Source organism: Mesorhizobium sp. C372A (assembly GCF_030323245.1).
Taxonomy (GTDB): domain Bacteria; phylum Pseudomonadota; class Alphaproteobacteria; order Rhizobiales; family Rhizobiaceae; genus Mesorhizobium.
Genome location: NZ_CP100475.1, coordinates 5771369 through 5884854 on the forward strand (window position 1 = coordinate 5771369; position 113486 = coordinate 5884854).

104 protein-coding genes, 1 tRNA gene and 2 pseudogenes (2 of these 107 running past the window's edge) are annotated in these 113486 nt (G+C 63.4%); 57 read left to right on the plus strand and 50 right to left on the minus strand.

The genetic code is table 11. The features are described from left to right. The 10 genes from NLY42_RS27925 to NLY42_RS27970 form a co-directional block, all read left to right on the plus strand. Window positions 1-34: the 3' portion of a pyridoxal phosphate-dependent aminotransferase gene (locus NLY42_RS27925; protein WP_023754785.1), read on the plus strand. It extends 1079 nt beyond the left edge of the window; 34 of the gene's 1113 nt are visible here — the last part of the coding sequence; its start codon lies off the left edge, out of view; the stop codon is at window positions 32-34. A 146-nt stretch (window positions 35-180) separates the two neighbouring features. Continuing rightward, on the plus strand, window positions 181-471 hold the full coding sequence (locus NLY42_RS27930; RefSeq protein ID WP_023709796.1) for an acylphosphatase: 291 nt from the start codon (window positions 181-183) through the stop codon (window positions 469-471). A 69-nt stretch (window positions 472-540) separates the two neighbouring features. Next, window positions 541-1197 carry a TetR/AcrR family transcriptional regulator gene (locus NLY42_RS27935; RefSeq protein WP_023754786.1) on the plus strand — a complete coding sequence of 219 codons (657 nt, stop codon included), beginning with the start codon at window positions 541-543 and terminating at the stop codon, window positions 1195-1197. A 65-nt stretch (window positions 1198-1262) separates the two neighbouring features. Beyond that, the gene (locus NLY42_RS27940; RefSeq protein ID WP_023754787.1) at window positions 1263-2426 is read left to right on the plus strand and encodes an isovaleryl-CoA dehydrogenase; all 1164 of its coding nucleotides are present in this window, start codon (window positions 1263-1265) and stop codon (window positions 2424-2426) included. Window positions 2427-2435: 9 nt separating this feature from the next. After that, window positions 2436-3341, plus strand: a complete 906-nt coding sequence (locus NLY42_RS27945; RefSeq protein ID WP_155922473.1) for a hypothetical protein — start codon at window positions 2436-2438, stop codon at window positions 3339-3341. Window positions 3342-3349: 8 nt separating this feature from the next. After that, window positions 3350-4957, plus strand: a complete 1608-nt coding sequence (locus NLY42_RS27950) for a carboxyl transferase domain-containing protein (protein ID WP_023754788.1) — start codon at window positions 3350-3352, stop codon at window positions 4955-4957. Next, window positions 4958-5488, plus strand: a complete 531-nt coding sequence (locus tag NLY42_RS27955; protein ID WP_023754789.1) for an O-acetyl-ADP-ribose deacetylase — start codon at window positions 4958-4960, stop codon at window positions 5486-5488. 120 nt (window positions 5489-5608) lie between these two features. Continuing rightward, window positions 5609-5983: a hypothetical protein gene (locus tag NLY42_RS27960; RefSeq protein ID WP_023670207.1), complete on the plus strand. Its 375-nt coding sequence runs from the start codon at window positions 5609-5611 to the stop codon at window positions 5981-5983. 45 nt (window positions 5984-6028) lie between these two features. Further along, a complete protein-coding gene (locus NLY42_RS27965; protein WP_023684512.1) occupies window positions 6029-6406 on the plus strand; it encodes a hypothetical protein in 378 nt (125 codons plus the stop codon). Window positions 6407-6455: 49 nt separating this feature from the next. Beyond that, the gene (locus tag NLY42_RS27970) at window positions 6456-8417 is read left to right on the plus strand and encodes an acetyl/propionyl/methylcrotonyl-CoA carboxylase subunit alpha (protein WP_023754790.1); all 1962 of its coding nucleotides are present in this window, start codon (window positions 6456-6458) and stop codon (window positions 8415-8417) included. 65 nt (window positions 8418-8482) lie between these two features. On the opposite strand, the gene NLY42_RS27975 is transcribed toward NLY42_RS27970, so the two are convergent. Next, a complete protein-coding gene (locus NLY42_RS27975) occupies window positions 8483-9604 on the minus strand; it encodes an ABC transporter substrate-binding protein (protein ID WP_023687260.1) in 1122 nt (373 codons plus the stop codon). Window positions 9605-9990: 386 nt separating this feature from the next. Beyond that, entirely contained in the window at window positions 9991-10257 is a 267-nt protein-coding gene (locus tag NLY42_RS27980) for an SEL1-like repeat protein (RefSeq protein ID WP_006199745.1), read from the minus strand. A 437-nt stretch (window positions 10258-10694) separates the two neighbouring features. Here NLY42_RS27980 and NLY42_RS27985 point away from each other — a divergent pair, with 437 nt between their 5' ends. The 5 genes from NLY42_RS27985 to NLY42_RS28005 all read left to right on the plus strand — a co-directional run bounded on the left by NLY42_RS27985 (window position 10695) and on the right by NLY42_RS28005 (window position 14541). Beyond that, complete coding sequence (locus NLY42_RS27985) at window positions 10695-11036, plus strand: DUF2147 domain-containing protein (RefSeq protein WP_023754791.1); 342 nt, start codon at window positions 10695-10697, stop codon at window positions 11034-11036. A gap of 226 nt (window positions 11037-11262) precedes the next feature. Continuing rightward, window positions 11263-11415, plus strand: coding sequence for a hypothetical protein (locus NLY42_RS27990; protein ID WP_023670201.1), 153 nt, complete (start codon window positions 11263-11265; stop codon window positions 11413-11415). Between the two features lie 39 nt (window positions 11416-11454). Further along, the gene (locus tag NLY42_RS27995) at window positions 11455-11649 is read left to right on the plus strand and encodes a hypothetical protein (protein WP_023670200.1); all 195 of its coding nucleotides are present in this window, start codon (window positions 11455-11457) and stop codon (window positions 11647-11649) included. A gap of 277 nt (window positions 11650-11926) precedes the next feature. Next, window positions 11927-13387, plus strand: coding sequence for an AMP nucleosidase (locus NLY42_RS28000; protein WP_023731828.1), 1461 nt, complete (start codon window positions 11927-11929; stop codon window positions 13385-13387). 140 nt (window positions 13388-13527) lie between these two features. Further along, window positions 13528-14541: an endonuclease/exonuclease/phosphatase family protein gene (locus tag NLY42_RS28005; protein WP_156933752.1), complete on the plus strand. Its 1014-nt coding sequence runs from the start codon at window positions 13528-13530 to the stop codon at window positions 14539-14541. Between the two features lie 25 nt (window positions 14542-14566). Here the strand turns inward: NLY42_RS28005 and NLY42_RS28010 are convergent, their stop codons facing one another. Both NLY42_RS28010 and NLY42_RS28015 read right to left on the minus strand, forming a co-directional pair. Then, window positions 14567-15313, minus strand: a complete 747-nt coding sequence (locus NLY42_RS28010; RefSeq protein ID WP_348625725.1) for a DUF922 domain-containing protein — start codon at window positions 15311-15313, stop codon at window positions 14567-14569. Further along, the gene (locus NLY42_RS28015) at window positions 15310-16989 is read right to left on the minus strand and encodes an electron transfer flavoprotein-ubiquinone oxidoreductase (RefSeq protein WP_023754792.1); all 1680 of its coding nucleotides are present in this window, start codon (window positions 16987-16989) and stop codon (window positions 15310-15312) included. Before NLY42_RS28015 ends, NLY42_RS28010 begins: the two co-directional genes overlap by 4 nt. Window positions 16990-17291: 302 nt before the next feature. Here NLY42_RS28015 and NLY42_RS28020 point away from each other — a divergent pair, with 302 nt between their 5' ends. The 3 genes and pseudogenes from NLY42_RS28020 (at window position 17292) to NLY42_RS28030 (ending at window position 19904) form a co-directional block, all read left to right on the plus strand. Continuing rightward, window positions 17292-17846 (plus strand): hypothetical protein, encoded by a 555-nt coding sequence (locus NLY42_RS28020; RefSeq protein WP_032895976.1) that lies wholly within the window; start codon window positions 17292-17294, stop codon window positions 17844-17846. A 141-nt stretch (window positions 17847-17987) separates the two neighbouring features. Continuing rightward, on the plus strand, window positions 17988-18866 hold the full coding sequence (locus NLY42_RS28025; RefSeq protein ID WP_023754794.1) for a uracil-DNA glycosylase: 879 nt from the start codon (window positions 17988-17990) through the stop codon (window positions 18864-18866). Between the two features lie 226 nt (window positions 18867-19092). Next, window positions 19093-19904 (plus strand): annotated as a pseudogene (locus NLY42_RS28030) (helix-turn-helix domain-containing protein). Window positions 19905-19922: 18 nt separating this feature from the next. Here the strand turns inward: NLY42_RS28030 and NLY42_RS28035 are convergent. Beyond that, window positions 19923-20825, minus strand: coding sequence for a DMT family transporter (locus NLY42_RS28035; protein WP_023754796.1), 903 nt, complete (start codon window positions 20823-20825; stop codon window positions 19923-19925). Window positions 20826-20995: 170 nt separating this feature from the next. Beyond that, window positions 20996-21208 carry a hypothetical protein gene (locus tag NLY42_RS28040; protein ID WP_155922471.1) on the minus strand — a complete coding sequence of 71 codons (213 nt, stop codon included), beginning with the start codon at window positions 21206-21208 and terminating at the stop codon, window positions 20996-20998. 37 nt (window positions 21209-21245) lie between these two features. Here NLY42_RS28040 and pepN point away from each other — a divergent pair, with 37 nt between their 5' ends. Next, the gene (gene pepN, locus NLY42_RS28045; RefSeq protein WP_023754797.1) at window positions 21246-23885 is read left to right on the plus strand and encodes an aminopeptidase N; all 2640 of its coding nucleotides are present in this window, start codon (window positions 21246-21248) and stop codon (window positions 23883-23885) included. A 310-nt stretch (window positions 23886-24195) separates the two neighbouring features. Next, window positions 24196-26517, plus strand: coding sequence for a PAS domain-containing sensor histidine kinase (locus NLY42_RS28050; RefSeq protein WP_023684522.1), 2322 nt, complete (start codon window positions 24196-24198; stop codon window positions 26515-26517). Between the two features lie 103 nt (window positions 26518-26620). On the opposite strand, the gene NLY42_RS28055 is transcribed toward NLY42_RS28050, so the two are convergent. The 5 genes from NLY42_RS28055 to NLY42_RS28075 form a co-directional block, all read right to left on the minus strand. Next, window positions 26621-27094 carry an EF-hand domain-containing protein gene (locus tag NLY42_RS28055; RefSeq protein ID WP_023754798.1) on the minus strand — a complete coding sequence of 158 codons (474 nt, stop codon included), beginning with the start codon at window positions 27092-27094 and terminating at the stop codon, window positions 26621-26623. Window positions 27095-27158: 64 nt separating this feature from the next. Beyond that, the gene (locus NLY42_RS28060; protein ID WP_023754799.1) at window positions 27159-30113 is read right to left on the minus strand and encodes a bifunctional [glutamine synthetase] adenylyltransferase/[glutamine synthetase]-adenylyl-L-tyrosine phosphorylase; all 2955 of its coding nucleotides are present in this window, start codon (window positions 30111-30113) and stop codon (window positions 27159-27161) included. 11 nt (window positions 30114-30124) lie between these two features. Then, window positions 30125-31600, minus strand: a complete 1476-nt coding sequence (locus NLY42_RS28065; RefSeq protein ID WP_023742645.1) for a sensor histidine kinase — start codon at window positions 31598-31600, stop codon at window positions 30125-30127. Window positions 31601-31707: 107 nt separating this feature from the next. Further along, window positions 31708-32382 (minus strand): response regulator transcription factor, encoded by a 675-nt coding sequence (locus tag NLY42_RS28070; protein ID WP_023670185.1) that lies wholly within the window; start codon window positions 32380-32382, stop codon window positions 31708-31710. A 253-nt stretch (window positions 32383-32635) separates the two neighbouring features. Next, the gene (locus NLY42_RS28075; protein ID WP_023754800.1) at window positions 32636-34189 is read right to left on the minus strand and encodes a Do family serine endopeptidase; all 1554 of its coding nucleotides are present in this window, start codon (window positions 34187-34189) and stop codon (window positions 32636-32638) included. 191 nt (window positions 34190-34380) lie between these two features. Here NLY42_RS28075 and NLY42_RS28080 point away from each other — a divergent pair, with 191 nt between their 5' ends. Beyond that, complete coding sequence (locus NLY42_RS28080) at window positions 34381-34650, plus strand: CopG family ribbon-helix-helix protein (RefSeq protein WP_023684527.1); 270 nt, start codon at window positions 34381-34383, stop codon at window positions 34648-34650. Continuing rightward, window positions 34647-34955 carry a type II toxin-antitoxin system RelE/ParE family toxin gene (locus tag NLY42_RS28085; RefSeq protein WP_023742647.1) on the plus strand — a complete coding sequence of 103 codons (309 nt, stop codon included), beginning with the start codon at window positions 34647-34649 and terminating at the stop codon, window positions 34953-34955. The genes NLY42_RS28080 and NLY42_RS28085 overlap by 4 nt, the downstream gene beginning before the upstream one ends. Here the strand turns inward: NLY42_RS28085 and NLY42_RS28090 are convergent. The 8 genes from NLY42_RS28090 to NLY42_RS28125 form a co-directional block, all read right to left on the minus strand. Then, entirely contained in the window at window positions 34952-35416 is a 465-nt protein-coding gene (locus NLY42_RS28090; RefSeq protein WP_023670181.1) for a cytochrome c-type biogenesis protein, read from the minus strand. The two genes, NLY42_RS28085 and NLY42_RS28090, sit on opposite strands and share 4 nt — an antisense overlap. Beyond that, window positions 35413-37404 carry a heme lyase CcmF/NrfE family subunit gene (locus NLY42_RS28095; RefSeq protein WP_023754801.1) on the minus strand — a complete coding sequence of 664 codons (1992 nt, stop codon included), beginning with the start codon at window positions 37402-37404 and terminating at the stop codon, window positions 35413-35415. The genes NLY42_RS28090 and NLY42_RS28095 overlap by 4 nt, the downstream gene beginning before the upstream one ends. Then, complete coding sequence (gene ccmE, locus NLY42_RS28100; RefSeq protein ID WP_023705431.1) at window positions 37404-37847, minus strand: cytochrome c maturation protein CcmE; 444 nt, start codon at window positions 37845-37847, stop codon at window positions 37404-37406. The genes NLY42_RS28095 and ccmE overlap by 1 nt, the downstream gene beginning before the upstream one ends. A 3-nt stretch (window positions 37848-37850) precedes the next feature. Beyond that, entirely contained in the window at window positions 37851-39005 is a 1155-nt protein-coding gene (ccmI, locus tag NLY42_RS28105; RefSeq protein ID WP_023754802.1) for a c-type cytochrome biogenesis protein CcmI, read from the minus strand. An 85-nt stretch (window positions 39006-39090) separates the two neighbouring features. Then, a complete protein-coding gene (locus NLY42_RS28110) occupies window positions 39091-39534 on the minus strand; it encodes an RT0821/Lpp0805 family surface protein (RefSeq protein ID WP_023687241.1) in 444 nt (147 codons plus the stop codon). Window positions 39535-39708: 174 nt separating this feature from the next. Further along, window positions 39709-41127, minus strand: a complete 1419-nt coding sequence (locus NLY42_RS28115) for an ATP-binding protein (protein ID WP_023754803.1) — start codon at window positions 41125-41127, stop codon at window positions 39709-39711. Then, window positions 41111-41776 carry a response regulator transcription factor gene (locus tag NLY42_RS28120; protein ID WP_023670175.1) on the minus strand — a complete coding sequence of 222 codons (666 nt, stop codon included), beginning with the start codon at window positions 41774-41776 and terminating at the stop codon, window positions 41111-41113. The genes NLY42_RS28115 and NLY42_RS28120 overlap by 17 nt, the downstream gene beginning before the upstream one ends. Before the next feature lie 82 nt (window positions 41777-41858). Beyond that, window positions 41859-42119 carry a hypothetical protein gene (locus NLY42_RS28125; protein WP_023670174.1) on the minus strand — a complete coding sequence of 87 codons (261 nt, stop codon included), beginning with the start codon at window positions 42117-42119 and terminating at the stop codon, window positions 41859-41861. Between the two features lie 280 nt (window positions 42120-42399). Between NLY42_RS28125 and NLY42_RS28130 the strand changes: the two genes are divergently transcribed. Beyond that, window positions 42400-42786, plus strand: coding sequence for an ester cyclase (locus NLY42_RS28130; protein ID WP_023684533.1), 387 nt, complete (start codon window positions 42400-42402; stop codon window positions 42784-42786). A gap of 6 nt (window positions 42787-42792) precedes the next feature. Here NLY42_RS28130 and NLY42_RS28135 read toward each other — a convergent pair whose 3' ends face one another. Continuing rightward, entirely contained in the window at window positions 42793-43200 is a 408-nt protein-coding gene (locus tag NLY42_RS28135; protein WP_023670173.1) for a DUF3168 domain-containing protein, read from the minus strand. Window positions 43201-43417: 217 nt separating this feature from the next. Between NLY42_RS28135 and NLY42_RS28140 the strand changes: the two genes are divergently transcribed. Beyond that, window positions 43418-43627: a hypothetical protein gene (locus tag NLY42_RS28140; RefSeq protein ID WP_023727640.1), complete on the plus strand. Its 210-nt coding sequence runs from the start codon at window positions 43418-43420 to the stop codon at window positions 43625-43627. A 31-nt stretch (window positions 43628-43658) separates the two neighbouring features. Beyond that, complete coding sequence (locus NLY42_RS28145) at window positions 43659-43826, plus strand: hypothetical protein (RefSeq protein WP_245261983.1); 168 nt, start codon at window positions 43659-43661, stop codon at window positions 43824-43826. A gap of 43 nt (window positions 43827-43869) precedes the next feature. Here NLY42_RS28145 and NLY42_RS28150 read toward each other — a convergent pair whose 3' ends face one another. After that, complete coding sequence (locus NLY42_RS28150; RefSeq protein WP_023670170.1) at window positions 43870-44136, minus strand: DUF1488 family protein; 267 nt, start codon at window positions 44134-44136, stop codon at window positions 43870-43872. Beyond that, window positions 44133-44396, minus strand: coding sequence for a hypothetical protein (locus NLY42_RS28155; RefSeq protein WP_023670169.1), 264 nt, complete (start codon window positions 44394-44396; stop codon window positions 44133-44135). The genes NLY42_RS28150 and NLY42_RS28155 overlap by 4 nt, the downstream gene beginning before the upstream one ends. A 246-nt stretch (window positions 44397-44642) precedes the next feature. On the opposite strand from NLY42_RS28155, the gene NLY42_RS28160 reads away from it, so the two are divergent. The 3 genes from NLY42_RS28160 (at window position 44643) to NLY42_RS28170 (ending at window position 46998) form a co-directional block, all read left to right on the plus strand. Then, the gene (locus NLY42_RS28160) at window positions 44643-45005 is read left to right on the plus strand and encodes a co-chaperone GroES (RefSeq protein WP_023698577.1); all 363 of its coding nucleotides are present in this window, start codon (window positions 44643-44645) and stop codon (window positions 45003-45005) included. A gap of 64 nt (window positions 45006-45069) precedes the next feature. After that, on the plus strand, window positions 45070-46698 hold the full coding sequence (groL, locus tag NLY42_RS28165) for a chaperonin GroEL (protein ID WP_023687238.1): 1629 nt from the start codon (window positions 45070-45072) through the stop codon (window positions 46696-46698). Between the two features lie 135 nt (window positions 46699-46833). Next, window positions 46834-46998, plus strand: coding sequence for a hypothetical protein (locus NLY42_RS28170; protein ID WP_023687237.1), 165 nt, complete (start codon window positions 46834-46836; stop codon window positions 46996-46998). Window positions 46999-47010: 12 nt separating this feature from the next. Here NLY42_RS28170 and NLY42_RS28175 read toward each other — a convergent pair whose 3' ends face one another. From NLY42_RS28175 to NLY42_RS28180, 3 genes are read right to left on the minus strand one after another with little or no spacing between them, the layout of a single operon-like run. Next, window positions 47011-48564, minus strand: a complete 1554-nt coding sequence (locus NLY42_RS28175; protein ID WP_023754804.1) for a trimethylamine methyltransferase family protein — start codon at window positions 48562-48564, stop codon at window positions 47011-47013. Next, entirely contained in the window at window positions 48546-48701 is a 156-nt protein-coding gene (locus NLY42_RS31865) for a hypothetical protein (protein WP_348528070.1), read from the minus strand. Before NLY42_RS31865 ends, NLY42_RS28175 begins: the two co-directional genes overlap by 19 nt. A gap of 20 nt (window positions 48702-48721) precedes the next feature. Continuing rightward, on the minus strand, window positions 48722-48850 hold the full coding sequence (locus tag NLY42_RS28180; RefSeq protein WP_280800251.1) for an aminomethyltransferase family protein: 129 nt from the start codon (window positions 48848-48850) through the stop codon (window positions 48722-48724). Between the two features lie 127 nt (window positions 48851-48977). Here NLY42_RS28180 and NLY42_RS28185 point away from each other — a divergent pair, with 127 nt between their 5' ends. The 4 genes from NLY42_RS28185 (at window position 48978) to NLY42_RS28200 (ending at window position 53740) form a co-directional block, all read left to right on the plus strand. Next, window positions 48978-51137, plus strand: a complete 2160-nt coding sequence (locus NLY42_RS28185) for a transglycosylase domain-containing protein (RefSeq protein ID WP_286488910.1) — start codon at window positions 48978-48980, stop codon at window positions 51135-51137. A gap of 73 nt (window positions 51138-51210) precedes the next feature. Beyond that, window positions 51211-51795, plus strand: coding sequence for a DUF1214 domain-containing protein (locus NLY42_RS28190; RefSeq protein ID WP_023670163.1), 585 nt, complete (start codon window positions 51211-51213; stop codon window positions 51793-51795). Next, the gene (locus NLY42_RS28195) at window positions 51788-52336 is read left to right on the plus strand and encodes a DUF1254 domain-containing protein (RefSeq protein ID WP_023702197.1); all 549 of its coding nucleotides are present in this window, start codon (window positions 51788-51790) and stop codon (window positions 52334-52336) included. Before NLY42_RS28190 ends, NLY42_RS28195 begins: the two co-directional genes overlap by 8 nt. A 396-nt stretch (window positions 52337-52732) precedes the next feature. Next, window positions 52733-53740 (plus strand): DUF2336 domain-containing protein, encoded by a 1008-nt coding sequence (locus tag NLY42_RS28200; RefSeq protein ID WP_023702198.1) that lies wholly within the window; start codon window positions 52733-52735, stop codon window positions 53738-53740. Here the strand turns inward: NLY42_RS28200 and NLY42_RS28205 are convergent. From NLY42_RS28205 to NLY42_RS28215, 3 genes are all read right to left on the minus strand, one after another. Beyond that, on the minus strand, window positions 53727-54074 hold the full coding sequence (locus NLY42_RS28205; RefSeq protein ID WP_023670160.1) for a DUF1491 family protein: 348 nt from the start codon (window positions 54072-54074) through the stop codon (window positions 53727-53729). The two genes, NLY42_RS28200 and NLY42_RS28205, sit on opposite strands and share 14 nt — an antisense overlap. A 73-nt stretch (window positions 54075-54147) precedes the next feature. After that, window positions 54148-54936, minus strand: coding sequence for a peptidoglycan-binding domain-containing protein (locus tag NLY42_RS28210; protein WP_023670159.1), 789 nt, complete (start codon window positions 54934-54936; stop codon window positions 54148-54150). Further along, on the minus strand, window positions 54911-56656 hold the full coding sequence (locus NLY42_RS28215; protein ID WP_023754806.1) for a sensor histidine kinase: 1746 nt from the start codon (window positions 56654-56656) through the stop codon (window positions 54911-54913). The genes NLY42_RS28210 and NLY42_RS28215 overlap by 26 nt, the downstream gene beginning before the upstream one ends. A gap of 531 nt (window positions 56657-57187) precedes the next feature. On the opposite strand from NLY42_RS28215, the gene NLY42_RS28220 reads away from it, so the two are divergent. Continuing rightward, on the plus strand, window positions 57188-57556 hold the full coding sequence (locus NLY42_RS28220) for a DUF5330 domain-containing protein (RefSeq protein ID WP_023684546.1): 369 nt from the start codon (window positions 57188-57190) through the stop codon (window positions 57554-57556). A 116-nt stretch (window positions 57557-57672) separates the two neighbouring features. Further along, the gene (locus tag NLY42_RS28225) at window positions 57673-58101 is read left to right on the plus strand and encodes a SufE family protein (RefSeq protein ID WP_023673679.1); all 429 of its coding nucleotides are present in this window, start codon (window positions 57673-57675) and stop codon (window positions 58099-58101) included. A gap of 126 nt (window positions 58102-58227) precedes the next feature. On the opposite strand, the gene NLY42_RS28230 is transcribed toward NLY42_RS28225, so the two are convergent. Beyond that, a complete protein-coding gene (locus NLY42_RS28230) occupies window positions 58228-58653 on the minus strand; it encodes a Ros/MucR family transcriptional regulator (RefSeq protein WP_023673680.1) in 426 nt (141 codons plus the stop codon). Window positions 58654-59065: 412 nt separating this feature from the next. Next, complete coding sequence (locus NLY42_RS28235) at window positions 59066-59440, minus strand: SH3 domain-containing protein (RefSeq protein WP_023702200.1); 375 nt, start codon at window positions 59438-59440, stop codon at window positions 59066-59068. A 114-nt stretch (window positions 59441-59554) separates the two neighbouring features. On the opposite strand from NLY42_RS28235, the gene NLY42_RS28240 reads away from it, so the two are divergent. From NLY42_RS28240 to NLY42_RS28250, 3 genes are all read left to right on the plus strand, one after another. Next, the gene (locus NLY42_RS28240) at window positions 59555-61702 is read left to right on the plus strand and encodes a S9 family peptidase (RefSeq protein WP_023754807.1); all 2148 of its coding nucleotides are present in this window, start codon (window positions 59555-59557) and stop codon (window positions 61700-61702) included. Beyond that, window positions 61699-62325, plus strand: coding sequence for a LysE family translocator (locus NLY42_RS28245; RefSeq protein WP_023754808.1), 627 nt, complete (start codon window positions 61699-61701; stop codon window positions 62323-62325). The genes NLY42_RS28240 and NLY42_RS28245 overlap by 4 nt, the downstream gene beginning before the upstream one ends. 145 nt (window positions 62326-62470) lie before the next feature. Continuing rightward, the gene (locus tag NLY42_RS28250; RefSeq protein WP_023673684.1) at window positions 62471-62860 is read left to right on the plus strand and encodes an SET domain-containing protein; all 390 of its coding nucleotides are present in this window, start codon (window positions 62471-62473) and stop codon (window positions 62858-62860) included. Between the two features lie 20 nt (window positions 62861-62880). Here the strand turns inward: NLY42_RS28250 and NLY42_RS28255 are convergent, their stop codons facing one another. From NLY42_RS28255 to NLY42_RS28270, 4 genes are all read right to left on the minus strand, one after another. After that, the gene (locus NLY42_RS28255; protein ID WP_023754809.1) at window positions 62881-63831 is read right to left on the minus strand and encodes a cytochrome c; all 951 of its coding nucleotides are present in this window, start codon (window positions 63829-63831) and stop codon (window positions 62881-62883) included. A 9-nt stretch (window positions 63832-63840) separates the two neighbouring features. Next, window positions 63841-64278, minus strand: a complete 438-nt coding sequence (locus NLY42_RS28260; RefSeq protein WP_023684552.1) for a c-type cytochrome — start codon at window positions 64276-64278, stop codon at window positions 63841-63843. A gap of 158 nt (window positions 64279-64436) precedes the next feature. After that, complete coding sequence (locus tag NLY42_RS28265) at window positions 64437-65039, minus strand: superoxide dismutase (protein ID WP_023754810.1); 603 nt, start codon at window positions 65037-65039, stop codon at window positions 64437-64439. A gap of 105 nt (window positions 65040-65144) precedes the next feature. Continuing rightward, entirely contained in the window at window positions 65145-66023 is an 879-nt protein-coding gene (locus tag NLY42_RS28270) for a branched-chain amino acid aminotransferase (RefSeq protein WP_023673688.1), read from the minus strand. Window positions 66024-66191: 168 nt separating this feature from the next. On the opposite strand from NLY42_RS28270, the gene NLY42_RS28275 reads away from it, so the two are divergent. From NLY42_RS28275 to NLY42_RS28315, 9 genes are all read left to right on the plus strand, one after another. Beyond that, window positions 66192-66854 (plus strand): haloacid dehalogenase type II, encoded by a 663-nt coding sequence (locus tag NLY42_RS28275; RefSeq protein ID WP_023727656.1) that lies wholly within the window; start codon window positions 66192-66194, stop codon window positions 66852-66854. 175 nt (window positions 66855-67029) lie between these two features. Next, window positions 67030-67839 (plus strand): L,D-transpeptidase, encoded by an 810-nt coding sequence (locus NLY42_RS28280; RefSeq protein WP_023692792.1) that lies wholly within the window; start codon window positions 67030-67032, stop codon window positions 67837-67839. 289 nt (window positions 67840-68128) lie between these two features. After that, a complete protein-coding gene (locus NLY42_RS28285; protein WP_023684556.1) occupies window positions 68129-68329 on the plus strand; it encodes a hypothetical protein in 201 nt (66 codons plus the stop codon). Window positions 68330-69142: 813 nt separating this feature from the next. Then, a complete protein-coding gene (locus NLY42_RS28290) occupies window positions 69143-70078 on the plus strand; it encodes a helix-turn-helix domain-containing protein (RefSeq protein WP_023756384.1) in 936 nt (311 codons plus the stop codon). Window positions 70079-70311: 233 nt separating this feature from the next. After that, on the plus strand, window positions 70312-70731 hold the full coding sequence (locus tag NLY42_RS28295) for a hypothetical protein (RefSeq protein ID WP_023687221.1): 420 nt from the start codon (window positions 70312-70314) through the stop codon (window positions 70729-70731). Between the two features lies 1 nt (window position 70732). Beyond that, window positions 70733-75682 carry a YadA-like family protein gene (locus tag NLY42_RS28300; RefSeq protein ID WP_023754813.1) on the plus strand — a complete coding sequence of 1650 codons (4950 nt, stop codon included), beginning with the start codon at window positions 70733-70735 and terminating at the stop codon, window positions 75680-75682. A gap of 9 nt (window positions 75683-75691) precedes the next feature. Then, entirely contained in the window at window positions 75692-76267 is a 576-nt protein-coding gene (locus tag NLY42_RS28305) for an invasion associated locus B family protein (RefSeq protein ID WP_023670757.1), read from the plus strand. Between the two features lie 13 nt (window positions 76268-76280). After that, window positions 76281-76976: a hypothetical protein gene (locus NLY42_RS28310; protein ID WP_023735546.1), complete on the plus strand. Its 696-nt coding sequence runs from the start codon at window positions 76281-76283 to the stop codon at window positions 76974-76976. Then, on the plus strand, window positions 76973-77449 hold the full coding sequence (locus tag NLY42_RS28315; protein ID WP_023687219.1) for a DUF4189 domain-containing protein: 477 nt from the start codon (window positions 76973-76975) through the stop codon (window positions 77447-77449). Before NLY42_RS28310 ends, NLY42_RS28315 begins: the two co-directional genes overlap by 4 nt. A 4-nt stretch (window positions 77450-77453) precedes the next feature. Here NLY42_RS28315 and NLY42_RS28320 read toward each other — a convergent pair whose 3' ends face one another. Both NLY42_RS28320 and NLY42_RS28325 read right to left on the minus strand, forming a co-directional pair. Continuing rightward, window positions 77454-78323 carry an aldose 1-epimerase gene (locus tag NLY42_RS28320; RefSeq protein ID WP_023735547.1) on the minus strand — a complete coding sequence of 290 codons (870 nt, stop codon included), beginning with the start codon at window positions 78321-78323 and terminating at the stop codon, window positions 77454-77456. 70 nt (window positions 78324-78393) lie between these two features. After that, the gene (locus tag NLY42_RS28325; RefSeq protein ID WP_023692775.1) at window positions 78394-79938 is read right to left on the minus strand and encodes a helicase HerA-like C-terminal domain-containing protein; all 1545 of its coding nucleotides are present in this window, start codon (window positions 79936-79938) and stop codon (window positions 78394-78396) included. A gap of 349 nt (window positions 79939-80287) precedes the next feature. Here NLY42_RS28325 and NLY42_RS28330 point away from each other — a divergent pair, with 349 nt between their 5' ends. The 3 genes from NLY42_RS28330 (at window position 80288) to NLY42_RS28340 (ending at window position 84148) form a co-directional block, all read left to right on the plus strand. After that, window positions 80288-81730, plus strand: coding sequence for a methylmalonyl-CoA mutase subunit beta (locus NLY42_RS28330; protein WP_023684564.1), 1443 nt, complete (start codon window positions 80288-80290; stop codon window positions 81728-81730). Next, window positions 81727-83847, plus strand: a complete 2121-nt coding sequence (scpA, locus tag NLY42_RS28335; protein WP_023754814.1) for a methylmalonyl-CoA mutase — start codon at window positions 81727-81729, stop codon at window positions 83845-83847. Before NLY42_RS28330 ends, scpA begins: the two co-directional genes overlap by 4 nt. Window positions 83848-83911: 64 nt before the next feature. Further along, complete coding sequence (locus NLY42_RS28340; RefSeq protein ID WP_023754815.1) at window positions 83912-84148, plus strand: AbrB/MazE/SpoVT family DNA-binding domain-containing protein; 237 nt, start codon at window positions 83912-83914, stop codon at window positions 84146-84148. A 7-nt stretch (window positions 84149-84155) separates the two neighbouring features. Here the strand turns inward: NLY42_RS28340 and greA are convergent, their stop codons facing one another. After that, window positions 84156-84629: a transcription elongation factor GreA gene (gene greA, locus NLY42_RS28345; RefSeq protein ID WP_023670749.1), complete on the minus strand. Its 474-nt coding sequence runs from the start codon at window positions 84627-84629 to the stop codon at window positions 84156-84158. A gap of 138 nt (window positions 84630-84767) precedes the next feature. On the opposite strand from greA, the gene NLY42_RS28350 reads away from it, so the two are divergent. Further along, window positions 84768-86123 carry a TIGR03808 family TAT-translocated repetitive protein gene (locus tag NLY42_RS28350; RefSeq protein ID WP_286488912.1) on the plus strand — a complete coding sequence of 452 codons (1356 nt, stop codon included), beginning with the start codon at window positions 84768-84770 and terminating at the stop codon, window positions 86121-86123. Here NLY42_RS28350 and NLY42_RS28355 read toward each other — a convergent pair. Continuing rightward, window positions 86116-87120, minus strand: a complete 1005-nt coding sequence (locus NLY42_RS28355; RefSeq protein WP_023754817.1) for an asparaginase — start codon at window positions 87118-87120, stop codon at window positions 86116-86118. The two genes, NLY42_RS28350 and NLY42_RS28355, sit on opposite strands and share 8 nt — an antisense overlap. Before the next feature lie 27 nt (window positions 87121-87147). Continuing rightward, a complete protein-coding gene (locus tag NLY42_RS28360; RefSeq protein WP_023754818.1) occupies window positions 87148-88314 on the minus strand; it encodes an acetyl-CoA acetyltransferase in 1167 nt (388 codons plus the stop codon). Between the two features lie 189 nt (window positions 88315-88503). Between NLY42_RS28360 and betI the strand changes: the two genes are divergently transcribed. Genes betI through betB form a run of 5 tightly spaced genes read left to right on the plus strand, consistent with a single transcriptional unit; the run spans window position 88504 to window position 94787 of the window. Continuing rightward, complete coding sequence (betI, locus tag NLY42_RS28365; protein WP_023670745.1) at window positions 88504-89094, plus strand: choline-binding transcriptional repressor BetI; 591 nt, start codon at window positions 88504-88506, stop codon at window positions 89092-89094. A 41-nt stretch (window positions 89095-89135) separates the two neighbouring features. Then, complete coding sequence (betC, locus tag NLY42_RS28370; RefSeq protein ID WP_031244572.1) at window positions 89136-90632, plus strand: choline-sulfatase; 1497 nt, start codon at window positions 89136-89138, stop codon at window positions 90630-90632. Next, on the plus strand, window positions 90629-91633 hold the full coding sequence (locus NLY42_RS28375) for a threonine/serine dehydratase family protein (protein ID WP_023754820.1): 1005 nt from the start codon (window positions 90629-90631) through the stop codon (window positions 91631-91633). The genes betC and NLY42_RS28375 overlap by 4 nt, the downstream gene beginning before the upstream one ends. A 3-nt stretch (window positions 91634-91636) precedes the next feature. Next, a complete protein-coding gene (gene betA / locus NLY42_RS28380; protein WP_023743711.1) occupies window positions 91637-93289 on the plus strand; it encodes a choline dehydrogenase in 1653 nt (550 codons plus the stop codon). A gap of 34 nt (window positions 93290-93323) precedes the next feature. Next, window positions 93324-94787, plus strand: coding sequence for a betaine-aldehyde dehydrogenase (gene betB / locus NLY42_RS28385; RefSeq protein ID WP_023754821.1), 1464 nt, complete (start codon window positions 93324-93326; stop codon window positions 94785-94787). Between the two features lie 188 nt (window positions 94788-94975). Here the strand turns inward: betB and NLY42_RS28390 are convergent, their stop codons facing one another. Both NLY42_RS28390 and NLY42_RS28395 read right to left on the minus strand, forming a co-directional pair. Next, window positions 94976-97213, minus strand: coding sequence for a mannose-1-phosphate guanylyltransferase/mannose-6-phosphate isomerase (locus tag NLY42_RS28390; protein WP_023754822.1), 2238 nt, complete (start codon window positions 97211-97213; stop codon window positions 94976-94978). Window positions 97214-97224: 11 nt separating this feature from the next. Further along, window positions 97225-98745, minus strand: coding sequence for a phosphomannomutase/phosphoglucomutase (locus NLY42_RS28395; RefSeq protein WP_023754823.1), 1521 nt, complete (start codon window positions 98743-98745; stop codon window positions 97225-97227). A gap of 200 nt (window positions 98746-98945) precedes the next feature. Between NLY42_RS28395 and NLY42_RS28400 the strand changes: the two genes are divergently transcribed. Continuing rightward, a tRNA-Pro gene (locus NLY42_RS28400) sits at window positions 98946-99022 on the plus strand. A 168-nt stretch (window positions 99023-99190) separates the two neighbouring features. Continuing rightward, on the plus strand, window positions 99191-99529 hold the full coding sequence (locus NLY42_RS28405; RefSeq protein ID WP_023684572.1) for a hypothetical protein: 339 nt from the start codon (window positions 99191-99193) through the stop codon (window positions 99527-99529). A gap of 41 nt (window positions 99530-99570) precedes the next feature. On the opposite strand, the gene NLY42_RS28410 is transcribed toward NLY42_RS28405, so the two are convergent. The 9 genes and pseudogenes from NLY42_RS28410 to glgC all read right to left on the minus strand — a co-directional run. Beyond that, on the minus strand, window positions 99571-101190 hold the full coding sequence (locus NLY42_RS28410; RefSeq protein ID WP_023754824.1) for an ABC transporter ATP-binding protein: 1620 nt from the start codon (window positions 101188-101190) through the stop codon (window positions 99571-99573). 32 nt (window positions 101191-101222) lie between these two features. Next, on the minus strand, window positions 101223-102350 hold the full coding sequence (locus tag NLY42_RS28415) for an ABC transporter permease (RefSeq protein WP_023670736.1): 1128 nt from the start codon (window positions 102348-102350) through the stop codon (window positions 101223-101225). Between the two features lie 9 nt (window positions 102351-102359). Next, window positions 102360-103283: an ABC transporter permease subunit gene (locus NLY42_RS28420; protein WP_023684574.1), complete on the minus strand. Its 924-nt coding sequence runs from the start codon at window positions 103281-103283 to the stop codon at window positions 102360-102362. 426 nt (window positions 103284-103709) lie between these two features. Further along, window positions 103710-105077 (minus strand): annotated as a pseudogene (locus NLY42_RS28425) (peptide ABC transporter substrate-binding protein); the annotation flags it as partial. 420 nt (window positions 105078-105497) lie between these two features. Next, window positions 105498-107147, minus strand: coding sequence for a beta-galactosidase BglA (gene bglA, locus NLY42_RS28430; protein WP_023754825.1), 1650 nt, complete (start codon window positions 107145-107147; stop codon window positions 105498-105500). Next, a complete protein-coding gene (glgX, locus tag NLY42_RS28435) occupies window positions 107147-109147 on the minus strand; it encodes a glycogen debranching protein GlgX (protein WP_023754826.1) in 2001 nt (666 codons plus the stop codon). The genes bglA and glgX overlap by 1 nt, the downstream gene beginning before the upstream one ends. A 157-nt stretch (window positions 109148-109304) precedes the next feature. After that, complete coding sequence (locus NLY42_RS28440) at window positions 109305-110933, minus strand: alpha-D-glucose phosphate-specific phosphoglucomutase (protein ID WP_023754827.1); 1629 nt, start codon at window positions 110931-110933, stop codon at window positions 109305-109307. 3 nt (window positions 110934-110936) lie between these two features. Continuing rightward, window positions 110937-112382 (minus strand): glycogen synthase GlgA, encoded by a 1446-nt coding sequence (gene glgA / locus NLY42_RS28445; RefSeq protein WP_023754828.1) that lies wholly within the window; start codon window positions 112380-112382, stop codon window positions 110937-110939. A gap of 19 nt (window positions 112383-112401) precedes the next feature. Then, window positions 112402-113486, minus strand: the 3' portion of a protein-coding gene (gene glgC / locus NLY42_RS28450; protein WP_023670729.1) for a glucose-1-phosphate adenylyltransferase. It continues 181 nt past the right edge of the window; only the last 1085 of its 1266 coding nucleotides appear in the window; its start codon lies beyond the right edge, outside the window — the gene reads right to left on this strand; it ends in the stop codon at window positions 112402-112404.

Genomic DNA, 113486 nt, shown 5'->3' on the forward strand with positions numbered 1-113486 from the left:
GCCCGGCGCGCTCGCCGCTGCGCGGGGAAATTAGCCCGGCCGATTGCCGTCGCGACACGGCCTGCCAATGCCGCCAAAGGCCAAGACAGAATCAGCCGGGTCCCCGGCTTCCGTCGATCCAACAACAATCCAACCGTTCAAGGCTGTTGCTTTCGTCCGATCCCGCGCCAGTTCTTGAGCATGGGAGATAACGACCGGCAAAAGGCGGTGCAGGCGCGCGTGCATGGTAAGGTGCAAGGCGTCGGCTATCGGATGTGGGCGCGACGCGAAGCGATAGGGCTTGGCCTCGTAGGTTGGGTACGCAATGAACGAGACGGCACGGTGACGGCCTCGATTGCCGGTGCCGATGCTGCGGTTTCCACAATGATCGAACGGCTCCGGCAAGGGCCACGGGGTGCTTCGGTTTCGAAGGTCGAGATCGAAGAATTCGAACTCCTCGACGCGCCCATCGACTTTCGGATCATTGTCTAGACGGAACCACTTTATTGCCGCTTGAATTAATCGAACGTTCGTTTTATTACTAAATACCGGGAGGCGATCATGGCACGCACAACGGGATCCGATGGCGAAAAAACTGAAGCGGCCGTCCGCGAGGCGGCGGTCAGCCTGATCGCCCGCTTCGGCTATGAGGCGACGTCGATGCGACAGCTTGCCGCCGAGGTCGGCGTCCAGGCGGCCGCGCTCTACCGCTATTTTCCGACCAAGGAAGACCTGCTGTTCACGCTGATGCGCGAACATATGGAAGGGCTGATCGAAGCGTGGGACGCCGCACGCCCCGACGCAGCCGATCCGGCAATGCGGCTTGCCGCCTATGTCGAAAACCACATCGCTTTCCACATCGAGCGCCGCCACTCCACCCATGTCTCGAACATGGAATTGCGCAGCCTGTCGCATGACCGGCTGACGCAGATCCTTCGCATGCGCACCGCCTATGAGAAGGAGTTGCGCGCCATCCTGCGCGACGGCGCGGAGGCCGGCGCCTTCAGTGTCGATGACACCGGGCTCACTGCCATGGCCCTGATCCAGATGATGACCGGCGTCATCGTCTGGTTCCGGCCGGGCGAGCGGCTGTCGATGGCTGAAGTCACGGCGACATATCTTTCAATGACAATGCGCCTGGTTGGCGCGAAGATCGACGGCAAGACTTACAGCGCCGCGCGTCCCTTCGGACGCGCAAAGGACGCTGTAGCATTTTGATTTCGCGCATGATCCTTTCCGGAAATCAAAGTTGATTTTCGGGGTCATGCGGCAGGAGGAACGGCATGTACACGAACACACTCAGCTTCGGGCATGACAAGGACATCGAGGCGCTGCGCGATCTGGTGCGCCGCTTTGCCCAGGAAAAAATAGCGCCGATCGCTGCCGAGATCGACCGCAGCAACCAGTTCCCCACGCATCTGTGGAAAGAGCTCGGCGCGCTCGGCCTTCTCGGCATCACCGCCGATCCCGATTTCGGCGGCAGCGGCATGGGCTATCTTGCCCACGTCATTGCGGTGGAAGAGATTTCGCGCGCCTCGGGCTCGGTTGGTCTCTCCTACGGCGCCCATTCGAACCTCTGCGTCAACCAAATCAACCGCTGGGCGACGCCGGCGCAGAAGGAGAAATTCCTGCCGGCATTGTGCTCGGGCGAAAGGGCAGGTGCGCTGGCCATGTCGGAATCGGGCGCCGGCTCCGACGTCGTCTCGCTCAAGCTGCGCGCCGAAAAGCGCAACGACCGCTATGTGCTCAACGGCTCGAAAATGTGGATCACCAACGGCCCCGACGCCGAAACGCTGGTGGTCTACGCCAAGACCGATCCGGAGCGGAAATCGCACGGCATCACCGCCTTCATCGTCGAAAAGACCATGGCCGGCTTCTCGGCATCGCCAAAGCTCGACAAGCTCGGCATGCGCGGCTCCAACACCGGCGAACTGGTGTTCGACAATGTCGAGGTGCCCTATGACAATGTGCTGCATGAGGAGGGCCGCGGCGTCGAGGTCCTGATGTCGGGCCTCGACTACGAGCGCACCGTGCTCGCCGGCGGACCGCTCGGGCTCATGGCGGCCTGTCTCGACGTTGCCGTCCCCTATGTGCATGAGCGCAAGCAGTTCGGCCAGCCGATCGGCGAGTTCCAGCTGGTTCAGGGCAAGCTCGCCGACATGTATTCGACGATGAACGCCGCGCGCGCGTACGTTTATGCCGTCGCGGCTGCCTGCGATCGCGGCCAGACGACACGCAAGGATGCCGCCGGCTGCGTGCTGTTTGCCGCCGAGAAGGCGACGCTGATGGCGCTCGACGCCATCCAGCTGCTTGGCGGCAACGGCTATACCAACGAGTATCCGACTGGCCGGCTGTTGCGCGACGCCAAGCTCTACGAAATCGGCGCCGGCACCAGCGAGATTCGACGCTGGCTGATCGGGCGCGAGATCATGGCGGAAGGGGTGTGAGCGATTTCAATGCCTGGTTTGCCAAAATACCTTGGAGTATTAGCACGGACTATCGTCGCATTGATCCCATTGTCGGGATTTGCGAATGCCGCCTCTTCAGATATGCCGCAATTTCGAGACGTTGCAGCACTGCGGGTTGAAGTCATTTCCCGCCTGAAGGCTGACAGCCGAGTCAAGCAAGCAATTCCCAACCCCGCCGATCCGGCGCGTCTTGACGTAACCAGGGTCGGTTCTACCGGCAAGGATATTCATCTTCAGGTGGACGTTACGAACCTGCTAGGCCGCATTCGCGACCTGCCGGCGGGAGAGGCGGAAACCGAAATCGAACGTTTTCTAACCACGCTCGTGCTCAGCGATAGCGAAAGCGGCTTCCAGGCCGATCTACTGATTGCCAACATTCGACCGCGCGAACATCTCGACGCTTTCAAAGGCGATGGCACAGAGCCCGACAAAGGACCGGCGTTTGAAACCTTGGCGGGTGACGTCGTGATCCTTTACCAGATCGACAATGAGGACTCGCTCGCCAGCGTCCGGCTTGACGATGTTGGAGACCGCTCACTCGCACAGCTTCGCCAGCTTGCTCTGGAAAACATCAACAAGCAGATTACGAAGGTCAAGCAGGAGCGTATCCTCGACGGGATATCGATCTTCACCGTCGAAGGGGATGAGGCCATCTCACCCGCTCTCCTCCTGACCGAAAAATTCTGGGCCACGCTTGGACCGCAATTCCCCAACGGCGTTTTCATAGCCATTCCAAAACGCGATGCCATCGTCGTTGTAGACAAGCGGCTTCCCAATGCGGTTCAGTTTGCTCGCTCATTTATCGACAAGGTTTTCAAGACCGAACCTGATCTTCTCTCCGAGTACATTTTCGAGCGCCGTGACGGCAAGCTGCAAGTCGTGGCAGAGCAATAGGAACCGATGTGGCCGTACTCCAAACCCAGATCTCGCCCTCCTCCGAAACCTACCTCGCCAATGCCGAGCGCATGCGGGCGCTGGTTGCCGACATTGCGGAGAAAGCAACCAGCGTCGAGCGCGGTGGCTCGGAGGAGGCGCGCGAGCGTCATGTTTCGCGCGGCAAGCTGTTGCCGCGCGAGCGGCTGGCGCAATTGCTCGACACCGGCTCGCCTTTCCTCGAGATCGGCCAGTTCGCGGCATGGTCCATGTATGGCGAGGAGATTTCCTCGGCCGGCATCATCGCCGGCGTCGGCCGTGTCGAAGGGACCGAGGTGATGGTCGTGGTCAACGACGCCACGGTGAAGGGCGGCACCTATTATCCGCTCACGGTGAAGAAGCATTTGCGCGCGCAGGAGATCGCGCTGCAAAACAATCTGCCTTGCGTCTATCTGGTCGACAGCGGCGGCGCCAACCTGCCCAACCAGGACGAGGTGTTTCCCGACCGCGAGCATTTCGGCCGCATCTTCTACAACCAGGCCAACATGTCGGCGGCCGGCATTCCGCAGATCGCCTGCGTCATGGGCTCATGTACTGCGGGCGGCGCCTATGTGCCGGCAATGTCGGACGAGACGATCATGGTGCGCAACCAGGCGACCATTTTTCTCGGCGGCCCGCCGCTGGTGAAGGCGGCTACGGGCGAAGATGTCAGCGCCGAGGAGCTTGGCGGCGCCGACGTGCACACCAGGCTGTCCGGTGTCGCCGACCACTATGCGCTGGACGACGAACATGCGCTGGCCATCTGCCGGCGCATCGTCAAAAACCTCAACCGGCGCAAGACTGTAAGCTTGACCTTACAGAAACCCATGCCGCCGCTTCATGACGCGCAGGAACTCTACGGCATCGTGCCGACGGATCTGCGCCAGCCCTACGATGTGCGCGAGGTGATCGCGCGCGTCGTCGACGGCTCCGAGTTCGACGAGTTCAAGCAGAATTACGGCACCACGCTGGTCACCGGCTTTGCCCATCTTCAGGGCATGCCGGTCGGCATCATCGCCAACAATGGCGTGCTGTTTTCCGAAAGTGCTGTGAAGGGCGCGCATTTCATCGAACTGTGCTGCCAGCGCAAGATCCCGCTGATCTTCCTGCAGAACATCACCGGCTTCATGGTCGGGCGAAAGTACGAGGCCGGCGGCATCGCCAAGGACGGCGCCAAGCTGGTGATGGCGGTTGCCACCGCCAAGGTGCCGAAGGTGACGATGATCATCGGCGGGTCGTTCGGCGCCGGCAATTACGGCATGTGCGGCCGCGCCTACTCGCCGCGCTTCCTGTGGATGTGGCCGAACGCGCGCATTTCGGTGATGGGCGGCGAACAGGCGGCGACCGTGCTGGCGGTGGTCAAGCGCGAGGGCATCGAGCGCAAGGGCGGTGAGTGGAGCGCGGACGAGGAAGCGAAATTCAAGAAGCCGATCCTGATGAAATACGAGCATGAGGGTCACCCGCTCTACTCCTCGGCGCGGCTGTGGGACGACGGCATCATCGATCCGGGGAAAACGCGCGAAGTGCTCGCGCTCAGCCTTTCGGCCGCGCTCAACGCCGACATCGAAGAAACGAAGTTCGGCGTGTTCAGGATGTAGATGAGCAAGTTCGGCGAACGGATACATGTCCACACCGGCGACATCACCAGGCTTGCGGTCGATGCCATCGTCAACGCCGCCAATTCCTCGCTGCTGGGCGGCGGCGGCGTCGACGGCGCCATTCACCGCGCCGCAGGCCCGGAGCTCGAATTCGAATGCCGGATGCTGAACGGCTGCAAGGTCGGCGAAGCAAAGCTTACCAAGGGCTATCACCTGCCGGCACGTTACATCATCCACGCGGTCGGACCTGTCTGGCAAGGCGGCGGAAAAGGCGAAGCCGGGCTGCTCGCCTCCTGCTATATCAGGTCGCTCGAAATCGCCGCCGCCAGGGATTGCCGGACCGTGGCATTTCCGGCGATCTCCACCGGCATCTACCGTTATCCGAAAAATGAGGCGACGCAGATTGCCGTTGGCATCGCAGGTACCTTCGTCGGACAGAACTCAACGCCCGAAACAGTTATTTTCTGCTGCTTCGACGAGCCAACAGCTCAACTATACCGACAAGCCGTTGCTGCCATTGAAGGATTCTAGTCTGCATGGATAAGATGGTTCATCCACCTACGCAAAAGAAATTTTCGGTGAGCAGGCTGGCGGCACTGGAGAATAGACGCTATTGTTCATCCCGCATTGGGCAACGGGGATGGGGTAAAGATGAGGCCGAAATATTCGGGAAAAACGACTGCGTCGGTACTTGCAGTCTTGCTTATATTTGCGGTACCCGGCGTTGGCGCCGCGGCATCGCTGGCGGGAAGCAAAGGCGACATCCATTTCTATCCGTATTTGCCGAAAAGCCCGAAAGACCAGTGCACCATGGCTTACAACGCCTATGTGGCCGCCGGCGGCCATTCGGCCTATGCGACCACGCCCTATGCCCGGATCCGTTCGTTGTACATCATCTGCGGCTCGGGCTTGAATGCACCGTCACAGAAGGCTGCCGAAGAACGGGCGATGAAATCCTGCGAGTCCGCCCGCAGCCATTACAAGGTCATTACAGGGGCGGGCTGCGAAGTTGCGGCATCGAAGTAGGCCGACAAGCATCGGCTTGGGCATTTTTCAAATGGGCGGCGCAAGATGAAATCGACACGCATCAAACGAATTACTGTATCGATGCTTGCCGGCCTGCTCGTATTTACGGCACCCGGTATCGGGGCGGCTGGATCGCTGGCGGGCAGCAAGGGAGACACCCGATTCTGGCCTCCGTTGTCACTGAATCCAAAGGAGCCCTGCACGAAGTCGTACAACGCCTATGTCGCGGCGAGTGGCCACTCGGCCTACGCGACCACATTCTACTCGCGCGTCGACGATCTTTACATCATCTGCGGTGCGCGGCTGAACGCGCCATCTCAGAAGGCCGCGGAAGAGTTGGCGTTGCGAAGCTGTCAGGTTGGCCTGAAAAAGTGGAAGGTTCAGACCGCGAGCGGCGGCTGCAAAATCGCGGCTTCGAAATAGGCTCATTCCTGCCAGACCGGCGCCGCCCGAGACAAACCCGGGAGGCTCCATGTTCGCCAAGATCCTGATCGCCAATCGCGGCGAGATCGCCTGCCGGGTGGTACGCACGGCCAGGAAGATGGGGGTGCGCACCGTTGCCGTCTATTCCGACGCGGACGCCAAGGCTCTGCACGTCGAAATGGCTGACGAGGCGGTGCATATCGGCGCTTCGCCCGTCGGTGAAAGCTATCTGCGCGGCGACAGGATTGTTGCGGCGGCGCTGGCGACCGGCGCCGAAGCAATTCACCCCGGCTACGGCTTCCTCTCGGAAAACCCCGATTTCGTCGACCAGGTGGTGGCGGCAGGGCTCACCTTCATCGGCCCGTCGGCCGCCTCGATCCGCGCCATGGGGCTGAAGGACGCGGCCAAGCGGCTGATGGAAAAGGCCGGCGTGCCGGTGGTGCCGGGCTATCATGGCGAGGCGCAGGAGATCGTGCTGCTGGCGTCCAAGGCGCGTGAGATCGGCTATCCCGTTCTGATCAAGGCGCGCGCCGGCGGTGGCGGCAAGGGCATGCGCCGGGTCGAACATCCCGACGATTTCTCCGAGGCGCTGTCGGGCGCACGGCGCGAGGCCAAGGCCGCGTTCGGCGACGACCGCGTGCTGGTCGAAAAATATGTCGACAAGCCGCGCCACATCGAGGTCCAGGTGTTCGGCGACAATTTTGGCAATGCCGTGCATCTCTATGAGCGCGACTGCTCTGCGCAGCGCCGCCACCAGAAGGTGATCGAGGAAGCGCCGGCGCCCGGCATGACGCCGGCGCTGCGCAAGGCGATGACGGAAGCGGCGGTCAAGGCCGCCAAGGCGATCAGCTATTCCGGCGCCGGCACCATCGAATTCATCGTCGATGCCTCGCAAGGGCTGAAGGCCGACCGTTTCTGGTTCATGGAAATGAACACCCGCCTGCAGGTCGAGCATCCCGTCACCGAAATGGTCACCGGCACCGACCTCGTCGAATGGCAGTTGCGCGTAGCCGCCGGCGAAAAGCTGCCAAAGACGCAGAGCGAAATCACGCTTTCCGGCCACGCCTTCGAGGCGCGTATCTATGCCGAGGACGCGGCGAAAGGGTTTCTGCCGGCGACCGGCACGCTGCATCACCTGGCGTTTCCCGACAACGCGCCCGAAGGCGCCAGCATGCGCGTCGAGACCGGCGTGCGGGCCGGCGATGCGATCTCGCCCTTCTACGATCCGATGATCGCCAAGCTGGTCGTCCACGCCAAGGACGGGCAGGCGGCGCTCGACGCGCTCGGGACTGCGTTGTCGCAGACCGAGATTGCCGGCTCGACCGTCAACACCGCCTTTCTCGCGGCACTTGCCGCGAACGCCGATTTTTCGGCCGGCGACGTCGATACCGGCCTGATCGGCAGGCATCAGGAAGCGCTGACCGCGGTCGCCCCGCCGAGCAGCGAGATCGTTGCCGCGGCGGCCCTTGCCGCGGCGGGCGCCGGTGCCTTGCCGCCGTCGAACGATCCGTGGTCGTCGCTTGCCGGCTATGCGCATTTCCACAGCATTGCGCGCCGCACGCGCCTGCGGCATGGCGAGGACGATATACTGGCGCGTGTTTCAGTGCGGCCGGACGGGCGCTTCGAGGTGGCGCTGGACGCGCCCTATGACAGCGTCAATTCGCATGATCTTCGCGCCGCCCCTCGCCTTGCCCGCTGGCCAGGCCACGTCACCGTGTTCGAAGGCGCCGTCGGCTACAGTTTCCTCGTCCCGGATCCGCTGGCGCGAACCGACGAGGCGGCCGCCGCTTCCGGCAGCCTGCGCGCGCCGATGCCGGGCCTGGTCAAGCTGGTGCGCGCGGCAAAGGGCGAAAGGGTGATCAAGGGCCAGCCGCTATTGATCCTGGAAGCGATGAAGATGGAGCACACGATCGCGGCCAGCCATGACGGCGTGATCGCCGAGATCGCCACAGAGGGCGCGCAGGTCACCGACGGAACGGTGCTGGTGCGCTTCGTTGAAGAGGCTTCATAGCCGGCTGGAGGCTTGAACAAAAATGGCCGGGACAAGCCCGGCCATTTCCATGAGTACGCGGCCGCTTACTGCGCGATCGGTGCGTATTTGCCGTCGTGCCACTGGTTGATGTCGTAGCTGGCGTTCTTCAGATCGCCCTTTTCGTCGAAGGTCACGTCGCCGACCACGGTGCTGAACGGCGTGCCGTTCTTCAGCGCTTCGGCGACCTTGACCGGATCGTCTGTTCCGGCGCGCTTGACGCCCTCTGCAAACGCCTGAACGACGGCGTAGGAGAACAGCGTGAAGCCTTCCGGCACGAAGCCGCCCGCCTTGATCTTGGCGATGGCTTCCTTGGCTTCCGGCTTGGCCTGCGGGTCCGACGGGAAGACGAACAGGGTGCCTTCACCGGCGGGGCCGGCGACCTGCCAGAATTCCGGCGAGGCGATCGAGTCCGGCATGATCAGCTGGAACTTGACGCTCTGCTCGGCCGACTGACGCAGGATAAGCCCGGCTTCCGGGTGATAGCCGCCGAAATAGACAACGTCGGCCTTGAGGTCCTTCAGCTTGGTGACGAGAGCCGAATAATCCTTCTCGCCGGCATTGATGCCTTCATAGTCGATCTCCTTGAGGCCACCGGCATTCATCGTCGCCTTCACGGCATCGGCAACGCCCTGACCGTAGGCGCTCTTGTCATGCAGGATAACGACATTCTTGCCGGCATATTTCTTGGCGATCCACGGGCCAATGAAGGCGCCCTGCGCGTCGTCACGCGTATAGAGACGCATGATCGTCGGCCAGCCGGCCTTGGCGGCGGCATCGGTCAGCTCGGGATTGGAAGAGGCCGGGCTCATCATCAGCGCGCCGGCCTCGGCGTAGACGGCGGAAGCCGGGATGCTCGAACCTGAACAGGCATGGCCGTCGATAAACTTGACGCTGTTGGCAACGATCCGGTTGGCCACCGAAACCGCCTGCTTGGGATCGCACTGGTCGTCCTCGATGTCGAGCTTGATCATCGAGCCGTTGACACCGCCGGCGGCGTTGATCGCGTCGGCGGCTGCCGTTGCGCCCTGCTTGAACTGGTCGCCGATCGTGGCGAGCTGTCCGGTCATCGGGCCGACCACCGAAATGGTGATGTCATCGGCAAAGGCAACCGGCGCGCTCATCATCAGGCCAAATACGGCCGCGCTCAAAATACCCGTTTTTTTCATGGTGATAGAACTCCTCCCACACTCGCGCAGCCGCTCTGGCCGCGCTTCTTTCCGAAGGCGGGACAATTTCATCCTTCATTGGGCCTGTCTAGGCGCATCGGCGCCGCTCGATTGGGCCTCATCAACGCAAAAAGCCACGCCAGCCTGTTCCGGCCGGTCGTGGCTTTTTGCTCGTAGCAGTCCCCATGCGCCCCCGCGCCACGAAAACCTGCCCGCCGTCCCCATTGTGCACGACTGGACCGTGCCGGCCTGCCGCGTTCTTGTTCTTTCATGGTCGGCCGTCTTGTCGCGGCCTTGTCGTTTCACCGGTTCCGACCGTCTTTGCGGTCTTGATCCCGGGGCTTCCCTGTTTTCGATAATCTGCCTGCGATAATCTGCTCGCGATCTCAGTGCATCGTCATCCATTCGCGGGCTTCGCGCAGCGCCTTGGCGATCTCGACCTTGGACATTGCGGCCGACAGTTCCGAGCGCAGTTCCGCGGCGCGGACCGAGCCCTTGATGGCGGCGATGTTGAACCATTTGTGGGCGGCAACGACATCGGTCTCGCAATCGCGGCCGGTCGCATACATCATGCCCAGTTCGAAAAGAATGTCGGCCTGGGCAGTTGCCCCCATGGCGCCGAAGCCGGCTTCAAGCATTTCAAAACGTGCCATTTTAGTCCCCTGTCTGGCTCCCGAGAGCGGGCCTCTTCTGTCCCCCGGTGTTCCCTGGGGAGCCGCTCTTTCGATGCTTCCGAGAATGAGGCCGAGCCTTGAATCCGTCGTTAAATGGCGTGCTTAATTTGGAGAAAACAAAGCTAAAACAAGAGGTAAACGCGGAAATTCGTTAAGGATACAAAGTCAGCAATCCCGCCGTTTTTCGATCGATTTGACGAAAATTTGCAAGGCGCCGATCAACACTCTGCTAACCACGCAAACCAAAGCCAACGCCTCGATCGTTTCATTTTCACGGGCTGCGCTCTCCCGACCCCGCATGAAAATTGCGAAACCTTCCGTCGCGGCACGCTTTTGTTTTGCCGGGAGCTGGATTAGCTTACGTTTGCGTAAGCGGCAGAGAGGCGGCTGCCCCATCTAAACCAGGGAGGACAGATATGTTTCGCAATGTGAGCTTGGCCCTGGCGGCCGCCGTGATGATGGCTGGTGCGGCTTGGGCCGATCCGATCGAAGGCAATTGGAAGACACAAGCCGGCGACACAGCAGTAATCGGCGGCAGCGGTTCATTCTCTATCACGCTGAAGACCGGCAAATATGCCGGGAAGACCATCGGTTCGCTCAAGGCGGCCGGGGGCAACAAATATGCCGGCAACATCACCGATCCGGCAAACGACAAGACCTATTCGGGCAAGGCAACACTGTCGGGCACCTCGCTCAAGATGAGCGGCTGCGTGCTCGGCGGGCTGATCTGCAAGAGCCAGACCTGGCACAAGCTCTGATCTTGCTGCTTTGAGTTGACCAACGGGGCCTTCACAGGCCCCGTTTTCTTTTGCAGGACGGTCCGCGCCATAGCGACGACCGTGCCGTTTGCGGCGGCGCAAACCCGAACCGATGCTCTCCCTAAAACATCGTCAATCACTTTGAACCGCAGATGAACGTCGGCATCAGCGCCGGTTCAGTCGCATCAGGGCATTTTGATGGCGTGTTCAAGGAGACACTCCGCAAATGCTCGCTCGCCGCTTCACCATCGTCTGCCTGTTGATGAGCCTGTTCGGGATGCTCTTCGCCATCCTCGTGGCCGAATCCGGCCGTCCGGCCCGTTCCTGGGATGCAGCCAGTTCCTGCCAATTCGATTGCATGAACCATTTTCGCCCCTGAGACGACAAAGACATAGATCCAAACAGAAAAGCAAAAGCCATGAACCGCATCGCCATCAACGCCCTCCAGACCCTTCGGCTCCTGCCGCGGGCGGCGCTCGTCCTGGTCGTGCTGTCGGCGCCGGTCCTGGCCATGCCAATGATGCGGGCCAATGCCGACACGACGATCGACGCGCCGGCGACGAAGAAGCATGGTGTCGGCTTTGTCTTGCTGGTCAGTCTGCAGCGCGGGTAAGGTGTGCCGGTATTAAGGTGATGCCGGCCTGCAAGTGGCGGCCTTGGTGCTCACATGCTTCGAGTACGCTCCGCTCCGGTTCTCGAAGCCAACCAGTTTGGTCGCTTCGCGCCCGTCCTCGACTCCGGCTCAGCCTTACCTGAATCTCAGCACACCTTGGGCGTGGACGAATAAATCGACCACTTGGCGGCCACCCTCCCCTCCCAAGTGCGGCCTCAAGTCTCTATATTGAGCCATGGAAAAGCGAATCTACCCACAAGCTATCGAATCGGTCGTCATGCCGGAGCCTTTCGGCAAGCAGAGCTTCGACGACGCCAAAAAGGCCGTGGCCGCCTTGCAGGTGCTCTACGACCGCAACACCAAGTTTCTGCGCGACTCCTTTGCCACGCTTGCCGCCGGCGGCGACGAAAGCAAGCGCTACCGCGCCTTCTACCCGGAGATCGGCGTCACCACCAATTCGTTCACCCAGATCGACTCGCGCCAGGCCTACGGCCACATGCCGACCCCCGGGCATTTCTCGACCACCATCACCCAGCCGGTGCTGTTCGAACGCTATCTCGTAGAGCAGCTTCGCCTGATCATGCGCAATCACGGCGTGCCGGTAACGGTTTCGGAATCGACCACGCCGATCCCGCTGCATTTCGCGTTCCTTGAAGGAACCCATGTCGATGGCGCCGCCGCCGACCGCATCAAACGGCCGATCCGCGACCTGTTCGACGTGCCGGATCTCGACGGCACCGACGACCAGATCGCCAACGGTACCTTCGAGGTCGCGTTCGGCGAACCAAGGCCGCTGGCGCCGTTCACGGCGCAGCGCATCGACTATTCGCTGCACCGCATGACGCACTACACGGCGACCAGCCCGCAGCATTTCCAGAACTTCGTGCTGTTCACCAACTACCAGTTCTACATCGACGAGTTCGTCGCCCGAGCGCGGGCCCAGATGGCTGAAGGCGGCCACGGCTATACCGAATTCGTCGAACCGGGCAATGTCATCACCAAGGCAGGGCAAAACGCGCCCAGCGAAGGCGTGGCGGCGCCGCGCCTGCCTCAGATGCCAGCCTATCATCTGAAGAAGCCGAACCATGGCGGCATCACCATGGTCAACATCGGCGTCGGCCCGTCCAACGCCAAGACGATCACCGACCATGTCGCGGTGCTGCGGCCACATGCATGGCTGATGCTCGGCCATTGCGCCGGCCTGCGCAACACTCAGGCGCTGGGCGACTATGTGCTGGCGCATGCCTATGTCCGGGAAGACCATGTGCTGGACGATGACCTGCCGGTGTGGGTGCCGATACCGCCGCTGGCCGAGATCCAGGTGGCGCTGCAGGAGGCGGTCGCCGAAGTCACCGGACTTTCCGGCTACGATCTCAAGCGCATCATGCGCACCGGCACCGTCGCCACCATCGACAACCGCAACTGGGAACTGCGCGACCAGCGCGGACCGGTGCAGCGGCTGTCGCAGTCGCGCGCCATCGCGCTCGATATGGAATCGGCCACGATCGCCGCCAATGGCTTCCGCTTCCGCGTGCCCTACGGCACGCTGCTTTGCGTCTCCGACAAGCCGCTGCATGGCGAGTTGAAGCTGCCCGGCATGGCGACCGAATTCTACAAGCGGCAAGTGGCGCAGCATCTGACCATCGGCATCAAGGCGATGGAGAAGCTGGCGGAAATGCCGATGGAACGGTTGCATTCGCGCAAGCTGAGAAGCTTTTCGGAGACGGCCTTTCAGTAGACCGGCTTGCCGTAAATGTTTGCCGCGAGGCGTTTCGTCATCTTGATTGGGCCGCATTTCAGCCGATAAAGGCCTGATACCTCGGCAATGTATTACCCGGTCTATGGGCAAAACCCGGTCTGATGGCACGCGTGCGAAAGATGATGGCTTCAATGGCGTTCCTGGCAATGCTCGGCCTCTCGGCCGCGCTTGTAGCCGGGTTCTTTGGCGCACTGCATCCGGCCTTCGATTCCTTCGCCCATTTCCGCATCCATTTTGCCGTGCTGATGGGGCTGATTGCGCTGCCGCTGCTCGCCACCTCGTTTCGCCTGCAGGCGGGCGTGGGCCTGCTGCTGGCCGTGGCCGCCTTCGCCAGCACGTTGAGCACCTTGCCGCGCCTGTGGCCGGTGCAGGCCGCCAATGACGCCGCGCCCGGCAACGAACCGGTCTACCGGCTGCTGCAGATGAACCTGCGTTTCAACAATCCGACACCCAAGAAGGTTCTTTCGCTGATCGCCAGGACCAACCCGGACGTGATCACGCTCGACGAAGTATCGGCCATGTGGGCGACCGAACTCGGCTATATCGAGAACGCCTATCCCTATCGCATCCTGTGCGCCCATCCCGACGGCGTGTGGGGCGTGGCGCTTTTGTCCCGGCGACCTTTTGCGGCCGGCACCGAGCCGCATTGCGAACCGCGCGGCGCGATGGCGGCCGCCACCGTCGATTTCGGCGGCACTCCGGTCGATGTCGCGGCGATCCATTTGAGCTGGCCGTGGCCGAAGGAACAATACTGGCAGATCGGCGAGTTGACCGAGACGCTCACCTCGCTCGGCGAGACGGCGATCATGGCCGGCGACTGCAATGCCGTGCCGTGGAGCGCCGCGGTACGGCGCGTTGCCTCGCTCGGCGGACTGACCGTGATGCCGTCGGCCGGACCGACCTGGATCCACCGGACCCTGCCCGATTTCCTGCGGCGCTATGTGGGCCTGCCGATCGACCAGGTGTTTTCGAAGGGCGGGGTGACCATCCTGTCGTCGACGCAGATGGAAGAGACCGGCTCCGACCATCTGCCGGTGATGGTGGAATTTTCATTGATGCGCGACGAGACCAAGCCGGTCGACGAGGATTCTACCGCGACTGTGTCGCTGATCCAGCCCAGCATGGGCGGCTAGATCGTACGCCACGGGGCTTACGGTTTCACAAGCCTACCAAGGCCTCGATGATGCGCTCGACATGGCCGCCTTCACTGTGCTCGCGCGCGTCGAACGCGATCTGTTTTGCCTCATAGAGCTTGGAAGTGGCTTGCAAGCGCCGCGTGGCTTCGACGCGCGTTTTGTTGCATTGCGGATCGTTGGCAAATTTCAGGCCGCGAACCGACCGCTCGGCAGCCTGCATCATCTGCCCGGCGATACGGCCATGGGTTCCTTCATGAGCGAGAACGCCTGTGAAAAACCGGTTCCAGCGTTTGCGCAGCGCCGGCGTGACGGCCGAGGCGACGCGCGGGTAGGTGTAGGCGATGTTGAGCGTTCCATTGGCCTGGCGCAGGCGGCAGACGCCGTTGACCTGACCCACGTCCAGGCTCCAGTCGGCGGTGTAGCTTGTCTGCGCGATGGCGTGGGTCATGAAACCGTGCTTGGGGCCCCTGCGGTTCATGGCGATAACCAGACCGGCACCTGTCGTGCCGGTGATGTCATAGGTTCGCGTCTTGACGACGGTTTTCACCCCCGCCGACGCCGTCCCGACGACGCCGCAGGCCGCGCTTACGACGGCGACGCAAAACAAGACCACCACGCGCATGCCATTTTCCCCATGGACGCGGCAATGAGACCACAAGCAGACGACGGTTTCAACAATCTTTGGCGCCGAGCGCCTTACATGCCTTGGTAAACCCGGCCATCGCCGCCATTTTTGCTGGTTGAGACGGCCCCGGTCGGTGAGGCTCACATGCCCTGATAGACCGGGCCTTCGCCGCCTTGTGGCGGCACCCAGTTGATGTTCTGGTTGGGATCCTTGATGTCGCAGGTCTTGCAGTGCACGCAGTTCTGCGCGTTGATGACGAAACGCACATCCTTGTCAGACGGATCGGCGGCGGCGTTGCCGTCCTTGTCGACCCATTCGTAAACACCGGCCGGGCAATAGCGGGTCGAAGGCCCGGCAAAGACATCATGCTCGGAACGCTTCTGCAACTCCATGTCGCCGACGATGAGATGCACCGGCTCGTTTTCCTCGTGATTGGTGTTGGACAGGAACACCGAGGACAGGCGGTCGAAGGTCAGCACGCCGTCCGCTTTGGGATAGGCGATCTTCTTGTGCTTGGCCGCGGGCTCAAGCGTGGCATAATCGGCCTTGCCATGTTTCAGCGTGCCGAAGGGCGAGAAGCCGAACAGCGTGTTCAGCCACATGTCGAGACCACCGAGGCCGACGCCGATAATGGTGCCGAAGCGCGACCAGAGCGGCTTGACGTTGCGGACCTTCTTCAAATCCTTGCCGATATCGGTCGCGCGCCAGGCGTCCTCATAAGACGACAGTTCGTCATTGGCGCGGCCGGAGCCGATCGCTTGCGCGACATGCTCGGCCGCCAGCATGCCGGACAGCACCGCATTGTGCGAACCCTTGATGCGCGGCACGTTGACGAAGCCCGCCGCACACCCCATCAGCACGCCGCCGGGGAAGGAGAGTTTCGGCACCGACTGCCAGCCGCCTTCGGTAATGGCGCGCGCGCCGTAGCCGATGCGCTTGGCGCCCTCGAAGGTGCGCGATATCGCCGGATGCGTCTTGAAGCGTTGGAATTCCTCGAAGGGCGACAGCCAGGGGTTCTTGTAGTTGAGATGCAGGACGAAGCCGACCGCGACCTGGTTATCCTCGAGGTGGTAGAGGAAGGAGCCGCCGCCTGTCTTCAGGTCGAGCGGCCAGCCGAAGGAGTGCTGCACCAGGCCCGGCCGGTGGTTCTCGGGCTTGACCTGCCACAGCTCCTTGAGGCCGATGCCGTACTTGCCGGGCTCACGGCCGTCGGACAGTTTGTATTTTGCGATCAGCTGCTTGGACAGCGAACCGCGCGCGCCCTCGCCGATCAGCACGTATTTGCCCATCAGCGCCATGCCCGGCGCAAAGCCCGGGCCATGTGTGCCGTCTTTTTCGACGCCCATGTCGCCGGTGACGACGCCCGTGACCGCGCCGGCATCGTTGTAGACGAGGCTGGCGGCAGCAAAGCCCGGATAGATTTCGACGCCTAGCGCTTCAGCCTTGGTTGCCAGCCAGCGGCAGACATTGCCGAGCGAGACGATGTAGTTGCCGTGATTGTTCATCAGCGGCGGCATCAGGATATTGGGCAGACGGAACGAGCCGGCGGGGCCGAGCACCAGGAAATCGTCGGCCGTAACCGGCGTCTTGAAGGGGTGGCCATCTTCCTCGCGCCAGCCCGGCAACAGGCGGTCGACGCCTATGGGATCGACGACGGCGCCTGACAGAATGTGGGCACCAACCTCGCCGCCCTTTTCCAACACCACGACGGAAAGCTCGGGATTGACCTGCTTGAGACGGATCGCTGCGGCAAGGCCCGCCGGGCCGGCCCCGACGATGACCACGTCGAATTCCATGCTCTCGCGTTCGATCTCGCTCATCAACCCCTCCGCTCTGGCCAACCGTTTCCGGCATTTTGCTGGCTCCTGCGCTGCATAGCGCATCAATCCGCGACAGGAAACCGGCGCTGACGTGACAATGCCGATTTCGACAAAAAGTCGCGGATGACAACTCTGCCGCAAGCGTTTTGCGCGCGGCCGCGCTCAGCGTCCCATATTTTAATTGTTCGACGGCTCTCTTATCGGCCATACTTATTTCCATGCGCACGCCGTCCGGCTATTCATTGACGCGCTTCCCCCTTCCGCCCGGCCGGACCTGCCGAGCGATCCTTCTCGCCCTTTCAATGCTTACGACGGTTCGCGCTCAGGCCGAGCCGGTGAAGGTGTGGGCGACCGGCGCCTATTCCTTTTCCGACGAGCTTGGCGGTTTCCACATCACCGGCGCCTCGGGCACCGGCACCAAGGAAGATCCGTTGGTCATCTCCGAGGAGCTGAATTCGTCGACGCCGGTGACGCTCACCATCCGCACCACCAAACCGATCCAGCCGTTCAGCACCAACGGCGAATTCGCCAACGGCATCCTGTACATGCGTATCGAGGTGCTCAACAACAGCGGCCAGGCCTGGGTCGAATTCCAGTTCGAGCTGCAGGAGATACTCAACCAGCCGAGCGTGTTCGGCGACGGCCTGTCCTTCGACCAGCGCAACAAGACGCCCGACAACATCCTGTCGAGCGCGTACGCCGATTTCGACCGCGATTTCGAACCCTATGACCGGCTCTTGTTCAAGAGTGGACAGATCGACCCGCTGAAGAGGGGACGCTTCGAGTTTCTGATCACCGACTACACGCCGCGCTGGACGTTCTATCTGGTGCAGGATCCGCGGATACCGACGGGGTAAGCGGCAGACGCCGTGAAAATCGCCACGAAATGCCCTTCGTGATTGGCGAAAGCCGACGAGCGCGTAATCTCCCTCCTTGAGGGGGAGATTACTAACCGCCCAACCTTGCAAATCGTCTCTCGGCGGACGAATGTGCCCGGTATGACTGCCGCCTCCCCCAACAACCGATCCGACCTGGCCGAGTTGCTCGCCTTCTACGCCTCTGCCGGTGTCGACGAACCGTTGGAGGACGCGCCGGTGAACCGGTTTGCCGGGGCAGCACCGAAGCGCCCCGTGCGCGCACCGGCGCCAGCCGCGCCGCCTCGCGAAAACAAGGCACCGGAACAAGCCACGGCAAGCCCTGGTCTGGATGCGAGCCGGGTGCCGGACGCGCCGGCGCGCTCCGTGCCGGCCACCGCGACGGTGCCCGACGAGGCGCAGGCGGCTCTTGCCCGGCAAATGGCGGCAAGCGCCTCGACGCTCGACGAACTGCGCCAGCACATGGCGTCGTTCGATGGCTGCAACCTCAAATTCACCGCCAAGAACCTGGTCTTTGCCGACGGCAATCCGGAAGGTTCGGTGATGTTGGTCGGCGAGGCGCCCGGCCGCGACGAGGATATTGAGGGCCTGCCCTTCGTCGGCCGCTCGGGCCGGCTGCTCGACCGCATGCTGGCGGCGATCGGGCTTGACCGGACTTCGGTCTATATCGCCAACGTCATTCCCTGGCGGCCACCCGGCAACCGCACGCCGACGCCGCACGAGACCGAAATCTGCCGTCCCTTCATCGAGCGGCAGATAGAGCTGGTCAATCCGAAGGTGCTGGTCAATCTCGGCGGCCCTTCGGCCAAAACCCTGCTCAACACTACCGAGGGCATCCTGCGCCTGCGCGGCAATTGGCGCGTCCACACCACGGCTTCCGGTGTCGCCATTCCGGCGATGCCGACGCTGCATCCGGCCTATCTCTTGCGGACCCCTGCGCACAAGAAGCTGGCCTGGCGGGACTTTCTCGAGGTGAAGGCGAAGTTGCGGGAGGTGGGGTGAGGCGCGCCTCTTCCTTCCACCCTTGCGGGGGGAGGTGGATCGGCGCGCAGCGCCGAGACGGATGAGGGGTGTTCCAGCGGAGTGAGACGTTGGCGTTCCCTGGAACACCCCTCATCCGACCGAGCTTCGCTCGGCCACCTTCTCCCACAGGGGGAGAAGGGAGAACCGCGCCAATGACCTCCGAGGTAATTGAAATACCGCCCACCCCGGCCTAATCCTTTCACCCATGACAACACCCCAGACCTCCGCCGGCAGCCTGATCCGCGAATGGCGCACGCGGCGGCGCATGAGCCAGCTTGATCTCGCAATGGAGGCTGAGATTTCGCAGCGACATCTCTCCTTCGTCGAAAGCGGCCGCGCCGCGCCCTCGCGCGAGATGGTGCTGCATCTGGCCGAGCAGCTTGAGATTCCGCTGCGGCAGCGTAACCAGCTGTTGTTGGCTGCCGGCTTTGCCCCGAGCTTCAGCGAGCGGCCACTCACAGACAAGACGCTGGCGCCGGCGCTTGCCGCGGTCGAGAGCGTGCTCAAGGGGCATGAACCGTTCCCCGCGCTCGCCGTCGACCGGCACTGGAACCTGATTTCCGCCAATGCCGCCATCGGCCCGTTTCTGGCCGATGTTGCCGAGCCGTCGCTGCTCCAGCCGCCGGTCAATGTGCTGCGCCTCAGCCTGCACCCCAACGGCATCGCGCCGCGTATCGTCAATCTCGCGGAATGGCGGGCGCATCTGCTGGAGCGGCTGAAACACCAGAACGATGCCGCCGGCGATCCCGTCCTGGTCGAGCTGGAGCGCGAATTGCGAACCTATCCGTCCGGGCTCAAGGGTGCGCGGCCGGTGCCGGTCGAGCCCAACGGCATCGTCCACCCGCTGCGGCTGCGCATGGCGACCAGGTGCTGTCCTTCATCAGCACCATCACCGTCTTCGGCACGCCGCTTGACGTGACGCTGTCGGAACTGGCGATCGAGTCTTTCTTCCCGGCCGACGAGCAGACGCGAGCGGTGCTGGTGCGGCTGGCGAAGGAACGTGCGGAAGCTAGCTGAGCAACCCCGCGGACCTCCTCACCCCTGTGGTGGCGCTGCCTTGCGCGTTCGGGTGCGTTCCAGGCCGAGTTGGCGCTCGCGCCAGATGATGAAGATGCCGGCGGCAACGACGATCACACCGCCGACGAGCGTGTTGATGGTGGCAATATCGCCAAAGGCGAAATAGCCGACGACGACGCCGAGGATCATCGAGGTGTATTCGAACGGCGCCACCACCGAAGCTTCGGCATGGCGGTACGCCGCCGTCATCAAAATCTGCGCCAGCCCGCCACAGAACCCTGCTGCGACCAGCAGACCGGCCTGCAGCGGCGTCAGCGCCTGCCAGCCGAAGGGCAGCGTAAGCAGCGCCATGACACTCGCCGTCGCCGAGAACCACAACACGATGGTCGCTGTTCGTTCAGTCTGGACAAGATTGCGCACGAGCAGGATGGCATTGGCGGAGATTGCCGCAGAAACAAGAGCAGCGATGACGCCCAGCACCTCCTGGTCCCCGAGCGCGGCGCCCGACGTGAGCAGCGTCAGCTCCGGCCACGAGATGATCAGCACGCCGACCAGACCGACCGCAACCGCGCTCCAGCGATAGACGCGGATAGCTTCGCCGAGGAACAGCGAAGAGAACACCACCACCAGCAAAGGCTGGGCATAGTTCAGCGTGATCGCTTCCGGCAGCGGCAGCCGGGTCAGCGCGAAGAAGCCGAGCCCCATGGCGCAAACGCCGACGACACCGCGCGCAATGTGGTTCAGCGGGCGTTTGGTGGCGAACGCCGTACCGAGTTTTCTCTTGAAGGCCAGGAAGACGATGATCGGGAAGATGGCGAAGAAGGAGCGGAAGAAGACGATCTGGCCGGCCGGCAAAGTGCCGGCGGCCTTGATGCAGGTTTGCATGCCGACAAAGACCGCCACCGACATGACCTTGAGCATGATCCCAGTGAGAACATTAGAGCGCCGCGCGTCGTCTTCGACGCGTAAAGGACGCTCTGACACTTTAAATCTGCGCATCGTGCTTTCCAAAAATCGACATTGATTTTTGGGCCGATGCGCGCCGGGATGATCGGACAGTTTCCCGCCCGCTTCGTCTCCAGGCCCGGCTTTCACTGTTTTGTTGCTTCCCGGATCTCCGCTGAGATGCGCGTCGAACGACGCGGTACACAGGCGCCCATGCCGAACTTCGATGTGACGACGGTCATCAAGGCCTCACGATAATGGCGGAAGGGGAACGCCCCGAAATAGGCATTGGCGCAGTTTTGTCGAGTGACCGTTTCGTGTAAAGAGCGCGCAACTTTAGATTTAATGGGCCAGGACACGTCAGCGGCTCCGATAGCGACAGGGAAACCCAAGGGAATGCGAACCGATACCGGCCAGGTCTTCAAGCTCGAAGACTACCGCCCCAACGACTTTTCCATCCCGCAAACCGGCCTCACCTTCCGCCTTTCGCCAGACGCAACGCGTGTCACCGCAGTGCTGACGATCGAACGCCGCGATGGCGCCGCCGCCTCGACGTCGCTGGTGCTGGACGGCGACGGGCTGGTGCTCAAGCGCATTGCCATCGACGGTCGCGAGCTTGCCCCGGCCGAGTATCTCGCCACGCCGGACCAGCTGACCATTTTGAGGCCGCCGGCCCGTTTCCAGCTGCTGCTCGAGACCGAGATCGCGCCGGCCAGCAATGAGGCGCTGATGGGCCTCTACCGCTCCAGCAATGTCTATTGCACGCAATGCGAGGCCGAGGGCTTTCGCCGCATCACCTATTTCCTCGACCGCCCCGACATCCTGTCGGTCTATACCGTGCGTATCGAGGCAAGGTTGGACGAAGCGCCGCTGTTGCTTTCAAACGGCAATCCGGTCGAAAGCGGCGCGCTTGCCGACGGCTGGCACTTTGCAGTCTGGCACGACCCCTTCCCCAAGCCGTCCTATCTGTTTGCGCTCGTGGCCGGCAATCTCGGCAAGGTTGCGGACAGTTTCGTCACCATGTCCGGGCGCGAGGTCGAACTCGGCATCTATGTCGAGCCAGGCAAGGAGGGGCTTGCCGGCTACGCCATGGATGCGCTGAAACGCTCGATGCAATGGGACGAGCAGGCCTTCGGCCGCGAATACGACCTCGACGTCTTCAACATCGTCGCCGTTTCCGACTTCAACATGGGGGCCATGGAGAACAAGGGCCTCAATATCTTCAACGACAAGTATGTGCTGGCCGACCGGGAAACCGCCACCGATGCCGATTTCGCCAATATCGAGGCGATCATCGCGCATGAGTATTTCCACAACTGGACCGGCAACAGGATCACCTGCCGCGACTGGTTCCAGCTCTGCCTCAAGGAAGGGCTGACGGTCTTTCGCGACCATGAATTCTCCGCCGACCAGCGCTCGCGCGCGGTCAAGCGCATCGCCGAAGTGCGCACGCTGAGGGCACACCAGTTCCCCGAGGACCAGGGACCGCTGGCGCATCCGGTGCGGCCGCGCCGCTACCGCGAGATCAACAATTTCTACACGGCGACCGTCTACGAAAAAGGCTCGGAAGTCGTGCGCATGATCCGCACTATCCTCGGGGCCGAGGCTTTCCGCGCCGGCATGGACCTCTATTTCGAGCGCCATGATGGCCAGGCCGCGACGATCGAGGACTTCCTGAAGGTGTTCGAGGACGCCTCCGGGCGCGACCTGTCGCAGTTCGCGCTCTGGTATCACCAGGCGGGCACGCCGAACCTGACCGTCAGTTCGACGCACAATCCGGCGACGCGCGAGTTTACGCTTGAGATCGAGCAGTCGGTGCCGCCGACACCGTCGGAGAGCCGCAAGCGCTTGATGCACATTCCGCTCGCCTTCGGGCTGGTCGGCGCGGGCGGTGAGCCGGTCGCCTATGATGGCGTCGAGGGAGCCACCGTCGAGGACGGCGTTATCCACATCCGCAAGCGTCGACATATGGTGCGCTTCTCAGGCGTCGCCGAGCGGCCGGCGGTGTCGCTCAATCGCGGCTTTTCGGCGCCGATCACACTTTCGGTCGAGCAGAAGGCCGACGACCAGTTCTTCCTCGCCGGCCATGACAGCGATGCCTTCGCGCGCTGGCAGGCGTTCAACACGCTGCTCACCGATGCGCTGATAGCGGCCTTCCGCCAGATCCTCGGCGGCGCGAAGCCGGCTTTCACCGCCAGGCTGACCGGACTTGCCGGCAAGATCGCCGGCGACGAGACCCTGGAACCTGCCTACCGGGCGCTGGCGCTGTCACTTCCGGGCGAGGCCGACATTGCCCGCGACATCGGCACGAACATCGATCCCGACGCCATCTTTGCCGCCCGCGAGGCGTTGGCGCTGGCAATCGCGCGCGCCAATCAGCAAACGTTCACCGACCTATACGGCCGCCTCGCCGGCGACGGGCCGTTCAGCCCCGACGCGGCAAGTGCGGGACGCCGCGCGCTGCGCAACATCCTGCTCGACTACCTCTCGCTGCTGCCGAAAGGTGCTGCGCTCGCCGCCCGGCATTTCGAGGTCGCGACGAGCATGACCGACCGCGCCGCAGCGCTGACCGTCCTTGCGCACCGCCATGACGGTTCGCCGGAGGCGATCAAGGCGCTGGCCGATTTCGAGGCCCGTTATGGCGCCGATCCGCTGGTCATGGACAAATGGTTCCAGATCCAGGCCAGCGTGCCGGGACCCCGGACAGTCGACACGGTACGCGAGCTGACTGGTCACGCAGCTTTCTCGATGGCCAATCCGAACCGGGTGCGCTCGCTGGTCGGCACATTCGCCAGCGCCAACCAGACCGGCTTCCACCGCGCCGATGGCGAAGGCTACCGGTTTTTTACCCAGACCGTACTCGAGGTTGAAAAACGCAATCCGCAAGTGGCGGCCAGGCTGGCGACAGCGCTGCGCTCGTGGCGCTCGCTGGAGCCGGGCAGGCAAGCCAAGGCCAGGGAAGCGCTGCTGGCCATCGCCGGTGCCGAGAACCTGTCGGCGGATTTGCGGGACATTGTGGAGCGAACGCTGGCCTGATCCCTCCCCCTTGAGGGGACGGTGGACAGCCGCCGAAGGCGGATGGACGGGTGGGGTCGTTGCGGCAGTGCGCGACCTCGACCAACTTCGACCGTGATTGAGAGAGTCGAGCGCTTCGCCGAGGACCCCACCCGGCCCTTCGGGCCACCCTCCCCTCAAGGGGAGGGATTTCAGCGTTATTTCAATCAATTTTTAATGTTTTTCGGCCGCGCCTCTGGACAAGGCGAATCACCTTTGATTCTTTACACACGATTCGGATGTGCGGTGTTGCCGGATCGTCAAGCGCACGGAAATTCGGGGAGTGCCATTTATGGCCAAGGCGGACGCGTGGGGCGCGCCCGAAGGGACGGCTTTTGAGCGGCGCAAGGCGCGAGGCGACGGCCTCGCCGGCAATACGCGGCTCATCGCTGAACCAGCCTACCGGCGGCTCCTGGCTGCCGAACCCCTTCTGCGCCGTTCGATACCGGCTCTCATCATCATCTTCCTGATCGTCATCGCCGCACTGCGCGTGCTGTCGCTGATGAACGAGCGCGACGAGGCCGAGCGCGACGGCAAGGCGGTGCTAGGTCTCGCCGCCGGCCAGATGGCGAACGCAATCTCGGCCGACCCGACCGCGGCATCCAGCGGTGCAATTGATCTTCTGGAAAGCACGAGCCGCCAGGGCGCCATGGGCAGAAGCCATGTGCTTGTGATCACCGACAGCGCCTTCAAGATCATTGCCGTGTCGCCGCTGTCGACCGGCTGGCAAGGGCGATCGCTGGACAGCCTGGTGCTGGACGGCCAGCCGCTGTTCATGTTCGGCGACCGCGCCGGGGTCATGGATGTCAGCATCGGCGGCCAGGACTGGTACGCGGCGGTGAGCCTGACCCGGGACCGCAAGAACGCCGCCGCCGTGCTGGTGCCGCAGGAAGCGGCGTTCGACAACTGGCGCAAGACCGTCTCGCTCAACGTCACGCTGTTTGTGCTGACAGCCGGCGTGCTGATCATCATCCTCTACGCCTATTTCGGCCAGGCATCGCGCGCCCAGACAGCCGACCGCATCTATCTCGAAGCCCATCAGCGCATCGACATGGCGCTGGTTCGCGGTCGCTGCGGCCTGTGGGACTGGGACATGGTGCGCGGCAAGATGTACTGGTCGCGCTCGATGTACGACATGCTGGGCTACGAGCCCTGCAACTCGATGCTGTCGTTCGGCGAGGTCGACGACATCATCCACCCCGAGGACGGCGACCTGTTCGAGCTGGCCAACAAAATCGTCGAGCGCGAGATCGACCATATCGACCAGGTGTTCCGGATGCGTCACGCCGACGGCCAGTGGGTGTGGATGCGCGCCAGGGCCCAGGTGATCGACCCGGAAGCGCCTGAGATCCAGCTGATCGGCATTGCCGTCGACGTCACCGAGCAGCGGCATCTGGCGCTGCGCTCGGAGGCGGCCGACCTGCGCCTGCGGACCGCGATCGAAAACATCAACGAATCCTTCGTGCTGTGGGATGCCGCCCAGCGCCTGATCATGTGCAATTCCAAATACCAGAAGGACAACGGCCTGTCGGACCGCGACGTCATGCCGGGCGCTGCGCGCGCCGTGCTTGAAGAGCGCATGCTGGCCTTCGCCTCTGAACGGCGGCTGGCCAACACCAACGGGCCGCAAGGGGGCGCAACCTTCGAGCGGCAGCTCTCCGACGGCCGCTGGCTGCAGGTCAACGAACTGAGGACCCGGGACGGCGGCACGGTCTCCGTCGGCTCCGACATCACCCAGATCAAGCTGCACCAGGAAAAGCTGGTCGACAGCGAGCGCCGGCTGATGGCGACCATCCACGACCTCAGCCTCGCCCGCCGGGCCGAGGAAGAGCGCGCCAAGGAACTGGTCGAGCTCAACCGCGAATATATGAAGGAAACCGAGCGCGCCGAGGCCGCCAATCGGGCCAAATCCGAATTCCTGGCCAACATGTCGCACGAGCTGCGCACGCCGCTCAACGCCATCATCGGGTTCTCCGAACTGATGGAACAAGGCCTGTTCGGGCCGCTCGGTTCGCCGCGCTACGAGGAATATGCCAACGACATCAACGGCAGCGGCAAATATCTGCTCGGCGTCATCAACGACATACTCGATATGTCGAAGATCGAAGCCGGCCAATTCTCGGTGGACCGCGAGGAAATCGATCTCTGCCCGCTGATCCGCGAGACGGTGCGGGTGATCTCGCTGCAGGCGGCGGAGAAATCGATCACGGTAGAAACCCGTATCGCCGATACGATGACGCTGTTCGCCGACCGCCGGGCGATCAAGCAGATCGCCATCAATCTGCTGTCGAATGCGGTGAAGTTCACCGGCCAGGGCGGCCATATCTCGGTGCGCGCCCGCAACACGTCAGGCGCGCTGGTGCTGACCATCGAGGACAATGGCTGCGGCATTCCGAAGGAGGCACTGAGCAAGCTTGGCCGCCCCTTCGAACAGGTGCAGAACCAGTTTTCGAAGAACCACGCCGGTTCCGGCCTCGGCCTTGCCATCTCGCGCTCGCTGGCCGAGTTGCAAGGAGGAGCGCTGAAAATCCGCTCGACCGAAGGCGTCGGCACGATCGTGTCGGTGCGCATCCCGGTGAAGAAGGCGCAGCCGGCGGTGAAGGCGGCGGCCTGACGGCCCGCCAATGCCAGCGGTGCTCTCCGCCGCGTTTAAGGACTGAGTAGCCGCGGTCATGTAAGGGCTCCGGCGGCTTTCGCCGCCGGAGACATATCGCCACTCACTCCATGCTGTCGTCGCCGCCGTCCCATTGGTGGTGGCGGCCCATGCGGCCGTTCTTCGGTAGTTCGTTGCGCTCGATCTTGCCGTCATTGTTGCGGTCGAGCATCGCGAACACCTTTTTCTCGCGCCCGGTGATGTCGTCCGTGGTCAGCGTGCCGTCGCCCTTGCTGTCGTAGCGGGCAACGATGCGCTTGGCCATTTCCTCGAACCGCGCCTTCTCCAGCGCGTCAGCGAGCTGGGCGACTGTCAGCTTGCCGCCATTATCGGCGACCAGCTTCTTCAGCCGCGCGTTCATGGCGTCGGAAAACTGGTCGAAGCTGATGGTGCCGTTGGAATCCTTCATCGCCTTGTCGAGGCGCATCATGGTGCCCTCGCGCATTCTGGCGCTGGCATTGTTCTCGGCATAGGCGGTGGTGCCGACGGCGCCGGCAAGCGCGATGAAGGCAAGGGCAAGTCCGGTTGTCTTTCTCATGGGTATCTCCTGTTGCATCGTCACCCCCGATGCGATCCGAAACAGCCGCCAGCGCTTCACGCCCTCACAACCGTTTCGTACGAAGCAAAAGGTCGAAATCCTTTCTGACCTTTTGCGACGTTTCCTTGAGATGTGCTTCCAGCACACCGAAATCCGGCAGGTCAGTCACCGCCAGAAGCAGATCCGACAATCCCGGCGGAACGTCATCGCGTTCGAATGCGCCGGTGAGGCAAAGCCGCGTCATCTGGGTCAGCGCCAGATAGAGTTGGTAGGCTTCGCAAAGCTGCTGCCTGACGTCAGCCTCGGCGAAATCCGGCGACAGATGCGCCAGGATTTCGCCGGTCGCGGTCACCCTGCGGCCGGCTTCGACCTGCCCGGTTATAACCGCCACCTGCGCGATGAATTCGAGGTCGATGAGGCCGCCGGAGATGAGCTTGATGTCCCAGAGATCGCGCGGCGATTTTTCCTTCTCGATCAGCGCGCGCATCTCGGATGCCTCTGCCCTCACCTTGGCGGCGTCGCGCGGCAAGGCCAGAAGTGCCGCCACCTCGGCCTCGACCTCGGCGCAAAGGGCCGCGTCGCCGCCGATGGCGCGCGCCCGGGCCAGCGCCATGTGCTCCCAGGTCCAGGCCTCCTGGCGCTGGTATTTCGTGAAGGCATCGATGTGGGTGGCCACCGGCCCCTTGTTGCCGGATGGCCGCAAGCGCAGGTCGAGCTCGTAGAGAACGCCTTCGGCGGTCGGCGCCGAGACAGCCGCGATCAGCCGCTGCGTCATCCTGGTATAGTAGTGCGATGGTGCGAGCGGCTTGTCGCCGTCGGACTCGTCGGCATCCGCGTCGTGGTCGTAGAGCAGAATGAGGTCGACGTCCGAACCAGCCGTCAATTCGCGGCTGCCGAGCTTACCCATGCCGAGCAGCGACACGGTGCCGCCGGCGATGCGGCCATGACGCAGCGCGAATTCGGTGGTCACCGCCTGCAATGCGGCGTCGATGGTGAGGTCGGCGAGATCGGAAAAGGCGCGGCCGGCGCGCGCCGGGTCGATCGAGCCGGCGAGCAGCCTGACACCGATCAGGAATTTCTGCTCGGAGGCAAAGATGCGCAGCCGGTCAAGCACATCCTCGTAGGGCCTGTCGCCATCGATGAAAGCGGCCAACCGCGCTGAGAGATAGGCGCGGTTGGGCAGTTCGGTGAGCAGCGCCGGGTCGAGCAGACCGTCGAAGACATGCGGGCGCCTTGTGATGATTGCCGCCAGCCGAGGCGCGGCGCCCATGATCGTCGCCATAAGCTTCAGCAGAGCGGGATTCGACTGCAGCAGCGAAAACAGCTGGATGCCGGCGGGCAGGCCGGCGAGGAATTCATCGAAGCGAACCAGCGCCTCGTCGGCCCGGCGCGTCTGGCCGAAGGCTTTGAGCAGCGCCGGCGTCAGTTCGGTCAGCCGCTCGCGCGCTTCCGCCGACTGGGTGGCGCGGTAGCGGCCGAAATGCCAGCCCCGAATGACGCGGCAGATGTCGCTTGGCCGCTGGAAGCCAAGGCCATGCAAGGTCTGCAGCGTGTCGGGATCGTCGACATCGCCGGTGAAGACCAGATTGCCGACGCCGGCCGACAATTCAGGCGCGGTCTCGAACAGCGCGGCGTAATGGCGCTCGACCTCATGCAAAGCCGCGCGAAAGGTTTCGGCAAATCTGGCGGCATCGGCAAAGCCCAGCATATGGGCGATGCGTTCCAGCCCTTCATCATCGTCGGGCAGAATATGCGTCTGCTCGTCGGCGACCATCTGGATGGCGTGTTCCACGCCGCGCAGAAACCAATATTGCTGCGTGAGCGCGTCGCGTGCATCGGCGGTGATCCAGTTGCGCGCCGCCAGCGCACCCAGCATCGGCACCGTCTCGCGGCCGCGCAGCTCCGGAAAACGGCCGCCGGCGATCAGTTGCTGGGTCTGGACGAAGAACTCGATTTCGCGAATGCCGCCGCGGCCGAGCTTGACGTTGTGTCCTTTGACCGCGATCTCGCCATGACCCTTGTGGGCATGGATCTGGCGCTTGATCGAATGAACGTCGGCGATCGCCGCATAGTCCATGTATTTGCGCCAGACATAGGGCTGCAATTCCCGCAGGAACGCGTCCCCGGCATCGAGATCGCCGGCCACGGGACGCGCCTTGATCATGGCGGCGCGCTCCCAGTTCTGGCCGCGCGCCTCATAGTAGCGAAGTGCTGCCTCGACCGGGATGGCCAGCGGCGTCGAGCCTGGATCGGGACGAAGCCTCAAATCGGTGCGGAAGACATAGCCGTGCCCGGTGCGGTCCTGCAGGATGCGGACCAGCCTGCGGGTCAGGCGCGCAAACAGCTCTGTGGCGTCGAGCGGATCGACGATTGCCGGCGCATCCGGATCGAAGAAGACGACCAGGTCGATGTCGGAGGAGAAATTCAGTTCATGCGCGCCAAGCTTGCCCATGCCGAGCACGATCCAGCCGGATTGCCGTGACGGATTTTCGGGATCGGGCAATTTGAGCTTGCCTTGGCTGTGCGCCTCGCGCAGCAGGAAGTCGACCGCCGCGCAGGTGCAGGCATCGGCGAGATTGCTGAGGCGCCTTACCGTCAGCGCTGCATCGGCCTCGCCGGAGAGGTCTGCAAGTGCGATCAGGAAGTGAGCTTCACCCTTCCACTGCCTGAGTTCCATCATCAGGCTGGATTCGCAAACGGTCTCTGAAAAGGCGGCCTGGCCGATCGCTTCGGCGATGGCGAGCAGCCGAGCCTCGACACTGCCATCGAACAGCGCGTCGAGGATTTGCGGCCGGCGGCGCGCGACATCGCGGAGGAAGGGCGAGAGGTCGAAGACCGCAGCGAGAAACTCCTGTGCGGCGCCCTTGCCTTCTAGGAATTTCGCCAGCCGCGGCAGGTTCTCGTCCTTGGCATCGCCAGCGATCTCCGACAGTTCACGCCGGGCGCGGGCCTCATCCAGAGGCGCGAGCTGCGCCGCCAGTTGCAGGCGCCATTCGGTCTCGATCCGTTTCGCAGCCATCCTCACCGCCATCAATGGTCCTCCCGCGCCGGGAAGCTCATGATAACCGACAATCCGGGATTGGCAGGCAGAAGTTCAAGCCGGCCATTGTGAAAAGTCATGATCGCCTTGGCGAGGCTGAGGCCAAGGCCTGATCCCGGCTGCGAGCGGCTCTTTTCCAGCCGAACGAAGCGCTCGGTCGCCCGGGCGCGGTCCGCATCGTCGGGGATGCCATGGCCATTGTCGGAAACGGAAAGGCGGATTTCGTGACCGACGCGCTGCAGGGCTACGCGCACGGCAGGCTTTTCCGTCGCATCGGTCGAGTATTTGATGGCGTTGTCGACGATGTTCGACAGTGCCTGGCCGATCAGCTCGCGGTTGCCATCGACGGAAAAATTCCCGTCCGCGGCAGTTTCAAGCACCACGCCAGCCTCCTCCGCCACCGGCTCATAAAGCTCGACAACGTCATGCACCGCGGCGGCGAGATCGACCTTGCTGGTGCTCTCCGAGGAATAGCCGGCCTCCAGCCTGGAGATCATCAGGATGGCGTTGAAGGTTTTTATCAGCTGGTCGGATTCGGCGATGGTGCCTTCCAGCGCCTGCCGGTAGTCGGTGGTCTTGTGCTTGCCCGAAAGTGTCGCCTCAGCGCGGTTGCGCAGTCTGGTCAGCGGCGTCTTCAAATCATGGGCGATGTTGTCGGAGACCTGCTTCAGCCCTTCGTTGAGCGTCGCGATCCTGGCCAGCATGGTGTTGAGGTTTTCCGACAGGCGGTCGAACTCATCGCCGGCGCCGGTCACCGGCAGCCGTCCCGTGAGATCGCCGCCCATGATGCGGCGGCTTGCCTCCGAGACGCTGTCGATGCGCTTCAGCGCGGCGCGGCCGACAAGGAACCAGATCAGCAGCCCGCCCAGGCCCATCATGCCCAGCGCCAGCATCAGGGCGCGGCGGACGACGGCGCGGAAGCGCTCGGGCTCGCCGAGATCGCGGCCGACCAGCATGATCATCTGGTTGGGCAGCCGCAGCACCAGCGCGATGGCGTTGTGGCCCTTCTCGCCCTCGGGCTGAATTTCGGTCTCGCCGGGCTGCGCGCCATTCGGGTCAGAAGCCTGGTTGCGCTGCCGTTCGAGCTCACCTTCGCCGAAACGGCGATAGGAGAAGGGTTCGGTCGTCCAGCCATCGGTCTCGAGCACCCCCGGTGCCAGGCTCTGCACGTTGCCGGTGAGGATCTGGCCGTTGACATCGGCAATGAGATAGAGGTTGGCGCCGGGCTGGCGCGAGCGCTGCTCGACGACGCGCACCAGCCGCGGCAGGCCGCCGCTCTGATAGGCACGGGCGAGGCCGAGCACCTCGTCATTGATGGTCTGCTGGGTCTGGCCGGTCAGCATGCGGGCCGACAACGACGTCATGTAGAAGACCAGCAACACGGCACATAGCGCGAAAAGCAGGAAATAAAGCGCTGAAAGCCGCGCCGCCGTCGTCCTCATGATGGCCGGCAGGGAAAGGGCCATCGAGTTCTAGCTCATGATGAGATTTGGCTGAAATCTCATCATGACCTACCCCTTTGTTGGAGCATGATCTTCTCCAAAAACCGGTACCTACTTTTTGGGATCATGCTCTAGCCGCTCTTCAGCATATAGCCGGCGCCGCGAACCGTATGCAGGATCGGCTTGTCGAAACCCTTCTCGATCTTGCCACGCAGGCGCGAGACGTGAACGTCGATCACGTTGGTCTGCGGATCGAAATGATAGTCCCAGACATTTTCGAGCAGCATGGTGCGCGTCACCACCTGGCCGGCATGGCGCATCAGATATTCGAGCAGGCGGAATTCGCGCGGCTGCAGCGTGATCTCGCGCGCCGCGCGCTTGACCGAATGGGACAGCCGGTCAAGCTCGAGATCGCCGACCCGGTAGACGGTTTCGGCCTCCCTGGCGCTGGCGCGGCGGTTCAGCACCTCGACGCGGGCGAGCAATTCGGAAAAGGCATAGGGCTTGGTCAGATAGTCGTCCCCGCCGGCGCGCAGACCGGTGACGCGGTCATCGACTTCGCCCAGCGCCGACAGGATCAGCACCGGCGTGGTGTTGCCGCGCGAGCGCAGGCCGGCAATGACGGAGAGCCCGTCGCGGCGTGGCATCATGCGGTCGACGACCATCACGTCATAGTCGCCGGCATCGGCCAGCGCAAAGCCGGTTTCGCCGTCGCCGGCGACATGGGCGGTGTGCCCAGCCTCGGCAAAGGCCTTCTGCATATAGTCGGCCGCCTCGCGATCGTCTTCTATGACGAGAATCTTCATAGAGCCGTTATACGCGATTTCGCCGGAAGATTGAGGGGCGGCCATAAGCGCAAAAGCTTTCGTTCAAGCATGTCGTTTTGCCAAAACCGTCGTGCACTTTTGGGCGACATGCTTCGATGTTAGAGCGGCAGCGGGCGATGGGGCCCGCTGCCGCCGGGGGCAGAACACGATGACTGACTAACGCGTTCGGCCCCTTGCTTCCCGTGCGGCGGCTCGGGGGTGTTGAAACCGCCGCACTGGAAACTGTGTGATGTCAGCCTTTGGCGACTGGCAGCGCGACGAAGCGGTTTGAATCGTCGCGGGTGATCTGCATCAGCACCGCCTTGCGGCCGGACTTGACCGCATCGGCCATCGCCTTGGCGACGTCTTCGGTGCCGTTCACCTCCGTCGAATTGACCGAGGTGATGACATCGCCGGGCTGGATGCCGCGGTCGGCGGCATCGCTGTCGGGATCGACATCGGTCACCACCAGGCCCTTGCCGTTTTCCGACTTGGTGACGGTGAGGCCGAGATCGGCCAGCGCGGCGGGCTTTGCCGGTGCCGCGGGCTGCTGCGGGTCGGCCGAGGCCTGCTTGTCGGTGGATGGCAGCGTGCCGAGATCGACCTTGATGGTCTGGCTCTTGCCGCCGCGCCACACCGTGACGTCGACCGACTTGCCGGGTGGGTAGGCGCCGATCAGACGAGCCAGTTCCTTCGGCGATGCGACGTCCTTGCCTTCGACCTGGGTGATCACGTCACCGGCGGTGATGCCGGCCTTCTTGCCGGGGCCACCGTCCTGGGCGCCCGAAACCAGAGCCCCGTTCTGCGACTTCAGGCCCAGCGATTCGGCGATGTCCGATGTAACCGGCTGGATTTCGACGCCGAGCCAGCCACGCTGCACCGAGCCGCTCTTCATCAGATCCTGCACCACCTGCTTGGCGGTCGAGGCCGGAATGTCGAAGGCGATGCCGACGCTTCCGCCCGACGGCGAGAAGATCGCGGTGTTGATGCCGACGACCTGGCCGTTGAGGTTGAAGGTCGGGCCGCCCGAATTGCCGCGGTTGACCGAGGCGTCGATCTGGATGAAGTCGTCGTAGGGACCGGCGCCGATATCACGGCCACGGGCCGAGACGATGCCGGCGGTGACGGTGCCGCCGAGGCCGAACGGATTGCCGACGGCCACCACCCAGTCGCCGACGCGAACCTTGGAATCGTCGGCGAAATCGACATAGGTGAACTTGCCGACGCCATCGACCTTGAGCACCGCCAGATCGGTGCGCGGATCGGTGCCGATCAGCTTGGCGTCAAGCTCCTTGCCGTCATTCATTACCACTGTGAAGGCGGAGCCTTCCTCGACGACATGGTTGTTGGTGACGAGATAACCGTCATCGGAGATGAAGAAGCCCGAACCCTGCGCTACCGGACGCGGCTGGTCGTTGTTATGGTCGCGGTGGCTGAAGCGACGATTGCCGCCGCCCTGGCCGTTCTGATCGCCAAAGCCCCGGAATTGCTTGAAGAACTGGCGCAGCTGCGGATTGTCGGGCAGGTTGTTCATGCCGTCCGGATCGTCGGACTGGTCGGAGCCGTCATCAGCGGCAGGCTCGATCTTGGCCTTGACCTTGACGCTGACCACGGCCGGCGAAACGCGCTCAACGACGTCGGCAAAGCCCGGCACCTGGGGCGCTTCGACCCGCACGGCGTCGGCCAGAACGGGAGCTGTACCAGTGGCAACGGCGCCGAAACCGATGCCGCCGGCAATGGCCAGCGAAGCGGCGGCGGCCAACAGGCGCTTGCGGGTGCGGGAATATGGGTTGGGGGCGATAGTCATGGGTCTCGTATCCTCTTTTCACTGGATGCGGCTCAGGCAGAGCATCCTCGGACAAGAGAAATAGAGAGGCGCACATTACGGCGCCATTTCCGGTGCATGAAAGTTTTGTAATGTTGGGCGGTCGCACAAATCGCTTGGTTGCGCTCGCCTGCTGCCCTATGGTGTACACAACTCAGCACAAGGCTTTCACAATGACAGCAAGCACCACCATGACCATTCGAGTCTCGTCCGAGACCAAGCTGAAGCTGGAGCAGATCGCTACCGATACCAGGCGTAGTAAATCGTTCCTCGCCGCCGAGGCGGTCTCAGCCTATGTCGATCGCGAGCTGGATATCATCGAAGGCATAAAACGTGGCATGGCCGACGCAGAGGCTGGCCGTGTCGTGCCCCACGACGACGCCATGGCGGAGCTCGACGCGGTGATCGAAGCAGCGAAAGCCAGGCGCGCAGGCAAGGCGTGAAGCTGTTCGTCACCTGGTCGCGAGAAGCGCTGGACGATCTCACGCAGCAAGTTGCCTTTATCGCTCAGGACAATCCTGCCGCCGCCCGACGCCTCGCGGACCGTATCCGTGAAATGGGCCGGGGCCTTGGTGATATGGCGACGGGCCGACCTGGCCGGGTAACAGGCACTTATGAGAAGCCCATCGGCCGCCTGCCCTACATCATTGCCTATGAATTGCGCCTGATCGCCGGCCGTCAAAGCATTGTTATCCTGCGCGCCATCCACACGTCGCGGGACTGGCCTTTGGAGGAATGGCCGAGCTAGTCGCTCAGCATCTTGTCCAGCGCCGCCTGTTCCTCGGCGCTCAGCGCCTTGGTTGCCAACGAGCGGCGGGAGCGTGTGGTCAGCACAATGAAAATGCCGCCGACTAGAAGCAGAAGCACCGGCGTGCCCCAAAGCAAGGCGTTGCGCGGGCTGAAGCGCGGCTTCAACAGCACGAACTCGCCGTAGCGCGACACGATATAGTCCATCACCTGCTGGTCGGTATCGCCGGCAACCAGGCGCTGGCGCACCAGGATGCGCAGGTCGCGGGCGAGGTCTGCATCGGATTCGTCGATGGACTGGTTCTGGCAGACCATGCACCGCAGGCCTTCCGACAGTAGCCGCGCCCTCGCCTCGAGCGCCGGATCGGTGAGAACCTCGTCCGGTTTCACCGCTTGCGCCGCGCCGGCAAACAGCAGCGCCAGAAGCAGGGTGAGCGAGGCCAACGAGAACCTGGTGCTCACGGCGCGCCTGCCGACGGCATGGAGGCTGCCTGCTTGCGGCGGCGCGAGGGTGCGCCAACCCGCAGGCGACGGTCGAGCAGCGACATTGCGGCTCCCGCCATCATCACCAGAGCTCCGCCCCAGATCAGCGTCACCAGCGGCTTCCACCACAGGCGCACCACGACGGATCCATCGGTGCCTTCATCGCCCAGCGACAGATAGAGCTGGCTGAAGCCGATCGTCTCGATGCCGGATTCGGTCGTCATCGTCTGCCGCACCGGAAAGAAGCGCTTGGCCGAGGTGATTTCGGCTGAAACGCCGCCATCGGCGCCGATCAGGGAAAAGCGGCCGCGCTGCTCGCTGTAGTTCGGACCCTGCGCCGGGAAGAGGCCGTCGAAACGCAGCGTGTGGCCGGAGAGTTCGACGCTCTCGCCGGCATGCATCGACAGTATCCTTTCGGTGCCGAAGCATAGCGTGCCGACAATGCCGAGCGTCGTCAGCCCGAGGCCGAGATGGGCAAGTGCAGTGCCGAACACCGAACGCGGCAGGCCGGCGAAACGGCGCAGCATGATGGCGGGCGACACATTGCCAAAGCCGGACTTGACGGCGAGGTCGGTGAGCGCGCCGGAGACCAGCCAGCAGGCGAGGCCGACACCAAGGGCGGCGAACACCGACGCGCCGTCGATGAACAGCCCGGTGACCAGCATCGCCAGGAGAGCGGCGCCGAAAGCCGCCATCAGGCGCTGGGCGACGGCATAGAGGTCACCGCGCTTCCAGGCGAGCAATGGTCCGAAAGGAACCACGACCAGCAGCGGCACCATCAGCGGGCCGAATGTCAGGTTGAAGAAGGGGGCGCCGACCGAGATCTTGCCGGCCGAAAGCGCTTCGACCGCCAGCGGATAGAGCGTGCCGACCAGCACGGTGGCCGTGGCCGTGGTCAGGAACAGATTGTTGAGGACGAGTGCGCCTTCGCGCGAGATCGGGTGGAACAGGCCGCCGGCCGTCAGCCGCGAGGCGCGCAGCGCAAACAGGGCCAGCGAGCCGCCGATGAACAGCGTCAAAATGCACAGGATGAAGATGCCGCGGGTCGGATCGGTGGCGAAAGCATGCACCGAGGTCAGCACGCCGGAGCGCACCAGGAAGGTGCCGAGCAGCGACAGCGAGAAGGTGAGGATGGCAAGCAGCAGCGTCCAGATCTTGAGCGCCGAGCGCTTCTCCATGACGATCGCCGAATGCAGAAGAGCCGTGCCGGCCAGCCACGGCATGAAGGAGGCGTTTTCGACCGGATCCCAGAACCAGAAGCCGCCCCAGCCGAGCTCGTAGTAGGCCCAGTAGGAGCCCATCGCGATGCCGCCGGTGAGGAACATCCAGGCGACCAGCGTCCACGGCCGCACCCAGCGCGCCCAGGAGGCATCGATGCGGCCTTCGATGAGGGCGGCGACCGAGAAGGAAAAGCAGATAGAGAACCCGACATAGCCGAGATAGAGCAGCGGCGGATGGATGGCGAGGCCAAGATCCTGCAGGACCGGGTTGAGATCGCGGCCCTCGATCGGCGCCGGATTGAGCCGGGTGAACGGATTGGATGTCGCCAGGATGAACAGGAAGAAGGTGGCGCCGATAGCCCCCTGCACGGCCAGCACATTGGCGCGCAGCGTCGCCGGAAGGTTGGAGCCGAAGACAGCGACCAGCGCACCGAAGAAGGTCAGGATCAGCACCCAGAGCAGCATCGAGCCTTCGTGATTGCCCCAGGTTCCGGTGATCTTGTAGATCAGCGGCTGCAGCGAATGCGAGTTTTCCCACACGCTCGCCACCGAGAAATCGGAACTTGCATAGGCGCCGGCGAGTGCTGCGAACGATAGCGCCGTGAGCGCGAAGCCTGTGACCGTGACGGGACCGCCGACAGCCATCAGCCTCTGGTTGCCGGTACGGGCGCCGATCAGCGGCACCAGCGTCTGCACCAGCGACAGCACAAAGGCGAGGACGAGCGCGAAGTGTCCGGTCTCAACCATTACTGGCTCTTGCTCTCTTGCCACACGCCCTTGGCCTTCAGCCCGTCAGCGACTTCCTTGGGCATGTAGCGCTCGTCATGCTTGGCCAGCACGCTGTCGGCGACGAAAACGCCGTCGGCGCCAAAGCTGCCTTCGGTGATGACGCCCTGCTCCTCGCGGAACAGATCGGGCAGGATGCCGGTATAGCTGACCTTGACCGATTTGTGCGCGTCGGTGACCGAGAACGCAACCGTCGCGCCCTGCCCGCGCACGACTGTGCCCTTTTCGACGAGGCCGCCGAGCCTGATGCGCTGTCCCGGCTGCAAGCTGGCGGTGGTCAGATCGGCGGGCATATAGAAATAGGAGGCCTTCTGGCCCAACGCATAGAAGGTCAGCCCGGTGGCGGCGCCGAGGAAGGCAAGACCTCCGACAATCACCGACAATCGCTTCTGCTTGCGCGTCATGTCCTACTCCGTCGCCGTCAGGCCGAGCGAGGCGGCAAAGGCGGTGAATTTCTTCGCTTCCTCACTGTCGGCGCCAAACACGGCGATACCGCGATGCAGCGCGTCGCGCGCCTGGTCGGCCTTGCCCAGCACAACATAGGAACGAATGAGCCGCATCCATCCTTCCGTGTCGCGCGGTTTTTGCCGCAATTTTTCGTCGAGGCCGGCGACCATGGTTTCGATCATGGCCTGCCTGTCCTGCGGCGCCATCGACGAGGCGGCGTCGACGGCCGCGGCATCGGGGCCTTTCGCCGGCTCTCCTGAGGCGACGCTGCGGTTGGCAGCCTCGGCTAACGCCTGTTGGACAGCTCCGCGCCATGGTGAATCCTGCGGCAGGGAATCGAGCATTTTCTGCCACGCCGCGGTTGCCTCGGGTATGCGGCCTTCCTGGGCCAGCGCCATCGCCAAATAGAACGAGGCTTTCGCGTTTGCCGGGTCGAGTTTTAGCGCCTGTTCGAAAGCGGATTGCGCATCGGCCGAAACGATGCCGCCGGCCGCATTGGCAATCGCTTCGCCGAGGCCGGCCTCGCGGGCGGCCGTGTCGCCATCGAGGCGGATGGCATTGCGATAGGCGGTCACGGCATCGGGAAAGCGCTGCAGGCGCAGATAGATCGGGGCGAGCACGTCCCAGCCGCGTCCATCGCCAGGGTTGGCGGCAAGATGGGCCTCGGCGCGCGCCACCAACTCGTCGACCGAACTATCGGCCGGATTCTTGGCCAGCCGTTCGGCGAGCGGCTGCGACGGCAGATCCGGCGAGCCGAGCTGGCTGTACAGGCCCCAGCTGAGCAGCGGGACCACCAGCACCGCTGATGTTGCCATCAACCTGGCCGCCCTCGACGGCTGCCGCGCGCCAGGTGCATCGGCTTGACCGACATTGGCTTGACCAACATCTCCCAGGCGAAGGATGCGGCGGGCGATCTCAGTGCGCGCCTCCTCGGCTTCGGCCGGCTGAATCAGGCCGCGCGCGGCGTCACGCTCAAGCTCGGCCAATTGGTCGCGATAGACTTCGAGATCATGGTCGCTGCTGGTCGGAGCGCCCTTGCCGCCGCTGGTCAGCGGCAGCAGCACCGCCAGGCTTGCGCCCAGCGTGAGGAGTGCGGCTATGACCCAGAACAGCATGGTTCTTCCAATAGAGCGAGAGCCCTGCTCTCACAACATGAGGGTGCTGCGACGCTTTGACGGGATTCCGGCCCCGGCCCAATGTTCAGGTCAGCGGCGTCCAGCTGCCGTCGGCGTTGCGGCATGCGGTGCCCCGCGCGGTCTGGCCGGCCGTGCCGGTAAACACCGTATGGGTGTACTGGCGGCAATCCTGCGAGCCGACGCGGTAGGGCTGGGCCGCGACGACTTCGCCGGAATGAGCCGAACTGTCGCTCTTCCACGTCACCTTCTGGCCGCTCGCCGTATATTCGAGCGCCTTGTATTCCGCCTCGAGCGCCTTGCGCTTCTCGGTGCTGTTCAGGCCGCTGCCGATCGATCCGCCGACGAGCCCGCCGGCCATGGCCGAGATGATCGTCGTCGCGACTTTGGCCCCTGAAGGAGGCGACGCGGGCGGGTTGGTGATGGAGATATCCGGGCCACTGCCCTTGCCCAGCGTTCCGCAGCCGGAAAGAGCGAGCAGTGCGGAAACGAGCGCAACGCGAATCTTCATGCCAACAACCGGTTTTCTTGAACGGGATGCGCTGGGGGCCGCGTCATCGGGGGCGTCAGGACGTCATACTATTGATATTTGTCGGAAATTTGGCCGTTCTTAACGGCTTTTGCGCAATCGAGGGGCCGCCATAACACAGGCATTCGGCCGTGTCGATTGGCCCTGGGCAGTACATCATTGCAAGCTCCGCAAGCGCACAACCGCCTTCAGCCCGCCCATCGTGGAGCGTTCCAGCGCCAGCGCCCCGCCATACTCGTTGACGAGGTCGGCAACGATGGCAAGTCCGAGCCCGGTTCCCGGCTTTGTCTCGTCGAGGCGCCGGCCGCGTTTCAAGACATCGCGGGCCTTGTCCTCGGGGATGCCGGGACCGTCATCCTCGATCGATAGCTCGAACAGGCCGGCTGCGGCCGGCGTGACGGATACGGCAACAGTGCTCCTTGCCCATTTCATCGCATTGTCGAGGAGGTTGCCGACCAGTTCCTCCAAATCCTCGCGCTCGCCAGCAAAGACGATGTCGGCCGCCGGCAGCGTAAGCGACAGGCTGACATCAGGCTTGAGTTTTTGCAGCACGCGCACCATGCGCTGCACCAGCGGCGTCACCGGCGTGCGGTAGACGACGCTGTCGCGCTGCGCCGCGACCCGTGCCCGCTGCAGGTAGTGGTCGACCTGTTTCTGCATCGACGCCGCCTGGTCGGCGATGAGCTGGCCCTTGGCGCCGCCGAGAGCCCGGCCCTCATTGATCAGCACGGCGAGCGGCGTCTTCAGCGAATGGGCAAGGTTGCCGACCTGCGTACGCGAGCGCTCGACGATGCGCTTGTTGTTTTCGATCAGCGCATTGGTTTCGTTGGCGAGCGGCTCGATCTCGGCGGGAAACCGGCCATCGAGCCGCTGCGCCGTGCCTTCGCGCACCTGGGCAAGCGCGTTGCGAACCCGGCGCAAGGGCTGGAGGCCGAGCAGGATAGCGATCGCATTGATGGCGATCATGCCGACGCCGAACAGGCTGAGATAGGTCAGCAATCGGCCCTGGAAGGTGGCGATCTCCTGTTCGAGCTCGGTCTTGTTGCCCATCACGCGGAAGCGCGCGGCGCGGTTCTTGGCGTCGAGCACGAATTCGCTCTCGAACACTTCGAGCTGCTCGTCGCCGATACCGTCGGTGGAGTAGCTGCGCTGGAAGCTCGAATTGAACGGCACCTCGGCGACGGTCGGCGACGGGATCGTCGTGGTCATCGAGGACGAATGAAGGTTGCCGTGCACACCTTCGGAAGCCGGCTCCACCGACCAGTACCAGCCCGAATTCGGCTCCGAGAAGCGCAGGTCGCCAAGGTCGGGAGCACCGGTGAGCTGGCCGGATTCGGAAACGCCGACCGAGCCGATCAGATTGAACAGATGCGCCGACAGCAGGCTGTCGAAGCCGCGCTCGCTGGCCTGGCGGTAGAGCGTGGTGATCAGAGTGAAGATGACGATCAGGGTGAGGATCGCCCAGATCGTGGAAAAGCCGATGACGCGGAAGGCCAGCGAGCGCGGCCAGAGCCGCGCCGAAAAAGGCTTCCTTGCTGGTATGGGGAGCGGTTCCGCCTTACGCCTCCGGCTCACGCATGCGATAGCCCATGCCGCGCACGGTTTCGATCATGTCGATGCCCATCTTCTTGCGCAGCCGGCCGACAAAGACCTCGATGGTGTTGGAATCGCGGTCAAAATCCTGGTCGTAGAGATGCTCGACCAGCTCGGTGCGCGACACCACCTCGCCCATATGGTGCATCAGATACGCCAGCAGGCGGAACTCATGCGAGGTCAGCTTCAGCGGCACGCCGTTGACATCGGCCTTCGAGGCCTTGGTATCGAGGCGCAGCGGCCCGCAGGTGAGCTCGGACGAGGCATGGCCGGCGGCACGGCGGATCAGCGCCCTTACCCTGGCCAGCACCTCCTCGATGTGGAACGGCTTGGTGACATAGTCGTCGGCGCCGGCATCGATGCCCGACACCTTGTCGCTCCAGCGGTCGCGCGCTGTCAGGATCAGCACCGGCATCTTGCGGCCGTTGCGGCGCCAGCGTTCGACGACGCTGATGCCGTCCATCTGCGGCAGGCCTATGTCGAGCACGACGGCATCGTAGGGCTCGGTGTCGCCGAGGAAATGCCCCTCCTCGCCGTCATAGGAGCGGTCGACGACATAGCCGGCATCGACCAGCGCGTCGGCCAGCTGCCGGTTGAGATCCTTGTCATCTTCGACGACGAGTACGCGCATGATCGGTCAGGCCTGTTGATGTGTCAGATATAGGCCGATTCCGGTGGTCTGGGAAACGAGCCCTGCAAGGGGGAAGATTGGATCAGTTCGCCGGGACGACGATCTCGGAGCGGCGCGGACGCTGGCCGTCCTTGCCCGGCACAAGCACGACGATGACGCAGACCTCCTGGCCGCCACGCGTCGTCTGCGAAGCCTTGGCCAGCGTGCCGCCATTCTGCTCAGCAACCTGCTGGCCGATCGCGTAGCAATCCGCCGCGGCTGCCGGCGTCGCTTGCGACGCCAACAGGCCGGCCGCTGTGAGCGCCAGTATCGCGGTTCTGACATGAGAGCGAAGCGTTTTCATGGTCGGCGTTGTAACGCAACTGTGCTGAACGTGAAATGAACGGTGAACGGGTGAAAATCCATCCCCGCAATACCCCCTGCGCGCGCAACGAATGAATGCGATCCTACCGCCCAGTCCCTCAGACCGGGCAATGGATTCATAACCGGAAAACCGGCTGCGCGGCTATGGTGTTTGCGCGCAGGTTCTCAATTCGCAGCCAGATTGGGAACAGGTCAAGGCGAGACCATTCTGAAGGGCCGCCCTAAATAGCGCGGGAAACGCCAAATCATCGGAGTGCGCCATGACGGATAAAGACCTTGCCGACCTTTACCGGGGCTATATCGCTTGCCTGAATGCCCAGGACTGGGCGAAACTTGGAGACTTTGTCGGCGACGAGGTGCAGCACAATGGCGAAATGCTCGGCCTGTCGGGTTATCGCCGTATGCTCGAAGGCGATTTCGAGGCGATTCCCGACCTCCGCTTCAACATCGAACTGCTGGTCTGCCAGCCGCCGCGCGTGGCGGCGCGCCTGCATTTCGACTGTCATCCCAAGGGCGTGCTGTTCGGCCTGCCGGTGAACGGCAAGCGCGTGTCGTTCGCTGAGAATGTTTTCTACGAATTCGGAGAGGGTCGCATCCGCGAGGTGTGGTCAGTCATCGACAAGGCCGAGATCCAGGCGCAAATCTAGGTTGCTTCAATCACTTTGCTCGGTGAGGGCGCGTATCCGCAGCACCCCGTGGTAGAGCGCCAGGTCCTCGTCGTAGCGGGCCTCGGCGAACTCCAAGGACAGGCGGGTCTGGTCGCGCGAGCCGGTGGCGAAAGCGGCGCCGTCAAGGCGCGCCCGGATGCTGTCCATGATCAGACGCGTCTCGGCCTCGCCTTGCGCCTTCGACCAGACATGCAGCGTGATGAGCTGGTCGTCATCATTGTCGGCGCCGGTGTCCAGATCGAATGCGCTGGTCCTGCCATAGGTCACATAAGGGAAGGCGGCACTGTCGGCCGCCTGCTCGCGCAACCCGGCGCCGCCGAGCAGCGCCGTCAGCGAGGCATCGCTCTTCAATCTCATGAACAAGGCTTGCAGCAAATCGCCGGGCGCCGTCATCGTCGTCTCCGTTCGCCTGTCACGCTTTGAACAACCTCAGTTTCGCGCGCAACCTAACCGCGTTGCACGGATTTCGCCAGATGACGATCCGCCTGATGGAAGGCGGCGAATCGGGCGGCATGGCCCTTTCACGGACCGGGTTCTATTTGGCATGCGGGGAGTTTCAAGAAGGGTGTTATGAGGAGCCCTGTTTTCTCCGGCAATTCGAGGTCATTTCATGCGAACGCCACCGCTGCTGCCGGCTTTTGGAAAGCTCGGCGTCAAGCCCCCGGTCGCGATTGCGGCAGCACCCGCCCTGTCGAAGAGGACCGTGGCCCTGCGCATGCGCGAGATACTTTCAATGCATGGCGGCCTGGCCTTGAAGCTGTCGGTGGTGGCCTGGACAATCCTGATCCTGGCGGCGGCATTTTTCATGTCAAAGGCCTGATGCCGATATGACAAACCGCTACGCGTTGCGCATGGACGAGCCCGAGAGCTGGACTATCTTCGACATCTTCACCGGCCAGCCTGTCGAGCTTAAGCAACAGGTGATGGTGGCCATGAATTTACGCGATGCGGAAGCGATGGCCGACCGCCTGAACAGCCGGGACGTCAAGCGGCGGGCAAAAGCCGACCGCAAGTCCTGACGCACGCTGATCTCAGCCGCTCTGATTGCAAGACGAACGCGCGCTAACCGAAATCCGCGGCTGTGAGCACATATATGCTCTTGCGGGTGCGGGCGTAGGCCTTGCTGGCAATGTCATGGATGGAGCTGGACGCGGTGTCGAAAGCCGCCAGATAGGTGGCTTCCGCGGTCGCCGTCCCTGATGGCGCCTTCGAGAGGGCATCGGCTGCGACAGAGAAGGAAATCTGGAACATGCCGTCGTGGCCGACAAAGCGGATGCGCTTGCCGGCCTCGTCATAGAAGCGACTTGGATTGGGGAATGTCAGGCTCATGACGTGCCCCCCTTCGGCGCGGCGGCGGCTTTCTTGACTGTCGCCCGCTTCTTCTTCGGTGTCGGGTTCAAGGCTTCCGCGACGCGGTCGGCCTCTTCCTTGGCCAGGCGCAATTCCCTGAGCCTTGCTGTCTTGATCTCCCTGGCCCTCGCTTCGGACATGTAGTCGGAGGTTGCCTTGTTGCGCTCGGCCGTCTTCTTCTGCTTGTCCATGAAGCGGGCTTCAGCTTTTTCCATGATGCTCTGATTGCCTTCGGCCATCGCCTAAATCTCCTTCGTGCCTGAATTGTGAAATCGAACTTACGATATAAATAGTCACTTTTGCCTCGAAATTCAATTTTTTGAAATATCTAGGCGCCTCGCGACGTTTCGAACCCTGCAGACATCATAATACTTTTTAATATTTAATTTTGGCCACGAATAATTTTTGGCACTCCTATCTATCGAGTGCCAACACGCCTATAAGAACGGCGCGGTCGCCTATGCCGGCCCCAGAAAGAAGTTCTCATGAAGTTTCGGCCACTCCACGACCGCGTCGTCATCCGGCGCGCCGAAGGCGATGTCAAATCCAAGGGCGGCATCATCATTCCCGACAATGCCAAGGAAAAGCCGCAGGAAGGCGAAGTCATCGCCGTTGGGCCGGGCGCACGCGACGAAAACGGCGCGCTTGTTCCGCTCGACGTCAAGGCCGGCGACTTCATCCTGTTCGGCAAATGGTCGGGCACCGAGGTCAAGATCGACGGCGAGGACCTGCTGATCATGAAGGAAGCCGACATTATGGGCGTCATCGACAAGAGCGAGACGGCCGCTATCGGCAAGAGCGGGACGGTCGTCACCGAGAAGAGCGTCAAAGCCAAGAAGGCTGCCTGACCGGCCTGGCTTTGCCAGGCTCCGGCGAGCCGCTTGCTTCACCACACCAACGGGATTGAAAAAAATGTCTGCCAAGGAAATCAAATTCGCCACCGACGCGCGCGACCGCATGCTGCGCGGCGTCGAGATCCTCACCAATGCGGTGAAGGTCACGCTCGGCCCCAAGGGCCGCAACGTCATCATCGACAAGGCCTATGGCGCGCCGCGCATCACCAAGGACGGTGTGACGGTGGCCAAGGAAATCGAGCTTGCTGACAAGTTCGAGAACATGGGCGCGCAGATGGTGCGCGAAGTGGCTTCGAAGACCAACGACCTCGCCGGTGACGGCACCACCACCGCCACGGTGCTGGCCGCATCGATCCTGCGCGAAGGCGCCAAGCTGGTTGCCGCGGGCATGAACCCGATGGACCTCAAGCGTGGCATCGACCAGGCTGTCGCCGCCGTGGTCAAGGACATCAAGGCGAAGGCCAAGAAGGTCAAGTCGTCGGCCGAGATCGCGCAGGTCGGCACCATCGCCGCCAATGGCGATGCCAGCGTCGGCGCCATGATCGCCAAGGCGATGGACAAGGTCGGCAATGACGGCGTCATCACCGTCGAGGAGGCCAAGACCGCCGACACCGAACTCGACGTCGTCGAAGGCATGCAGTTCGACCGCGGCTATCTCTCACCCTATTTCGTCACCAATGCCGACAAGATGCGCGTCGAACTGGAAGAGCCTTACGTGCTCATCCACGAGAAGAAGCTCGGCAATCTGCAGGCGATGCTGCCGATCCTCGAAGCAGTGGTGCAGAGCGGCAGGCCGTTGCTGATCATCTCGGAAGACGTCGAAGGCGAAGCACTGGCGACGCTGGTCGTCAACAAGCTGCGCGGCGGCCTCAAGGTCGCGGCCGTCAAGGCGCCGGGCTTCGGCGATCGCCGCAAGGCGATGCTGGAAGACATCGCCGTGCTGACATCGGGCCAGATGATTTCCGAGGATCTCGGCATCAAGCTCGAAAACGTCACCATCGAGATGCTTGGCCGCGCCAAGCGCGTACTGATCGAGAAGGACACCACCACGATCATCGACGGCGCCGGCACCAAGGCGACCATCCAGGCGCGCATCGCGCAGATCAAGGGCCAGATCGAGGAGACCACGTCCGACTACGACAAGGAGAAGCTGCAGGAGCGGCTGGCCAAGCTCGCCGGCGGCGTCGCCGTGATCCGCGTCGGCGGCGTCACCGAGTCTGAAGTGAAGGAAAAGAAGGACCGCATCGACGACGCGCTGAATGCGACGCGCGCGGCGGTGGAAGAAGGCATCGTGCCCGGCGGTGGCGTGGCGCTTCTGCGCGCAAGATCGGCTCTGGCCGGCCTGACCGGCGCCAATGACGATGTGACCGCCGGCATTTCGATCGTGCTCAGGGCGCTGGAAGCGCCGATCCGCCAGATCGCCGAGAATTCCGGCGTCGAAGGCTCGATCGTCGTCGGCAAGCTGTCCGACAGCAAGGACCAGAATCAGGGCTTTGACGCCCAGAACGAGGTCTATGTCGACATGATCAAGGCCGGCATCGTCGACCCGGCGAAAGTGGTGCGCACCGCGTTGCAGGACGCCGGCTCGATCGCCGCCCTTCTGATCACCGCCGAAGCGATGATCACCGACGTTCCGGCCAAGGATGCGGCGCCTGCGGGCGGCGGTGGCGGCATGGGCGGCTACTGACCATCGCCCGAAAATTGCCCGCTGGGAATCTGGGCGGGCATAAATCAAAACAGGCTGCCGGGGACATTTCCCCGGCGAGCCAGGAATTTCCGTCAGTCAGTCAAGACCAGTCATCAACGACAGGGAGATCGACAGATGATCACATTCGCCCCGAAGCCAAACGCTGTATCCGCGACCAAGCCGGCGGAGGAGAGCCGCTTCGATCGCATCCGCCGGATTGCCGCCGACAAGCACAGGCAGGCCGATGCCGGGCCGATTCGCCGCGAGCCGTCGAAGACCGGCGACAAGCGGCCGACGTGACGGCTGCCAACCTCACGACACCGGCAACGCTCCGCCCTCTTCGGTGCGGCGGGCAATGAACTCGTCGAGCACATCGGATGTGGCAACGGCCGACGCCGGCGGCTGGAAGTCGGCCAGCGTCCGCTTCCAGATGCCGGTGGCGCGCTCGGTGGCCGACTTCGAACCGGACTGCGTCCAGCTGCCGAAATTCGACCAATCGGCGACCAGCGGCTCGTAGAAGGCGGTGCGGTAGCGCGTCATGGTGTGGCCGGCGGAGAAGAAATGCCCGCCCGGCTGGACTTCAGCGATCGCCTCGAAGCCGATCGAATCCTCGTCGCCGGGGGTCGTAGCGCAGAGTTCGGCAACCGTCTGCAATGCCTCGATATCGGTGATCAGCTTCTCGTAGGAGACGCTGAGGCCACCCTCCAGCCAGCCCGCGGCATGGATGCAGACGGTGGCGCCGGCAAGCACCGAGCCCCACAGCGCGAACTGCGTCTCGTGCGCCGCCTGCACATCGGAAATGTTGGCCGCACTGCCGCCGCCGGACCGCCAAGGCAGGCCGGTGAAGCGCGCCAGCTGGCCGGCGCCCAGCGTCGCCTTGACGTGCTCGGGCGTGCCGAAGGCCGGTGCGCCGGACTTCATGTCGACATTGGAGGAGAAGGATCCGTAGACCACCGGTGCGCCCGGCCGCACCATCTGCGCCAGCGCGAGACCAGCCAGCGCCTCGGCATGCTGCAGCGTCAATGCGCCGGCGACGGTGATCGGCGCCATGGCGCCGGCCAGGCAGAAGGGCGTGATGACAGAGACCTGGCCGGCCCTGGCGAAGTCGATGATGCCTTGCGCCATCGGGATATCGAGCTGGCGCGGCGAATTGGTGTTGATCACGGTGTAGCAATGGACGCCGGCCAGGAACTCGTCCTGCGAGAGCCCGCGCGCCAGCCTGATCATCTCGAACCCATCCTCGACCTGCGGCGTGCCGCGGGCGAAGACGAAGGGGAACTTGTCCGACAGGGTCAGCTGCGCACGGTTGACGGCATAGTGGCGCAAATGGTTGTCGACATCCTGCGGCTCGATCCAGGGGCCGAGCATATGCAGCACGTCGAAATTCTGAACAAGCTTGGTCAGTTCTTCGAAAGCGGCGAGCGTGCCCGGACGCCGTCCGCGTTCGAGATCGGTGACGTTGGGCGCCCCGGCTCCGGCCAGGAACGTCATCGAGCCGAGCTCCAGCATGAGATCGCGGCTACGGTTGCCCGCCAGCGCCCGGATGGATTTCGGCGCCGAGGCCAGTGCCGCAGTGACAATATCGCGGCCGATGCGCACCATCTGGCTGTCCTCGTCGACCAGCGCACCGGCTTTGGCGTAGATCGCCCGTGCCTCCGGCAGCAGCACCTTGATGCCGAGCTCTTCCAGCACGCGCAACGCCGTGTCGTGGATGGCCGCGACCTGGTCGTCCGAAAACACCGGCTGCGGCAGGAACGGGTTCTTGAGCGAGCGATAGTTCGGGTGGCGGCTTGACCCGCTGCCGGCCTCACCGGTGTGCCCGCGCCGGCGCTCGCGCCTGGTCTCCCTTATAATGTCATCGACCATGGCCAAAACTCCTCATTGCCGCATCGCCTGCCCTCGGGGTCGTATGGCGAGGCCGGAATAATTCGCGCCGGCCGCTCGACGCCGACAATGTGCACCCAAAGCGCGGTCCCCTCCCCGGCGAATTCGTCGCCCAGCAACGTCAGCGCGACGCTTTTGCCTATTGTGTAGCCATAGCCGGCGAGGCGACGAAGCCGACGCGCCGGCCCTTGTGCCAGACTGGCTCGAAGCCACTGGCGTCGGCATCGACGGCGTCGACCTCCAGCGTCACGATCCGGGCGGCGCTCAACAAACCGTGCGGTGTGGCCTGGCTGCCCTTGTGAGCCGGGCTGAAATGGAAGAATAGTCTTCGCCGGGTATGCCCGCCCTGAAATTGCCCGCTTGCGGTTCTCAGGTGGGTTGGGTGAGTTTCGGGAATGGCCAGTCCTTTAGAACGACGTCCAAGACGAAGAGGTCCGATCGCCGCCGCACTGCTGGCGGTGGACGCGTGGATCGATTCCTCGCTCTACGAAATCGGCTTCAAGGCCGGCCAGTTCTGGGAATCGGCGACCATTTTTTCGCGGCGCTTCCGAGTCACCGGCTGGCGACGCGGCATCATCGAGGTGCTGAGCGAAGGTTTTACGATGGGCGCCGGCGGCGTCGTCGTGCTGCTCGCACTCGCGATGCCGGCCTTCCAGATCACCACCGGCGACTGGCGCAGTCAGGGCGATTTCGCCGTCACCTTCCTTGACCGCTACGGCAATGAGATTGGCCAGCGCGGCATCATCCAGCGCGATTCCGTGCCTGTCGACGAGATGCCGGACCATGTCATCAAAGCGGTGCTGGCGACCGAGGACCGACGCTTCTTCGAGCACTACGGCATCGACGTGCTCGGCCTGTCGCGCGCCATCTTCGAGAATGTGCGGGCTAATTCCGTCGTCCAGGGCGGCTCCAGCATCACCCAGCAGCTGGCCAAGAACCTGTTCCTGTCGAATGAGCGGACCTTCCAGCGCAAGATCAAGGAAGCCTTCCTGTCGCTGTGGCTGGAGGCCAATCTGTCGAAGAAGGAGATCCTGCAGCTCTATCTCGACCGCGCCTATATGGGCGGCGGCACGTTCGGCATCGAGGCGGCGGCGGATTTCTATTTCGGCAAGAGCGTCAAGGATCTGAACCTCGCCGAGGCGGCGATGCTGGCCGGCCTGTTCAAGGCGCCGACCAAATACGCCCCGCACATCAACCTGCCCGCCGCCCGTGCTCGCGCCAATGTGGTGCTGTCGAACCTCGTCGATTCTGGTTTCATGACCGAAGGCCAGGTGCTGCAGGCAAGGCTGAATCCAGCCGAGATCGTCGACCGCGGCGAGCAGAAGAGCCCGGACTATTATCTCGACTGGGCCTTCGATGAGGTCAAGAAGATCGCCAAGCCCGGCCAGCATTCGCTGGTCGCACACACCACTTTCGACGCCAACATCCAGAAAGCGGCGGAGGAATCCGTCGAATTCCATCTCCGCCAGTTCGGCAAGGAATACAACGTCACCGAGGGCGCCGTTGTAGTGATCGAGACCAATGGCGCGGTACGCGCCATTGTCGGCGGCCGCGACTATGGCGCAAGCCAGTTCAACCGCGCCACCAAGGCGCTGCGCCAGACCGGCTCCTCGTTCAAACCTTACGTCTACGCCACCGCCATGGAGCACGGGTTCACCCCGGACTCCGTCGTCTCAGGCGGGCCGATCAGTTGGGGCGGCTGGTCACCGCACAATTACAATGGCGGCTCGGCCGGCAATGTGACGCTGATCACGGCGATCGCCAAATCGATCAACACCGTGCCGGTACGGCTGGCCAAGGACTATCTCGGCATCGGCCCGATCAAGGCGATGGCCGAATCATTCGGCGTGGAATCGCCGCTGGAGTCGCACAAGACCATGGTGCTCGGCACATCGGGCATGACGGTCATGGACCAGGCGACGGGCTACAGCGTGTTCGCGCAGAACGGCTTCGCCGGCTCGCGGCACGGCATCACCCAGCTCGTCACCCGCACCGGCGATGTCGTCTACGACTTTGCCAAGGATGCGCCGGCGCCGCATCGGGTTCTGTCGGAACAGGCTTTGAAATACATGAACACCATGCTGGCTGCGGTGCCGGCGATCGGCACCGCGCGGCGCGCGCAGCTGCCCAACATCGTCGTCGCTGGCAAGACGGGGACGACGCAATCCTACCGCGACGCCTGGTTCGTCGGCTTCACCGGCAATTACACGGCTGCCGTCTGGCTCGGCAATGACGACTTCACCCCGACCCGCAACATGACCGGCGGCACGCTGCCGGCGATGGTGTGGCAGCGGCTGATGGTCTACGCGCACCAGAATATCGACCTGAAGCCGATCCCCGGCCTAGACAAGCCCTTCGTCGACGAAGAGATCGCGGCCAAAGCCGAGGAAGCGGAGAAGAAAAACGCCGATCAGGCAGCCGCCGATGCCGCGGCCGAGCGCCCGGCGGTGTTGTCCAGCCGCACGACACAGACGCTGCGCGAGATGACCAAGGTGTTCCAGACAGCGCCCGTGCTCGGCTCGCCGCAGACACCGGAGACCCTGTCGGCGCTTTGATTCCACAGCGCTGCTTGCTCTGTGGCCTGCCCCGCTATATCCCCGAACGATAATTCTCTCGTCCCGGTTCTTCATGCTCAAGACCGCCTTTTTCACGCTGCTTTCGCTTGCCATAGCCATCGGCCTCGGCGGCGGCAGCGTCTGGTATGCGCTGCAGGCGCAGAGCGGCGTCGGCGCGATCAGCATCGGCCAATGGACCGCCTTCCCCGAGATCGGCACGCAAGATGCCGACCCCTATTCGAAGGCGCGCGTGGCGCGCGAGGGCGTGCTGGCGCTCGGCAAGGCGGAAGGCTTGTCCTTCATCGCCGAACGCGATGCGGCCGGCGATGAGCTTCAGCGGCAATGCGACTACAGGATCGAAGGCAGTTTCCCGACCGCCCGGTTCTGGACGCTCTATGCCGCGGATCAATCGCTCGGCGTGGTCGACACCGGCAAGCCGAGGCTGGCGGCGCTGCAATCCTACCAGGTGCTGCGTCAGCCCGACAATTCGGTGATCATCGCCGTCGGCAACCGTCCGGCCCCCGGCAACTGGCTTCTGACCGAAGGTTTTGGCCGGATGTATTTCGTGCTCACCTTCTACGACACGCCGATTGCCTCAAGCACCGGCCTTTCCGACGTGTCGCTGCCCCGGATCGTCAAGGCTGGCTGCAATGCGTAGGTTGCTGCACGCCATCCTGCTCGGCCTGCTCGGCGCCGGCATCGTCCACATCGTGGTGCTTTTGCTGGTGCCGGAATTTACCGAGCGCGATGCCTGGTCACGGCTGGCGATGGCGTCCGACCTCTACAAGATGACCAGGCTGGATGCCGAGGCGGGCGGCGCGCCGGTGGTGAAGTCGGTGGATCCGCTGTTTTACGCCGCCGCCTGCCGCTTCGACCTTGCCGAAGGCGTGGTGCGGATCAAAGCGCCGGGCAGCGTGCCGTTCTGGTCGGTGTCGGTCTATGACCGCAACGGCCACAATTTCTATTCATTCAACGACCGCACGGCGACCGGCAACAAGCTGGACACCGTGGTGCTGACGCCGGCACAGATGATCGACGTGCGCAGGGAGCTTCCCGAAGACCTGCAAGGGGCGATCTTCGTCGAGGCGCCGATCGAGGAAGGCATCTTCGTCATCCGCGCCTTGGTGCCTGACGACAGCTGGAAGCCGGTTGTGTCGCAGTTCCTGGACCAGAGCTCCTGCGAACTGCAGGACTACTGACCTCACCCCGACGACCAGCAAATTCAGTGGTGCGGAACAGGCGTCCGTGGTGTGCCCGGCTGGTCCGCCGGTCGCGCCTGGCCCGCCAATGGCGGATGCTCGTAGCGGACGCCGGGAAAAATGATCACCGCCGCCGGCGTACCGGTGTCCTGAACTGCTCGATTGACTGGTGCCGATCGCGGCACGAAAGACAGTACCATGCCCATGGTTCGCGTATTCCTCTCGGTTGCCCCGGAGCACAACGCAACGCCTCCAAATGTGATTAAGGCCGGCAGAGGGTTAACGGAGCGCTAACGGATCGCGGCTAATTTGATGTTTGTTCCAGGCCTAGCGCGAAACCGACACAGTTGCGGTTGAGCATGGTCCGGGTTGTGTCGAGTGTCGGGCGTATCTTCCGTGTCAGCTTCGGATTTCAGGCAAATCGCCATACGGACGGAATCGGGAAAAGCCGAAAGGCTGTTTCGCGCCGCCGTGTCGGCGTTCTGCTCGCTGACCCGCCCGTCGCGCCGCGAGATCGCCCAGCTCGAGGATCTGACGCTGCCGCTGTTCGACAGCGTGCCGGACGAATCGCGCCGCTATGTCGCCGCCGCCCTGTCCGAATGCGAATATGCGCCGGCCGCCCTGGTGCGGCGGCTTTGCGAGGAGCCGGTCGATGTCTGCGCGCCTTTGCTCGTCCGTTCGCGGGCGCTGGGCGACATCGACCTGATCGCGTTGATCGGCCGCCACGGCCTGCCGCATGCGCGCGCCATTGCCCGCCGCAAGGATTTGAACCCGGCCATCGCGCAGTTGATCAAGGCGCTGGAAAAGCCGACCCTGGTGCGCGTGCGGCAGCCCGAGCCGATCGCCGACGTGGCGGGCAACGGTGCCGAAGCCGCTGCCGCCGCTCCCAGCGCACCAAAACTGCCCGGCAGCGCCGCCGAAACCGCCAGGCGCCGCCTGCGCTCGATGATGCTCGCCGAGGGCGAGGCGACATCGGTCAATCCCTTCGTCGGCTCAGCAACTTACAGCAAGCTGCGCGAGACGGCGCTGACCGGCAACGCCGCCTTCTTTCAGACCGCGCTTGCCGACGCGCTCGACATCGACTTCTCCACGGCGCGGTCGCTGACCGAGCATTCGAGCTATGTCTCGTTGCTCGCCGCGCTGCGGGCGCTCGACCTCAGCGAGGACAGGGCATTCCTGATCGTGGTCGCGGTTTACCCCCGGGAGTTTCCGCACCCGCAGGCGATCCGCATCTTCCTCGACCGCTACCGGCTGCTGCACCACGAGGCGGCGCTCGACAAGGTGCGCGGCTGGAAGGCCGAAACATTGTCGCGAGCGGTGCGCGGCAACACCCCTGTCGCCGCGAATGGCGACCAAGCGCCGGACGACAAAGCCAGCTTAGCGGCCAGCCTCAAGGCGTCTTGACGGAGAGAAGCTCCTCGACGGAAACCGTTGCGGCCTCGATCTCGACCACCCAGATGTCGGGATCGAATTTTTTCTCCCGCTCAAGCCTGGCGTCAAGCGCGGCGGCATCGTCGCCGGCGCCGAGCAGCGTGAAAAAGCGATCATCCGGTTTGTCCGAATCGTAGCTCGTCTGGGGCGCCGGGCCGAACAGGGAGACGTCGCCCAGCCTGCCGCGGGAGAGCACGAAGACAGCGCCGGCCTCGGTCGCGCCGCGCTTGACGACGGCCGCAAAGCCGCCGGCGCCGAAAACACGGCGCAGCAGGGCCGACACCCAAAACTCGGTGGTTACGCGCATGACGAGGCTCCGGAGGACATGCGCGGCGTCTTAGCCGGATTTTCGTCTATCCGCGAGCGGTCGTCTTGACCACTCAATTGGTCAGGCCGATCTCGCGCATCTTAACGTAGACGACCTCGTCGGGCTCGCCCGTTTCCGGCAGGCCGAATAGCGACTGGAATTCCTTGATCGCCGCCTTGGTGCGGGCGCCGACGACGCCGTCGAGCTGCATGTCGTCATTGCCGAATGCCTTCAGGCCGGCCTGGATCTTGACGATGCGGGCATCGGGCGCCTGGGCGGATACCGGCGCGGAAACCGGGATGGGCGCAGGCGCGGCCTCGGGCGCGGCAACTCGAGCGGCGGCCATATCCACGGGCCTCGGCACAGGATGCGGGATGCCAGCTGTTGTCTGCTTGGCGCCGAGCTGGTCGAGCAGGACGGCGTCGATCTCACCGGAGGCCGGCAGGCCAACTTTCTGCTGGTATGCCTGGATCGCCTTTTGGGTATTCGGCCCGGAAATGCCGTCGACCGTTCCCGTGTAGAAATCGAGATCCTTCAGGATGCCCTGGACCTGCTCGACGGTCGGATCGCTTTTGACCGGAGCCGGGCCGGGCCGCAGGATGTTGATGGTGGTTTCGGGTTCGTCCGCGCCGGGGTGCGGAAAACCCTCGATGCTGCGGGTGGCGAAGAAGGCGCCGGCATGCGGAAACGGCTGGTACCACAGCGCGTTGGCGGAAACGTAGAACAGCGTCACCAGGAAGGCGGTCGAGCCGCCGACCAGGACCGGATTGCGCGAGATCGCGCCGCCCAGCGCAATCGCGCCGGCCTCGAACGCGCCGCTGCGGCGCTTGACCGCCTTAGGCTGTTTTGCGGAGCGAGCCATTCCTGTCCCCTTTCGCGTCGCCTTTCGTCCTGGTCGCGGGCATCGGCAGCACGCCGTTCCTCTCGGTCGCGCTCCTCTTCGGCCCGTTCACCGGCAGGCTGATCGTGACCGTCGTCCCCTCGCCCGGCATGCTTTCGATCGACATCGTGCCGTCGTGCAGCGCCACCAGGCCCTTGACCAGCGACAGGCCGAGCCCGGTGCCCTCGAAGCGGCGCGTATAGTCGTTCTGGATCTGCATGAACGGCTTGCCGAGATTGACAAAATCTTCCTCGGCGATGCCGATGCCGGTGTCCCTGACCCAGAAATGCAGCCGCGAGCCGATCCGCTTGGCGCCGACGACGACATTGCCGCCATCGGGCGTGAACTTGACAGCGTTGGAGACGAGGTTGATCAGGATCTGCTGCACGGCACGGCGGTCGGCATTGATCTCGCCGGCATCCGGCGCAATCTGCGCCTGGAGATCGATGTTCTTGGCATTGGCTTGCAGCTGCATCATCGACTGGCACATCTCGACCGCTTCGATGAATCGGAACGGTTCGGGCTCGGTCGCGTAGGCGCCGGCCTCGATCCTCGAGACATCAAGGATGGAGGTGACGACGGCAAGCAGATGCTGGCCCGACTCCTTCACCAGGCCGACATACTCCTTCTGGCGCGGGTCCTTGAAGCCGCCGAACATCTCATGCAGCAGCATGTCGGAAAAACCGATGATGGCGTTGAGCGGCGTCCGAAGCTCATGGCTGACGACCGCCAGGAAGCGGCCCTTCGCCACCTCGGCCGACGCTGCGGCCTCAGTGGCGGCAGCAAGCTCGTCGCGCAATTCGGCAGTCTCGTCGTTCTCGCGCAGCAGCAGAGTGAAGGTCTCCTGCTGCTCTTCGGCGCGCATCAGTTCGAGCTGAAATGGCCGGTAATTGTCGGCCGTCGAGGCGCTGCCGTCCTGCGGCAGCCTAACCCGAAGATCGAGCCGGCGCGCCAGGGCGCCATCGCGCATGTCGGCAAGCGCGCTGAGATAAGCGACGCGATCGGACAGGTGGATGCGGTCGAACAGCCCGGCGCCGAAAAGCAGTTCCGGCGGCAGCTTCAGGATGGTGCGCGCCTTGGCCGAGGCATCCAGGACCTCGCCATGCCGGGCGACATGCAGGACAACGGCGTCGATCATGTCTTCAAGGCGGTCGTTTGGAAGCCGCGCGGGCTGCGCGCGTGCGGCATCGCCTAGGGCTGCGAGCCGGGGAACCAGCGTCAGGCCCCAGGCGAGCGGCAGCAGCCAGTGCCACGCCGCGACTTGCGCCCCGCCGAGCGGGACGACAGAGGCGACAAAGGGCTGCAGCAGCATTGCGGCCAAGGCCGAGAGGCCGCCCCAAAGTGCCGCGCGCTTTGAACCGCCGATCCACCAGGCCTCGAATGGCAGTGCCAGGGCCAGCAGCGCAACCGGCGACGCCAGGCCGCCTGCTGCCGCGACGGCGCCGGCAAGCGCAAGACCGCCGGCGGCAAGGGCAACCTGGGCTGCCAGCGTCATCTTGCCTGACGCCGCCACCAGCAAGGCGGCGAACCAGCAAAGACCGAAGGCGGCGAAAATGGCTGCGAAGGTGACGGCGGCGCCCATGCCCGAGGTGACCAGTGTCACCGCCGCACCGGCGGCGAAGAACGGAGCGGCAAGCATGATGCCGATGAACCGGCGCTGGCGCAGGCGATCGCCCTGGCCGATGATGGCCGGATGGACCATGCGTTCGCAACCGGCCGCCAGCGCGCCAGGCAGTTCAATATATCTGGCAGTTGTCAAACTCAACGCACTCGCACCCGGTCGTGACTGCCCTGCTTTGCAGGTCGCTTTTGCTTGTTTGAAACTCGCATCCAGCGTTTAAGGAATGAATAAGGCTGACCGGAACAACGAGCGCGCTGCGGCAAAAATTGGAGCGCCGGCACCGGAATGCACCGCCATTTGTGGCCATAGTAAACGGAGCGTTATGTGCAAAGGGCGTGCCCGTGGCTGCGAAACCCTGAGCCGGCATGCCTGCTCTTCTGAAGATATCCATGCGCAACAATCGCTTAGATGGTTACTGCAAGGTTAAGAAAATTGCCGGCATTTGAGGCTAATGCACTGCAAAACGCCTCGCTTCGAATTTGCCTAAAATTTGAGGAAAATTTTCGCTGAGCAAGAAAGCCGTCCTTTGCGCCTCATGTGCCATTGTCGCTGATATAAAGAGGTCATTGCGCATGGACGCATGATCCGGTCATTGGACGAGAGGGCAGATCGATGGGCTTTTTGATAAGAATGGCGTTCTGGTTTTCGCTGGTGTTGCTGGCGCTGCCGCTGACCGTCGGCCCCGACGAGGATGGCCGCGAGAGCGTCGGGCCGTTCCAGGCGCTTTTTGCGGCGCGCGAAGCGGTCGGCGACATCGCGGGCATTTGCGAGCGCAAGCCGGACGTCTGCGAAACCGGCAAGTCGGCGATGCATACGATCAGCGCCCGGGCCAAGGAAACCGCCAAGATCGCCGCCGCCATGCTGGACGACAAGAGCGCCGAGACCTCGCCCGATACATCGCTGGCCACCGGCAGCGTCGCCAAGGACATCGTGCTGCCGGCGACAGTCAACATACCTGCCAAGCTGGTGGCGAAGAACTAAACACCGTTTCAGCTGTATCTACAGCGACACCGCAGGCCGGTCGGACCTCTCGATGCCTGCGGTGCTTTTCTTCTTTTTCCGTGACGCCGCAGCCGCGGATGACTATATCGCGAGCAATGGCCACGACGATCCAGACGATCCGCGACGACTTCTCCCTGCTCGACGAGTGGGAAGACCGCTATCGCTATGTGATCGAGCTCGGCGAAGCGCTGCCGCCATTTCCCGACGCCGAACGCAACGCCGCCAACAAGGTGCCGGGCTGCGTCAGCCAGGTCTGGCTGACCACGAGCCGAGCGCCGGGCGCCGATCCGGTCATCACCTTCACAGGCGATTCAGACGCTCATATCGTGCGCGGTCTGGTCGCCATCATGCTGGCGCTGTTTTCGGGACGGACTGCCAGCCAGATCCTTGAAACGGACGCAGAGGCGACGCTGAGGTCGCTTGGCCTCGACGAACATCTGTCGCCGCAGCGGGCCAATGGCCTGCGCTCGATGGTCAAGCGCGTCAAGCGGGACGCCGAGATGGCTCTCAAGCAGACTGCTTGATTGCTCTATCTTCTCTTCTTTCGACGCAATTCCAAGGGAAAGCGCTCGGCAGTTTTCCTGGAATTGTTCTAGAAACAAAAACGGCGCCGTAAGGGGCGCCGTTGATCTTGTCCATTGGAGCCGGTGTTACCGCCCCTTGCGCTTGCGGCCGAGGCCCATCTTCTTGGCCAGCTGCGAACGGGCAGCGGCATAGTTAGGGGCAACCATCGGATAGCTGGCGTCGAGATTCCACTTCTCGCGGTATTCATCGGGCGTCAGACCGTAATGGGTCATCAGGTGGCGCTTCAGCGACTTGAACTTCTTGCCATCTTCAAGGCAGACGATGTAATCGTCATGAACAGAGCGCTTCGGGTTTACCGCAGGCTTCTGCTTGTCGGCCGGAGGCTGTTCGCTTGCTCCGCCCACGCGCCCGAGAGCGGCATGGACATCAGCGATAAGGTTCGGCAATTCGCCGACCGGCACGGGATTGTTGCTGACATAGGCTGCCACCACATCGGCGGTCAGCTCGATCAGCGCATCGCTATTTCTGGAAGGTGTTTCGACGATATCCATGGTTTAGGCCCCAACGAAGGATGTTTCTGTTTGCGCCCTTTTTGGAAGATCGGGCATGGCGCGAATTTCACGCGGGAAGAGCTTCATGGATTCGCGTCCGGGCATCTTAATGAGCCCACAGACAAAGTAAGTCAATTCGCATCTTGCGCTATATTCAACGATATTCATCGAATAGTCGCTCTTCAGCTTCAATCTTTCGTGCACTCTGTAACTTCGCGATATTTTCTGGTCGGACCAGGACTAGCATGACGTAAGGTCACGCCATCGCTAAATCAGCAGGGACTCATAAAGTGGGCAGCGATGCTTGATCTATGCTTCAAGGTTTGGGCAGCTGATTGTCGGATTCGTACCAAACCGCAAGTTGCAAAGCGTTGGCGAAACCCGCCGAAGAAGATCTTCGGTCTGACCGGATTCAATACGGCGTGAGGTATTTTCCATAGACCCAGCCACTAACAAAACCACCATTTTGCGCCGGGTCGTGCCAAACTTGACACCATTGATAGCGAATTGCCTGTTTCTGTTTCCAGTGCGGCTGGCCGGCGATCTCCAGAAGATTCAAGCCGCCGGTGCACTTGCCGGTCATCTGCAGGATCGTCCCGTTGGGATAGGCGGCCTGCTTCTGCGAGGTGCCGGACGGATATTTGCGAACGTTGAGCGTGTCGCCGAACGGCACGCCAGCCACTTGCCAAGCGGCGAACGCGGTTGCATGAGACTGGCCGGTGAAAGCCAGAACGGTCGAAGCGACGACGGCGAGAGCCGCAGCGGTGTTGATATGGAAATTCATCATCCTCTCCTTTTGGCTCATCTCCCGAGCCCGCCGCAACCAATACATCCCGGCCCTTGAACCCGCGCTGATCGGCGTGTTCATTTGCCATTCAAGTAATTTCTTCAGTGAGACGCAATGACCAAGACCTCAGCTTTTCCGTCCGCCAGCCCGCCGATCCCCGAGAAACACCCCGTCTTCGACACGCATCACGGCATTACCCGCACAGATGACTATGCCTGGCTGAGGGCCGAGAACTGGCAGGCGATGTTCAGGGACCCTTCCCTGCTTGAGGGCCGCATCCGCGCCCATCTCGAAGCCGAAAACGCCTATCAAGCAGTGCTTATGGCCGATACGCTAGAGCTTCGGAAGCAGCTGTTCGGCGAGATGAAGGGGCGCATCAAGGAAGATGATTCGACGGTGCCGATGAAGGATGGCCCCTATGCTTACGGCTCATCCTTCAAGCTTGGCGGCGAACAGCCCCGCTATTTCCGCATGCCGCGCGATGGCGGCGATGAGCAGATCCTGCTCGATGGCGACGCGGAAGCCGAGGGCAAGCCCTATTTCCGCCTCGGCGGCGTCGACCATTCGGCCGATCACCGCAAGCTGTTGTGGGCGTTCGACGACAAGGGCTCTGAATTCTTCACACTTCGCGTGCGCGATCTCACCAGCGGCAAGGAACTGAGCGACCAGATCGAGGCCACCAGTGGTGGCGGCGTCTGGAATGCCGCCGATGACGGTTTCTTCTACACAAGGCTCGACGACAATCATCGCCCGTCCAAGGTGCTGTTCCACGCGCTCGGCGGCAGCCCCCTTAATGACCGGCTGATTTATGAGGAAACCGATCCCGGCTTCTTCATGGATGTCGGCGGCACGCGCTCCAACGAATGGATCATGATCGGGATCAACGATCACGAAACCTCGGAATATCACCTGATGCGCGCCGATGAGCCTTTCGCCGAGCCAAAGCTGGTGGCAAAGCGCGAGACTGGCCTGCAATATGATCTGGAAGAAGGCGGCGACATCTTCTTCGTCCTCACCAATGCCGACGGCGCCAAGGACTTCAAGATCATGACGGCGCCGGCTAATGACCCGGTTCGCGCCAATTGGGAAGAGCTGGTGGCGCACGAGCCAGGCCGGCTGATCCTGTCGGTGGTCGGCTTCAGGGATCATATGGTCAGGCTCGAGCGCAAGGAAGGGCTGCCGCGCATCGTCGTTCGCGATCGCCGCAGCGGCGAGGAGCATCTGATCTCGTTCGACGAAGAGGCGTTCTCGCTCGGCCTGTCGGGGTCCTATGAATACGACACCGAGATCATGCGCTTCACCTATTCGTCGATGACGACCCCGGCGCAGGTCTTCGACTACAATATGCGCAGCCGCGAGCGTGTGCTGCTGAAGACCCAGGAAGTGCCGTCCGGTCACAATCCGGATCATTATGTCACGCGCCGGCTGATGGCGCCGGCCGCCGATGGCGAACTGGTGCCGGTCTCGCTGCTGCACCACCGCGACACGCCGCTCGATGGCTCCGCACCGTGCCTGCTTTACGGCTACGGCTCTTACGGCATTGCCATTCCGGCGGCGTTCAACACCAACTGGTTCTCGCTGGTCGACCGTGGCTTTGTCTTTGCCATCGCCCATGTCCGCGGCGGCAAGGACAAGGGCTATGGCTGGTATGACGACGGCAAGCGGGCGCACAAGATGAACACGTTCACCGATTTCATCGCCGTCGCGCAGCATCTCGTCGCCGAGCGTTACACCCAACACGACCGCATCGTCGCGCAAGGCGGCTCGGCCGGCGGCATGCTGATGGGTGCGATCGCCAACATGGCGCCGCAAAATTTCGGCGCCATCGTTGCCGAGGTCCCCTTTGTCGACGTGCTGACCACGATGCTCGACGCAAGCTTGCCGCTGACGCCGCCGGAGTGGCCGGAATGGGGCAACCCGATCGCGTCGGCGGAAGATTACCAAACGATCGCCGCCTACTCACCCTATGACAATGTCGCCGATCACGACTACCCGCCGATCCTGGCGCTGGCCGGCCTCACCGATCCGCGCGTCACCTATTGGGAGCCGGCCAAATGGGTGGCGCGGCTGCGCGAGCGCAAGAGCGGCGACAATCCGGTGCTGTTCAAGATCAACATGGATTCCGGCCATGCCGGCGCCTCCGGCCGCTTTTCAAGGCTGGAGGAGATCGCCTATACCTACTCCTTCGCGCTCAAGGTTACGGCCAAGCCCGAACCCGAGGTTACGGGCAAGGCTGAGAATGCAACGGAGGCGTCGCAATGATCGATCTATCCACCTTGACGGCTTACATAGCGGTTGTGCTTGGCTTTGTGTTTATTCCAGGCCCAGCCACGCTTTTGACGGTCGCGCGAGCGACGAGTTCCGGAACCAGGGTTGGCGTCGCGACGGGCGCGGGCGTCGCGGCTGGCGATGTGTTCCATACCATCATGGCGATGGTCGGCATTTCGGCGATCATCGCCACTTCGGCAACGCTGTTCAGCGTCGTAAAATACATCGGCGCGGCGTATCTCGTTTACCTCGGCCTTCGCGCAATCATCGAGAGAATACCGGCCGATCCTACTGCCGGTGCACTCGCGATCTCCGCCAGCAAGGCGTTTCGTCAAGCTGTCCTGACCGAAGTGCTTAATCCAAAGACGGCGCTTTTCTTCCTTGCCTTCCTGCCCCAGTTCGTGCGGCCTGAAAACGGATCGGTGATGCTCCAGCTGATGACGCTGGGCATAATCTTTGTTCTGCTCGGCCTTTTCAGCACAGTCGTCTTTGCCGTGAGTGCGGGCCGGCTCGGCACGTTCCTGCGCCGCAATCCGTCGGTGGTGAAATGGCAAGGCAAGGTGGTTGGCGGCATCTACTGCGCGTTAGGCGTTCGTCTGGCCTTGCAGCAGCGCTGATGTCGAAGCGAAAAGCGCGCCCGTCGAGGCGCGCCGGTCGTCACTTTTTGAATTCCGGGCTGCTCATTTTCACTCGCATTTGCAATGGCTGCGCGCTACCCATGCGCGCCACGTTCCAGACCATGACATACGCAAAGGGGCCACTATGTTGCTCGTCGACACCTATCTCGAGAAATCACCGATCCAGGGCATCGGGGTTTTCGCCAGGAACCACATTGCCAAGGGCACGCTGGTCTGGAAGCTCGACCCCAGATTCGACCGGATCATCGACGTCGAGACCTATGAAGGCGAGAGCGGCCCGGTGAAGAACTATCTCGACCGTTATTCCTATCCAGACCGCCGGGATCCGAACTACATCGTCTTCGAAGCCGACGACGCCCGCTACATGAACCATGACGACGAACCGAATTGCGATGTCTCCTCGCCCGAGGAAACCTATGCCTTGCGCGACATCGCACCCGGCGAGGAACTGACCTGCAATTACAGCCATTTCTTCGAGACGGGCTTCGACTTCCTCGGCGATCGCCACCTGTAGATCGCCACCTGTAGCCGGGATCACTTGGCCGGCTTGCTGCGCACCGGGTAGCCGTTGGGATGCGGCGGCACCGCCTTGAGATAGGCGGCTATTGCCGCGCGATCTCCCGGCGGCAGTTCGGCCATGTTGCGCTGCACGTCGACCATGGCGCCGCCTACCGAGTCGAAATCGGGGGTAAAACCGGTTTCGAGATAGTTGGCGATGTCGGCTTCCGACCAGTCACCGAGCCCGCCCTCGCCCGATGTGATGTTCGGCACGACGCCGCTGCCTTCGGCTGCCGACGCGCCAGCCAGCCACTGGCTCTTCCTAGTGGCGCCGGTGAAGTCGCGCGGCGTGTGGCATTCGCCGCAATGGCCAGGCCCCTCGACCAGATAGCGGCCGGCGAGTACCGGATCAGGCGTGCCATCGGCAAAGGCAATCACCGGCTCCTTGCTGAGATAGAGCCGCTTCCACAGGCCGAGGCCGCGGCGGATGTTGAAGGGGAAACTCAGGGAATTGTCCGGCGCCTTGCCGGCGACCGCCGGCAGCGTCTTCAGGAACGCATAGAGATCGGCAATATCAGCCGGCTTCATGCGGGCGTAGGATGCGTAGGGGAAGGCCGGATAGAAATGCTCGCCCGACGGCGACACGCCCTTCAGCATGGCGTTGGCAAGGTCCTCGACCGTCCAGGCGCCGATGCCGTCCTTGGGATCCTGCGAGATGTTGGGCGGCACGAAGGTGCCGAACGGCGTCTTGAGCTCGAGGCCGCCGACCAGTTGCAAACGGGCGTCACCCTGCGAGCCTGGCTTGGCGTGACAGGAGGTGCAGCCGCCGGCATTGAAAATGCGCTTGCCCCTGGCGGCGTCGCCGGGGCCGAGCTGCGCCAGGGTGTCAGTGTCGAGCTTGACCGGCGCCGACAACAGCCAGCCGGCGCCGGCACCGACGACACCCAGGACAAGGGCGGCGCCGACAAATTTTTTCCACAAGGGCATTGACCGGGATCAGCTCTTCTTCACCCGATAGGTCTTGTGGCAGGTGCCGCAATCACTGCCGAGCGTATCGATCTGCGCCTTCAGCGCATCGACATCGGCGGGTGCGGCGGCGACTGCGGCCTTGACGTCGGCGAGGTACTTGTCTTCGGTCGATTTGAAGCCCGCCATGTCTTTCCAGATTTTGGGCGAGGCGGTGGTATCACCGCTGTCGCTGCCGGCCGGGAACAGCGTGTCGACATCGAACTTTTCCGCGTTGACCTGCAGCGCCTGCAGCGCCGTCAGCACGGCGGCGGCATCGAAGTCCGCTTCGCCCTTGGCGATCTTCGACAGGCCGCCGACAATCTTGCCGCGTTCCTTCATCAGTCCCTGTCGGTCGAGGATCGGGTCGGCAAAAGCCGCCGAGGCGGCGAGGCTGAGCATAGAGATGGCGATAACAAGCTTTCTCATTCAATTGGCTCCAGGATGATGAGGGGTCGCGACCTAACGTTAACGGAGGGCGGGCCGGGATTATTCCCTGTCCGCCGGCCGGATTCTGCCGAATTTCCGTGTACCTCCTGTTTCAGCAAAAAAAGAAAAGCCCCGATGCCGGGGCTTCTCTGGGTCGATCAGGCTTTCGCCTCTTCGTACATTTCAAGGACATGGTCCCAGTTGATGAGGCTGTCGACGAAGGCCTCGAGATATTTCGGCCGCGCGTTGCGGTAGTCGATGTAATAGGAATGTTCCCAGACATCGACGCCGAGGATCGGCGATGCGCCATGGACGAGCGGGTTCTCGCCGTTCGGCGTCTTGGATATCGCCAGCTTGCCGTCCTTGACCGAGACCCAGGCCCAGCCCGAACCGAACTGCGTGGTGCCGGCGGCGATGAAGTCGGCCTTGAACTTGTCGTAGCCGCCGAGGTCGGCGTCGAAAGCCTTCTGCAGGGGGCCCGGAAGCTTGTTGCCGCCGCCGCCCTTCTTCATCCACTTCCAGAAATGGATGTGGTTGTAGTGCTGGGCTGCGTTGTTGAAGAGGCCGGCATTCTTGCCGAACGACTGCTTGACCACCTCTTCGACCGACAGATCGCCAAGGCCCGCTTCGGCGGCCAGCTTGTTGCCGTTGTCGACATAGGCCTTGTGGTGCTTGTCGTGGTGATACTCCAGCGTCTCCTTCGACATGTAAGGCTGCAAGGCCTCGTAGTCGTAGGGCAAGGCGGGCAATTCAAAAGCCATCGGTCATACTCCTCATGGAAAAATCCGGTGCGGATACCGGATTAAGATAGGGCTGCATTGATCTGGAACAACTCCGGAATGAAGCGCCAATTGCCTTTTAGCGGCTCAACCGGCGGAAGTCGAATGCGCCCATTCCCAATAAAGGTCGCGCGCTTTCTTGGCCACCGGCCCGGGCTGCAGATCGCGGTCCTCGATGCGGGTGATCGGCACGACCTTGGAATGATTTCCGGTCGAAAAGATCTCATCGGCTTCAAGAAAGTCGCGCACCGACAGCATCTTCTCCGTGGTCTTGAAGCCGTAATCGCCAAGCAGCGTCATGGTGCGCGAGCGGGTGATGCCGGACAGGAAGGTGCCGTTGGGCGCCGGCGTCAACACGTGGCTGTCCTTGACCAGGAAGATGTTCGAGGTTCCGGTCTCGGCGACATTGCCCAGCATGTCCAGCACCAGCGCATTGTCGAAGCCGCGTCCCTTCGCTTCGAGGATGGCGCGGCCATTGTTGGGATAGAGGCAGCCGGCCTTGGCATTGGTCGGCATGGTCTCGATGGTCGGCCGCCGGAACGGCGACACGGTGATCGAAAAGCCGGTCGGCGAGATCATCGGCGATTCGTAGAGGCAGAGGCAGAAACGGGTCGAGGCCGGATCGGCCGGCACGCCCATATAGCCGCCATGCTCGGCCCAGTACATCGGCCTGATGTAGACCGCTGTCTTGCCGTCGAACTTCTTCAGCCCGTCCCAGGTCAGTCCAACAATCTCATCGGCGCTCATCGACGGCGCGAGGCCGAGCGCGGTCGCCGATGCGTTCACCCTAGCGGCATGCAGCTCGAGATCGGGGGCGACGCCTTCGAACCAGCGGGCGCCGTCGAAGACGCTGGTGCCGAGCCACATGGCGTGGCTGCGCGGCCCAAGGATGGCGACGTTGCCTTCGTACCAGTCGCCGTCGACGAAGGTCCATGTCGCCGATAGCGCCGCAGTCGCCAGTGTCATTGTTCGGTTCCGCTTCAAAGCTGTTTGTTGCCAGGCATTGGAAGATGCTTTGACCGGCGCCGTCAACCGGCATGGAGCGGATTTGTTGAGGCCAGAGCGCCCCAAGAAAGCGATCAAGACTGTAATCGATGCTTGCACCTTGCGCCGCCTGCCCTCAAAACTGTCGCCATGCATTACGCGGCTTACGTTTTCGACGCCTATGGCACGTTGTTCGACGTGCACGCGGCCGTGCGCCGTCATGACGGCGAGATCGGCCCCGACGGCCCGCTGCTTTCGGAAATCTGGCGCGCCAAGCAGCTGGAATATTCCTGGGTGCGCACGCTGATGGGCGGCTATGCCGATTTCTGGCAGCTCACCGAACAGGCGCTCGATTTCGCCCTGCTCAAGGTTCCCTCCGCCGACATGGGACTGAAGGCCAAGCTGCTCGAAGCCTATTGGCGGCTCGACTGCTATCCGGAAGTGCCGGCCGTGCTCAAGGCGCTGAAAGCATCCGGCGCCAAGCTCGCAATCCTGTCCAACGGCTCGCCCGAGATGCTGGAAGCGGCGGTCAAGTCGGCCGCCCTCGACCAGGTGCTGGACGATATCTTTTCGGTCGACGCCGTCAGGCGCTTCAAGACCGACCCGTCGACCTACGACATGGTGGCGACGGGCTGGCGACTCTATCCGGGCGCCGTCTCATTCCAGTCGTCCAACCGCTGGGACGTCGCCGGCGCCACGAAATTCGGCTTTCGCACCGTATGGATCAACCGCGCCAACCAGCCCGAGGAATACCGGGATTTCCCGCCGGCGCTGATCCTGCCGTCGCTTGAAGGCCTGCTGACCGGCGGCTGATCACTCTGTTGCCTTCGAGCAACAGTGGCAGGGCGGTCACAGCTTCGCCTTTGTTTGTCCACCCTCAGGCCAGAATCGGAACCGCCTATCGCGTCAGGCATTGGGGGAGGCCGACCACTGCGCCGCTTGAAGGCATTCACGCTTTCTTGCGATTCGAGACTTAAAAAAGGCAACCATGTTGAAGACCGAAATCGACCCCTATCGCCTGAGCCGTCGCGGCTTTCTGAATGCTGCAGCCCTTGGCGCCGCTTCGATTGCGGTCTCCGCCTGCACCACCACCGGACCGGCGCCGGCGCCGGTCGAACCGCCACCGCCGACCTATGACGAGCCGCCGCTCGGCGACTATGCGACGATGTACGGCCCGATTTCCGACAGCGGGTTCGAGCTCCCGGCCATCCCGATCAAGAAGATGGACCCGCAGTTCCTGCGCCAGATCGTTCCCGATCCGACCGGCCAGCGGCCAGGCACCATCATCGTCGATACGACCAACCATTTCCTGTATCTGGTGCGCGAAGGCGGCCAGGCGATCCGTTACGGCGTCGGCCTCGGCCGCGCCGGCTTCGAATGGTCGGGAGACGCCGTCGTCCAGTGGAAGCAGAAATGGCCGAAATGGACGCCGCCCGATGAGATGGTTGCCCGCCAGCCTGAACTGGAAGAATACAGCGCCAAGAACGGCGGCATGCCCGGCGGCCTCAAGAACCCGCTCGGCGCCCGCGCGCTCTACCTGTTCCACGACAACGTCGACACGCTCTACCGCCTGCATGGCTCGCCGGAATGGAACTCGATCGGCAAATCCGTCTCGTCAGGCTGCGTGCGCCTGATAAATCAGGACATCATCGACCTCTACGACCGCGTGCCGTCGAAGAGCCCGGTCATCGTGACGTCCGACATCGGCCAGCCGATGGCGGCGAGCGCAAACCGCAGAGCCATCCCGATCGATGGCGGGGTGCCGGATGGCTCGGTCCTGCTCGGCCCGGTGACCTGATCGACTTCATCGATGCCATGAAGCGGCAGGTTCCGCTCCATGCGGCAAAGCTCGCCAGGATCCCGATAGCTTTACGCGAATGCCTGGGGTTCGCATCCAAGATATGCAATGCCGGCAACAGGAGGCCAAAAAAGACATCCAGACGAACCATGGAGCCGCTGCAATCGGGGCGGCCATGCCCTGTCAATCTCGACGCTGCTGTGTTTCGTTACCGATTGATGTATATTAGACGGGAGTATGATTGCAGAGACATACATTTCATTAGATCATTGATGGCGGGGGAACGCCGATGGTGGGATTTGATTTCGATAGTCCGCCTGCCGACGGCGCCGAGGCCAACCTGTCGGCCGAATGCGAGCGCCAATTGCTGCCGCTCGTCCGCGGAATTGTCGAGGCGGCGGTTGCCGCCGGGTGGAGCCAGGAAGACGTTCTTCTGGCCATGGTCGAGCTGTCCTGGGATCTGTACGAGAAACGCCGAGGCGATCTTTAGCAGGCCTGCATGAGCCGAATAATTCCGTAGCGCCGGCCAAGCCAGGCCATGTTTTTCTCGCGCGAACTTTTTTCTTCACTTACAATGTTTTTTCTATCCGCGGGATGCGCTAGGCTGCCTTTGGGCAGGACTATGGGGGATACAAATTACCGTCCGGATTTCCGGGTTGGCTGTTTGCACGGCACGGAATTTCGATGGGCTGGCAAAGCGGCTGAGGCAAGGCTGAATGAAAAATGCGGGCGAGGTTCAGGAACGCAGCGCAGGCGCTGATCGGGTCGATCGGCACGCCCTCGACATAATCCCCGAAAATGCCGATCCCGGAAGAGCAACCATGCGGGGAGCGGGATACGCTCTCTCCGCAGCCCTGGATCCCAGACGTTCCTGGAGGGTCGCCATCGCCGAAGTCGCTTACCTCGCAGGATTTTCGGATCAAGGCCATTTGGCCACCGCCATGAAGAAGCACAAGGGAAAGAAGCCATGGCTCGGGCGATAACTGCTGCTGGATCGTCCGTGGCAATGACAGATAGTCGCCAGATCTGTCAATGGCCGCGCGACCTATATTCAGAATACAACGCTGGATTGTGATGGCACACGATGCACAATAACTAGGCACAAATGGTAAGATAAGATCGGAAAATGGTCAGGTAGCCTTGGCTAAAAATTCAACCCTGTAAATTTATAGTCAAAATCCTGGTAAAATTTTCATTTGAGCTCAAATTCTTCTTTCAATATAAAGCAGCATCTGTAGGATTCGAAGGAAACGCCCAGGAGCAAACGTGAATTCTGGGCGCCTCGATACAGCACAGGATTGGATTGATCGGCGCAGCAGTGGCAGAGACGAAGATGCAACATAGAGGCAACGTCCAGGAAAGCGCCGGGACAGAGCGGCGGCGCGCGGATCGTCGCATCTTCGACGGAATTCCGGAAAGCGCGGGGCGCTACCTGGTCACGTTTCGAGGCGGCGCGGCTCATGTCGTTCATGGGCCGGGATCACACACATTCAAAGCGGCGGAACATTTCGCTTCTGTTCTGCTTGCACCCTCACCAGGGATAGCGGCATCGCTGGGCAGCGACAAAGTCCACGAATACGACGGCGACGTCGGTATGATCATGATCGTCCCAGCCGACCTCGGCGGCAAGGTGACCCGGTCATCCACCACGGAAAGCGTAATCGTGGCGCTCACCCCCGAGAGTCTCTTCGAGCTGGCAACGCGTGAATTCGACACCGGCCATGCCGAGCTTCAGCCGCCGCCGTTCGGGACCGTCGACTTCCAGGCGCTGCAACTCGCGCAGTTGCTGAAGGCGGAACTGACGGATCGGGAAACTCCAAACGAGTTCTATGTCGATTCGTTGGTCACCATGTTCGGCGTCCATTTGCTTCGGAACTACGCAGGAGCGCGAAAGTTGCCACAAGCCCCAAAGGGCGGTCTGTCGAACCGCAGCGCCCGGCGGGTGCGGGAATTCCTGGAGGTAAATTTTTCCAGCAAGATCGCGGTGGCCGAGCTGGCCGCACTCTGTGGCCTTTCGCCGAGCCATTTCATCCTGGCATTCACCAAGACTTTTGGCGAGCCGCCGCACAAATATCTGCTGCGGCTGCGTCTCGATTTCGCCGAAAAACTTCTCATCGAGAGCGACCTGTCGATTGCGGAAGTCGCTCATCTCAGTGGATTCTCGGACCAGAGCCACTTGACGGTCACCATGTCCAGATACCGGAACAGAACCCCCAGGCAGGTGAAGCTGCAACGTTAACGACTGTTGCGGCGCGCATGATTGTCCGCGGCGATACCTCGATTGATCTTCAGTATAGTCGAAGGTTGTGTGGCAGAGCAGTCACAGTTGTCGCGCAGGGACCAAATACCGGATTTTCCTACAAAGATTCCGGATTATTCCAAAATACCTGCACCGCGAATGTGCTCATGGTCGCGATGGAAGTCATTTGGGGCGGGGGAGCAACCAGATGATACAGCATGTCGGATTGTCCCATGGACATTCAATTCGCGGAAATCGAGGTCTTCGCGCCTAAGGCCGAAGCGGCCTGGGCAGCACTGCAACGCCAATACGCCAGCCGGATCAGCGCTGCGGAACTCGACCATCTCCTGGCCTGTTTCGTGCTTGGACTGACCTCTCCGGCTTGTGGTGAAGGCGATCCGGGATTTCATTTCGATCTCTGCCGCGCGCTGGTGGCGGTAAGCCTGCCGCCGGAACGGACGGAGGCTGCACTGCATACGGTTCCAGAGCCGACGCAGCCATGGGTCGCGAGCGCCTATCAGCTGATTGAAAAACAAGGCGCGAAGGTCGGTCTCTCGTTGCGGGAGAAGACGCGCAATTTCGAAGATTTTTTGGCCACCGAGGCGAATGGTGCGGCACATCAGAGCGCCTCGGCAATTGCGAGGAAAAACTAGCATGACCAAACGCGTCGAGGGGCGGAGAAGGATCGAACTTTCTTCAAGCTTTGTCGGAAACTGGATCGCGGGCGCGGCCGACAGCCGCTCGGTGCGGCGCCGCCTGATGGCGGTGCTGCGCATGGCTCACCGGGTTCTTGGATTCGGTCGCAAGAATATGGGTCTGGGAACATTGAGAAGCGGCACCAGCGTGCGTTCGGCTCTGGCCTGTGGCGTGAGCCCGGCCAGCGTGCTCGGCGGCCTGGCCGCAATCGCCGCGCTCGGCCTCGCCACACCGGCCCAGGCACAATATCAGGCTGGCGGCGGTTCGGCGACCGGCGGCAACGCCGTCGCCATCGGTAACGGCGCCGCGACGAATGGCAATAACAGCGTGGCGTTGGGCAGTTCCAACAGTGCAACGGGCGACGGCACGATCGCCATCGGCTATGCGATGGGTGTCAATGGCCTCAATTCCATAGGCATAGGTGTCTTCGCAGGCGCAACCGGCGTCAATGCCCTCGCCGTGGGCGGGAACGCCAAGGCCAACGGGGACGCAGCAAGCGCTATTGGCGTCAATTCGGTTGCAACCACAAGCGCGGCCGCTTTTGGCAATAATGCGCGTGCCGACGGAGTCAACTCGACCGCGATCGGCCCTGTTACCCGGGCGACCGGATTGCGCGCCACCGCGCTCGGGTTCGGGGCAACGGCATCCGGCGTGGATTCGATTGCCCAAGGTAACAGCGCTGTCGCAAGCAACCAGAATGCCGTCGCCATTGGATTCCAGGCGACCGCGACCAGCATCAACTCCATCAACATTGGCGGGCGCACCCTCGCGGGATCAGGCGCGCTCTCGCAGGGCGCCATCGCCCTTGGTACGGATGTCACGGCAAATCAGCAAAACACCGTTGCCATAGGCGTCCTGACCAAAGCGACCGGAACGAGCGCAACGGCGATGGGCAACACCGCCAGTGCCTGGGGCAACCAGTCCATCGCATTCGGCGTCGGCGCACTGGCGGGTGTTCAGGCCAACACCGCACTGCCCAACAGCATCGCGATCGGCACGAATTCGGTCTCTTCCGGCGCTTCTGCCGTCGCGCTCGGCACCGCCGCGAAAGCATCTTCCGCCGATGCCGTTGCGATGGGAAGCAACGCCAGTGCGTCGACCCAATACGGCGTCGCAATCGGCCTGAATGCGGCAGCCTCCGGTACAGGCGGAGCGATGGCACTTGGCCAAGGTACGATCTCGAGCGGTGTCAATTCCGTTGCCCTCGGCGTCCAGGCCAGTGCCACCGGGGCAGGCGCCAATGCCTTGGGCACCTTGTCCGTTGCTTCGGGAGGCAATTCCACAGCCCTCGGCACCAGTTCCACGGCCAGCAACAACTATGCGACAGCCGCAGGCTGGGGATCTGTCGCCAGCGGCGCCGATTCCGCTGCCGTAGGACGTGAGGCCGTCGCGTCGGCGCTTGACGCAACGGCGATGGGGTACATATCCAAGGCCTCGGGCCAATACAGCACCGCCGTCGGCGCCAACGCAAACGCCACCGCCACGTCCAGCACGGCGATCGGCCAGAACGCGTTTGCAACCGGCGTTCAAGCATCCGCTTTCGGCGTAGGAGCGAATGCCGGCGCCCAGAATGCGGTTGCGCTGGGCGCCCTCTCCACCGCCAGCGCCACGAGCGCCATCGCCGTGGGCAACAACGCCAAGGCGGATTCGGCCGAAGCGGTCGCCATGGGCACCAATGCGGTGGCAACCGGCGGCAAGGCCGTCTCCATCGGTTCGGGCAACACGGCTTACGGCAACGGCGCGGTCTCCATCGGCGATCCGAGCTATGCCAGCGGCACCGGCGCCTTCACCGGCGGCGCCAACAACATCGCCAACAGCGACGGCACGGCAACCGCCACAGCCGCAAACCAGGCCGCAGGCGCGGTTGCCATCGGCAACAACAACAAGGCCGTCGGGCAAGGCTCCGTGGCGCTGGGCAATGGCTCGACGGCGGGTGCAGCCGGCCTTGCCGGCAATGTCGCGCTGGGCAACGGCGCGACGGCGACGGCAAGCTCCGGCGACGTAGCGCTCGGTTCGGGCTCGGTGACCGCGACGGCGGTCGGCACCAGCGGCGCGACGATCGGCGGCACGGCCTACAACTTCGCCGGCACGACGCCGACGAGCACCGTCAGCGTCGGCGCGCTCGGCGCGGAGCGGACAATCACCAATGTCGCGGCGGGCCGGCTCAGCAATTCGTCGACCGACGCCATCAATGGCTCGCAGCTCTTCGCCACCAACCAGCAGGTGACGCAGAACACGACGGCCATCGCCGCCAACACCGCCGACATCACCAATCTCGGCAACACGATCAACAGCATCAGCACCGGTGGCGGCATCAAGTATTTCCACGCCAATTCGACGGCGGCGGACTCGTCCGCAACGGGCACGGACTCCGTTGCTATCGGACCAGTCGCGACCGCGACGGGGACAAACGCCATCGCGGCCGGCACCAATTCGAGCGCCTCCGACGCCAACGCCTCGGCCTTCGGCAGCGGCGCCGTCGCATCGGCGCTTGACGCAACGGCGATGGGATACATCTCCAAGGCCTCGGGCCAATACAGCACCGCCGTCGGTGCCAACGCCAATGCCACAGCCACGTCCAGCACCGCGATCGGCCAGAACGCGTTTGCAACCGCCTTTCAAGCGACCGCTCTCGGCGTAGGAGCGAATGCCGGCGCCCAGAATGCAATCGCGCTGGGCGCCCTCGCGAACGCCAGCAACGCCGGCGACGTGGCGCTCGGCTCGGGCTCGGTAACCGCCGCGGCGGTCGGCACCGCCGGCACGACGATCGGCGGCGTCGCCTACAACTTCGCCGGCACGACGCCGGCAAGCACCGTCAGCGTCGGCGCGGTCGGCGCGGAACGCACCATCACCAATGTCGCGGCGGGCCGGCTCAGCAATTCGTCGACCGACGCGATCAACGGCTCGCAGCTCTTCGCCACCAACCAGCAGGTGACGCAGAATACGACCGACATCGCCGCCAACACCGCCGACATCACCAATCTCGGCAACACGATCAACAGCATCAGCACGGGCGGCGGCATCAAGTATTTCCACGCCAATTCGACGCTGGCGGATTCGCAGGCGCTGGGGACGGATTCCGTTGCCATCGGCCCGAATGCTGTGGCCAACAATGCCGGCGACGTGGCGATCGGCGCGAATGCGGTGTCGACCGCGACCACGGCGGTCGGCGGCACCACGATCGGCGGCGTTGCCTACACCTTCGCCGGCGCGACGCCCGCGGGTGCATTCTCGGTCGGCTCGGTGGGCGCCGAACGCCAGATCCAGAACGTCGCGGCCGGGCAGTTGAGCAACTCCTCGACCGATGCGGTCAACGGCTCGCAGCTGTTTGCGACCAACCAGCAGGTGACGCAGAACACCACCGATATCGCTGCCAATACTGCTGACATCACCAATCTCGGCAATTCGATCAGCAATATTACCGGCGACACCTCGCTGGCCTACACCGACGCCAATGGCGACGGCATCCGCTATGTGCGCACCAACGACAGGACGCTTGCCGTCGCGGACTCCTTCGCGCAAGGGATCGGCTCTTCCGCCCTGGGCTACCAGGCGACCGCGAGCGCCGACAATGCGCTGGCGCTCGGCCGCGACACCCAGGCCAGCGTCATCGGCGGCGTGGCGCTCGGCGCCGGCTCGGTTTCGGATCGGGCGGTCGCACCCGTATCGGGATCGATCCTCTCGGGCACCGGCCTCATTCCCTACAACACCGCGGACATGAGCCTGCTCGGCGCCGTCTCGGTCGGCACCTCCACCTCCTATCGCCAGATCATCAACGTGGCCGACGGCACGCAGGACCAGGACGCGGTCACGCTTCGCCAGTTGAAGGGCGCGCTGAGCTCGTTCGCGGTGACGGGGAGCCTGTACTTCCACGCCAATTCGACGGCCGCGGATTCGCTTGCGGTCGGCGTCGATTCGGTTGCGGTCGGTCCGCGCACCACCGTCAATGGCGACAATGGCATCGGCATCGGCAATGGCGCCATCGTGCAGCAGACGGCGCCGGGAGGCATTGCGATCGGCCAGAACTCGACCGTCAACCAGGCCGACAGTATCGCCCTCGGCACCAACGCGACCACCAACGGAGCGCAGGCGGTGGCGCTCGGCGCCGGCGCAAAGGCCAACGAGCCGGGCAGCGTCGCGCTCGGCGCGGGCTCGACGACGGCGGCGGCGGTCGCCACCACCGGCACCACGATCAACGGCGTTGCCTATACTTTCGCCGGAGCAGCTCCGACGAGCACGGTCAGCGTCGGCACCGTCGGCAACGAGCGCACCGTCACCAATGTCGCGGCGGGCCGGATCAGCGGCACCTCCACCGACGCCATCAACGGCAGCCAGCTCTTCGCCACCAACCAGGCGGTCGAAGCCATGCAGGGTAGCGTCGGCGACCTCAACCAGTTCGCCGTCCAGTACGACAAGGACGGGAACGGCAACAAGTCCAACTCGATTACCCTTGCCGGCGGCGACCCGAACACGCCGGTCGTCATCCACAATGTCGGGGCGGGCGTTGCAAACACCGATGCCGTCAATGTTCAGCAGTTCAACAGCGGGTTAGCACTCAACCTGGACAATTCGAAGAACTACACCAACCAGGTGGCGGCCACCACGCTGCAGCAAGCCAATGCGTATGCGGACTCCAAACTCAGCCAGCTCAACATGGACATGGGAGAGGTCAGGGGCGAGGCGCGCCAGGCTGCGGCAATCGGCTTGGCGGCCGGCTCGCTGCGCTACGACGATCGTCCCGGCAAGCTGAGCGTGGCCGCCGGCGGAGGCTATTGGCGCGGTGAAGGCGCCCTGGCCTTCGGCGCCGGCTACACCAGCGAGGAAGGACGTGTTCGAGCGAACCTGTCCGGTACGACGGCAGGCGGACACTGGGGTGTCGGCGCGGGCGTCAGTCTTACGCTGAACTAGAGCCCGGCCATGATCAGGCAGGCAGTCCTTGCTGTCGCGATATCCATGACGTCAATGCTCCTGTCCGGCCCGTTAGCGGCCGGGCAGGAAGCGATCCCTTCCGGCTACAGGGTAAAACCTTCCGACGTAGCGATCCCTGCGGATGCGAAGCTTGGCGAGTATCAACGGACCACCCGTCCGTTCGAGAACTGGACGCTGATCTGCGACGAGAACCTGAAGGCGCGCCAAAAGGTCTGCAATGTCACCCAGATCATCGAGGACCAGGCAGGACAGGTTGCGTTCAGCTGGTCGCTTGCCGCCACCAAGGAAGGCAACCCCTACATGATCTTGCGCGCCCCGCCGATCGCCAAGAGCGACGCTCCTGTCTCGCTGACGTTCGAGGGGCGCAAGGAGCCGATAAAAATTCAACTCGACGGATGCAATCAGGCCGTCTGCGTCGGCATGCTGCCGGTTGGTCCGATCATGCGCGAACAGATTTCGAAGGCCGCGGCATCCGTCATCTCCTTTCCGACCACGGATGGCAGAACGATCAACGTAACCGCGACCCTCAAGGGCTTGGCCGCGGCCGTTGCGGCGATCAATTGACGAGGCAATCGCGATGAACCAGCAATCGATCCATGACCGGATAATGGCCCGCAACCAGGGAAAGGATGCTGTCCGGGTCGGCATCGAAGACCGGAGCAGACCGCAACGAAACCGCGCGAGGACCGCTGTCTTCTCGTTGCTCGCCATTGCCGTCGTCGCCACGGCCGGCTTCGCGGCCATGCGCTACGACCTGCTCCACAATTTATTGCCGCAGCCGGCGGTCGCGGAGACCAACCAGCCCAATCCGGCCCTGGCCGAGACGCCATTTCTGCAACACGCCAAAGAGGCAGGCTTGCAGTCTTGTTCCAACATTTTCCCAGCCCTTGGGCAGATGCTGACAACCGGCACGACGTACAGCGTCCAGTCGATCTGGAACAACGAGGCCCCCGACAAACACCTCGTGGAAGCCCTGGTCGGCATGAACTACGCCACACAGGGCTACAGCGGCCCGGCGGCAGGTCTGGTGTTCGCGGCACCCACCGCATCCGTTTGCGAAGGTACGATGGTCAGGGTGGCGCCATTCGCGGCCAATTGCGCCGATGTTCCGGCCCTGCTTCCGAAAGACAGCAAGCTCGCCAACAATCTTGGACAAATCAGCGTCTATGAACTGGCCAATGGAGGGGGCAACGCGATGCTGCTGCCAACCGGCAACAGCTGCGTCGTCATTTCCGTGGCCTCGGCAGCAGGTAAACAAGGAGGCGTACAATGAGGGTGAATTCCGCCATTGCGGCGATCGGCATGCTGTTGCTTTGCGCCGGACGGCTGGGCGCGGCGGACCTCGCCCCGGCGGCGGACGTGCCCGAGCCGCCGGCCCAGGAGGAGAGAGGCATCTGGGCGGCGATCGCCTATTCGAGCCCCGACGAGAAGCACGGCTTCTTTTGGGGCGCCGACAAGCGGCAGGAGGCGATGGACATCGCGCTGAAGCATTGCCAGAACGCCGGCGGCGGCAGCTGCGCCGTGGTCAGCGTATTCCGCAATCATCGCCATTGGGACGATGACGACAATACCGGCTTTCCCTACAAGCATTGCGGCGCCCTCGCCGTAGGCGAGAAGCCGGAAGGGCGGCTGACCAGTTGGGGCGCCGAGACGGCGCAAACACGCCGGGATGCCGAAGACCTGACACTGCAGGCGTGCGAGCGGAACGGACAAAAATGCAAGATCCGCGAGTGGGTGTGCACATGACGCATCAGAGCGAAGCAGCGGAACGCCAATCGAGGCGCATGTTTGCACTCAGCGTAGCGCCGTGCTCAAGCGGGGTCAGCCCTTTGCCGTGATGCGCATCGACGGTATGCGACACCGGCTCGAAGCAGAAGAAATCGGCATCCTGCGACGGCGAATAGAGGATGAAGACGTCGAGCAATGGCGAGGCGGTGAGCGAGATGGCGATCCTGTCCTCGGGCCGGGTGATCCTGGCGCGGCGGTCCCAGCCGTCGAAGGCGTTGTTGACCCAGCTCCGCGGCAACAGGGAGGCGTTCGAGAAATTCCACGCGGGGTAATCGGCCACCGGCGCCACGCCGACCGGCAGATGATGCTTGTCCTCCAGCCAGACCCGCGCCGCCTTCGCCTCGAGCGTCGTTCCGGCGCTGCGCGGGAACCACGGATGAAAGCCGAGCCCGTAAGGCAGGCGAATGCCGGTGCGATTCTCCACCGTGAGCGTGGCATCCAAGGCTCCGTCATGCAGCGCATAGGCGACCCGCGCCGTATATCGGTAGGGGCCGATTTCACCGGCGTCGAGGACCAGTTCCGCCTCGGTGGCGCTGTGGCTGGCAATCCGCCACTCCCTCTGGAAGCCGTCGCCATGGATTGGAAAGGCCTCCCCCGGCACGTTCGGCCCGATCGCATGGAAGCGGCCGTCGAAGGCGAAACCGCCGCCTGAGATGCGGTTCGACCAGGGAACCAGAAGCTGGCAGCCGGAGGCGCCGGTGCCATCGTCGGGGCGGAGCAGCGGCACCGTTGCGCCGCAGACCAGTGCGTCGAAGCGGGCGATCGCCGCGCCCTTTTGCGGCGCCAGGACCAGACGGGCGCGGTCGTCGCGCAGTTCCAGGAGGCCGGCCATCCCTTACCAACCGCCGTCGATGGCGATGTTCTGGCCGCTGATCATGTCCGAGGTGGGCTGGCCGACACTTTTACCGCCCCCTGGACAGGCTGCCCAGAATCCCGCGCACGATCGCGCGGCCGACCGACGAGCCGACCGAGCGCACCACCGCTTTGATCGCGGCTTCGGCCACCGTCTGGCGGTTGGACGGCCGTGGTGCAGGGGCCCGACGATCGCCTGATTGCTGCGGCGGCGGATCGTCATTGCCGAAGCCCGGAATGGTCCAGCGCGAGCGCCCGCTGTCGGTCTGCTGCGCCTGCTCGTCCTGCGCATCCTTGGCTTTCTTCTGCAGCATCTCGAAGGCCGATTCGCGGTCGATGGTCTGGTCGTACTGGCCGGCGACCGGGCTCTGGTCGATCAGCTTGCGGCGCTCGTCCGCCGTGATCGGGCCAAGCCTGGACGACGGCGGCCGGATCAATGTCCGCTGCACCATGGACGGCACGCCCTTGACCTCCAGCGTCGAGACCAGCGCCTCGCCGGTGCCGAGCTGGGTGATGGCGGTGGCGCAGTCGAAATCGGGATTGGGCCGGAAGGTGTCGGCGGCGGTCTTGACCGCCTGCTGCTCACGCGGCGTATAGGCGCGCAGCGCGTGCTGCACACGGTTGCCGAGCTGGGCGAGAACCTTTTCAGGGATGTCCAAAGGGTTCTGCGTGACGAAATAGACGCCGACGCCTTTCGAACGGATCAAGCGAACCACCTGCTCGACGCGGTCGATCAGCACCTTCGGCGCCTCGTCGAAAAGCAGATGCGCCTCGTCGAAGAAGAACACCAGCTTCGGCTTTTCGGGATCGCCGACCTCGGGCAATTGCTCGAACAGTTCCGACATCAGCCAGAGCAGGAAGGTGGCGTAGAGCCTGGGGTTCATCATCAGCCTGTCGGCAGCGAGCACGCTGATGGCGCCGCGGCCGTCGCGGGTGGTGCGCATGATGTCGGCGATGCGCAAAGCCGGTTCGCCGAAGAAATGCGCCGCGCCCTGCTGTTCCAGCACCAGAAGCGTGCGCTGGATTGCGCCGACCGACGGCTTGGTGACATTGCCGTAGCGCGAGCTGATCTCTTCGGCGCGCGCTGCGATGTTGGCCAGCAGCGCTTGCAGATCCTTCATGTCGAGCAGCAGCAGGCCATCCTCATCGGCGATGCGGAAGGCGATGTTCATGATGCCTTCCTGCGCTTCGGAGAGGTTCATCAGCCGCGACAGAAGCAGCGGCCCCATTTCCGAGACGGTGGCGCGGATCGGATGGCCCTGCTCGCCGAACAGGTCCCAGAAGATGACCGGGAATTCCTGGAAGTCGTAAGGGTCGAGCTTGACCTGCTCGGCCCGCTTGACCAGGAAATCCTGCGCCTTGCCCATCATGGCAATGCCGGACAGGTCGCCCTTGATATCGGCGCAGAACACAGGCACGCCGGCATTGGAAAACCCCTCGGCCAGGATCTGCAGGCTGACTGTCTTGCCGGTGCCGGTGGCGCCGGTGATCAGGCCATGGCGGTTGCCATATTGCAGCAAGAGCTGTTCGGCGCGCTGATAGCTGTCGTCGGGCTTGCGGCTGGCGCCGAGGAAAATGCTGGTGTCGTCAGCCATATGACCATGTCTCCGCAAACTGATGTGTTAAAAGCCTGTGGCCGTGCCGCAGGGTATAGTCAGGCCATTGCGCAGCGACAATGCTATTCTCCAATTGGGCTATCCATCCAGTTGGCTATTCATCCAGATTGGGCCAATCGTCTAAATTGAACCAATCCTCCAAATCGGTTTTTGGAACTTGCGGATTTTGCCGCTGATTGGCAATCGTTCCATGGTTCGTCCACGCAGGCTGCCCTATGTCAGGGAAGCGAATCCCAACCGCGCAAGCGCATTGCATTGCGATATCTGGCAGGGAACCGTAGACTGGACGGCTGACGCTGGTGCGGCCGCATAAAAACGAGGAACATGGATGGGCGCCGGAGCCTTGACCAGGAGCATCGAACCCGCTGACGTCGAGCGCCAGCGTTGGCTGGCCTTGGCCGAAAAGGCGCTCGCCGGCGCCTCCTTCGAGGAAAAACTGGTCTCGCATACCGACGATCAGATTCGCATCGAACCGCTCTACGATCGCGCCGCCGGCGCCGAGCCGCTTGTGCGCGCCAACCCCAAATTGCCCTGGATCGTCAGCCAGCGCATTGACGATCCCGATATCGGCCGCGCCAAGGCGCAGGCCCTGGACGATGTGGCACAAGGCGCGACGGGATTGTCGCTTGTCTTCGAGGGTGCTCCGAATGCGTTCGGCTATGGCCTGCCAAGGACGGCGCAGGCGCTGGAAACGGTGCTGGATGGCGTACCGCTCAACCGCACGCAGATCCGCATCGACGCCCATCCCTGGAGCCGTGCCGTCGCCGACTGGCTGGTGGCGTTCCTGAGCAAGCGCCGCTCCGACCCGGCAAAGCTGAACCTCTCCTTCGGCATCGACCCGGCGGCAATCTTTGCCGGAACCGGCCGGCTGCGCATGTCGATCGAGGCGTTGCAGGCATCGATGCCGCAATCGCTGGCGCATTTCTTCTCGCTGGGCGTGCCGGGTGTGCTGCTGGAGGCCGACGGGCGGGTGTTCCACAATGCCGGCGCCACGGAAGCGCAGGAACTCGGCACCATGCTCGCTTCCGCCGTGTCATACCTCAGGATGTTCGAGGATGCGCGCCAGCCGCTTGTCTATGCCGCTCCCCATATCGGCTTTGCGCTGAGCGTCGACCAGGACCAGTTCCTGTCGATGGCCAAGGTCCGGGCCTTGCGCAGGCTGTGGGCGCGCATCCAGGAAACCTGTTCCATCCCGGCATCGACAGCCAACATCCATGCCGAGACGTCGTTCCGCATGATGACGGCGGCGGATCCCGAAACCAACATCCTGCGCACCACCATCGCTAGCTTTGCAGCGGCAGCAGGCGGCGCGGACTCGATCTCCATCCTGCCACACACCATCGCCCTCGGGCTGCCGGCCGGCTTTGCCCGCCGCATCGCCCGCAATGCGCAGTTGATCATGGCCAATGAAAGCCATATCGACCATGTCGCCGACCCAGCATTTGGGTCGGGCGCAGTCGAGGCGCTGACCCTGGGCCTGTGCGAAGCGGCGTGGGAAGAGTTCCAGCGGATCGAAGCGGAAGGCGGCGTTCTGGCAAGCCTGCAGCAAGGGCATATCCAGAAGCGCGTCAAGGCAGCATCCGAGCGCCGCGCCGAGGCCTACCGGTCGGGTGAACGGGCAATCATCGGCACCACGCTTTACCCGCTGAAAAACGATGCCCCGGTCGAGACGCTGGCGGCTGAGCGGCGGCCGCCTTTCACAGAGGGCGTGGCGGTGTGCGAGGCGCTGTTTCCGGTCCGCATCGACCAGGCAATCGGAGCCGCACAGTGATCCCGGATTTCAGCCACATTGGCTGGTCGGCGCCACGGCGCGCGCCGGTCGAGGTCAAGGGCCAGCGGCTGACGCCGGAAGGTATTGCCGTCAAGCATCTCTACAGCCAGGGCGATCTCAAGGGGCTGCCGCATCTCGACACCTATCCGGGAATGCCGCCCTTCGTGCGCGGTCCCTACCCGACCATGTATGTCCAGCAGCCGTGGACGATCCGGCAATATGCCGGCTTCTCGACGGCCGAGGAATCCAACGCCTTCTACCGGCGCAATCTCGCCGCCGGCCAAAAGGGCCTTTCGGTCGCTTTCGATCTGCCCACACATCGCGGCTATGACAGCGACCATCCGCGTGTATCAGGCGATGTCGGCATGGCGGGCGTGGCCATCGATTCCATCCTCGACATGCGGCAATTGTTCGACGGCATTCCGCTGGGCGAGATGACGGTGTCGATGACCATGAACGGCGCGGTGCTGCCGATCATGGCGCTCTATATCGTCGCGGCCGAAGAACAGGGCGTTGCTCAGAAGGATCTCGCCGGCACCATTCAGAACGACATTCTGAAGGAGTTCATGGTCCGCAACACCTACATCTATCCGCCGAAGCCCTCGATGCGGATCGTGTCTGACATCTTCTCCTATACCTCCCAGCACATGCCGAAGTTCAATTCGATCTCGATCTCCGGCTATCACATGCAGGAGGCCGGCGCGACCGCGGACCTGGAGCTCGCCTACACCATCGCCGACGGCATCGAATATGCCCGCGCCGGCGTCGCCGCCGGGCTCGATATCGACCGTTTCGCCCCGCGGCTTTCCTTCTTCTGGGCGGTCGGCATGAACTTCTTCATGGAGATCGCCAAGCTCCGCGCGGCGCGCCTGTTGTGGGCGACCCTGATGCAGAAGAATTTTGCACCGAAGGATGAACGCTCGCTGTCGCTGCGCACCCATTGCCAGACCTCCGGCTGGTCGCTGACGGCGCAGGACCCCTACAACAACATCACCCGCACCATGATCGAGGCGATGGCGGCGACGCAGGGACATACCCAGTCGCTGCACACCAACTCGTTCGACGAGGCGATGGCGCTGCCGACCGACCACTCCGCGCGCATCGCCCGCAACACGCAGCTGATCCTGCAGAAGGAATCCGGCACCACCCGCATCATCGATCCGTGGGGCGGCTCGGCCTATATTGAACGGCTGACGCATGATCTGGCGGCGCGTGCGCTCGCCCATATCGAAGAGGTCGAGGCGCTTGGCGGCATGGCGGCGGCAACCGAACAGGGCATTCCAAAACTGCGCATCGAGGAAGCGGCGGCGCGCACGCAGGCGCGTATCGATTCCGGCGAGCAGATACTGGTTGGCGTAAACGCGCATCGCCCCGAGAACGACATCGACGTCGACGTGCTGAAGATCGACAATGCCGAGGTCAAGGCCCGGCAATTGTCGAAGCTGCAGAACCTGAAAGGCACGCGCAATGTCGGCGCGGTCGAGAGCGCGCTCGATGCGCTGACCCGCGCTGCGCAGGGTAACGAAAACCTGCTGGAATTTGCCATCCGCGCCGCGCGCGCCAATGCCACGGTCGGCGAGATCTCGCTGGCGCTCGAAAAGGTCTTTGGCCGTCACGTCGCCTCGGTGCAAACGATCTCCGGCGTTTATCGCAATGCGCTTGGCGACAATCTGACGGTCGACCGATTGCTGGAGAAGCTCGAAGCTTTCGAGAAGAAGTCCGGCGGCAAGCCGCGCATCCTGGTCGCAAAGATGGGACAGGACGGCCACGACCGTGGCCAGAAGGTGATCGCCACGGCCTTCGCCGATCTCGGCTTCGACGTCACGGTCGGCGCGATGTTCCAGACACCCGACGAGATCGCCAGGCTGGCGGTGGCGCAGGACGTCCATGTCATCGGCGCCTCATCGCTGGCGGCGGGGCACCTGACGCTGATCCCCGAACTACGCGACGCGCTGAAGAAGCTCGGCCGCAGCGACATGCTGATCGTCGCCGGCGGCGTCATCCCGCCGCAGGATTACGGCGCAATGCTGGAAGCGGGTGCCGCGGAAATCTTCCCGCCAGGGACGGTTATCCCGGAGGCTGCGGATCGGTTGCTGGACCGGCTGCTGGCGGGCTGATTGAAACAGTTGCACTGCTTATCAAAGTTGCGTTACAATATCGGGCGCAACCTATGGTATAGCTATGAACACCATCATTCACGGACTTGAGGACGGATCGGGCGTTGTAATCCTGCCGCGGGAAACGCTCGACAGCTTGGGCCTGCAGGTGGGCGATGAACTCCAGATCATCGAAACCGACGACGGCATCATCCTAAGGCCGGTGCCGTGTGACGACGTCGAACGGCAAATGCTTGCTGCTCGCGGTGTCATGGACAAGTATGAGCCCGCGTTGCGAAAGCTGGCTGTGCAAATAGGGTGAGCTGGCGTCAGGCGTCCGACAGCTTGACGATTTCCCATTCCTTGCCGTTGACGCTTGCGACGTCGCCGACCTTCTTGCCGAACAGCGCCACGGCCATTGGCGAGACGTGTGAGATGCTGCCCTTTGAGGGGTCGGCCTCGTCCTCGCCGACGATCTTCCAGTGCACTTTCTTGCCGTCATCGCTTTCCAGCGTGACACCCATGCCGAAGCGCACCTGGTCGCTGCCCGGTTCCGGCACGGAAAGCTCGGCGCTTTCGCGGCGCGCTGTCCAGTAGCGCAGGTCGCGCGAGACGACGGCAATGCGCTCGCGATCGGCTTTTCGCTCGGCTTTCGCCAAAATGTCGCGCAGATCGGCCAGATTGTCCTCGATCATCGCCAGGCCGCGCTCCGTCACCAGATTGCGGTGTTGGCTGATCGGCCGCTCGCCGATGCCGGCAATGGCGTTTTCGCTGTCTTCCTCGCGGGTAAAAGCTCTGCTCATCGGATAAACTTAGGCCCGCTTCCGTGACTGCACAAGCCACTTGCCGGACCAGGTCATTGGCCGGACTATGGCCGAGCGGAGACCTATGCGGCTGGCCCAATTCCTGCGATCAGCCGGATGATCGCAAGGGATGTGCCGATGTTGAACAGACGAACGCTTCTGCAGGGGACGGCCGGCTTTGCCGTGCTCGGCCTTTCGGTGGGCAACGCCTTGGCGAAAACGGCGGTGCGCGGCTCGATCAACGCCGCCGAGCTTGGCGTGGAACCGGACGCACCGGACGACCAGAGCAAGGCCTTTGCCAGGATGCTAGCCGAGGCAAGCCAGCGCAATGCGCCGGTGTTCCTGCCGCCGGGCACCTATGTCGTGTCCAACCTGACCCTGCCCGCCCGCGTCAGGCTTTCGGGCGTGCCGGGCGCCTCGCGCATCCTCTATGGCGGCAATGGCCATTTGCTGACGGCCGAACAGGCCGAGCATATAGAGTTCACCGCATTGGTCTTCGACGGCGCCAACGGCGGGTTGGCCGACGATGCGCAAGGCCTGCTCGACCTGCGCCGCGTCGCCCATCTCGTCATCGACAATTGCACGATCACCGGCAGCTGCAAGCATGGGCTGGCGCTGGAGCATGCGTCGGGCCGCGTCGAGCGCTCCGAGATTTCGGGGGCTGCGGACGCCGGCATCTACTCCGTCGAGGCCGCTGGCCTGGCGATATCCGATAATGCCGTATCCGACTGCGGCAATGGCGGCATTCTTGTCCATCGCTGGCAGCAGGCCGAGGACGGCACGATCGTCAGCGGCAACCGCGTGCAGCGGATCGGCGCGCGCAGCGGCGGCACCGGGCAGAACGGCAATGGCATCAACGCATTCCGTGCCGGCAATGTCTCCGTCACCGGCAACATCGTCTCGGACTGCGCCTTCTCGGCGATCCGCGCCAACAGTTCAAGCAATCTGCAGATGACCGGGAACACCTGCTCGCGGTCGGGCGAAACCGCGCTCTATTCCGAATTCTCCTTCGAAGGCGCCATCATCGGCAACAACATCGTCGATGGTGCCGCTAACGGCATCTCGATTGTCAATTTCAACGAGGGCGGCCGTATGGGTGTCTGCTCGAACAACATCGTGCGCAACCTCTCGACCACCGGCCCCTACCCCGCCGACGCGCCGGGCTTCGGCGTCGGTATCAGCGTCGAGGCCGACACCACCGTCTCGGGCAATGTCATCGAGAACGCGCCGCTCTACGGCATGCAGATCGGCTGGGGCGCCTATATGCGCAATGTTGTGGCGACGGGAAACATCATTCGTCAGGCCGGAACCGGCATCGCCGTCACTGTGGTCGAGGGCGCTGGGAACGCCATCATCTCCGACAACGTCATCGACGGCGCCGAGAACGGCGCCATCATCGGCCAGCGCTGGGCCGAACGGGCGACCGGCGACCTCGCGCGGTCGAGCGATAGCGGCTATGCGCACCTGACGGTCGAGCGAAACAGGGTCAGCTGAGCGTCGTCGTCGGCCGCAGCGAGCCGACCTTGGCGCCGATGCGGCTTTCGATCGGCGGATTGGCCCGCTCCAGAAGGTTCGCCGCCAGTGCGCCGTCGGCGCTGAGAAGTTTTGCCAGCACAGCAGCAATCATCACCTCGGCGGCGCGGCCGGCGCCGTCATCACATTTCAGCGCGATGCCGAGGCCAAGCTCCGGAACGGCAGCGCAATAGACGCCTTCGGCGCCCGTCTTGACGAAGATGCGGCCGGGCGCGGCCTGCATCAGCGCCACATCGGCCTTGCCGGTGCCGGCGACCAGGAAAGGCTCGGCCATGCAGGCAGACAGCAGGCGTTTGGCCGCCTTGGCACGCTCAGGGCCAAAGCTCCTGCCCGTAGCCATGCGGGCAAAGCCAAGGGCAAAACTTTTCAGCGGCACGGCATAGGTGGGGATCGAGCAGCCATCGGTTGCCCGGTGATCCGCATCGTGGGCAGCGCCGGTCACCGCCTGCATGGCGTCGCGCACCATCTCCTGCAAACCATGGCCTGCCTTGACGTAGCCTTGGTGGGCAATCCCTGAGTGCACGCAGGTGCAGAGAAATCCGGAATGCTTGCCCGAGCAATTGTTGTGCAGTGCGTTCGGCGAGACGCCTGTGCGGGCCAGTGCGATCGTCGCGTCGTGGCTCGACGGCCAATGCGCGCCGCATTCCAGCGCCGACTTGTCGAGGTCGGCCTTGGCCAGCATCGCCTGCGCCAGTTCGACATGCGCGGGTTCGCCTGAATGTGAAGCGCAGGCCAGCGCCAGTTCGCGGTCGCCGAAGCCATAGGCATCGGCGGCACCCGTTTCGACCAGCGGCAGCGCCTGGATCGCCTTGACCGCCGAGCGCGGAAACACCGGCCGCGCCGTATCGCCGATCTCCAGGACAGGCTTGCCGTCACCGTCAAAGATTGCGACAGCGCCGCGATGGGCGCTCTCGACGATCGCGCCGCGCAAGACTTCGACCAGAACCGGATTTGTCATCACCACCCCGAAAAATACGGGCCGCTTCTACCTGATCCGGTCGAGGATGGAAACGTAGTTGGCGACGGCAGCGCCACCCATGTTGAAGATGCCGCCAAGCTTTGCGTCCGGCACCTGGATGCCGCCTGCTTCGCCGGTCAACTGCATGGCGGTCAGCACATGCATCGACACACCGGTGGCGCCGATCGGATGGCCCTTGGCCTTCAGCCCGCCCGAAGGGTTGACCGGCAGCCTGCCGTCTTTTGCAGTCGTGCCGTCTAGCGCCAGCCTGCCGCCCTCGCCCGGCTTGGCTAGGCCCATCGCCTCATATTCGATCAGCTCGGCAATGGTGAAGCAGTCATGCGTCTCGACGAAGGAGAGGTCGTCGAGCGTCACGCCGGCCTTCTTCAAAGCGTGGTTCCAGGCCTGCTCGCAGCCTTCGAAGGACAGGATGTCACGCTTCGACATCGGCAGGAAATCCTGGACATGCTCGTTGGCGCGGAAGGCGACGGCGCGGCGCATCTTCAGCGCCGTCGAGGTGTCGGTGAGCACAAGAGCGGCGGCGCCATCGGAAACCAGGGAGCAATCGGTGCGCTTCAGCGGACCGGCGACGAAGGGGTTCTTCTCGCTTTCCTGGCGGCAGAATTCGTAACCGAAATCCTTGCGCATCTGCGCGTACGGATTGTCGACGCCGTTCTTGTGGTTCTTGGCGGCGATCATCGCCAGCGCGTCCGACTGGTCGCCATAACGCTGGAAATAGGCCTGCGCGATCTTGCCGAAGACGCCAGCGAAACCGGCCGGCGTGTCGCCCTCCTCCGGCAGATAGGAAGCCTTGAGCAGGTTCTTGCCGATCTCGGGGCCGGGGGTCGTCGTCATCTGCTCGGCACCGACCACCAGCACGATGCGGGCGGCATTGGCGTCGATGGCGCGGATGCCTTGGCGGACCGCTGCCGAACCCGTGGCGCAGGCGTTCTCGACCCGCGTCGCCGGCTTGAAGCGCAGCCGGTCATCGGCCTGCAGCACCAGGCTGGCGGTAAAATCCTGAGGGGAGAAGCCGGCGTTGAAATGGCCGAGCACGATCTCGTCGACCTCATCCGGGCCAATGCCGGCATGGTCGAGCGCGTCGACCGCGACCTTTGTGATCAGGCCCTCGAGCGTCTCGCCTTCAAGCTTGCCGAAGCGCGAATGCGCCCAGCCGACGATGCATGCGGTCATGGCAACCTCCGTTCGCCGCAAGCCTAACATGTCATAGCGCGGCATCAGCCTCTAATATTGTTCAACAGTGAACCGTTTTCCAGTCCAAAGGATGGGCCAGGGCAACATGATCGGTTGATCCGAGCGCGAGTTTTTTATTGATTGATCCGTCAATAAAAAATAATCTCTGTTTTGATCTGGATCTCCCCAATGCCGAAGGTCGGAATGGAACCGTTGCGCCGCAAGGCGCTCATCGACGCGACGATCTCGGCGATCGGCGAGCGCGGCTCGCTTGATGTGACCATGTCGGAGATCGCCGGACGGGCGGGCGTGTCGTCGGCCCTGGCCCACCACTATTTCGGCGCCAAGGACGAACTGCTGCTGGCAACGATGCGGCACATACTGGCCGAGCTGACCATCGACATGCGGCGCGCCCTGCAATCCGCCGGCTCGCCGCGCGAACGCGTCTCGGCGGTGGTCGCCGTCAACTTCTCCGACATCCAGTTCCGGCCGGAAACCATCGCGGCCTGGCTCGCCTTTTATGTCGAGGCCCAGAAATCATCGGCCTTGCGCCGGCTGCTCAGGGTCTATGCGCGGCGGCTGCATTCCAACCTGATGAGCGGACTGATCGGCATACTGCCGCGCAACGAAGCCGACCGCGCGGCGGAAGCGGTCGCGGCGATGATCGACGGGCTGTACATCAGGCGCGCGCTGAAGGACGGCGTGCCGGATGCTCAAACCGCGATCGCGCTGGTCGAAGATTATCTCGAAATCAAACTCGGCGGGCGACAGACACAGTGACAGCCTCAGTGATATCAAGGCGACCCAACATCCTGATCGTCATGGTCGATCAGCTCAACGGCACGCTGTTTGCGGACGGGCCGGCGGACTTCCTGCATGTGCCGCATCTCAAGGCGCTGGCCGCACGCTCGGCGCGCTTCGGCAACAACTACACGGCCTCGCCGCTTTGCGCGCCGGGCCGCGCCGCTTTCATGAGCGGGCAATTGCCGTCGCGCACCCAGGTCTATGACAACGCCGCCGAATTCGCTTCCTCGATCCCGACCTATGCGCATCATCTGCGCAGCGCCGGCTACTACACCTGCCTGTCGGGCAAGATGCATTTCGTCGGGCCGGACCAGTTGCACGGTTTCGAGGAGCGGCTGACCACCGACATCTATCCCGCCGATTTCGGCTGGACGCCGGATTACCGCAAGCCCGGCGAGCGCATCGACTGGTGGTATCACAATCTGGGCTCGGTCACCGGCGCCGGCGTTGCCGAGATCACCAACCAGATGGAGTATGACGACGAGGTCGCCTTCCACGGGGTGCAAAAACTCTACGATCTTGCCCGCACCTCCGAGGACGAGGCCAGCCGGCCCTGGTGCCTGACGGTTTCCTTCACCCACCCGCACGACCCCTATGTCGCACGGCGGCAATATTGGGAATTCTATAAAGACTGTCCGGCGCTTGAGCCGGAGGTGGGATTCATCCCCTATGCCCATCAGGACCCGCATTCGCAACGGCTTTACCGGGCCAGCGACTACGACAGTTTCAACATCACGCCGGAGCAGATCCGCCGCTCGCGGCGCGGCTACTACGCCAACATCTCCTATCTCGACGACAAGGTCGGCGAGCTGATGTCAGTGCTGGAGCGAACGCGCATGCTGGACGACACCATCATCCTGTTCTGCTCCGACCATGGCGACATGCTTGGCGAGCGCGGCCTGTGGTTCAAGATGAATTTCTTCGAGGGCTCGGCGCGAGTACCTTTGATGATCGCCGGCAAAGGCATTCCTGCAGGGCTGGTCGAGGCGCCGGTCTCCAACCTCGACGTGACGCCGACATTGTGCGATCTCGCCGGCATCGACATCTCTGCCATCGCGCCGTGGACCGATGGCCAGTCGCTGCTGCCGCTGCTTGATGGCGAGCCGCGCACCGCGCCGGTGCTGATGGAATATGCCGCCGAGGGCTCCAACGCGCCGTTGGTGGCGATCCGCGACGGCCGCTACAAATTCATCCATTGCGAGATCGACCCGCCGCTTCTGTTCGATCTCGAAGCCGATCCGCAAGAACGCACCAATCTTGCCGCCGATCCGGCGCATGCCGATCTGGTGGCCGCCTTCACAGGAGCAGTGCGGGCGCGCTGGGACATGGCGGCCTTCGATGCCGCGGTGCGCGTCAGCCAGGCGCGGCGCTGGGTGGTTTATCCCGCGCTGCGCAACGGCACGCATTACCCCTGGGAGTTCCAGCCACTGCAGAAGGCGTCGGAACGCTACATGCGCAACCACATGAACCTCGACAATCTCGAGGAACAGAAACGCTTTCCGCGAGGCGAATGATGACAATTGTCCCCTCCCTCGAGCACCTCAGACAGGCCTATGCCGTGACGTCGAAGGCGACGCAGATCACGCCTTTGCTGGAATCGACAGCCTTGGCCAAGGAGACGGGTGCGGCCCGCGTCTTCATCAAACCGGAATCGCTGCAATGGGCGGGATCGTTCAAGGTGCGCGGGGCCTATTGGCGGTTGAAGCGGCTGTCGCCGGATGAGGCCAGAAAAGGCGTCGTCGCCTACTCCTCCGGCAATTTCGCGCAAGGGTTGGCGGCTGCCGGCCAGGCGCTCGGCATTCCCGTCACCATCGTCATGCCGATCGACGCGCCGGCCGCCAAGCGCGATGCGACCGCAGGTTATGGCGCGCGCGTCGTGCTGACCGATCATGGCGAGCGCGCCCGTGAAGAGGTCGCAGCCGCCAAGGCCCGCGAGATTGCCGAGACCGAAGGGCTGGCGTTGCTGCATCCATTCGACGATCCGGAGATCGTTGCCGGCCAGGCCGGCGCCGGGCTCGAAGCGCTCGAACAACTCGAGGCAAAGGACGCCAGTGCCGACCTTCTGTTCTGCTCAGTCGGCGGCGGCGGACTGATCGGCGGCATGTCGCTCGCCTTCCACTATCTGTCGCCAGCAACCGAGATCATCGGCGTCGAGCCGGAAGGCTTCAACGGCATGGGTGCATCGCTAGCGCATGGCGCCATCGAGACCATGCCGATCGCGCCGAAATCGATTTGCGACGGGCTGATGTCGCGGCGGCCGGGCGACGCGCCGTTCGCGGCGGTCAAGACCGCCGGCGTGCGCGGCATCACCGTCGACGACCAATCGGTTAGGCGGGCAATGAAGATCGCCTTCGAACGGATGAAGCTGGTGCTCGAGCCGTCAGGCGCCGCCTCTCTGGCGGCGCTGCTCGGCGGCAAGGTGGATGTGGCGGGTAAAACGGTCCTGGTCATGGCTACCGGCGGCAATGTCTCGCTCGCCGATTTTATTTCGCATATGAACGATGGGCGCATGTGAACCATGCTTGAAGCAGACTTCGTCATCATCGGCTCCGGCTCGGCCGGCTCGGCCATGGCCTACCGACTGTCGGAAGACGGCAAGCATTCGGTGATCGTCATCGAGTTCGGCGGCACCGACATCGGGCCGCTGATCCAGATGCCGTCGGCGCTGTCGATCCCGCTCAACATGAGCCTTTACGACTGGGGCTTTGCCAGCGAACCGGAGCCGCATCTCGGCGGCCGCGTGCTGGCGACGCCACGCGGCAAGGTGATCGGCGGCTCGTCCTCGATCAACGGCATGGTCTATGTCAGGGGCCACGCACGCGACTTCGACCACTGGGCCGAACAGGGGGCGGCCGGCTGGGGCTTCGCCGACGTGCTGCCCTATTTCAAGCGCATGGAGGACAGTGACGGCGGCGAGGACGGCTGGCGCGGCCACGGCGGCCCGCTGCACGTCCAGCGTGGCCCGCGCAAGAATCCGCTCTACGGCGCCTTTGTCGAGGCCGGCCGCCAAGCCGGGTTCGAACTGACCGACGACTACAATGGCTCGAAGCAGGAAGGCTTCGGACCGATGGAGCAAACCATTCGCGGCGGCCGCCGCTGGTCGGCGGCGTCAGCCTATCTGAAGCCGGCGCTCAAGCGGCAAAATGTCAGCGTGATCAGAGGCTTCGCCCGCCGGGTGATCATCGAGAATCAGCGTGCCGTCGGAGTCGAGATCGAAGCTCACAAACAGATTCAGGTCGTTAAGGCACGACGTGAGGTGATCGTCGCCGCATCGTCGATCAATTCGCCCAAGATCCTGATGCTATCCGGTATCGGCCCGGCCGCGCATCTCACGGAGAACGGCATCCAAGTCGTGGCCGACCGGCCCGGTGTCGGCCGCAATCTGCAGGATCATATGGAGCTCTACATCCAGCAGGAATCGACCCAGCCGATCACGCTGAATTCGGTTCTCAACCCATTCTCCAAGACGCTGATCGGGGCGCAGTGGCTGTTCTTCAAGACCGGCCTCGGCGCCACCAACCATTTCGAGGCCGCGGCCTTCGTACGCTCGCAGGCCGGTGTCGACTACCCCGATATCCAGTACCACTTCATCCCGGCGGCGGTGCGCTATGACGGCAAGGCGGCGGCGAAGGCGCATGGCTTCCAGGCGCATGTCGGGCCGATGCGGTCGAAGTCGCGCGGTTCGGTGACGCTGCGCTCGCCCGACCCGAAAGCGACGCCGGTCATCCGCTTCAACTACATGTCGCATCCAGACGACTGGACCGAGTTCCGCCACTGCATCCGGCTGACCCGCGAGATCTTCGGCCAGAAGGCTTTTGACGGCTTTCGCGGCAAGGAAATCTCGCCGGGTTCGCACGTCCAGTCGGACGAGGATCTCGACGCCTTCATCCGCGATCATGCCGAGAGTGCCTACCACCCGTGCGGCACGTGCAAGATGGGCCGCGCCGACGACATCATGAGCGTGGTCGATCCGGAGTGCCGGGTCATCGGCGTCGACGGCCTGCGCGTCGCCGACTCCTCGATCTTCCCGCGGGTGACCAACGGCAACCTCAACGCGCCGTCGATCATGACCGGCGAGAAGGCCTCCGACCACATTCTCGGCCGCACGCCGCTGGCGCCATCCAACCAGGAACCCTGGATCAATCCGCGCTGGCAGGTGGCGGATCGATAGGGCATTGTCCGGCCAAGACCATTGGAGAATTCATATGCGCGCCCAGCCAACGGCATCGCACTATGTCAACGGCCGCTACATCGAGGACGAAGGCGGCGCGCCGCTGCCGGTGATCTATCCGGCGACCGGCGAGATCATCGCCACCTTGCATTCGGCGACGCCGAACGTGCTGGAACTCGCCATCGAAGCTGCGCGGGCCGCACAACCGGCCTGGGCGCGGATGAAGCCGGTCGAGCGTGGCCGCATCCTGCGCCGCGCCGCCGACATTTTGCGCGCGCGCAACGCAGATCTGGCGCGGATCGAGACGCTCGACACCGGCAAGGCGATCCAGGAAACGCTGGTGGCGGATGCGCCGTCGGCTGCCGACTGCCTCGAATATTTCGGCGGCGCGGTTGCCGTCTTCAACGGCGAGGCGATCGATCTTGGTGGACCTTTTGCCTATACGCGCCGCGAGGCGCTCGGTGTGTGCGTCGGCATCGGCGCCTGGAACTATCCGATCCAGATCGCCGGCTGGAAATCCGCCCCGGCGCTCGCCATGGGCAACGCCATGGTATTCAAGCCTTCGGAGAACACGCCGCTGTCGGCGCTGGCGCTGGCCGAGATCTACTCAGAGGCGGGCCTGCCCGACGGGCTGTTCAACGTGGTGCAAGGCTATGGCGATGTCGGCGCCGGCCTCGTCGGCCACGATGTCGTTGCCAAGGTTTCGGTGACCGGCTCGGTGCCGACCGGCCGCAAGGTGCTGTCGCTCGCCGGTTCGAAGATGAAGCACGCCACGATGGAGCTCGGCGGCAAGTCGCCGCTGATCGTCTTCGACGATGCCGATCTCGAAAACGCCATCGGCGGCGCCATGCTCGGCAATTTCTATTCGACCGGGCAGATCTGCTCCAACGGCACGCGTGTTTTCGTACAAAGCGGCATCCATGACCGCTTCGTCGACCGGCTGGTCGAGCGGACGAAAAAGATCCGCATCGGCGATCCGCTCGATCCTGAGACGCAGATGGGGCCGCTGGTCAACAAGGCGCAGCAGGAGAAGGTCGTTTCCTACATCGCGGCCGGCAGGCAGGATGGAGCAACGCTCGCCTGCGGTGGCAACGTGCCGTCGCTGCAAGGGTTCGATGGCGGCTTCTTTGTCGAGCCGACGGTGTTCACCGGTGTCACCGATACGATGCGCATTGCGCGCGAGGAGATTTTCGGGCCGGTGATGAGCGTGCTGAAGTTCGACGGCGAGGACGAGGTGATCGACCGCGCCAACGACACCGAATTCGGCCTCGCCGCCGGCGTCTTCACCCGCGACCTGCAGCGCGCTCATAGGGTGATCGCCGAACTGCAGGCCGGCACCTGCTGGATAAACGCCTACAATCTGACGCCGGTGGAAATTCCGTTTGGCGGGGTGAAGCAATCCGGCATCGGGCGCGAGAACTCGCTGGCGGCTTTAGCGCTCTATTCGCAGCTGAAGGCGGTGTATGTCGAGACCGGGGACGTGGCGAGCCCGTATTGAGGGTTGAAAGCGAAGTGACAGCTGATCTCCCCCCTTGCGGGGGAGATGGCCGGCAGGCCAGAGGGGGGTGTGACGGATCGCCAACCTTTGGTCTGATCTTCGAGTAGCTGAGACGTCGGCGGGACAGCACCCCCTCTGCCTTGCCAGGCATCTCCCCCGCAAGGGGGGAGATTGGCAGCTCCAACGCTTCACCCCTTCTGCGCTGTCCCATCAAGATACTGCGTCAGCGCGCAGACCAGATGATAGAAGATGCTGGCCGGCACGTCCGATGCCAAGGAGCGGCCGCGTTCGTCGATGCGGTCAATCCACAGGCCGAGCGGGGCCGGATCGATGTGCCAGCGGAACAGGCGGCCGACGCGCGCCTCGATCTCCGGCTTGAGGTCGGGGCCACCAGGCCCGTCAAGCGCGATCGCCGCCTTGATCGCTTCGGCCTGTGGCCAGCTGCGCGATACAAGGTCGAGCGGCAGGCCTTGTCTTGAGACGGCGCCATAGGCAAGGCCGGTGGCGCGGTTGAGGCCGTTGGCGATGGCCGAGGCGTAGAGCTTGCGGGCAAAATTGCTCAACTCGCCCTGACCGCTGCGGGCGACGAAATCGGTGAGCAGCGAGGCCCATTCGAAATGATGGCCGGGCTCGGTCCATGTGCCCTTCTCGCCGGCGGCCGGCTTCCACCCGGCGTCGAAATATTCGCCCAGCGTCCAGCTCTCGGCATCGAAGAAATGACTGCGGAAAAGGTCGATGATGCGCGCGGCGCGGCGCAGATAGGTGCGGTCGCCGGTCGCCTCATACCAGGCGAGGAAGGCCTCGAGCAGATGCATATGCGGGTTGGAGCGCCGCTCGCCCTCGCCGTCGGATGTCTCCAGAAAGCCGGTCATGCGGCTGTCCTCGAGATGCGCGTCGAGAAACACGAAGGTCTCCTGGCCCAGCCGCAGCGCATCCGGATCGCCGCACATATGCGCGTGCGCCAGCGCCAGCAGCACGCAGGAATGGTCGTAGGCATCCTCGGTTGGGTCGGCGACGGAGCCGTCGACATTGAGCGTGCGCACCCAGCCGCCCCGGTCCGTGCGGCCCTTGCCGGCCATGAAGGCGATGCCATGGGCGATCAGGCGATCGGCAGGACCGTCCCAGCCGCGGGCCTTGGCAACGGCGAAGGCGTAGACTTGCCTCGCCGTCGTGCGCATGCGCTTGGGCTTCAACAGCGCCTCGCCGTCGAAGCCGAGCGCCTCGTGGAAGCCGCCATGACGCTCATCGACGCCTGAAGTCGACCACAGCGGCAAGGTCTCCTCGAACAGCCAGTGATGCACGCGCCGATGCCAGGCGCCGCTCTCGATGACGCGGTCGTGTGCCGGCGTAAACCTGGTTTCCAGCCGTCCCGATTTCTCCAGCTGCTCGACGATCTTCTTGACGTGCTGGCTGTGGCTGACCGGCGCGACGAAGGTGGCGTCCGCCGTCGAGACGATCGCGACGTCCTTCATGCCGATAGCCGACAAAAGCCGGCCGTCGCTTCTGATGTAGGAGTTCTCGCAATCGATGGCGACAACATCGCCGACGACGACATTGCCATTGGCATCAGCAGGGCCGACATCGAGCAGCGACTGCCAGGAGCCGAGGTCGTTCCAGCGAAAGCCGGCCGGCACCATGACGATGTCCTTGGCCCGCTCCATGATGGCGTAGTCGATCGAGTTCGACGGGATGGCGGCGTAGAGGTCGAGCGGCATATAGAGGCCGGACAGATCCGAAGTCGCTGCCTTGTAGGCCGCTTCGGTGGCCTGCCAGATGTCGGGCTGGAAGGCCGCAAATGCGTCGCGCATGGCGCCGGCGCGAAATAGGAAAATGCCGGTGTTCCAGTAGAAGGTGCCCGCACTGAGATAGCTCTGCGCAGTGGCGAGGTCGGGCTTTTCGACGAAGCGCGACACGTCGAAGACGCCGCCGCTTTCGGCTGCGACTTCGATATACCCATAGCCGGTCTCGGGCTGCGTCGGCTTGATGCCGAACACCACCAGACGGCCGGCAAGCGCTGCCTGGCTGCCCGCCTCGACGCTCTGCCAGAACTGCTTGGGCGTGGCGATTTCGTGGTCTGACGGCACCACCAGCACCAGGCTGTCGCCGAACTCCGACAATGTGCGCAGCGCGGCCAGCGCCACGGCGGCAGCCGTGTTGCGCCCGGTCGGCTCGAACAGCGGGCCACCGCCGGCGAGGTCGAGGCCGGCAAGGTCGGCATGGACACGCTCGGCATGGCGCTCGGCGGCGATCAGGAAGATCGGCGTCTCACCTTCCGGCCGCGCCGTCAGCCGGCGCAAGGTCTTGGCCAGCATCGAGCCGTCGCCGGAGAGATCGTGGAACTGTTTCGGGTTGTCCTCGCGCGACAGCGGCCACAGCCGCGAGCCGACACCGCCGCTCATGACAAAACTGACGATGCGCTCGCTCATGAAAGGTCCAATCAGAACGTCTGGTTGTAAGCGCCGACTTCGGGGCTGCGGCGCAGCACGGCGTCGACGGCCTCGAACATCTGCCGGCGGCGGTCGGACGATACCGGGCTTTCGACAACCACGACAAGCTCCGGCTTGTTCGACGACGCCCGTACCAGGCCCCAGGTGCCATCCTCGGCCACGACGCGCACGCCGTTGACGGTGATCAGCTCGGCGATCTTCTGGCCGGCAAAAGTCTTGCCGGCGCGCTGCATCGCCTGGAAGTCCGCCACCACCCGATCGACCACGCCGTACTTCACTTCGTCGCCGCAATGCGGCGACATGGTCGGCGTGCCGAAGGTCAGCGGCAGCGCGCGATAGAGATCGGCCATCGAACTTGTGGGGTTGCGGTCGAGCATCTCACAAATGGCGGTCGCGGTGATGAGACCGTCATCATAGCCGCGGCCGATCGGCGGGTTGAAGAAGAAATGGCCCGACTTCTCGAAGCCGGCAACGGCGCCCAGTTCGGCGACCCGGCGCTTGATGTAGGAATGGCCGGTCTTCCAGTAATCTGTCTTCGCGCCGTTGGCGCGCAAGACGCTGTCGGTGTTGAACAGGCCGGTCGACTTGACATCGACGACGAAGGTCGAGCCGGGGTATTGGGTTGATATGTCCCGCGCGAGCATGACGCCGACCTTGTCGGCAAAAATCTCGTTGCCCTCATTGTCGACCACGCCGCAACGGTCGCCGTCGCCGTCGAAGCCCAGCCCGACATCAGCACCTGTTTCCAGCACTTTGTCCCTGATGGCATGCAGCATCTGCATGTCTTCCGGGTTCGGGTTATAGCGCGGAAAACTGTGGTCGAGCTCGACATCGAGCGGGATCACCTCGCAACCGATGCGCTCCAGCGCCTGTGGCGCGAAGGCGCCGGCGGTGCCGTTGCCGCAAGCGGCCACGACTTTCAGCTTTCGCGCGATGCGCTTGTCGCTCACCAGATCGTCGAGATAGGTCTCGCGAAAACCGGAGACGAATTCGTAGCAGCCACCGCCGGCAAGATCGAAATCGCCCGACAGCACGATCTGTTTCAGGGCGCTCATCTCCTCCGGTCCGAAGGTGAGCGGCCTCGCCGCACCCATCTTGACTCCGGTCCAGCCATTCTCGTTGTGCGATGCCGTGACCATGGCGACGGATGCCGCGTCGAGCGCGAACTGGGCGAAATAGGCCATGGGCGACAGCGCCAGGCCAATGTCTTTCACCTTTGCGCCCGCAGCCATCAGGCCGGAAACCAGCGCCAGCTTGATGGCAAGCGAATAGGAACGGAAATCATGCCCGGTGACGATGTCGGGACCCGCGCCAAGACGGCGGATCAAAGTGCCCAGGCCCATGCCCAACGCTTGGACGCCGATCAGGTTCAGGTCCGGCGGTTGCGTCGAACCGGCATGGCCAAACCACCAGCGCGCGTCGTATTCGCGAAAGCCGGACGCCTTGATCAGCGCTTCGGTTTCGAATTCGAAGCTGTTGGGCCGGGCGTCGCCTACGATTTTCAGGGGCAAGGCAGCAAAGCTCCAGATGGCGAAAACACGATCTATCGAGGCTGCGACTTAGCACACAAGGCTTTAAGCCGGGTTTATCCCGGGAGGGAAAGCCAAGCTTTGCGGCGATGCCCAACGAAAGCCAACGAAATGCGACAGAAGCGCTGCCATTGCCGCTTGCAGGAACGGTATGCGGCAGCTATAAGCCCGCGGTCTGGTCACGGAGTGTAGCGCAGCCTGGTAGCGCACCTCGTTCGGGACGAGGGGGTCGCAGGTTCAAATCCTGCCACTCCGACCAGAAAAAACAGACACTTAGGTGTTTGTTCTCCCGACCCACAAGATAGCTTGATGCAAACCGGCTGCGTCGGCGTCGCTGTCGGCATGGTGTTTTGACGCGACAACCTTCCGCGCTACCTCGATAATAGGAATGCCGCCGAGACAGCGGCCGGAACGAGGTTTGCGGAAGATGAATTTGTTGATTTCAAGCCGGCTGTCAGCGCTGCTCGCTTTGTCCCTGGCGGCAGGCTGCTCATCGCTGGGCAGCGCGGTGAACCCGGCGAAATACGACAGCATGACATGCGCCGAGCTCAACACCGCCGTAGGCGATACCGCGCGCGACATCTCGCAAACCGCCATCACCCGCGGCAAGGTCGCCAACACCAGCGTGCCGAACTGGCTGCTCGGCGGCACGCGCGTGAAGAGCGCAGTGGCCAAGCGTGAGACGGCCAGAATCGAACTGCTGAAGCAGCGGCAAGAGGCCATTGTCGCGACAAGGGCCAACAGATGCCCCAGGTCAGCGGGCTAAGCGAACTGGCCCTACCCTGACTATCTGCTGAACGTCACGCCTTAAGCACTCAGCCTGAAGCGCGTGACATCGATCGCCGCAGCCATCAGCGTCTGGGTGTAGGCGGCCTGCGGGTTGCTGAAGATCTCTTCCGTCGGGCCTTCCTCGACGATCTTGCCCTGCCTCATGACGATGATGTAGTCGGCCATGGCGCGCACCACGGAGAGATCGTGGCTGATGAAGAGGTAGGACAGTTCGTGGTCGGCCTGCAGCTTGCGCAGCAATTCGACGATCTGCTTCTGCACCGAGCGGTCGAGCGCCGAGGTCGGCTCGTCCAGCACCACCAGTTTGGGCTTCAGGATCACGGCACGCGCGATGGCGATGCGCTGGCGCTGGCCGCCGGAGAATTCGTGCGGGTAGCGGTTGCGTGCGTTGGGATCGAGGCCGACCTCGAGCAAGGCCTCGACGGCGCGCTGATCGCGTTGCTTGCCTGACAGGTTCGGCTCATGCACCAGAAGGCCTTCGGTGATGATCTGGCCGACGGTCATGCGCGGCGACAGCGAGCCGAACGGATCCTGGAAGACGAGTTGCATCTCACGACGCAGCGGCCGCATCGCCTGGCGGTCGGCAGTGGAGATGTCGCGGTCGCCGAAGCGGATGACACCGTCGCTGGGCAACAGGCGCAGAAGTGCGCGGCCGAGCGTCGATTTTCCCGAACCGGACTCGCCGACGATACCGATGGTCTGGTTGCGCTTCAGCCGGATCGAAATGTGATCGACGGCGCGTAGCAGCAGCCGTTCGCCCGCAAGGAAGCCGCCGCCGATCTTGAAGGTCACTTCGACATTGCGGCCCTCCAGCAGCACAGGAGCGCTGGGCGGCGGCGCCGCCTTGGTGCCGGTCGGTTCGGCGGCCAGCAGCATTTTGGTATAGGCATGCTGCGGGTTGGCGAAAAGTGCTTCCGCCTCGCCTTCCTCGACCACCTCGCCATAGCGCATGACATAGACGCGGTCGGCAAAGCGCCGGACGATGCCGAGATCGTGGGTGATAAAGACGATGGCCATGCCGAGCTTGCGCTGCAGTTCGGCGAGCAGCACCAGGATCTGCGCCTGGATGGTGACGTCGAGCGCCGTCGTCGGCTCGTCGGCGATCAGGATGTCGGGGTCGTTGGCCAATGCCATGGCGATCATGACGCGCTGGCGCTGGCCACCCGACATTTCGTGCGGATAGGATTTCATCCGCCGCTCGGGATCGGGGATATGCACCAGCCTGAGCAACTTGAGCGCCTCGTTCCGTGCCTCGGCTGCGTTCAGCCCGCGGTGCTTGCGGATCGGTTCGATAAGCTGGTTGCCGATCGAATAGAGCGGATCGAGCGAGGTCATCGGCTCCTGGAAGATCATGCTGATCTTGGCGCCGCGCACCTTGTTGAGGTCGGGCTTGCTCATGGTCAAAAGGTTGCGGCCGCGATAATCGACGTGACCCGTCGCCTCGCCGTTGGACGCCAGCAGGCTCATCGCCGCCATCATGGTCTGGCTCTTGCCGGATCCGGATTCGCCGACCACGGCAACGGTTTCACCTGCCTTGACATGGATGTTGATGCCCTTGACCGCTTCGACCGCGCCGTCGAGCGTGCGGAAACGGACGCGAAGGTCCTTGACGCTGAGGATCGTTTCGGGCGTTTCCATCGCAACGGTCCCCATTTTATTTGGTCCCCATATTATCGGTCTCTCGGATCGAGCGCATCGCGCAGGCCGTCGCCGACGAAGTTCAGCGCAAACAGCGTCGACACGAGGAAGAAGGCGGGGAACAAAAGCAGCCAGTTGGCGGTGCCGATGTTCTTGGCGCCGACGGAGATGAGCACGCCCCAGCTGGTCATCGGTTCCTGCACGCCAAGGCCGAGGAAGGACAGAAAGCTTTCCAGGATGATGACCTGCGGCACCAGCAGCGTCATGTAGATCACCACTGGTCCGAGCAGATTGGGGATGACATGGCGCAGCAGGATGCCGCGCTGGCCGACGCCCATGGCTTCGGCCGCCTGGACATACTCCTGCCGCCGGATCGACAGCGCCTGGCCGCGCACGATGCGCGCCATGTCGAGCCACAGCACCGCTCCCACCGCCAGGAACATCAGCACGAAGTTGCGGCCGAAGAACACCACCAGCATGATGACAAAGAAAATGAAGGGCAAAGAATAGAGCACGTCGACGATGCGCATCATCACCTCGTCGATCTTGCCGCCGGAAAAGCCGGCCGCCGCCCCGTAGAGGACGCCGATGACCACCGCGACAATGCCGGCAAGCAGGCCGATGGCCAGCGAGATGCGCCCTGCCATCAGCGTTCGCGAGAGAAGATCGCGACCGGTGTTGTCGGTGCCGAACAGGAAGTACTGCTGTTTGACCGACGCAGTCATAGTCAATTCGAGCCCGTCGGCCGATTTGCTCTCTATCTTGGTATCGTCGAAGGCATCGGAGCGGTCAAGATAGCGGATGTTGCGGTCGTCGATCGGTTTGGTCGAGGTGACGGTGACGGTGACGCGACTGCCGTCCAGTTTCCACTCCTTGATGTCGACGCGCATGCGCTTGATGGCATCCTTGAGCGCCGTCTCGATCATGTCGGGCTTCGGATAGGCTGAAAAGCTTGGCGGCGTGCGCACATAGTCGGCATAGATGGTGGTGTACTGATGCGGCACGAACCAGGGGCCGAAGATGCTGATGACGCCAATGAAGGCCAGGTAATAGAGGCTGAACATGGCGGCGCGGTTGGCTTTGAGGCGCGCCCATGCGTCGCCCCAGAGCGAGCGGCCGACGACGGCCGGCGGAGCGGCGGCGGCTGTGATGTCAGTCATAGCGCACCCTCAGTCATAGCGTACCCTCGGGTCGACGACCGCGTACATGACGTCGACGATCAGGTTGAAGACGATGGTGAAGAGCGCGATCACCACCACGGTCCCCATCACCAGCGTGTAGTCGCGGTTGAGCGCGGCATCGACGAAATAGCGGCCGACACCGGGAATGGAGAAGATGGTCTCGACGATGACCGAACCGGTGAGCAGCGCCGCGGCTGCGGGGCCGGTGAAGGAAACGATCGGCAGGATGGCGCCGCGCAGCGCGTGCTTGACCACCACCGACCAGTCGGAGAGGCCGAGCGCACGCGCCGTTCGGATATGATGCGAACGCAAGCTCTCGATCATCGACCCGCGCATCAGGCGGGCAACGATGGCGATCTGCGGCAAGGCCAGCGTCAGCACCGGGCCGATCTTGTTGATTAATGCGCCATCACCCCAGCCGCCGATCGGCAACAGCTTCCAGGTCAATCCGAACACCAGCTGAATCACAGGAGCGATGACGAAGGTGGGGATAGTGCTGCCGGCGGTCGCCAGCGCAATCACCGTATAGTCGCCAAGCTTGTTCTGGTTGAGCGCGGCGATGGTGCCGAGCACCGAACCAAGCAGCAGCGCCAGGATCAGCGCCGAGGTGCCGAGCTGGACCGATATCGGCAGCCCCTTGGCAAACAGTTCGGTGACGGTGAAGTCAGGCAAATTGTAGCTCGGCCCGAAATTGCCGCGCAGAAGATTGCCGAGATAGTGGGCATATTGCAGCCAGAGCGGATCGTCGAGGCCGAACTGTGCTTCCAGATTGGCCCTGATCTCGGGACTGAGGCCCCGCTCCTGATTGAAGGGGCCGCCCGGTGCGACGCGTATCAGGAAGAACGCCATGGTCACGATGACGAACAGCGTCGGAATGGCGGTCAGAAGCCGCCGTAAGATGTATCGCAGCATCGGCGCCCCGCTTCGGCCAGAGCGACATACGTCCATGCGGACGCATTGCCACGCTCCGGCGCCAAATCTTCGCACCGGGCTTGCCGAAAATCGACCACGACTTTCGGACCGGTGCGATGACCGACCAGTCCGCCGCGCCCAAATGGGGCGCGGCGGTCCAGTCAAGGATGATTATCAGTCCTTGGAGACGAAGCGGGACGGATGGATGTCCATCACATTGTCATCGAAGCCATGCAGCTTCGAGGAGACGATATCGTGGAAGCTGTAGTAGAGAAGCGGAATGTTGCCGACGTCATCGACAAGGATGCGCTCGGCCTCAGTGAGGTCCTTCATGCGCTCTTCCGGCTTGCCGCCGGCAGCCGCGGCCTTGTCCATGGCCGCCTCATATGCCGGGCTAACGTAGTTCGAATAGTTGTTGCCGCTGGCCTTGCGGGTGATGCCGAGGAAGGTCTCGGGATCCTTGTAGTCGGCGATCCAGGCGGCACGCGCCACGTCGTAGTTGCCCTTCTGCTCGAGGAAGGAATAGTGGGTCTTGGTATCGGTGTTGAGCAGCGTGATCTCGACGCCAAGCGGCTTCAACTGTTCCTGGATGGCAACCGCGGTGTTCTTGTGGTTTTCCGAGGTGTTGTAGCGGATCTCCATCTTCAGCGGATGCTCGGGCGTATAGCCGAGTTTCTCAAGGATCTTCTTGGCGGCGTCCTCGCGGTCGATCTGCGGCATGTCGGCGTATTTGGCCATTGCCGGCGTGTAGCCGGCGATGCCCGGAGGCACCATCGAATAGCCAGGCAGCATGGAATTCTGCCAGACCTTTTCGGCCAGGAAGTCGCGGTCGATCGCCATCGAGATGGCGTTGCGCAGCTCGACATTGTCCCAGGGCGCCTTGTCGGTCTTGATCGCGTAATAATAGGTGCCGAGATACGGTCCGACGCGGACCTGATCGCCGAACTTGGTCTTGAGGTCAGCGAGCTGTTCGGTCGGCAGGTCGCCGTAGCTGTCGAGTTCGCCTGCCTCGAAGCGCTTCATCGCCGAAGAGCGGTCTTCGGTCGGGATGTAGTTGACGACGTCCATCTTGACGGTCGCGGCATCCCAGAATTTCGGATTCTTGACCAGCTTCATGTGGTCGTTGGGAATCCACTCGGCCAATGTATAGGCGCCGTTCGAAACGAGATTGCCCGCCTTGATCCAGTCGGCGCCGAGCTTGTCGATCGAGGCCTTGTTGACCGGGTAGGTAGCCTGGTGGGTCAGCATCTCCAGGAAGTATGGCGTCGGCGCCTTCAGCGTCACTTCCAGGGTGTTGGCGTCGATCGCCTTGACGCCCATGTCCTCGGGCTTGCCTTTCTTGGTGTTGACTTCCTCGGCGTTCTTCACGGGATAGAGCATGGAAGCGTATTCGGCGGCGGTCGCCGGATCCTCCAGCCTACGGAAGGAATAGACGAAATCGTCAGCCGTCACCGGGCTGCCATCCGACCATAAGCCGTCCTTGCGCAGCTTGAAGGTGTAGACGGTGCCGTCATCCGATACCGTCCAGCTTTCGGCGGCGCCCGGGATGAGGTTCGTCTTCTGATCGTGCATGACCAGTCCCTGGAACAGGTCGCGTATGATATCGGCTTCGTAGACGGTCGAGGTCTTGTGCGGATCGACCGTCTCCGCTTCGGCGGCGCTGCCTCTGTTATAGACGGTCTCGGCAAGGGCCGGCGTCAGGAACGTGCCTGCGGCAAAGGTCATGGTCGCGGCGACAAGCGTCGCCTTCAGCATATTTTTCAGCATGAAGTCTCTCCCTGTGGCGCTGCCCATCGGCTGCGCCTTACGAGTGTTGACGCCCCGGAACCGATTTCTGGCCCCTTCGAGCGCGCCGCCGGTTCCCGTTCCGGCAGCTGGTGGCAGGAGACTAGACAGACGGAAATATTATTTCAACCGAGTCTTGCTTGACGCTAAGTGAGCATCCTCACCCTAAACCAGCCATAGCTAATCTATATTACCAGGTTCAATTGGGTGCAGCTTGCGGTTGTCCTGCAATTTTGCATTTTGCCCTCAGCAGTTGTCATTAGCGCAACCATCTGGAAACATTCCAGGAATGCAGTTCGTGGCGAAGCTCAACGAAAGTACCTAAGAAGCCCGAAAATGAAAAACGTGGCGCCGGTGACGTTGCGCGGATCACTCGGCACGGTTGCATGCGGACTCGATCTTTTGAAGCCGGACGGCGTCCCTGAAAGATCAGCCAACCTTGCCGACAAACCAGCCCAGGGCCGGCAGCAACAGCCCCTCCTCCTGCAGGACGGCACCGCCACCCAGAGCGATCGCCTCGACAGGCTGGAGATCCGGCGGCAGCCGCCAGTCGGCCGGCTTGTCGGCGAAATTGAAGACGCAGAGCAATATCTCGTCCTCGCCCTGCCGGATGAAGGCAAGGACATCGCCGTCGGTATCGAGAAAGCGGATCGGGCCCTTGACCAGCGCCAGATGCGCCTTGCGCAAGGCGAGCATCGTCCGGTAGCCGGCGAGCACGGACTTGTCGTCGGCGTTCTGGATATCGACCGCCCGAGCGCGGTGGCTTTCCGGCACCGGCAGCCAGGGTTTTCCCGAGGAAAAACCGGCATTGTCGGCGCCCGCTTCCCAGACCATCGGTGTGCGGCAGCCGTCCCTGCCCTTTACCCCCGGCCAGAAACGGATGCCGACGGGATCGCGCAGATCCTCGAAGGTCAGTTCCGCCTCCTCCAGCCCAAGCTCTTCGCCTTGGTAGAGACAGATCGAGCCCCGCAGGCAGGAGAGCAAAGCGATAGCGAATGTCGCCACCGCATCTGGATCGCCGCCCGGCCGCGTCCAGCGGCTGACATGGCGCACGACATCGTGGTTGGAGAATGCCCAGCAGACCCAGCCGTCGGCGACAGCTGCCTCGAAGGCCTCGACGCAGCCGCGCACATGGGCGGCTGAGAATTGCTGACCGAGCAGGTCGAAGGTGTAGCACATGTTGAGCTTGTCGCCGCCGGATGTGTAGGCGGCCAGCGTCTGCAGCGAACGGCCTTCGTCGCCGACCTCGCCGACACTGGCGCGGCCGTCATATTCGTCGAGCAAAGCGCGGAAGCGCCTGAGGAAACCGAGGTTTTCCGGTTGCGTCTTGTCGAACAGATGCTCCTGGAAGAGATAGGTGTTGGTTTCGCCATTGGTGCCGGCGACGCTCGACGCCAGCGGCGGATTGCTGCGCAGCCAGCGGTCGTGGACATAGTAGTTGACCGTATCCAGGCGGAAGCCGTCGACGCCGCGCTCGAGCCAGAACCGCACCGTCTGCAACAACGCGTCTTGAACCTCAGGATTGTGGAAGTTGAGGTCCGGCTGCGAGGCGAGGAAATTGTGCATGTAGTATTGCCGGCGGGTCGCGTCCCACTCCCAGGCCGGGCCGCCGAAGACCGACAGCCAGTTGTTGGGCGCGTTGCCGTCCGGCCTGGTGTCGGCCCAGACATACCAGTCAGCCTTGGGATTATCCTTGCTGGCACGGCTCTCTACAAACCATTCGTGCTTGTCGGAGGAGTGCGACAACACCTGATCGATGATCACCTTCAGGCCGAGCCTGTGCGCCTCGGCAACCAGCGCGTCAAAGTCGCCGAGCGTGCCGAACATCGGATCGACCGCCTGATAGTCGGAGACGTCGTAGCCCATATCGGCCATTGGCGATTTGAAGAAGGGCGACAGCCAGACGGCGTCGACGCCGAGCGAGGCGACGTGCGCCAGCCGTGAGGTGATGCCTGAGAGGTCGCCGCTGCCGTCGCCGGTGGAGTCCTGGAAGGAGCGAGGATAGATCTGGTAGATGACGCAGCCGCGCCACCAGTCGGCGCTCTGTTCGGGTCCCGGCTGGGCATTGTCGTCGGCCATCACGGACCCTTCCTGGCGCGGGCCTTTGCGGTCCGGCGCTCGATCATGAAACTGACACTGCGGCCGGGCAGCGGCCACGCGAGGTCGACCGCTTGCGCTTCAACAGCCGGCTGCCATTCAAACCCTTGCCGCGCGGGCAGCGTGAAGACGCATTGGCGGCGATCGCCATTGACGATCACAGCCAGGCGGCCTTCCCCGCCATCGCCGAGCAGCATGACGAGGCGATGGCGCGAGCCATCGTTCCAGTCGGCTTCGCCGAGCGGCGCGCCGGTCTCGGTCAGCCAGGCGACGTCGGGCGTTTCAGAACCGGCCGGCGGCTCTCCGGTCAGGAAGCGCGTATCGGAAAGCGCCGGCACCGCGCCGCGCAGAGCTGCGAGCGCGGACACATGGGCTTCCAGCCCGACGTCGCGCCTGGCCCAGTCGAGCCAGGTGATGGCGTTGTCCTGCGCATAGGCGTTGTTGTTGCCCCCTTGCGTGCGGCCGAATTCATCGCCCGCCGTCAGCATGATGGTGCCGCGCGAGGCAAACAGAGTGGCGAGCAGCGCGAAGCGATCATGGGAACGGGCCTCGGCAATCGCCTTGTCCGAGGTTTCGCCCTCGACGCCGTTGTTCCAGGACAGGTTCTCATTGTGGCCGTCGCGGTTCTTCTCGCCATTGGCTTGGTTGTGCTTGGCTTCATAAGCGACGATATCGGCCAGCGTCATGCCATCGTGCGCGGCGATGAAGTTGACCGTGCGGCTGGCGGATTGGCCCTCCCTGCCGAACACATCGGAGGAGCCGGCGAGCCTTGTCGCCAGCGCACCGACCGTGCCGGCATCGCCGCGCCAGAAGCGCCTGACGTCGTCGCGGTAGCGGTCGTTCCATTCGAGGTAAGGCGGCCGGAAATTGCCGAGCTGATAGCCATTCGGGCCGATGTCCCAGGGCTCGGCGATCAGCACCCTGTCGGCAAGGATGGGATCGGTTGCGATGGTTTCGAGCAACGGGGCTGCCGGATCGAATGCGCCATCGACGCGACCGAGGACCGGCGCCAGGTCGAAGCGGAAACCGTCGACGCCGGCTTGGCGGACGAAATGGCGCAGCGTGTCGAGTACCATGTCACGAACGACCGGATGGTCGCAGGCGATGGTATTGCCGGTGCCGGTATCGTTGGCCAACCTGCCGTCCGGCTCGCTGCGGTAGTAGGCTTGATTGTCGAGGCCGCGCAGCGACAGCGTCGGCCCGAGCCGGTCACTTTCGCCGGTATGATTGAAGACGAGATCGAGGATGGTGCCAATGCCAACCCTGCGCAGCACCCCCACAGTATCGCGCAACTCGGCGAGGCCGCCGGGCGCCAGGCGCGGGTCGAGCGCCATGAAGGTGACTGGGTTGTAGCCCCAGGCATTGCTGAGGCCCAGCGGCGGCAAATGGCGCTCATCGACCCATGCCGTCACGGGCATCAGCTCAACGGCGGAGACGCCGATCTTCTTGAGATGTTCGACGATAGCCGGATGGGCAAGGGCTGCAATGGTGCCGCGCTGCGCTTCGGGCACGTCCGGATGCAGCCTGGTGAAGGAGCGGACGTTCAGTTCGTAGATCAGGCCGCCTGGCTGGAACAAAGGCGGCTTGGCCGGCAGCGGCTTCGGTTGAGCCCGCGCGATGGTCTTCGGCATCAGTGGCGCGGTGTCGGCGCCTTCGTTGCGCCGGGCGGCAAGCCGCCAATGATGCTGGTAGGGCCGGTCTATCTCGACGGCGTAGGGATCAGTGAGCAGCTTGTCGGGATCGAACCACAGCCCGCGCTCCGGCGCATATTCGCCGTCGGCGCGAAAGCCGTAGCGCGTACCCGCGGCAAGGCCGGCGACGAACAGCGCATGGACGCTCTCGCCTTCCGGCTGAAGTTCGAGCCGGTCGATTTCACGGGCGCCGGTGTCGTCGAAGATCGACACCCACAGGCGCCGCGCGGATGACGACCAGGCGGCGAAGCGGATGCCTTCGGGAGTGACGGTTGCGCCGAGCTGGGTCATCGGCGCATCCTCCACTCTCCCCCTTGTGGGGAGGGTCGCGAACGAAGTGAGCGGGGTGGGGGTCGGCGCGGGGAAAGCGCTTTACGAGCACCCCCAACCCGATCCGCTGCGCGGATCGACCCTCCCCACAAGGGGGAGGGTAAAGACGTCACCACCCTCAAGTAATCACGCTCGGCTTGTTGCGCCCGGTGTGGCTCTTGATCCCGGCGATATCATCGGCAGCCGCGATCAGGTCAGCGAGCGCCTCTTGCGTGTCGAGATCATGCCGCGCTCTGTCCGGCTCGTAGCGCTCGATGTAGACGCGCAGCGTAGCACCCGACGTGCCGGTGCCGGACAAACGAAACACGACACGCGAGCCGCCTTCGAACAGGATGCGGATGCCTTGGTTCTTGCTCACCGAACCGTCGACCGGATCGTGATAGGCGAAGTCGTCGGCATTGGCGATCTTCAGGCCGCGCACGCTGGTGCCGGGCAGCGAGGTCAGCTTGGCGCGCAACTCGTCGACCAGGGCGTTGGCGCGCTCGGTTTCGACCTCCTCATAGTCATGACGTGAATAGTAATTGCGGCCGTAGGTCGCCCAATGTTCGGTGACGACGTCCTTGCAGCTTTCGCCGCGCACGGCCAGGATGTTCAGCCACAACAGCACCGCCCACAGCCCGTCCTTTTCACGGACATGGTTCGAGCCGGTGCCGGCGCTTTCCTCGCCGCAGATCGTTGCCATGCCGGCATCGAGCAGATTGCCGAAGAACTTCCAACCGGTCGGCGTTTCGTAGATGCCGATGCCGAGCTTTTCGGCGACGCGGTCTGCCGCGCCGCTGGTCGGCATCGAGCGGGCGATGCCTTTGAGGCCGTCCTTGTAGCCCGGCGCCAACTGCGCATTGGCGGCAAGCATGGCCACCGAATCCGACGGGGTGACGAAAATGCCCTTGCCGATGATCAAGTTGCGGTCGCCGTCGCCGTCGGAAGCGGCGCCGAAATCGGGCGCATCCGGTCCCATCATCTCGTCATAGAGATGCTTGGCGTGGACCAGGTTCGGATCCGGGTGATGGCCGCCAAAATCCGGCAGCGGCTTGTAGTTGCGGCAGGTGCCATTCTCCGCGCCGAGCCGGCGCTCGAGGATTTCCTTGGCATACGGCCCGGTGACCGCATGCATGGCGTCGAAGCGCATGCGGAAGCCGTATTTGAAATTGGCGCGGATGGCGTCGAAGTCGAACAGGCTCTCCATCAATTCGGCATAGTCGGTGACCGGGTCGATAATCTCGACCGCCATGCCGCCGGCGGTCACCGTGCCGATCTTGTCGATGTCGATCTGGTCGATGTCGGCGGTCTTGAAGCTCGAAATCGTCTTGGTCTTTTCGAAGATCGCGTCGGTCAGCTTTTCCGGCGCCGGGCCGCCATTGCCGGCATTGTACTTGATGCCGAAATCCTCGTGCGGGCCGCCCGGATTGTGACTGGCCGACAGGATGATGCCGCCGAAGGTCTTGTATTTGCGGATGACATGCGACGCCGCCGGCGTCGACAATATGCCGCCCTGCCCGACCATCACCTTGCCGAAGCCGTTGGCCGCCGCCATGGCGATGGCGTTCTGGATGACCTCGCGGTTGTAGAAGCGGCCGTCGCCGCCGATCACCAGCGTCTTGCCCTCAAAGCCCTCCAGCGCGTCGAAGATCGACTGGATGAAGTTCTCGGCATAGTGCTCCTGCTGAAAGACAGGCACCTTCTTGCGCAGGCCGGACGTGCCGGGTTTCTGGTCGAGATAGGGTTTGGTGGCGACGGTCCGGATCATGCTTCAGGCAACCCTTTTCGAAAGCAGCAGGCGGTAGAGTTCAACGTATTTGTCGGCGCTCTTGTCCCAGGAGACATCGGCCTTCATGCCCTGGCGCTGGATCTGTTCCCAGACGGCCGGGCTCGAATGCGCATCGACCAGCCGGCGGATGGCGTGCAGCATGGCGCCGCCACTATTGGGCGCGAACTGGAAGCCGGTGGCGACACCGGCCGAGATCGCTGCTTCATTGGCGTCGATGATGGTGTCGGCAAGGCCGCCGGTGCGGGCGACGACCGGCACGCAGCCATAGCGTAGGCCGTAAAGCTGGGTCAGCCCGCAAGGCTCGAAGCGCGACGGGATGACGATGGCGTCGCAGCCGCCCTGCATGGTGTGGGAAAGCCCCTCGTCATAGCCGACGACGACGCCGACACGGCCGCGATGGCGGGCGGTGGCAGCCAGCAGCGCGCCTTCCAGGCCGGCGTCGCCTGAGCCGAGGATCGCCAGCCGCGCGCCGGTGGCGACGACGCCGTCGACCACAGCCGCCAGTATGTCCATGCCCTTCTGCCAGGTCAGCCGGCTGACGACGCAGACGATCGGACTGTCGTCGCGCTCGAGGCTGAAGCGGTCCTCGACAACCGCCCGGTTGGGAAGCCGAGCCTTAAGCGTCGCGGCGGAGTAGGCCGACACCAGATGCTTGTCGGTCTCCGGGTTCCAGATGTCGGTGTCGATGCCGTTGACGATGCCGTAGAGGTCGGAAGAGCGCATGTTGATCAGGCCGTCGAGGCCCATGCCGAATTCCGGCGAGCGGATTTCCTGGGCATAGGTGGGGCTCACCGTGGTGATCGCCCAGGCCGCCTGCAGGCCGGCCTTGAGGAAGCCGACGCCGCCATAGTATTCGACGCCGTCGAGCGCCATCGCCGCGGCCGGCAACCCGAGCTCGCCAAAAATGCCGGCGCCGAACTGACCCTGGAAGGCAAGGTTGTGAACCGTGATCAGCGACGGCACGCCGACCGCCTTGCCGTAGCGCATATAGGCCAGCGTCATCGCCGACTGCCAGTCATGGGCGTGGACGAGATCCGGCTGGTAGCCGGAAATGGCGCCGCCGGCGATATCGCCACCGACCTGGCTCAGCGCGGCAAAACGCCGCCAATTGTCGGGCCAATCGGCGCCGGCCGCATTGCCGTAAGGGCCGCCGGGACGGTCGTAGAGATGCGGCGCGTAGAGCACGAACAGGTCGAGCCCGGCGATCTTGACGGCATGGACCGAAGCCTTGCCGCCCTGCAGCAGCGGGTATTGGTAGACAGCCTTCTTTTTCTTGAAGGCGTCCATCACCTGGGGAAAGCCGGGGATGAGCGTGCGCATGGTCACGCCCTTGGCGGCCAGCGCGATCGGCAATGCGCCGGTCACGTCGGCAAGTCCGCCGGTCTTGATCAGCGGGAATATCTCGGGCGTGACCGACAGAACCTGCATGCGTTTATGGTACCCCGTCTTACAGCTTCAGCTTGTCGATCATGTCCTGCGTGACCAGGCAGATGCCCTTTTCCGAAACCCGGAAACGCTTGGCGTCGAGAACAGGGTCTTCGCCAACCACCAGCCCTTCCGGTATCCTTACACCGTGGTCGATGACGACGCGCTTCAACTTTGCGTTCCGGCCGACATGAACGTCGGGCAGCATGACGACCTCTTCCAGCGTCGAATAGGAGTTGATGCGCGCGCCGGTGAAGATCAGGCTGCGCTTCAGCGAAGCACCCGAGACGATGCAATCGCCTGAGACCAGCGAGGAGACTGCCGAACCGCGCCGGCCATCCTCGTCATGCACGAACTTTGCCGGCGGCTTCAATTCGGCATAGGTCCAGATCGGCCAGTCGCGGTCGTAGAGGTCGAGTTCGGGAGTGATGTCGGTCAGGTCGATATTGGCTTCCCAGTAGGCGTCGACCGTGCCGACATCGCGCCAATAGGCTTCGTTCTCGGCCGTCGAGCGCACGCAGGACTTGGCGAAACGGTGCGCGATCGCCTTACCGTGCTGTACGATGTAGGGGATGATGTCCTTGCCGAAGTCGCGGCTTGAACCCGGCTCGGCGGCATCGCGGCGCAGCTGCTCCATCAGGAACTTGGTCTTGAAGACATAGATGCCCATCGAAGCGAGCGCGAATTCCGGCTTGTCGGGAATGCCGGGCGGGTCGGCGGGCTTTTCGACGAACGCGATGATGTTGTCCTTGCCGTCGACATGCATGACACCGAAGCCGGTCGCTTCCATGCGCGGCACTTCGAGGCAACCGACGGTGACGTCGGCATTGGCGTCGACGTGCTGACGCAGCATCAGCTCGTAGTCCATCTTGTAGATGTGGTCGCCGGCGAGGATGACCATGTATTCGGGGCCATAGGCTTCGATAATATCGATGTTCTGGTAGACGGCGTCGGCGGTGCCTTCATACCACTGCGTTTCCGAGACACGCTGGCTGGCCGGCAGGATGTCGAAGCTTTCGTTTCGCTCCGGCCGCAGGAAGTTCCAGCCGCGCTGCAGGTGGCGGATCAGCGAATGCGCCTTGTACTGGGTGGCGACACCGAGGCGGC

Bases quoted from the DNA above. Each gene is read 5' to 3' on its own strand.
- NLY42_RS27930 (WP_023709796.1), top strand. From the start codon at position 181: ATGGGAGATAACGACCGGCAAAAGGCGGTGCAGGCGCGCGTGCATGGT.
- NLY42_RS27935 (WP_023754786.1), top strand. From the start codon at position 541: ATGGCACGCACAACGGGATCCGATGGCGAAAAAACTGAAGCGGCCGTC.
- NLY42_RS27940 (WP_023754787.1), top strand. From the start codon at position 1,263: ATGTACACGAACACACTCAGCTTCGGGCATGACAAGGACATCGAGGCG.
- NLY42_RS27945 (WP_155922473.1), top strand. From the start codon at position 2,436: ATGCCTGGTTTGCCAAAATACCTTGGAGTATTAGCACGGACTATCGTC.
- NLY42_RS27955 (WP_023754789.1), top strand. From the start codon at position 4,958: ATGAGCAAGTTCGGCGAACGGATACATGTCCACACCGGCGACATCACC.
- NLY42_RS27960 (WP_023670207.1), top strand. From the start codon at position 5,609: ATGAGGCCGAAATATTCGGGAAAAACGACTGCGTCGGTACTTGCAGTC.
- NLY42_RS27965 (WP_023684512.1), top strand. From the start codon at position 6,029: ATGAAATCGACACGCATCAAACGAATTACTGTATCGATGCTTGCCGGC.
- NLY42_RS27970 (WP_023754790.1), top strand. From the start codon at position 6,456: ATGTTCGCCAAGATCCTGATCGCCAATCGCGGCGAGATCGCCTGCCGG.
- NLY42_RS27975 (WP_023687260.1), bottom strand. From the start codon at position 9,604: ATGAAAAAAACGGGTATTTTGAGCGCGGCCGTATTTGGCCTGATGATG.
- NLY42_RS27980 (WP_006199745.1), bottom strand. From the start codon at position 10,257: ATGGCACGTTTTGAAATGCTTGAAGCCGGCTTCGGCGCCATGGGGGCA.
- NLY42_RS27985 (WP_023754791.1), top strand. From the start codon at position 10,695: ATGTTTCGCAATGTGAGCTTGGCCCTGGCGGCCGCCGTGATGATGGCT.
- NLY42_RS27990 (WP_023670201.1), top strand. From the start codon at position 11,263: ATGCTCGCTCGCCGCTTCACCATCGTCTGCCTGTTGATGAGCCTGTTC.
- NLY42_RS27995 (WP_023670200.1), top strand. From the start codon at position 11,455: ATGAACCGCATCGCCATCAACGCCCTCCAGACCCTTCGGCTCCTGCCG.
- NLY42_RS28000 (WP_023731828.1), top strand. From the start codon at position 11,927: ATGCCGGAGCCTTTCGGCAAGCAGAGCTTCGACGACGCCAAAAAGGCC.
- NLY42_RS28005 (WP_156933752.1), top strand. From the start codon at position 13,528: ATGATGGCTTCAATGGCGTTCCTGGCAATGCTCGGCCTCTCGGCCGCG.
- NLY42_RS28015 (WP_023754792.1), bottom strand. From the start codon at position 16,989: ATGAGCGAGATCGAACGCGAGAGCATGGAATTCGACGTGGTCATCGTC.
- NLY42_RS28020 (WP_032895976.1), top strand. From the start codon at position 17,292: ATGCTTACGACGGTTCGCGCTCAGGCCGAGCCGGTGAAGGTGTGGGCG.
- NLY42_RS28025 (WP_023754794.1), top strand. From the start codon at position 17,988: ATGACTGCCGCCTCCCCCAACAACCGATCCGACCTGGCCGAGTTGCTC.
- NLY42_RS28035 (WP_023754796.1), bottom strand. From the start codon at position 20,825: ATGCTCAAGGTCATGTCGGTGGCGGTCTTTGTCGGCATGCAAACCTGC.
- pepN (WP_023754797.1), top strand. From the start codon at position 21,246: ATGCGAACCGATACCGGCCAGGTCTTCAAGCTCGAAGACTACCGCCCC.
- NLY42_RS28050 (WP_023684522.1), top strand. From the start codon at position 24,196: ATGGCCAAGGCGGACGCGTGGGGCGCGCCCGAAGGGACGGCTTTTGAG.
- NLY42_RS28055 (WP_023754798.1), bottom strand. From the start codon at position 27,094: ATGAGAAAGACAACCGGACTTGCCCTTGCCTTCATCGCGCTTGCCGGC.
- NLY42_RS28060 (WP_023754799.1), bottom strand. From the start codon at position 30,113: ATGGCTGCGAAACGGATCGAGACCGAATGGCGCCTGCAACTGGCGGCG.
- NLY42_RS28065 (WP_023742645.1), bottom strand. From the start codon at position 31,600: ATGGCCCTTTCCCTGCCGGCCATCATGAGGACGACGGCGGCGCGGCTT.
- NLY42_RS28070 (WP_023670185.1), bottom strand. From the start codon at position 32,382: ATGAAGATTCTCGTCATAGAAGACGATCGCGAGGCGGCCGACTATATG.
- NLY42_RS28075 (WP_023754800.1), bottom strand. From the start codon at position 34,189: ATGACTATCGCCCCCAACCCATATTCCCGCACCCGCAAGCGCCTGTTG.
- NLY42_RS28080 (WP_023684527.1), top strand. From the start codon at position 34,381: ATGACAGCAAGCACCACCATGACCATTCGAGTCTCGTCCGAGACCAAG.
- NLY42_RS28095 (WP_023754801.1), bottom strand. From the start codon at position 37,404: ATGGTTGAGACCGGACACTTCGCGCTCGTCCTCGCCTTTGTGCTGTCG.
- ccmE (WP_023705431.1), bottom strand. From the start codon at position 37,847: ATGACGCGCAAGCAGAAGCGATTGTCGGTGATTGTCGGAGGTCTTGCC.
- ccmI (WP_023754802.1), bottom strand. From the start codon at position 39,005: ATGCTGTTCTGGGTCATAGCCGCACTCCTCACGCTGGGCGCAAGCCTG.
- NLY42_RS28110 (WP_023687241.1), bottom strand. From the start codon at position 39,534: ATGAAGATTCGCGTTGCGCTCGTTTCCGCACTGCTCGCTCTTTCCGGC.
- NLY42_RS28120 (WP_023670175.1), bottom strand. From the start codon at position 41,776: ATGCGCGTACTCGTCGTCGAAGATGACAAGGATCTCAACCGGCAGCTG.
- NLY42_RS28125 (WP_023670174.1), bottom strand. From the start codon at position 42,119: ATGAAAACGCTTCGCTCTCATGTCAGAACCGCGATACTGGCGCTCACA.
- NLY42_RS28130 (WP_023684533.1), top strand. From the start codon at position 42,400: ATGACGGATAAAGACCTTGCCGACCTTTACCGGGGCTATATCGCTTGC.
- NLY42_RS28135 (WP_023670173.1), bottom strand. From the start codon at position 43,200: ATGACGGCGCCCGGCGATTTGCTGCAAGCCTTGTTCATGAGATTGAAG.
- NLY42_RS28140 (WP_023727640.1), top strand. From the start codon at position 43,418: ATGCGAACGCCACCGCTGCTGCCGGCTTTTGGAAAGCTCGGCGTCAAG.
- NLY42_RS28145 (WP_245261983.1), top strand. From the start codon at position 43,659: ATGGACGAGCCCGAGAGCTGGACTATCTTCGACATCTTCACCGGCCAG.
- NLY42_RS28150 (WP_023670170.1), bottom strand. From the start codon at position 44,136: ATGAGCCTGACATTCCCCAATCCAAGTCGCTTCTATGACGAGGCCGGC.
- NLY42_RS28155 (WP_023670169.1), bottom strand. From the start codon at position 44,396: ATGGCCGAAGGCAATCAGAGCATCATGGAAAAAGCTGAAGCCCGCTTC.
- NLY42_RS28160 (WP_023698577.1), top strand. From the start codon at position 44,643: ATGAAGTTTCGGCCACTCCACGACCGCGTCGTCATCCGGCGCGCCGAA.
- groL (WP_023687238.1), top strand. From the start codon at position 45,070: ATGTCTGCCAAGGAAATCAAATTCGCCACCGACGCGCGCGACCGCATG.
- NLY42_RS28170 (WP_023687237.1), top strand. From the start codon at position 46,834: ATGATCACATTCGCCCCGAAGCCAAACGCTGTATCCGCGACCAAGCCG.
- NLY42_RS28175 (WP_023754804.1), bottom strand. From the start codon at position 48,564: ATGGTCGATGACATTATAAGGGAGACCAGGCGCGAGCGCCGGCGCGGG.
- NLY42_RS28185 (WP_286488910.1), top strand. From the start codon at position 48,978: ATGGCCAGTCCTTTAGAACGACGTCCAAGACGAAGAGGTCCGATCGCC.
- NLY42_RS28190 (WP_023670163.1), top strand. From the start codon at position 51,211: ATGCTCAAGACCGCCTTTTTCACGCTGCTTTCGCTTGCCATAGCCATC.
- NLY42_RS28195 (WP_023702197.1), top strand. From the start codon at position 51,788: ATGCGTAGGTTGCTGCACGCCATCCTGCTCGGCCTGCTCGGCGCCGGC.
- NLY42_RS28205 (WP_023670160.1), bottom strand. From the start codon at position 54,074: ATGCGCGTAACCACCGAGTTTTGGGTGTCGGCCCTGCTGCGCCGTGTT.
- NLY42_RS28210 (WP_023670159.1), bottom strand. From the start codon at position 54,936: ATGGCTCGCTCCGCAAAACAGCCTAAGGCGGTCAAGCGCCGCAGCGGC.
- NLY42_RS28215 (WP_023754806.1), bottom strand. From the start codon at position 56,656: ATGGTCCATCCGGCCATCATCGGCCAGGGCGATCGCCTGCGCCAGCGC.
- NLY42_RS28220 (WP_023684546.1), top strand. From the start codon at position 57,188: ATGGGCTTTTTGATAAGAATGGCGTTCTGGTTTTCGCTGGTGTTGCTG.
- NLY42_RS28225 (WP_023673679.1), top strand. From the start codon at position 57,673: ATGGCCACGACGATCCAGACGATCCGCGACGACTTCTCCCTGCTCGAC.
- NLY42_RS28230 (WP_023673680.1), bottom strand. From the start codon at position 58,653: ATGGATATCGTCGAAACACCTTCCAGAAATAGCGATGCGCTGATCGAG.
- NLY42_RS28235 (WP_023702200.1), bottom strand. From the start codon at position 59,440: ATGATGAATTTCCATATCAACACCGCTGCGGCTCTCGCCGTCGTCGCT.
- NLY42_RS28240 (WP_023754807.1), top strand. From the start codon at position 59,555: ATGACCAAGACCTCAGCTTTTCCGTCCGCCAGCCCGCCGATCCCCGAG.
- NLY42_RS28245 (WP_023754808.1), top strand. From the start codon at position 61,699: ATGATCGATCTATCCACCTTGACGGCTTACATAGCGGTTGTGCTTGGC.
- NLY42_RS28250 (WP_023673684.1), top strand. From the start codon at position 62,471: ATGTTGCTCGTCGACACCTATCTCGAGAAATCACCGATCCAGGGCATC.
- NLY42_RS28255 (WP_023754809.1), bottom strand. From the start codon at position 63,831: ATGCCCTTGTGGAAAAAATTTGTCGGCGCCGCCCTTGTCCTGGGTGTC.
- NLY42_RS28260 (WP_023684552.1), bottom strand. From the start codon at position 64,278: ATGAGAAAGCTTGTTATCGCCATCTCTATGCTCAGCCTCGCCGCCTCG.
- NLY42_RS28265 (WP_023754810.1), bottom strand. From the start codon at position 65,039: ATGGCTTTTGAATTGCCCGCCTTGCCCTACGACTACGAGGCCTTGCAG.
- NLY42_RS28270 (WP_023673688.1), bottom strand. From the start codon at position 66,023: ATGACACTGGCGACTGCGGCGCTATCGGCGACATGGACCTTCGTCGAC.
- NLY42_RS28275 (WP_023727656.1), top strand. From the start codon at position 66,192: ATGCATTACGCGGCTTACGTTTTCGACGCCTATGGCACGTTGTTCGAC.
- NLY42_RS28280 (WP_023692792.1), top strand. From the start codon at position 67,030: ATGTTGAAGACCGAAATCGACCCCTATCGCCTGAGCCGTCGCGGCTTT.
- NLY42_RS28285 (WP_023684556.1), top strand. From the start codon at position 68,129: ATGGTGGGATTTGATTTCGATAGTCCGCCTGCCGACGGCGCCGAGGCC.
- NLY42_RS28295 (WP_023687221.1), top strand. From the start codon at position 70,312: ATGGACATTCAATTCGCGGAAATCGAGGTCTTCGCGCCTAAGGCCGAA.
- NLY42_RS28300 (WP_023754813.1), top strand. From the start codon at position 70,733: ATGACCAAACGCGTCGAGGGGCGGAGAAGGATCGAACTTTCTTCAAGC.
- NLY42_RS28305 (WP_023670757.1), top strand. From the start codon at position 75,692: ATGATCAGGCAGGCAGTCCTTGCTGTCGCGATATCCATGACGTCAATG.
- NLY42_RS28310 (WP_023735546.1), top strand. From the start codon at position 76,281: ATGAACCAGCAATCGATCCATGACCGGATAATGGCCCGCAACCAGGGA.
- NLY42_RS28315 (WP_023687219.1), top strand. From the start codon at position 76,973: ATGAGGGTGAATTCCGCCATTGCGGCGATCGGCATGCTGTTGCTTTGC.
- NLY42_RS28320 (WP_023735547.1), bottom strand. From the start codon at position 78,323: ATGGCCGGCCTCCTGGAACTGCGCGACGACCGCGCCCGTCTGGTCCTG.
- NLY42_RS28325 (WP_023692775.1), bottom strand. From the start codon at position 79,938: ATGGCTGACGACACCAGCATTTTCCTCGGCGCCAGCCGCAAGCCCGAC.
- NLY42_RS28330 (WP_023684564.1), top strand. From the start codon at position 80,288: ATGGGCGCCGGAGCCTTGACCAGGAGCATCGAACCCGCTGACGTCGAG.
- NLY42_RS28340 (WP_023754815.1), top strand. From the start codon at position 83,912: ATGAACACCATCATTCACGGACTTGAGGACGGATCGGGCGTTGTAATC.
- greA (WP_023670749.1), bottom strand. From the start codon at position 84,629: ATGAGCAGAGCTTTTACCCGCGAGGAAGACAGCGAAAACGCCATTGCC.
- NLY42_RS28350 (WP_286488912.1), top strand. From the start codon at position 84,768: ATGTTGAACAGACGAACGCTTCTGCAGGGGACGGCCGGCTTTGCCGTG.
- NLY42_RS28355 (WP_023754817.1), bottom strand. From the start codon at position 87,120: ATGACAAATCCGGTTCTGGTCGAAGTCTTGCGCGGCGCGATCGTCGAG.
- NLY42_RS28360 (WP_023754818.1), bottom strand. From the start codon at position 88,314: ATGACCGCATGCATCGTCGGCTGGGCGCATTCGCGCTTCGGCAAGCTT.
- betI (WP_023670745.1), top strand. From the start codon at position 88,504: ATGCCGAAGGTCGGAATGGAACCGTTGCGCCGCAAGGCGCTCATCGAC.
- betC (WP_031244572.1), top strand. From the start codon at position 89,136: ATGGTCGATCAGCTCAACGGCACGCTGTTTGCGGACGGGCCGGCGGAC.
- NLY42_RS28375 (WP_023754820.1), top strand. From the start codon at position 90,629: ATGATGACAATTGTCCCCTCCCTCGAGCACCTCAGACAGGCCTATGCC.
- betA (WP_023743711.1), top strand. From the start codon at position 91,637: ATGCTTGAAGCAGACTTCGTCATCATCGGCTCCGGCTCGGCCGGCTCG.
- betB (WP_023754821.1), top strand. From the start codon at position 93,324: ATGCGCGCCCAGCCAACGGCATCGCACTATGTCAACGGCCGCTACATC.
- NLY42_RS28390 (WP_023754822.1), bottom strand. From the start codon at position 97,213: ATGAGCGAGCGCATCGTCAGTTTTGTCATGAGCGGCGGTGTCGGCTCG.
- NLY42_RS28405 (WP_023684572.1), top strand. From the start codon at position 99,191: ATGAATTTGTTGATTTCAAGCCGGCTGTCAGCGCTGCTCGCTTTGTCC.
- NLY42_RS28410 (WP_023754824.1), bottom strand. From the start codon at position 101,190: ATGGAAACGCCCGAAACGATCCTCAGCGTCAAGGACCTTCGCGTCCGT.
- NLY42_RS28415 (WP_023670736.1), bottom strand. From the start codon at position 102,350: ATGACTGACATCACAGCCGCCGCCGCTCCGCCGGCCGTCGTCGGCCGC.
- NLY42_RS28420 (WP_023684574.1), bottom strand. From the start codon at position 103,283: ATGCTGCGATACATCTTACGGCGGCTTCTGACCGCCATTCCGACGCTG.
- bglA (WP_023754825.1), bottom strand. From the start codon at position 107,147: ATGGCCGACGACAATGCCCAGCCGGGACCCGAACAGAGCGCCGACTGG.
- glgX (WP_023754826.1), bottom strand. From the start codon at position 109,147: ATGACCCAGCTCGGCGCAACCGTCACTCCCGAAGGCATCCGCTTCGCC.
- NLY42_RS28440 (WP_023754827.1), bottom strand. From the start codon at position 110,933: ATGATCCGGACCGTCGCCACCAAACCCTATCTCGACCAGAAACCCGGC.
- glgA (WP_023754828.1), bottom strand. From the start codon at position 112,382: ATGCAGGTTCTGTCGGTCACGCCCGAGATATTCCCGCTGATCAAGACC.